The sequence below is a fragment of the Serpentinimonas raichei genome (genome assembly GCF_000828895.1).
Lineage (GTDB): Bacteria > Pseudomonadota > Gammaproteobacteria > Burkholderiales > Burkholderiaceae_C > Serpentinimonas > Serpentinimonas raichei.
The window spans coordinates 224,504-336,030 of the sequence record NZ_AP014568.1; the positions used below are offsets into that span (position 1 = coordinate 224,504).

A 111,527-nucleotide genomic window follows, 5' to 3' on the forward strand; every position below is an offset into this window, starting at 1 on the left:
CCCAAGGGGGGCTCTTCATGCGCCTGATCAACCGCCTTCCCAGCTCCGGTCTTAGGATCGGACTGATGTGGCTGCCGTTCCTGCTCGCGTTGATCGTCTATGTGATTGCGTCAGACGCCAGATTAGCGGACAACCCGGACGACAAGCTGCTGCCCAGCCTTGCCCAGATGGCCGATGCCATGCAGCGCTACGCGCTACAGGAAGATGCACGGACTGGAAACTGGCTGTTCTGGACCGATACCTTGGCCAGCCTTCAGCGATTGATCTTGGGCATGTTGATCGCTACCGTGGTAGCGCTCGTGATGGGCATATGCCTAGGTGCCATTCCGCTGGTTAGCGCAACGTTTTCGCCTGCAGTGGCGGTGATTTCGATGATTCCGCCCCTAGCCATTCTGCCTGTGCTGTTCATCGTATTTGGTCTAGGGGAGCTGTCCAAGGTGATGTTGATCGTGATCGGCATCGCCCCGGTGATGACGCGAGACTTGGAGCAAAGGGCGAGGGAGATTCCTCTAGAGTGGTTGATCAAGGCGCAGACCCTAGGGGCCAACACCTGGACCTTGATCTTGCGCGTCATTCTGCCGCACTTGATGCCCCGTTTGTTGATTGCACTGAGGCTGGCATTGGGATCGGCGTGGTTGTTTCTGATCGCTGCCGAGTCCATCGCCTCCACCGAAGGGCTGGGTTTCCGCATCTTTCTGGTCCGGCGTTTCTTGGCCATGGATGTGATCCTCCCCTACGTGGCTTGGATCACGCTACTGGCTTGGCTCATGGATCAGTCACTCAAGAAACTCACCAGTGCCCTGTTCCCCTGGCACGAAGGGCGCTAATCATGGCCTTTATCAACGTCAACAACCTTTGGATGAGCTACGGTGAGCAAGTGGTGCTTGAACGCATTAACCTAAAGATCCAAGAGGGCGAGTTCTGCACCATGGTAGGTGCCTCCGGTTGCGGTAAGTCGACCTTTCTGCGACTGCTGCTGGGCCAAGAAAAACCGACCAAAGGCAGCATCACTTTGGGTGGACAGCCCTTGGCTGCCGAGCCCAACGCCAGCCGCGGTATCGTGTTCCAGAAATACTCGGTGCTACCCCATTTGACGGTGCTCGACAACGTGGCGCTGGCCCTAGAACTGCCCAAGAGTCGGTGGTTCGGCCGCCTGTTCGGACAAGCCAAGACCACCGCGCGCGAAGAGGCCCGCGTGATGCTTGACAAAGTCGGACTAGGTCCCGCTTTAGCAAAATACCCCAATCAGCTATCGGGCGGGATGCAGCAACGTCTGGCGATTGCCCAGGCCCTGATGGGAAAGCCCCGGATCCTGCTTCTCGATGAACCTTTTGGCGCACTGGATCCGGGTATCCGCAAAGACATGCACCAACTGCTGCAAGAGCTGTGGGCACAGACCCGTCTCACGGTGTTCATGGTCACGCACGACCTGTCCGAAGGTTTTCTATTAGGCACTCGCTTGCTGGTTTTCGACAAGGTGCGCATCGATCCCCATGCTCCCCAAGCCTACGGCGCTGCCATCACCTACGACATCCCACTAAACCAGGGTCGCAGCGCCGTGCTGGGCGCACTGAATGTGGTTCGCAACCGACAAGAAACGGCGACCACGCCACAAGGAACACCTGCATGAACACCTCGATGGACGTCCCCGCACCGGCCACCGACATCCCCAACCCCCCCGCCGACAACCCGGTGGACAACCTAAGCTGGTGGACCAGCTTTCCCGTTGACAGTACCGCCGACCTCAAGGCCGAAGAGGTGCTGTGGTCTGAAATGCTGCCAGGCGGCCACCATTGGTCTTGGCGCCTGCAGCGTGGTCGAGCCCTGCGCTTCGTGGCCCTAGAGCCCAACGTGAACCTCAGCATGGTTCTCTATGCTGCGCACGACAAGCTCGAGCGCTACAACATGCCCGACTCGCTCAAGGCCCAGCACACAGCCCACTACTCGCAAGGGCACGTGCTCATGACCGACATGGGTCGGGCGCTTGCCAGCGTTACCCACGACAGCTTGGGCTGGCACGACCCACTTGGCCTGCTGCTTGACAACACTAGGCTGGAAATGCGATATGGCGAGTGCCGGTACCAAACGCACCGCAACGCCATGTTTCGAAGTGCCAAGGACGGCCTGCTTACGGAAATCGGCAAATATGGCCTCTCTGCTAGGGACCTAACCATCTGCGTGAACTGGTTCTCCAAGGTGAGCGTGGATGCGCAAGGCGGCTTTGTCTACCACCCAGAGCACTGTCAGACCGGCCATTGGTTCGAACTGCGCTGCGACATGGATACCTTGATCGCGGTCTCCTCCGCTCCGCACCCGCTGGACTCACGCCCCACCTATAGCCCAGGCTGCATCGGCGTTGTGGCGCGGCAGGTTGGTGCAGCACCTGCCGATGACGTATGCCGCCGCCTTCGCCCGGAAAACGCCCGGGCAATGCACAACACCGACATGTTTCACGCCTGAACGGGGAGCCAGCCATGAACACTACCGCCGCACCGACTAGGGTTGCCGCCATGCGCCTGACCGAAAGCCAGCTCGACCCCGAACAGGCCATCTGGCGCAAAACCCACCCCGCGGGTGAGCCCATTCTGTTCAAGGTCAAACAAGGGCAGACCTTGCGCATTATCGACTTGATGGGCAACCAAGCTGTCGACGTGATCTTCTATGCCGCAGACGATCTTGCCGAGCACTACAGCGCGACCGACACCATGCTGGCCCAGGGTGGCCTCTACCTGACCACCGGCTCAAGCCTGGTGAGCAACGCGGGACGCTCGTTGCTCACCATCGTGGCCGACACCTGCGGTCGCCACGACACCCTAGGCGGCGCCTGTGCCGCCGAGAGCAACACCGTGCGCTACGCCCTGCAAAAGAAGTTCATGCACAACTGTCGCGACAACTACCTCATCGCCATGCAGCGTGCCGACATGGGGCTGACCAAACGCGACCTAGTGCCCAACATAAATTTCTTCATGAACGTGCCGGTCACGCAGTCCGGTGAACTCAAGTTCGACGACGGGGTGTCCGGGGCAGGTAAATACGTGGAAATGCTAGCAGACACGGACGTGTGGGTGCTGATTTCCAACTGCCCCCAGCTGAACAACCCCTGCAACGCCTACAACCCAACCCCCATCGAACTTCTGGTCTGGGACCCGGCGTGACAGGTCTTGGCGCCACTTATCGGCGGCAATGAAGGCATCATTCACCTGACGACGGGACGACCCGTCTGATCGCCTCACATGGGCAGGACGACCTGCCGCGGAGACTTCATGTTCAGCAAGATCTTGATTGCCAACCGCGGAGCCATTGCCTGCCGCATCATCCGCACCCTCAAACGCATGGGAGTGTGTAGCGTGGCCGTGTATTCGGAGGCAGACGCGCAGTCGCGCCATGTGCGCGAGGCCGACGAGGCCTATCTCCTCGGACCTGCGCCCGCAGCCAAGAGCTACCTCAGGGCTGATCGCATCCTGCAGATCGCCATAGACTGCGGCGCCGAAGCCATCCACCCCGGCTACGGCTTCCTGTCCGAGAACCCGGGCTTTGCCCAAGCCTGCGAAGACGCGGGAATCGCCTTCATCGGCCCCACGCCGGAGCAGATGTGCACCTTCGGTCTCAAGCACACGGCGCGGAACATCGCCGAGCAGCGTGGCGTGCTGCTGCTGCCTGGCACGGGCCTGCTGAGCGACTCCGCGCAAGCCCGCACTGAGGCCCTGCGCATCGGCTACCCGGTCATGCTCAAGAGCACGGCCGGCGGAGGCGGCATCGGCATGCGTCTGGTGTGGAGCGAAGACGAGCTCAGCGACGCCTTCGCCTCGGTGCAGCGCCTAGCCAGCGCCAACTTCAAGGACGCTGGGCTGTTCCTCGAAAAGTACGTCGAGCTGGCCCGCCACATCGAAGTGCAGGTGTTCGGCGACGGCACGGGCACGGTGCTCGCACTGGGCGAGCGCGACTGTTCGGTGCAACGCCGCAACCAGAAGGTGATCGAAGAGACGCCCGCGCCCGGCCTGACGGACGCGCAGCGCCGCGAGTTGCACGCCACCGCGGTGCGGCTGGCGCAGGCGGTGAACTACCGCTCGGCCGGCACGGTGGAATTCGTCTACGACGCCGCCACCGGCCAGTTCTACTTCCTCGAAGTCAACACGCGCCTGCAGGTAGAACACGGCGTGACCGAGCAGGTCACGGGCGTCGATCTGGTGGCGTGGATGGTACGGCTCGCCGCGGGTGATCTGCCTCCGCTGACCACACTCACCCCAGTTCCACGGGGTGCGTCCATCCAGGTGCGGCTGTACGCCGAAGACCCTGCCAAGAACTTCCAGCCCAGCGCCGGCCTGCTGACCGAGGTGGTGTTCCCGCAAGACGCCCGCGTGGACGGCTGGGTCGAGCGCGGCACCGAGGTGTCCGCTTGGTACGACCCCATGCTGGCCAAGCTCATCGTCACCGCGCCCGACCGTGAACAGGCGCTGACCAAGCTCGACGCCGCGCTGGCCGCCACGCGCCTGGCCGGCATCGAGACCAACCTAGGCTACCTGCGCCAAGTCGTGCGCGACCCGGTGTTCCGCGAAGGCCGGCAGGTCACGCGCTTCTTGAACAGCTTCCACTTCCGCCCCGCCACGGTGGAGGTGGTCGAGCCCGGCGTACAGACCAGCGTGCAGGACTGGCCGGGCCGCCTCGGCCACTGGGATGTGGGCGTGCCGCCCAGCGGCCCTATGGATGCCTACGCCCACCGCATGGCCAACCGCCTCGTGGGCAATCATGCCGACGCGGCCGCGCTGGAGATCACGCTCTCCGGTCCCACGCTGCGCTTCAGCGCCGACGCGGTCATCGCCGTCACCGGCGCGCCCGTCAAGGTCATGCTCGACGGCGCGCCGCTGTCCATGTGGCAGAGCCACCGCGTGGCTGCCGGCAGCGTGCTCGCCATAGGCCGGGCCGAGGCTGGCGCGCGCCTGTGCCTGGCCGTGGGCGGCGGCTTCGACGTGCCGCTCTACCTGGGCAGCCGCAGCACCTTCACGCTAGGCCAGTTCGGCGGCCACGCGGGCCGCCACCTGCGCACCGGCGATGTGCTGCACCTGACCGCGCCCGGTGCCGGCACGGCGGGTGTGAGCGTTACGAGTGACACGGTGCCGAGCTTCGGACACCACTGGGACGTGGGCGTGCTCTACGGACCACACGGTGCGCCCGACTTCTTAACGCCCGACGACGTGGCCACCTTCTTCGCCACCGACTGGGAGGTGCACTACAACTCCAGCCGCACCGGCGTGCGCCTGATCGGCCCCAAGCCGCAGTGGGCGCGGCCCGACGGCGGCGAGGCGGGCCTGCATCCTTCGAACATCCATGACAACGCCTACGCCATCGGCGCCATCGACTTCACCGGCGACATGCCGGTCATCCTCGGCCCCGACGGCCCCAGCCTAGGCGGCTTCGTCTGCCCGGCCGTGGTGGTGGACGCCGAACTCTGGAAGCTCGGCCAGCTTCGTCCCGGCGACACGGTGCGATTCCACCGCCTCTCGCTGGACCAGGCGCTGGACCGCAGCGCCAGCGTCGAGGCCGCGCTGACCTCGCTCACGCAAGCCCTGCCCGCCACGCCGACCGATGACGCCAGTGCCCACCCCACGCCCGTCGTCCTAGCCGACCCGGCGCGCGAAGACGATGCCGTGCCCGCCATGGTGGTGCGCCAAGCTGGCGACCGCTACCTACTGGTCGAGTTCGGCCCGCTGGTACTGGACATCGAGCTGCGCCTGCGCGTGCATGTGCTGATGCAGGCACTGCAAGCGCGCATCGCCGCCGGCAGCCTGCCCGGCATCATCGACATGACGCCCGGCATCCGCTCTCTGCAGCTGCACTTCGATCCGTCCCAGGTCTCGCGCACGGCGTTGCTGAAGGTGCTGGTCGAGGCCGAGTCCGCGCTGCCTTCGGTCGATGACATGAGCGTGCCCAGCCGCATCGTGCACCTGCCGCTATCGTGGGACGACCCGCAGACCAAACTGGCGATCGAGAAGTACATGCAGTCGGTGCGGCCCGACGCGCCTTGGTGCCCGAGCAACATCGAGTTCATCCGCCGCATCAACGGGCTGGACAGCATCGACGACGTGTTCAAGGTCGTCTTTGACGCCAGCTACCTAGTGCTCGGCCTAGGCGACGTGTACCTGGGCGCGCCGGTGGCCACGCCTATGGACCCGCGCCACCGCCTAGTGACCACCAAGTACAACCCCGCGCGCACCTGGACGCCCGAGAACGCCGTCGGCATTGGCGGCGCCTACCTTTGCGTGTATGGCATGGAAGGTCCCGGTGGCTACCAGTTCGTGGGCCGAACGCTGCAGATGTGGAACCGCTGGCGGCATGGCGAGGCGAGCTCGGTGTTCGAGCAGCCCTGGCTGCTGCGCTTCTTCGACCAGATCCGCTTCGTGCCGGTGGAGCAGGACGAGCTGCTGCGCATCCGCGCCGCCTTCCCGCACGGCGGGTATGCGCTGCAGATCGAAGAGACGACCTTCAGCCTGCGCGACTACCGCCGCTTCCTAGCCGACAACGCCCAGAGCATCGGTGCCTTCAAGGCGCAGCAGCAGGCCGCCTTCGACGCCGAGCGCGAGCGCTGGGCCGCCAGCGGCCAGCTGAGCTACGCGGGCGACGCCGACGTGGCCGCGGCCGACGCCAGCGTCGAGCTGGACCTGCCGCCCGGGGGCCGCCCGCTGGCCAGCACCGTACCCGGCAGTGTGTGGAAGGTGCTGGTCAGCGAAGGCCAGCGCGTGGTCGCCGGCGACGTGCTGCTAGTCGTCGAGTCCATGAAGATGGAATTCAGCGTGCTTGCCCCGCAAGACGCCACCGTGCACCGCCTCATGTGCCGCGAAGGCGCGTCCGTGGCCGCCGGCCAAGACGTGCTGGTGCTGGTCACCGAAGACTGAACACGCCCCGAACAGAACCCACGGAGCACCCCATGTCCCTGAACCTCCAAGACCTGTCTTTCGACTTCGCCAGCCTGCGCGCCGCCTACGCCGCCGGAACCCCGGTGCGCACCGTTATCGCCGAGGCCATGCGCCGCTGCGCCAGCGACGCACACCACGCCTTCATCCACCGCCTGACGGACGCACAGATCGAGCCCTATTTGGCCCTTCTCGACGGTGTGGACCCGGCCAGCCTGCCGCTGTACGGCGTGCCCTTCGCCATCAAGGACAACATCGATCTCGCGCACATCCCCACCACCGCGGGCTGCCCCGAATACGCCTACACGCCGGGCGAGAGCGCCTTTCTCGTGCAGCAGCTCATCGCGGCCGGAGCCGTGCCGCTGGGCAAGGCCAACCTCGACCAGTTCGCCACCGGCCTCAACGGCACCCGCTCGCCCTATGGCGCATGTCGCAACGCCTTCAACCCCGACTTCGTATCGGGCGGCTCCAGCTCCGGCTCGGCCGTGAGTGTGGCCAAGGGCTGGGTGAGTTTTTCATTGGGTACCGACACGGCTGGCTCGGGCCGCGTGCCCGCCAGCTTCAACAACCTGATCGGCCTCAAGCCCAGCCTCGGTCTGCTCTCGGCTACCGGCGTGGTGCCGGCCTGCCGGTCGGTGGACACGGTGTCCATCTTCGCCCTCACCGCCGCCGACGCACAGGCCGTGCTGGCCGTGTCCGCCGTGCCCGACGAGGCCGACGTCTTCAGCCGCGCGGCGAAACCCTTCGGCGTGGACTTCTCGTCCGGCCCCTTCCGCTTCGGCGTGCCGCGCGCGCAGGACCTCGCCTTCTTCGGCAACGCCGCGGCCGCCGCGCTGTTTAGCGAGTCGGTGGAGCGGATGAAGGCCCTGGGCGGCACCGCAGTTGAGGTGAACCTCTCCCCATTCCTCGAAGCCGCGCGCCTGCTCTACGAAGGCCCCTGGGTGGCCGAGCGCTACGTCGCGATCAAGAACTTCATTGAAACCCAGCCCGATGCCGTGTTCCCTCCGGTGCGAACCATCGTCCAGGGTGGAAAGGCTTGGACCGCTGCCGACGCCTTTGCGGCCAGCTACCGTCTCAAGGCCCTCAAGCGCGTGTGCGACGCCGTGTGGAATGAGATTGACTGCATGCTCACGCCCACCGCCGGCACGATCTACCGCATCGCCGACATGCAGGCCGACCCGATCCGCCTCAATTCGAATCTGGGCTACTACACCAACTTCATGAACCTGCTGGACTACGCCGCCGTCGCGGCACCAGCGGGCTTCCAGGCCGAGGGCGACGCCAAAGGCCTGCCTTGGGGCGTGACCCTGGCCGCGCCAGCGTTCAAGGACCTGCCCCTGCTGCGCCTAGCGGACCACTTCCATCGCGCGCAGGTCTTGTCATTGGGTGCCACAGCCACGAAGCTGGCGGACATCCCTTCCATAGCCGCCGACCTGCCCAATCGCTCCAACATCGCCGGCACCATCAAGGTCGCGGTGTGTGGCGCTCACCTCTCCGGCCTGCCGCTCAACTGGCAGCTCACGCAACGCGGTGCGCGCCTGCTCGGCATGCACAAGTCCGCGCCGGAGTACAAGTTCTACGCACTGGCCGGTGGCACTGTGCAGCGACCCGGCATGGTACGGGCCGCGGAAGGCGGTGCCGCGATTCACATGGAAGTGTGGGAACTGCCTGCCGAACATTTCGGCAGCTTCGTCGACGGCATCCCCGCCCCACTGGGCATCGGCAAAGTTAGGCTCGCTGACGGCTCATGGGTTAGTGGCTTCGTCTGCGAGGCTATCGGGGTCGAGGGTGGGACAGACATAACGCAGCTAGGTAGTTGGCGGGAATGGCTGGCGCAGCAGGCCTGAACGTCAGTGTGAACGAACACCCCATGTGGTGGCCAGCTCTGTAGGGTGTGCCATGGCGGCTTGTGGCCCAGTGAAGCAGAGGCCATTCGATCCAAGAACTCGAATGTGATCTTCCGTGCCATGCACAGGCGTTGGCATTGACGCTGCGGGCTTTCGGTTACCTATACCGTACTATCGAATCTTCCAAGAAAGGGCAATGAGACTTCACAAAGTCCCCACCCACCCTTGAAGCAGCGCTCGCAGGTTGCAACCTGTTCGAGGTTTCTGCGCAAGATCAAACGATGGTTTCAGGTCGCTGCACCCGACGCCGACTCGGAGCCTGAGAATTATTTCAATGAGCCAAAAGCCCCACGCTGGTAGGCACTGCTGGCACGGTTGATGATGCGCATCAGATTGTGCGTAAATACGCAGAGCAGGGCCCGCGCTTTGACTTTGGCTAGGTGTCGCGCACCGGCTGACGAATCAGGCCCCCGGTTGCGCGCTTGGGCATTGACATATTCGGCCGTGGCCGCCCGATCCTTGTACCGTTGCTTGGCTTCATTTCAGCGTCATACCTTAATTGGAAGAGACTGCCCGCTGCACTCAAAGCTGCGCCTATTGCGCCCTTCTAGCCAGCAACGCCCGCGCCACCCGCGAGCCGCTGGTGCGGCCCAACGCGGCGCTGATGTAGGCACCGGCGTCGATCAGCGCCTCCAGATCGACCCCGGTGTCTATCCCCATTCCGTGCAGCAGATAGACCAGGTCTTCGGTGGCCACGTTGCCGCTGGCCCCGCGCGCGTAGGGGCAGCCGCCGAGTCCGGCGACAGAGGCGTCGAACTGCGCCACCCCCAACTGCAGCGCCGCCAGCGTGTTGGCCAGCGCCTGGCCGTAGGTGTCGTGGAAGTGGCCGCTCACCTGGTGCAGTTCGTAATGCTGCAAGGCGGCCTCGAAGGCGCGCTGCACCTTGAGCGGCGTGCCCACGCCGAGGGTGTCGGCCACGCCCACGTGCTGCACCCCGATGCCCTTCATCAAGGCCGCCAGCCGGCCCACCTGCTGCGCTGCCACCTCGCCCTCGTAGGGGCAGCCCACGGTGCAGCTCATGGCCCCGCGCACGAAAATGCCCGCCGCACGCGCCGCTGCCACCACCGGCGCAAAGCGCTCGATGCTCTCGGCCACGCTGCAATTGATGTTCTTCTGGCTGAAGGCCTCGCTGGCCGAGCCGAACACCACGATCTCGTCGGGCCGGTCCGCCAGCGCGGCCTCGAAGCCCTTGAGGTTGGGGGTCAGCACGGCGTAGCACACCCCGGGCTGGCGCTGGATGCCGCGCATCACCTCGTGCTTGTCGGCCATCTGCGGCACCCACTTGGGGCTCACATAGCTGGTGACTTCGATGTGGCGCAAGCCGGCCGCCTGCAAGCGCTGCACCAGCTCGATCTTGACCGCAGCGGGCAGCGGCTGCGCCTCGTTTTGCAGCCCGTCGCGCGGCCCGACTTCGACCAGGTGCACGTGGGAGGGGTAGGAGTGGGTGTTCATGGGGAAAGAGCGATCAAATGCGGGAACTCGGTTTGCAAAAAACCCCGGGTGCGAGCCAACAGGTCCTGCGCCTGCACCCTGCATTCGGCCACCGCCGCCGGGCTCACTGGCTCGCCCTCGTAATCGTTCTGGTTGCGCCGTTTGCGCAACGCATCCAAAACGATGAGCACCTCGGCGGGTACGCCCAGGGTGTGGATCAGGCATTGCAGCGTGGTCTGATGGTGCCCAGTCTGGCTGGTGGGGGTTCGGTAGCCGTGCGCCCACAGGCCGATCGTCGCGCATTGCATGATGCATTTGTAAGCTGCGTCGAACCGGTTCTCGGGGCTCAAAGCAGGCAAGCCGGCATCGGCCAAGTTGCGCTCGGCTGCGGCCAGCAAGCGCTGCACCCCTTGAGGGCTGGCCTCAAAGCGCTGCAGGCGCTGGATGGCCAATAAGTTGCTCAAGCTCATCGCTGCCTCCGATCAGGAACAGGTGCGGTCCAGCCAACAGATTGAGCACGAACGGCTCGCGTTCATGCGCTTTCTGGCGCAGCTCTGCAGGACTATAGAGCACTGGGTTGATTTCACGCCCCAACTCGATTTGGGCCGGGTGCAGGGCGCGCACCACGTCGCCAAAGCTGCACGCGCTGACGACCAGCACATCGACATCGCTGGCGCTGGTTTCGCTGCCACGCGCCACCGAGCCAAAAACCAAGGCCAGCTCAGGCTGCAAAGGGCGCAGCGCCTGCGCCAACAAATCGGCACAGCCAGCGGTTTTGCGCAACACCGCAGCCAGCTCGGCGTAGATTGGGCATTGCCGGTTGGCCTGGTAGCGCACCTGATTGCCTTGGTGTTGGCGCGTCAGCAGCCCGGCCGCTGCCAGACGGGCCAGCTCTTTGTGCAGGGTGCCCGCTGCGGTGCCGGTCAGGCGAGCCAATTCGCGCACATGAAAGCTGGCATCGGGCTGCAACAGCAGCACCCCGAGCACTTTTTTGCGGTAACTGCCAAACAACAGATCGGCCAACATGGGTAAAAATGAAGTCTTATCGGCTTCGATTGTAGCTAAAAACGCTTCGTTATGCCGGAGTGAAACGCAGCAGCTCCGCCCCTTCGGCCACCTGGTCGCCCGGGGCGTAGAGCAGTTCGGCCACGGTGCCGTCGCTGGGGGCAGCGATGGTGTGCTCCATTTTCATGGCTTCCATCAGCGCCAGCGGCTGGCCTTTTTTCACCACCTCGCCCGCGCTGACGCAAAACGACAGCACCTTGCCGGGCATGGGGGCGCTCAGGCGGCCGCCCTCGGGGGCGCTGTCGCCGGCGTGGGCCAGGCGGTCGATCTCGACGATCTGCGCCGCGCCGCGCGGGCTAAACACGTGCATCTGCTCGCCTTGCACATAGACGCTGGCACGGCTGCTCAGCCCGGCAAAGCCCAGCTCCAGCGCCCAGGCGCTGCCAGCGGGCAGGGCATGAAAACGCAAAGGGCCAGCATAGGCACCCGGCTCCACGCTCAGGTGCAAGCCGCCGTCGCGCTGGTAGGTGAGGCTGGCCGTCACCGGCTGGCCTTGGTATTCGAAGGCGATGTGGCGCACCGTTTCTGAACTGGGGTGGCTGCGCCAGCCGTCGCGGCGGCTGAAGGGGTCGGCACCCTCTTGCGCGCGCTCGTCGAGCAGGGTTTGCACGGTCGCGGCCGCCACCGCCAGCGGCAGGCCGAGCGGGTCGAGGCCGAACAAAAGCGCCGCCTCGCGTGGAATGAGTGCCGTGTCGAGCCTAGCCTGCTCGAAGGAGGGGCTGCGCAGCACCTGGCGCAGGAACTGCACGTTGGTCGTCAGCCCGACGATGTGGGTCTGGGCCAGCGCCGCATCCAGCCGCGCCAGCGCCTGCTCGCGGGTGTCGGCGTGCACGATCAGCTTGGCGACCATCGAGTCGTAAAAAGGGCTGATGGCGTCGCCCTCGCGCACGCCGTCGTCAAAGCGCAGCGGGCCGCGCTCGAAGGCGCAGTGGGGCGGCTTGCGGTAGCGCAGCAACGTGCCGGTGGCGGGCAGGAACTGCTGCTCGGGGTTTTCGGCGCAGATGCGCGCTTCGATGGCGTGACCCTGGAGGCGCAGTTCGTGCTGTTGCAGCGGCAGCGCCTCGCCCGCCGCCACGCGCAACTGCCACTCCACCAGATCGACCCCGGTGATGGCTTCGGTCACCGGGTGCTCGACTTGCAAGCGGGTGTTCATCTCCATGAAAAAGTAGATCATCGCTTCGGGCTGGTCGTAAGCGACCTGCTCCACAATGAACTCCACCGTCCCCGCGCCCACATAGCCCACCGCCTGCGCTGCCGCCACCGCCGCCTGGCCCATTTGCTGGCGCAAGGCGGGGGTGAGGCCCGGGGCCGGGGCTTCTTCTAGCACTTTTTGGTGTCGGCGCTGCACCGAGCAGTCGCGCTCGTGCAAATAAACGCAGTGGCCGTGGCGGTCGGCAAACACCTGGATTTCGATGTGGCGCGGGCGCTGCACGTATTTTTCGATCAGCACCGCGTCTTCGCCAAAGCTGTTGCTGGCCTCGCGCTGGCAACTGGCGAGCGCGGCGGCAAAGTCGGCGCTGCGCTCGACCACGCGCATGCCCTTGCCGCCGCCGCCCGCGCTGGCCTTGATCAGCACCGGGTATCCGATGCGGTCGGCCTCGCGTTGCAGCAGCGCCGGGTCTTGATCGGCCCCGTGGTAGCCCGGCACCAGCGGCACGCCGGCTTGCTCCATCAGGCGCTTGGACTCGGCTTTGAGCCCCATGGCCTCGATCGCTGCCGCGGGCGGCCCGATGAAGACCAGCCCGGCGGCGGCGCAGGCGCGGGCGAACTCGGCGTTTTCGCTCAGGAAGCCGTAGCCGGGGTGGATGGCTTGCGCGCCCGTGGCCCGGGCCGCTTCGATGATGCGCGCCCATTGCAAATAGCTGTCTTTGGGTGCCGGGCCGCCGATGTGGATCGCTTCGTCGCAGGCGGCCACGTGTTTGGCCTGCGCGTCGGCGTCGGAATACACGGCCACGGTCTGCACCCCGAGGCGGCGCGCGGTGGCGGCCACGCGGCAGGCGATTTCTCCGCGGTTGGCAATGAGGATTTTCTTAAACATGCTGCTCTCCCGCGGAGAAACCGCCTGCGCACGCTGCGCGTGCCATGCAATTTGGCTGCGCCGCTGCGCCGCTGCGCGGCTGGTCGCCTCTATTCGCAATCAGAATTTTCTTAAACATTTCAATCCAGCCAGTTGGGCTTGCGTTTTTGTAAAAAGGACTGCACGCCTTCGCGCCCTTCGGCGCTGGCGCGGATGTCGGCGATGGCCTCGACCGTGCGCGCCACCAGCGCATCGTCCAGCGGGGCTTGGGCGATGTCGTGCAGCAGCCGCTTGCAGGAGCCCACGGCGGCGGGGCCGTTGGCGCATAGGGCCTGCACGATCTCGTCGAGGCGCGCATCCAGCGCCTCGGGGGCCACCACGGCGTGTACGAAGCCGATGCGCAGCGCCTCGGCGGCATCGAAGCGCTCGGCGCTCAAAAAGTAGCGCTGCGCCGCCCGCGCACCCATGGCGCGCAGCACGTAGGGGCCGATGGTGGCCGGAATCAGGCCCAGCTTGACTTCGCTCAGGCAAAAGTGGGCGCTGTCTGCCGCGACCGCGATGTCGCAGGCCGCCACCAGCCCCATGCCGCCGGCCACCACATCGCCCTGCACCCGCGCCAGCGTGGGCTTGGGGCATTCGTAAATGCTGCGCAGCATCGCCGCCAGCCGCGCGGCGTCGGCGAGGTTTTCGGCGCGGGAGTAGTCGGCCATGCGGCGCATCCAGTGCAGATCGGCCCCGGCGCAAAAGGCCGGCCCCTCGGCCGCCAGCACGATGGCGCGCACGGCGGGGCGGGCGCCCAACTCTTGGAAGGCGGCGCTGAGCTCGGCGATCAGCTCCTCGTTGAAGGCGTTGCGCAGCGCCGGCCGTGTCAGCGTGACGGTGGCACGCGCCCCGTGCAGCGAGATATTCAGGTTCGCCATGCTGCGCCCCTCACATGCGAAACACGCCAAAGCGCGTGTCTTCAATCGGCGCATTGAGCGCCGCCGACAAGCCCAGCGCGAGCACCCGGCGCGTGTCGGCCGGGTCGATCACGCCGTCGTCCCACAGGCGGGCACTGGCGTAGTAGGGGTGGCCTTGGGTTTCGTACTGCTGGCGCAGTGGGGCTTTGAAGGCCTCTTCGTCCTCGAGCGCCCATTGGCCGCCCTTGGCCTCGATGGCGTCGCGCTTGAGCGTGGCCAGCACGCTGGCGGCCTGCTCGCCGCCCATGACGCTGATGCGCGCATTGGGCCACATCCACAAAAAGCGCGGGCCAAAGGCGCGCCCGCACATGCCGTAGTTGCCGGCGCCAAAGCTGCCGCCGATGATCACCGTGAACTTGGGCACCGCCGCCGTGGCCACCGCCGTCACCATCTTGGCGCCGTGGCGCGCGATGCCTTCGTTCTCGACCTTGCGCCCGACCATGAAGCCGGTGATGTTTTGCAAAAACACCAGCGGTACCTTGCGCTGGCAGCACAGCTCAATGAAGTGCGCGCCCTTTTGCGCCGATTCGCTGAACAAAATGCCGTTGTTGGCCACGATGCCCACCGGCATGCCTTCGAGGTGCGCAAATCCGCACACCAGGGTGCTACCAAAGCGCGGCTTGAACTCGTGCAGCGCACTGTCATCGACCAAGCGGGCGATGATCTCGCGCACGTCGAAGGGTTTGCGGCTGTCGGCCGGCACCACGCCGTGCAGCTCCTCGGCCGGGTAGCGCGGCGGCAGCGGCGCGCGCAAGGCCATGTCGGGCTGCTTGCGCCGCCCCAAGTGCGCCACCGCCTGCCGCGCCAGCGCCAGCGCGTGCAGATCGTTTTGCGCCAGGTGGTCGGCCACGCCCGACAAGCGCGTGTGCACGTCGCCACCGCCCAGGTCTTCGGCGCTCACCACCTCGCCGGTGGCGGCCTTCACCAGCGGCGGGCCGCCCAAAAAGATGGTGCCCTGGTTTTGCACGATGATGGCCTCGTCGCTCATGGCGGGCACGTAGGCCCCGCCCGCCGTGCACGAACCCATCACCACCGCGATCTGCGCGATGCCCTGCGCGCTCATCTGCGCCTGGTTGTAGAAGATGCGGCCAAAGTGGTCCCGATCCGGGAACACCTCGTCTTGATTCGGCAGGTTGGCCCCGCCCGAATCCACCAGATAGATGCAGGGCAGGCGGTTTTGCTGCGCCACCTCTTGCGCGCGCAGGTGTTTTTTGACCGTCAACGGGTAGTAGGTGCCGCCTTTGACGGTGGCGTCGTTGCACACCACCATGCACTCGATGCCGGCCACGCGGCCGATGCCGGTGATCAGGCCGGCGCAGGGGGCTTCGTTGTCATAGACATCGAGCGCGGCCAGCGGCGCCAGTTCTAGGAACGGGGTGCCGGGGTCGAGCAGCGCCTGCACGCGCTCGCGTGGCAGCAGCTTGCCGCGTGCGGTGTGCTTGGCGCGCGCGGCGGCACCGCCACCGACGGCGATTTGCTCCAGGCGCTGGCGCAGATCGGCCACCAAGGCGCGCATGGCCTGCTGATTGGCCAAAAATTCGGCGCTGCGGGGCTTGAGCCGGGACTCGATTGCGGTCATGGGGGCGTCTCCTCTTTGAATCCCCCCTATTGTGCAGCCAGCGCGCTCTGCCCTCCCTTGGGATTGGCGCTTACTGGTCTAAAAAGCGCTGCGCATCCAGCGCCGCCATGCAGCCGGTGCCAGCGCTGGTGATGGCCTGGCGGTAGATGTGGTCTTGCACGTCGCCAGCGGCGAACACGCCGGGCACGCTGGTCTGGGTGGCAAAGCCGTTTTGCCCGCCCTGGGTGACGAGGTAGCCGTCTTTGAGTTCGAGCTGGCCCTTGAAAAGCTCGGTGTTGGGGCTGTGGCCGATGGCGATGAAGCAGCCTTGCAGCGCGATGTCTTCGGTCTGCCCGGTCTGCACCTGCTTGAGGCGCACGCCGGTGACGCCGCGCTCGTCGCCCAGCACCTCGTCGAGCACGTAAAAGAGCTTGAGTTCGATGCGGCCCTCGGCCACCTTGCTCATCAGCTTGTCGATCAAAATGGGTTCGGCACGAAAGCCGTCGCGCCGGTGCACCAGCGTGACCTTGCTGGCGATGTTGGACAGGTACAGCGCTTCTTCCACCGCCGCGCTGCCGCCGCCGATCACGCACACCTCTTGGCCGCGGTAGAAAAAGCCGTCGCAGGTGGCGCAGCCGCTCACGCCACGGCCCATGAAGGCTTGCTCCGAGGGCAGGCCGAGGTATTTGGCCGAAGCGCCGGTGGCGATGATCAGGCTGTCGCAACTGTACTGGCCGCTGTCGCCAGTCAAGCGAAACGGGCGCTGGCTCAGGTCCACGCTCTGGATGTGGTCGAACACGATTTCGGTCTGGAAGCGCTCGGCGTGGGCCTGGAAGCGCTGCATCAGCTCCGGGCCCTGCACCCCGTGCACGTCGGCGGGCCAGTTGTCCACGTCGGTGGTGGTCATGAGCTGGCCGCCTTGGGCCATGCCGGTGATGAGCATGGGTTTGAGGTTGGCGCGCGCGGCATAGACGGCGGCGGTGTAGCCGGCTGGGCCGGAGCCGAGGATGAGGACTTGGGCGTGGCGGGTGTTCATGTTGGGGCTTTCCGTGCGCAAAGAATAACGCGGTAAGTGTATCGTAGCAGGATTTTAAAATGCAGGTGGGGGTATATGGATGGAGCCGGTCCGCGCGCTCGGTTAAGCTAGCGCCTGCTTATGAGTTCTTCTGTCAATACCCTCAACAAAGACGCGGCGCGCGCTGCGGCCAGCGGCATCGGGCGCTTCACGCAGGAGTTTGCCCTGCTGCTGGGAGCGGCCGCGCTGCTGTTTGGCTGGATCGCGCTGCTGAGCTACAGCCCCGGCGACGCCGCCTGGTCCACCTCGGGCAGCGGGGCCGTGACGGCCAACTGGGGCGGGCGCGCCGGGGCCTGGCTGGCCGATCTGGGTTATTTTTTGCTGGGCGCATCGGTCTGGTGGCTGTTGCTGGCGGCATCGCACACGTGGTTGGCGGGGCTGGCGCGCTGGTTGCGCGTGCCCGCAGCCGCCGCAGCCGCCAACACCTTGCTGCGGCCAGAGACGCCACTTGCCGCCCTGCGGGCCCGCTGGCAGCAGCCGCCTTGGTCCAGGGTGGCGTTTGGGGTGGGGCTGCTGCTGTTGTTGGCCGCCAGCACGGTGTTGGAATGGACTCGGCTGCACCGCTGGGACGCGTGGTTGCCGGGCGACTCGGGCGGCCTGCTGGGCAGTCTGCTGGGGCCGCCGGCGCAGCTTTGGCTGGGGCAGACTGGCTCGGCCCTGCTGGCCATCAGCTTGCTGGGGGTGGCCTTGGCTTGGGTGTTTCGCTTCTCCTGGGCCGCCACCGCCGAGGGCTTGGGGCGTTGGATCGACGAGGCGCTGCAACACTGGCGCCAGCGCCGCGAGGCCGACGAAGACCAGCGCATCGGCCGCCAGGCCTTGCGCCAGCGCACCGCAGAGGAAGCCGAATACGAGCGGGCGCACCCGGCGCACGCCTTGAACCTGCAAGGTGCTGGCCCTGCCGATCCGGATACCGCCGCCGGCTTGCAGGGCGAGGTGCAGGCAGACCCGGTGCACGCCGCACCACGCAAGCCGGCAGCCAGTGCGGGCGCCAAATCCCAATCCAAAACGCTGCAAATCGAACCCGTGCTCGCCGAAGTGCCGCCCAGCAGCCGCGTGATCAAGGAGCGCCAGCAGCCGCTGTTCCACGATTTGAGCGACACCAAGCTGCCGCAGATCGACCTGCTCGACGCCGCCACGCGCCAGTCTGCCAGCGTGGCCCCCGAAACGCTGGAGATGACCAGCCGCCTGATCGAGAAAAAGCTGGGCGACTTTGGCGTGCAGGTCACGGTGGTGGCGGCGCTGCCGGGGCCGGTGATCACGCGCTACGAGATCGAGCCCGCCACCGGCGTCAAAGGGGCGCAGGTGGTGAACTTGGCGCGCGATCTGGCGCGCTCGCTCTCGCTGGTGAGCATCCGCGTGATCGAAACCATCCCCGGCAAGAACCTGATGGCGCTGGAGCTGCCCAACGCCCGGCGCCAGACCATCCGCCTGAGCGAAATACTCGGCTCGCAGGTCTATCACGACGCCAAAAGCCTGCTCACCATGGGGCTGGGCAAAGACATCGGCGGGCACCCGGTGGTGGTCGATCTGGCCAAAATGCCGCACTGCCTGGTGGCGGGCACCACGGGGTCGGGCAAGTCGGTGGGCATCAACGCCATGATCCTGTCGCTGCTCTACAAGGCCGACCCGCGCGACGTGCGGCTGCTGCTGATCGACCCCAAGATGCTGGAACTCAGCGTCTATGAGGGCATCGCGCACCTGCTGGCCCCGGTGGTGACCGATATGAAACAGGCCGCCAACGCGCTCAACTGGTGCGTGGCCGAAATGGACAAGCGCTACCGCCTGCTGAGCAAGCTCGGGGTGCGCAACTTGGCGGGCTACAACGCCAAGATCGCCGAGGCGGCGGCGCGCGGCGAGCCCATCGGCAACCCCTTTAGCCTCACGCCCGAGCAGCCCGAGCCCTTGCAGCGGCTGCCGCACATCGTGGTGGTGATCGACGAGTTGGCCGACCTGATGATGGTGGTGGGCAAAAAGATCGAGGAGCTGATCGCCCGGCTGGCGCAAAAGGCGCGCGCCGCCGGGGTGCACCTGATTTTGGCCACCCAGCGCCCGAGTGTGGATGTGATCACCGGCCTGATCAAGGCCAACATCCCGACCCGCATCAGCTTCCAGGTCAGCAGCAAGATCGACAGCCGCACCATTTTGGACCAGATGGGGGCCGAGGCGCTGCTGGGCATGGGCGACATGCTCTACATGCCCAGCGGCAGCGGCTACCCGAGCCGCATCCACGGCGCTTTCGTGAGCGACGACGAGGTGCACCGCGTGGTGGCCTGGCTCAAAGCCCAGTGCGGCGAGCCCGACTACATCGCGGGCGTGCTCGAAGGCCCGGCCGATGCCGAAGAGGGCGGCGAGGCCGACGCCCATGCGGGCGGCGGCGAAAAAGACCCGCTCTACGACCAAGCGGTGGCGATCGTGCTGCAAGACCGCAAGGCCAGCATCAGCTACGTGCAGCGCAAGCTCAAGATCGGCTACAACCGCGCCGCGCGCCTGCTCGAAGACATGGAGCGCGCCGGGCTGGTGAGCGCCCTCACCAGCAGCGGCCAGCGCGACATTCTGGTGGGTGGGCGCAGCGCCGAGTGAGGGGGGCTGCGACCATCAATCCTTTCCCCTGAGCTGGAAGGGCATGGGGTCTTAGCCTGTTTTCCCCTTCTCAGGCTGGGTTTGACAAATGCGTTTAGTGTAGCTACATTAAAGGCATGGTAATCGAGTTCGATCCAGCCAAGGATGTGGCAAACCAAACCAAGCCAAGCATGGCGTGTCGCTGTCCATGGCCGGCGACCTCGACTGGGAAGCCGCGTTGGTGTGGGTTGATGGACGGTTCGAGTACGGTGAGTCGGGAATGATTGCGCTCGCGCCACAAACCGAAATTCTGTACTGCGTGGCCTTTGTTGATCGAGGCCAAGTGCGAAGGGTCATCAGCCTGCGCCGCGCCAATCGCCGTGAGGTGAAGCACTATGTCGAAAATCTCTAAGCGTCCAACGATCCTGATGCCTACTGTGGCAGAGGACAAGGCCATTACTGCGGCTGCCAGAAGCGACCCTGACGCGCAACCCCTCACGCCTAAGCAATTGGAGGCCATGGTGCCACTTCGTGCCCTACGCGGTCGGCCAAAGTCTGAAAATAAAAAACTGCTGGTATCGGTGCGTTACAGCCCCGAGGTGGTTGCCTACTTTAAGTCAACCGGGAAAGGCTGGCAGTCGCGCATGGATGGTGTGCTGCGTAAGTACGTATCGCGTCACCTCCGTGGCGCGGGGTGATACGCATGGGGAGTCGGGTCAGGCCACGGTTTTACCCCGGTTTGGTGAGCGCCCACACCCACGGCGGCCACAACTCCTTACACTTGCGCCGCCAGCGCCTGCAACTGGCGCACCGGCTTTGATTCACAATGGGCATGATGCACCGACCCACCTTTATGCGATCCGCCTTGGCCAGCGCCTGGGCCCTCACCTTGGCCGCGCTGGCGGCTGTGGCAACCCTGCCTGCTGCGGCGGCCACGGCCACGGCCACGGCAACCACAGCCCCTGCCGCCCCGGCTGCCATCGCGCCCGCTGCCACGCCCGGCAACGCGCCTGCCCCCGCCCCCGGCACCGCCCTGGGCGACCTGCAAGCCTTTTTGCAGCAAACCCAGCACGGCCGCGCCGCCTTCACCCAGACTGTGACCGGCCCGCGCCCGGCCGCCGCCCCCGACGCCGCAGCGGCATCGGCTGCCGGCGCGCCCGCGGCACGGGTGCAAACCAGCCACGGGGTGTTCGAGTTCCAGCGCCCGAACCGCTTTCGCTTTCACTACCAGCGCCCCTTCGAGCAGCTCATCGTTGCCGACGGCCAGACCCTGTGGCTGTACGACCCCGATCTGGCGCAGGTCACGGCGCGGGCGCAGCGCGAGGTGCTGGGCCAGACCCCGGCGGCGCTGCTGGCGTCCGGGGCCGATCTGCGCACCCTGCAACAGGCCTTCACCTTGAGCAACGCCCCCGACGCCGACGGACTGCGCTGGGTGCAGGCGGTCCCGAAGGGCGAGGACGCGCCCTTGCAAGCGGTGCGCATCGGCTTTCGCAACGGCCAACTGGCGGTGCTCGAAATTTTGGACCGCTTTGGCCAGCGCTCACACATCGCCTTTGAGCGGCTCGACACCCAGAGCGCCTTTAGGCCCGGCCATTTCGGCTTCAGCGTGCCAACCGGGGCCGCCCTGATCCGGCCCGAATGAGCCCCGAATGAGCCCACAAGTCCACCACTGAGCCCCATGCAGGCCGACACCCGCCCCCTGGCCGAACGGCTGCGCCCGCAAACGCTGGCCGAGGTGATCGGGCAGGCGCACCTGCTCGGGCCGGGCAAGCCGCTGCGCGTGGCCTTCGAGACCGGGCAGCCGCACAGTTGCATCCTGTGGGGGCCGCCAGGCGTCGGCAAAACCACGCTGGCGCGTCTCATGGCGCACGCCTTCGAGGCCGATTTCATCGCCATCAGCGCCGTGCTCGGCGGTGTGCGCGACATCCGCGAAGCGGTCGAGCGCGCCCAGCAGGCGCGGGCCGGCTTGCCGCCGCGGGCCACGCTGGTGTTCGTCGATGAGGTGCACCGCTTCAACAAAAGCCAGCAAGACGCCTTCTTGCCGCACGTGGAAAGCGGGCTCTTTACCTTCATCGGGGCCAGCACCGAAAACCCGAGCTTCGAAGTCAATTCGGCGCTGCTCTCGCGCGCCACGGTGTATGTGTTGCAGCCCCTGAGTGAGGCCGAGCTGGAGCAGTTGCTGGAGCGCGCCCAGGCGCAGGCGGGGCTGCCCGCCATCGAGCCCGCGGCGCGCCAGCTCCTCGTCGGCCACGCCGACGGCGACGCCCGGCGCCTGCTCAACAGCCTCGAAACCCTGGCCGTGGCGGCCCGGGCGCAAAACCTAGCGGCCATCGGCGCCGACTGGCTGCTGCACCTGCTGGGCCAGCAACTGCGCCGCTACGACAAGGGCGGCGACGCCTTCTACGACAGCATCAGCGCCTTGCACAAAAGCGTGCGCGGTTCCGACCCCGACGCTGCCCTGTATTGGTTTGCGCGCATGCTCGACGGCGGGGCGGATCCGCGCTACCTCGCCCGGCGCATGATCCGCATGGCCAGCGAAGACATCGGGCTGGCCGACCCGCGCGCGCTGCGGCTGGCGCTGGACGCCGCCGAAGTCTATGAGCGCCTGGGCAGCCCGGAGGGCGAGCTGGCCTTGGCCGAGGCGCTGGTCTATCTGGCCGTGGCACCCAAGAGCAACGCCCTCTACACCGCCTACAAAAGCGTGCGCGCCCTAGTGCAGCGCGATCAGAGCCGGCCGGTGCCGCTGCACCTGCGCAACGCCCCCACGGCGCTCATGCGCACGCTCGAACACGGCAAAGGCTACCGCTACGCCCACGACGAACCCGAGGCCTTCGCCGCAGGCGTGAGCTACTTCCCCGACGGCCTGCGCCCACCGACCTTTTACGAGCCGGTGCCGCGTGGGCTGGAGATCCGCATCGGCGACAAACTGCGCGAGCTGCGCCAGCGCAATGCGGCGGCTGGGCCAACGCAAACCACCCCGCCCGAGCCGCCAAGCCCCTAGGCGTTTCCAGTCCCCGGCCCTTTGGAAGCCGGCATCCGCTGCGGCCTACAGCAGCAGCCGCATGCTGCGCGCCGTTTCCTGCAACACCGGCAGCACGCGCTTGACGGCCGTGTCCGGGCTTTCGTTGTTGATCGGCATGGTCACGCTCAAGGCGCCCAGCAGTTGGTCTTTGTGGTCGTACAAGGCCACCGAGACGCCCCGGAAGTTCAACTCGAGCTGCTGGTCCGAAATGAACCAGCCCTGCAGGCGCGCCTGCTCGAAGCAGGCGCGCAGCCGCTCCTTGTCGGTCAGGGTGTGCACGGTGTAGGGGCGCAAGGTCTGCCGCTCCAGCCACGGATTCCAGTGCGCGGGCCCAAGCATGCCCAAGATCACGATCCCGGCCGCCGTCACGTGTGCCTGCACCCGCGAGCCCAAGGTGTAGCCTGAGTGGGTGTGGCGCAGGGTCCCGCTGCGCGCCAGATAGACCACGTCGTTCTCATCCAGCACCGCCACGTAGGACGATTCCCCGGTGCCCGCCATGACGCGCTGCAAATAGGGCTGCACCGCGCGCGGCAGCCGGGCCGAATCGAGGTAGGCGTGCGACAGGCGCAGCACGCGTGGCGTGAGCCAAAACAGCTTGCCGTCGCTGGCCACATAGCCCAGATGCGCCAGCGTGAGCAGGTGGCGGCGGGCGGCGGTGCGCGTCAGGCCGCAGCGCTGGCCCGCCTGGCTGGCCGTCAGGCGCGGGTGGTCGGAGTCGAACACCTGCATGATCGACAGGCCTTTTTCCAGTCCGGCGATCCAGTCCCGGCGCTCGAGCGCCGCCGCTTGGGGCGTGGTTTGCATGGCAGGCTAGGCGTGGGTATGCCTAGAATTGATCGATGATCGCTCGATTATGAGCGATAGCCGCGAATCGCGTGCGCCCCATTTTGTCACCATGCCCACAAACTCGCGTACAGTGCCAAAAACCCAGAGGAGCACTGCCCATGAATCAAATCAGTAGCTTGGCCACTGCAATGCGCGAACCCTTGCTGGCCTCTTGCAGCGACGAAGCCAACCCGATCGGGCTCGATGGGGTCGAGTTCATCGAATACACCACCAGCAAACCCCAGGCCTTGGGGCAGGTGCTGGAGATGATGGGCTTCAAGCCCGTGGCACGCCACCGCTCGCGCGAGGTGTTGCTGTACCGCCAAGGCGGACTCAATGTGGTGGTCAACGCGCACATGGCGCAGGGCCGAGACGGCCGCTTGCCCGACCCCTCGGGTGCCGCCAGCCTGTCGGCCATTGCCCTGCGGGTGCGCGATGCGCGCGCCGCCTACCGCTACGTGCAAGACAAGGGCGCCTGGCCGGTGCCCACGCACGCCGAGGTGATGGAGCTCAACATCCCGGCCATCCACGGCGTGGGCGGCAGCCGCATTTACTTCGTCGATCGGTATCGGGAATTTTCTATCTACGACGTCGATTTCATCCCCATTCCCGGCGTCGAGCAGCACCCGCCAGCGACGGCCGGGATTCATTTCTTTGGCATCGTCCAGTACATCGGGCCCGAGCGCAGCAACGACTGGATCGAGTTTTACTCGGTGCTGCTCGGGGCCAGCCTGATTCCCGACGAGCAGCGCTTTGGCATTTTGCCCAAAGGCAAGCTGATGCGTCTGCCCGCCATCCACGCCGGGGCCGAATTTTTGTTGCAACTGATCGAGCCCGAGCCCAATGTGATCGACACCGACGAGCGCCTGCAACGCGTCGGCTTGGGCGTTCCCGATGTGCTGCAGGCGGTGCAGCAGCTGCGCCGCAATGGGGTCGAGTTCGTGGAAACCGAGGCCGCGCACAGCGAAGCGCGTGGGGCTATCAGCAAAACCTACTTGGGCGCGGTGGTGTTTGAGCTCGTCAAGAGCACGCCGGGAGCGCAGCCATGAGCGCGGCCCTTGCGGCGCGGCAGGTGCCGGCCGCCTTTGGCATGGACACCATCACCCTGCCGGGCACGCTGGAGGCCAAGCTCGAAGCCATGCAGCGCGCCGGTTTTGGCCAGGTGATGCTCAAGGCCAACGACTTGGTGGGGCATCCGGGTGGGGTCGAGGCGGCGGTGCAGGCCGTCAAGGCCAGCGGCCTGCGCGTGACCGGGTTTCAGGTGCTGCGCGACTTCGAGGGCTTGTCGGGCCATTTGCACGATTACAAGGTCGAGGTGGCCAAAAGCATGCTCGAACTGTGCGCCACCCTCGAGAGCGGCTTGCTGCTGGTGTGCTCCTCCACCTCGGTGCACGCCAGCAGCGACCTCGACCATTTGGCGGCCGATCTGCGCAAGCTCGCGATGCTGGCGCTGCCCTTGGGCATCAAGATTGCCTACGAGGCGCTGTCTTGGGGGCGGGTGGTGAACCAGTTCACCACCGCCTGGGACGTGGTGTGCCGCGCCGATGCGCCCAATCTGGGGCTGGGCATCGACTCCTTCCACATCTTTGCCGCCGGCACGCCGATCGAGGAAATCGATTACATCGACCCGGAAAAAATCCTGCTGGTGCAGTTGTCCGATTTCATGTGGCAAGAGACCAAAACCTTTGCCGAGCGCATAGCCACCGCGCGCACCTTCAGGGTGTTTCCGGGCGAGGGGGTGCACAGCCAGCAGCTGGTCGATCTGGCGCTGCGCCTGCATGCCTTGCGCTACTCGGGCGATTACAGCTTCGAGGTTTTTAACGAAGACTATCTGCAAATGCCCTTGCCCCATGTGGTGCAGCAGGCCAAGCGCTCGGCGCTCTGGCTGGCCGACGATGTGTTGCGCAGCTCGGTGCCGTTTCCCAACAGCCTGCGCCTGCGCGCTTGAGCGCGGCCCGGGCTGCGCCTGTGCATGCCTTTCAGCCCTCAAGTTGCGCCAGTTGGCGAAGGGTTTGCGCGTCGGTGGTGGGATAGCCAAAATACTCCAGATAGACCGGAATTTGTTCAAACAGCATGTCGGTGCCGATCTGGATCGGGCAGCCCCGTTGCTGGGCGGCCGCCAGCAGCGGCGTCAGGGTTTGCGCCATCACCACGTCGCCCACCAGCGTCTGCGGCGCCAGGCGCTGCACGTCGAGCGGCAGCGGGTCGTTTGGGTTCATGCCCAGCGGGCTGGCGTTGATGACGGTGTGCATCCCGCTCGGGTCGTTGTCGCTGATTTCAACCCGCGTGGCCGGGAAGTAGGTTTGCAGGCGCTGCGCCAGCGCCTGTGCGCTCGCCCTCTGGCGGTCGTGCAGGCGCAGCAGGGCGGGCCGGTGCGCCGCCAGCGCCGCTGCAATGGCGCTGCCCACGCCGCCACAGCCCACGATCAGCACCTTGCTGCCCTGTATCGGGTGGCCTTTGCGCAACAGGGCGCGGCTAAAGCCTTCGCCGTCGAACATATCGCCCAGCAGGCGCCCATCGGCCCCTTTTTTGACCGCGTTGCAGGCCCCCGCCACCATGGCGGCCGGGCTGGCCACATCGACCAGATTGAGCGTCGTCATTTTGTGCGGCATCGTCACCAAGGCGCCGCGGATGTTGCGCAAGGCAAAAATGGCACGCAGAAACTGTGGGTAGTCCTGCGCTTCGCAGGCCAAGGGCACCACCACCGAGTTCTCGCCGATCGAGCGGAAATAGGGGTTGTAGATCTGCGGCGACTTGAAGCTGTGCGTCGGGTAGCCGATGTGGGCGATGATTTCTGTGTGGCCGTTGATCATGACAGGGGTTCTCCTCGGGTTTTTCATTCTATGCAAGCCTTGGCCGCGCTGGGGCGGGGGCGGATGGAAGCCGAATGATTGCCATCTGCACAAGATCGATGATCGAACAAAACCAGTGTTTACCCTGATTTTTGGGCTTTGAGGCACCCTAAAAGACTTGGAGTGCGCTCAAAATCCTAGGGTATTCCATTATTTTGATCGATGATCGTTCGCAGATGTTTGCTCGTCGAACGGATGGAGGAGGGCGCATCTTCCCGAGCCATTCGGCATCGCATAGAGTACCCTTCAGGACTTGGGGCAGGCCATCGCATGGGTGCCGGCAGGTCTCGCAAGCCGTGTCCAATCTAAGCTTTTCGTTGCAACCTCTCAGGAGACATTCATCATGACCCTAGACAAACGCCAATTCATGGGCGCTTCGCTCGTCGCGCTGGCCAGCGCCTCGATGAGCAAGCTGGCGCTGGCCCAAGCGCCGTTCCCGACCCGCGACCTCAACGGCATCATCCAGTTTGGTGCCGGCGGTGGCACCGACATCAGCATGCGCGGTTATGCGCCGCACGCCGAGCGCGTGCTCGGGCGCAACATCGTGCTCTCGAACCGCCCGGGCGCGGCCGGCGCGATCGCCGCCAACTTCGTGCGCCAGCAACCGGCCGATGGCTACACCCTGCTCATGGGGGCCGAGCCGCAAGCGCTGTTTCGCGTCATGGGGGTGGCCGACTTCGATTACAACGAGTTTTTCCCGGTCAACATTGCCGCCATGGCCAACACCATTTTGTTGGTCACGCGCCCCGATGCGCCGTGGAACACCATGCAGGATATTTTGAGCTTCGTGCAGGCCAACCCACGCCGGGTGCGCCAATACCGGTCCGGCATCGGCACGGTGCCCTTTACCGTCAACCTGATGATCTCCAGACTGACGCGCTTCGAAACCCTAATGGTGCCCTTCGACGGCGACGGGCCAGCCATCGCTGCCCTGCAAGGCGGCCACCTAGATATCGGTTTCCTCACCTCGGCGGCCGCGATTGAGCACGTGCGCGCTGGTCGCCTCAAAGCCTTGGGGGTGTTGAGCGACCAGCCGTTCCAAGGGATCGCTCCCATGACCAACGCGCCATCGCTGGCTGGTTTGCCGCGCTTCTTGCCTTGGGGTGCTTGGTTTGGCGTGTTCGTGCGGCGCGAGGTGCCCGATGCCGCCAAGGCGCGGCTGGTGGCGGCTTTCCGCGAAGCGGGCAACAACCCCGACTACCGGCGCATGATGGAGGGGCGCGGCAACACCATGCTCAACCTCGGCGGCGACGAGGCGCAGCGCTTCATCAACCGCTGGACCTCGACCACCGCCTGGCTCTACCAAGACGCCGGCCAAGCCCGCGTAAACCCGGAAACGCTGGGCATTCCGCGGCCTCGCTGAGCCGTTCTTTGAGTCGGGCGCGCAGCGCGGTGCGCGCCCATTTTTATTTTCGTAGCAGGTGGTGCGATGTCGGAACCCAGACCCAAGCTCGTAGGCGAAGTCTTTTTTGTGCTGCTGCTGCTGGCGGTGAGCCTGTTTTTATTGGGATCGGCCTACACGATCTCGGGCTTCGAGTCCTTTGCCTCGGCGGGGGCAGTGCCCATGGCCGCTGCGGGCCTGATGGCGGTTTGTGCCTTGGTCATTCTGGTGCAGACGCTGCGCCGCCCGCCCGACACGACCGAAGCCAGCACGCTGCGCCGGCTGATGGTGCAAGTCACCCCGCCGGCCTTGCTGGCGATGCTGGTGCTGATCGTGCTGTACGTGGTGCTGCTGGAGCAGATCGGGTTTTTGCTGGTCTCTTTTTTGTTTTTGCTGGCTTCGATGTTCGTGCTAGGCAGTTACCGCTGGGTTATGAACCTGGTGGTGAGTGTGGGCGTGCTCGGGGTGATCTACATCGTGTTTGAAGAGCTGTTTTCGGTTGTGCTGCCGGCCGGCTACCTGTGGCAAGGGGTGTTTCAATAATGGAACTGGTACACGCCTTCTTTGCTTCTTGGATCGACCCGTGGCTGCTGCTGCTGGCCGCCATCGGCACCTTTGCCGGGATTTATATCGGCGCCATTCCGGGCCTGTCCGTCACCATGGCGGTCTCGATCCTGGTCTCCTTTACCTTCAAGTGGCCCGTTCAGGATGCCTTGGTGCTGATTTCTGGCATCTTTTTGGGCGGCGTCTATGGCGGCTCGCGCAGCGCCATTTTGCTCAACATACCCGGCGCACCGGCGGCGGTGGCCACCACGCTCGACGGCTACCCACTGGCCAAATTGGGTCTGGCTGGGCAGGCAATCGGCCTGTCCACCGTGATGTCGGTGATCGGCGGCTTTGTCGGCATTGCGGTGTTGGCCATCGCGGCGCCGATGGTTTCCGAGCTGGCCCTGATGTTCAGCCCGCGCGACTACCTGCTGCTGGCGGTGATGGGCCTGCTGCTGGTGGGCGGGCTCACGGGCGACTCGATGGCCAAGGGGGTTTTTGCCGCTGCCTTGGGGGTCTTGATTTCGACCGTGGGGCTGGACCCGCTCACGGGCGAGGCGCGCCTGACCTTCGATTCGCTGCAACTGTCGGCGGGCATCAACTTCATCGCCGCCATGATCGGGCTCTTTGGCGTGGCCGAGGTGTTGGCGCAGATGCACTATCTGCACGTCAAGGCGGTCAAGCAAAACGTGAGCAAAATCATTCCCTCGTGGGCGCTGGTCAAGCAGCACCTGCCGCTTTCCATGCGTTCCTCCGCCATTGGAGTGGGCATCGGGGCGCTGCCGGGTGCCGGTGGCGACATTGCGTCCTTGATGGCTTACGACCACGCACGGCGCTCGACCAAAAACCCCTCGCGCCCCTTTGGTCAGGGCGCCTACGAAGGGGTGGTGGCACCCGAGAGCGCCAACAACGCCTCGGTCGGCGGGGCCTACATTCCCATGATGACGCTGGGCATTCCGGGCGATGCCGTGACGGCGGTGATCATCGGCGCCATGTTCATCCACGGCCTGCGCCCCGGCCCGCTGCTGATGACCGAAACCCCGGACCTGTTTTGGTTCATCGTCGGCTCGCTGGTGCTGGCCAACATCTTCCTGCTCATCTTTGGCATGACCGGCATCCGCATTTTTGCCAAGGTGGTTGAGACCCCCAAAGCCTTTTTGCTGCCGGTGATCCTGATCCTGTCGTCCGTCGGGGCCTACGCCATCAACAACAACCCGGTCGATGTGTATTGGATGCTGGGCTTTGGCGTGCTGGGCTACCTGATGAAGATTTACGGCTTCCCGGTGGCGCCGGTGATTTTGGGGATCGTGCTCGGGCCCTTGCTCGAGCGCAGTTACCGCCAGTCGATCCTGATGACGGGCGAAGACCCGGTGCTGTTCTTCACCGAATTCTTCACCTCGCCGATTTCCGTTATTTTGCTGCTGGCCTTGGGCTTTAGCCTGCTGGTGAGCACGCCGTGGTGGAAGCGCTGGCGCAGCCGGGGCAAGTAGGTGGTCCACCCCGTAGGCGGTGCGGGTGGCTAGGGGCGGCTAGGTGTGCGCAACGCGGCATGGCCAAGGGTAAAATGAAAAGTTTTACGCCCCCACCCCATTGCTCACCATGGCCGACCACACGCCCCTGCCCGCCGACGACAACCACCTGATCGCCGAGCGGCGCGCCAAGCTGCAGCAACTGCGCCAAGCGCAGGCGGCGGGTGGGCCGGTGGCCTTCCCCAACGACATCAAGCCGCAGCAGCGCGCCGAGGGTTTGCACGCCGAGTACGGCGGCCTGAGCAAAGAGATGCTGGAGCCGCTGCAAGTGCGCGCCAGCGTGGCCGGGCGCATGATGCTCAAGCGCGTCATGGGCAAGGCCAGCTTCGCCACGCTGCAAGACGCCTCCTTGGGCCCCTCCGAGGGCCGCATCCAGATCTACCTCAACGACGCCAGCGTCGGGGCCGAGCTGCACGCCGCCTTCAAACACTGGGACTTGGGCGACATCGTGGCCGCCGAGGGCGTGCTGTTCAAGACCAAAACCGGCGAGCTCACGCTGCTGGTCGATCGGCTGCGGCTGGTCACCAAAAGCCTGCGCCCGCTGCCCGACAAGTTTCACGGCGTACACGACCAAGAGCTCAAATACCGCCAGCGCTACGTCGATCTGATGACCGACGCCCAGGCGCGGCGCCGCTTTCTGGCGCGCAGCCTAGCCGTGACCAGCCTGCGCGAGTTCATGGTGGCGCACGAATTTTTGGAAGTCGAAACCCCGATGCTGCACCCGATACCGGGCGGGGCCAATGCGCGGCCCTTCGTGACGCACCACAACGCGCTGGAGCAGCAGATGTACCTGCGCATCGCGCCCGAGCTCTACCTCAAGCGGCTGCTGGTGGGCGGTTTCGAGCGCGTGTTCGAGATCAACCGCAACTTCCGCAACGAAGGCATCAGCGTGCGCCACAACCCCGAGTTCACCATGATGGAGTTCTACGCGGGCTACTGGAACCACCTCGACCTGATGGTGTTTACCGAGCAGATGATCCGCCACGTGGCGCAGCGCGTCTGCGGCGGCACCCGGCTCAGCTACCAGGGCCGCGATGTGGACTTGCAAGCCCCATTCGAGCGCCTCACCATCCGCGAAGCCATCCTCAAGCACACCGAAGCCGGCCCGCGCGTGGATGAGCGCGAGTGGCTGATCGCGCAACTACAAAAACTCGGGCTCGATGCGGTGAAAGAGCGGCTGGCGGTGCGCAGCCTGGCCGCGCTGCAGGTGCTGTACTTCGAAGAAACGGTGGAACACCGGCTCTGGAACCCTACCTTCATCTGCAACCACCCGACCGAGATCTCGCCGCTGGCGCGCGCCTCCGACGCCGACCCTGCCATCAGCGAGCGCTTCGAGCTCTACATCAGCGGGCGCGAAGTGGCCAACGGCTTTAGCGAGCTCAACGACGCCGAAGACCAAGCCGCGCGCTTTGCCGCCCAGGTGGGCCACAAAGACAGCGGCGACGACGAAGCCATGTACTTTGATGCCGACTTCGTGCGCGCACTCGAATACGGCATGCCGCCCGCAGGCGGCTGCGGCATCGGCATCGACCGGCTGCTGATGCTGCTCACCGACAGCCCCAGCATCCGCGACGTGATCCTGTTCCCGGCGCTGCGCCGCGAGGGCTGATCAGGACCAGCGCACCGGGCCGGCTGAATCCGGCTCCGTGCCTCAGGCCGCTTGAAGCGCCAGCCGCATTTTCTTCAGCGCCGCGCTTTCGATCTGCCGAATGCGCTCCGCGCTGACACCGTATTCGGCCGCGAGCTGGTGCAGCGTCATGCCGCCGCTGCCGTCGTCGTTCACCGCCAGCCAGCGCTCGCTCACGATGCGGCGCGCGCGCTCGTCGAGCTGCTCCAGCGCCTGTTGCACGCCCACGCTGGCCATGTGCTCGCGCTGGCGCGCCTGCAGCAGCGCGGTGGGCTCTTGGCTGCTGTCGGCCAGGTAGGCGATCGGGCCGTAGGCTTCCTCGCCGTCGTCGCCCGGGCTCGGGTCCAGCACCACGTCGCCACCGGCGAGCCGGGTCTGCATCTCCCGCACATCCTCGGGCCGCACGTCGAGCTTGCGTGCCATGCGCTCCACCTCGAGCTCGCTCAACTGCTCGCGGTGCGTCTCAGAGTCGGGCGCATCGGCCTTGAAGGCCTGCTTCATGCTGCGCAGGTTGAAAAACAGCTTGCGCTGCGCCTTGGTGGTGGCCACGCGCACCATGCGCCAGTTTTTCAGGATGTAGTCGTGGATTTCGGCCTTGATCCAGTGCAGCGCGTAGCTCACCAGCCGCACCCCTTGCTGCGGGTCGAAGCGCTTGACGGCTTTCATCAGCCCGATATTGCCTTCTTGGATCAAGTCGGCGTGCGGCAGGCCGTAGCCCAAGTATTGGCGCGAGACCGAGACCACCAGCCGCAGGTGCGACATCACCAGCCGGCCGGCGGCTTCGAGGTCGTTGTGCTGTTGCAGGCGCTCGGCGTAGTCGCGCTCCTCTTCTGGGGTGAGCAGCGGCAGGCGGTTGACGGCGCTGATGTAGGCGTCCAAGTTGCCCAGTGGCGGCAACACCACGGCGTTCGAGCCGCCCCAGCCCACCGGGGCCGAGGGGGCAAGCTTAAAAGATGGCAAAGGGACAAGGGCGGTGGTGCTCATGGGTAGCTCCTCACAAAGCATGACTCTCTGCCCTTATGTTAGCACTCTATGGGCTTGAGTGCCAAGACCTGCGCCAGCGCGCGCCGTTTTTCAAGCCGACGCGGCGGCGGGGCGCGCCGAGCGGCGCTGTGCCATTTCCCGGCCCATGCCGGCCCGGTCGTAGGCTTGCAGGCGCTTATGGGCTTCCGGGTAAGCCAGCGATTCTTCGAGCAGCAGGTGATCGAGGTAGAGCGCCTCGAACACCTCCAGCGCGTGCAGCAACTCGGCGCTGTCGAACCACTGGTTGCCTGCGCTGATGGCGGCGACGGCGGGCTCGATGTGCAGCCAGTTTTCTTCCAGCCAGCCGTGGTCTTGGCGCAGGCGGCGTGCGGCAGCCACCAGCGCTTCGTCGCTGCTGGCGGCCAGCACCGGGAAGATGTGGTTTTCTTCGTCGAGGTGGTGCTGGCGCGCTTCGCCATTAAAAAAGTGGAGCACCTGACGCGCTCGCAGGCGCTCAGCCGCATCAAGGTGGCCGACTTGGCAAGCCTCCACCACCGAGCGCAGCAGCACCAAGTGGCGCTGCAACTGGCGGTGCGTCTCGTCCAGAAAATCAAACAGATCGATTTGGGTGCGAGGGGAAATCATGGCGCGCGTCCTCCGTTGGTCTGGCTTTGGATTATTCTACGCAAAGCGTTGGGCCATTTGATGTAACGCAACGAAGCCCGGTTTAGGCCGCAGCGTCCTCGGGCCGTCGAAATTTGAAACCGCAGGAGTGATGCACATGTTTGAGCTTGGCCTTCCCTTGGCGACTATGCGCGCAGCCCCGACACCCAAGGTGGCTGCGACAGGGGGCATGGCGCTGCGCGGGCTGACCCGGTTGCGGCGCTGGCTGTGGCTGCACCGGACGGCGGGGCTTTGCTTGGGTGTGTGGGCCTTGCTGCTAGGCAGCGCCACCGCCCACGCCAACCCGGTGCGCACCGAGGTGCTGGCGCAGGGGCTGGAGCACCCGTGGGCGCTGGCCTTCATCGACGGCGGCCAGATGCTGGTGACCGAGCGCGCTGGGCGCTTGCGCGTGGTGCAGGCCGATGGCCGCGTGAGCGCACCGCTGCCAGGCCTGCCCGAGATCGACGAAGGCGGGCAGGGCGGTTTGCTGGATCTCATCACCGACAGCGCCTTTGCCAGCAACCGCACCCTCTATTTTTGTTTTTCTGAACCGGCACCCGCGGGCGGTGGCAACTCCACCGCGCTGGCCAGCGCGCGCCTGGCGGCCGATGCGCGCCGCATCGAGCAGGTGCGCGTGATTTTTCGCCAAAGCCCCAAGGTGGGCAGCCGGCACCACTTTGGCTGCCGCATCGTCGAGGCGCCCGACGGCCACCTGTTCCTGACGCTGGGCGACCGCTTCAGCCGCATGGACGATGCGCAAACGCTGGACAACCACCATGGCAAGGTGGTGCGCGTGGCCAAAGACGGCTCGGTGCCGCGCGACAACCCGCTGGTCGGCCGCGCCGGGGCCTTGCCCGAGATCTGGAGTTGGGGCCACCGCAACCCCCAGGGCGCGGCCTGGGGCCCGGATGGCCAGCTTTGGATCCACGACCACGGCCCGCGTGGCGGCGACGAGCTCAACCGCGTGCTGCCTGGGCGCAACTACGGCTGGCCGGTGATCACGCACGGGGTCAACTACATCGGCACCCGCATCGGCGAGGGCATCACCGAGCGCGCTGGCATGGAGCAGCCGCTGCTGCACTGGACGCCCTCCATCGCCCCGTCAGGCATGGCGTTTTTGCGCAGCCAGCGCTACGGGCCGCAGTGGCAGGGCAACCTGTTCGTGGGTGCGCTGCGCGGCCAGCACCTGCTGCGCTTGCAGCTCGAAGGCACGCGCGTGGTAGGCCAGCAGCGCCTGCTCGAAGGCTTGCAGCAGCGCATCCGCGACGTGCGCGAAGGCCCCGACGGCTTGCTCTACGTGCTCACCGACGAACGCAACGGCCAGTTGCTGCGCCTGCTGCCGCCTTGACGAGCGCAGCGCGCCGCGCCTTTGCTGGGACAATCGGGCCTCTGAACCCACCCAGTCCTGCCCCCCCCATGAACCCCGATTCGTCCCCTGTCGAACCCCTGCAGGCCCTGTTTGCCCTGCAGCGCGCCGCCTTTGAGCGCGCTCCCATGCCCAGCTTGCAGCAGCGCCTGGCGGGCCTGCACGCGCTGCGCAGCGCCTTGGTGCGCCACCAAGAGGCGCTGATCGCGGCCGTGAACGCCGATTTTTCGGCCCGTTCGCGCCACGAAACCCTGCTGGCCGAAATCCTCACCACCTTGCAGGGCATCGCGCACACGGCGCGCCACTTGCGCGGCTGGATGAAGCCGCAGCGGCGTGGCGTGAGCGTGCTGTTTGCGCCAGCCAGCAACCGGGTCTATTTTCAGCCACTGGGGGTGGTGGGCGTGATGGTGCCGTGGAACTACCCGATCCAGCTCGCCTTGCTGCCGCTGGTGGGGGCGCTGGCGGCGGGCAATCGGGTCGTGCTCAAGCTGTCCGAGTTCACCCCGGCCACCAACCAGGCCCTGCGCACCCTGCTGGCCGAGGCCTTTGAGGACGACACGGTGGCGGTGGTGGAGGGCGCGCTGGAAGTTTCGAGCGCCTTTGCGCAGCTTCCTTGGGACCACCTGCTGTTCACCGGCTCCACCGCCGTGGGCAAGATCGTGATGGCGGCGGCGGCGCGCAACCTGACTCCGGTCACGCTGGAGCTGGGCGGCAAGTCGCCCGTGATCGTGGCCCCCGATGCCGATCTGGCCGTGGCTGCGCGCCGCATCGCTTTTGGCAAGCTGCTCAACGCCGGCCAAACCTGCATCGCGCCCGACTACGTGCTGCTGCCCGCCGGGCAGGAGCGGGCGTTTGCGCTGGCCATGCAAGCCGCGGTGGCGCAGCTCTACCCCACTTTGCGCGACAACCCCGATTACAGCGCCATCGTCAACGCGCGCCAGCACCAGCGCCTGCAAGCCTGGCTGGAGCAGGCGCGCGCCGGCGGGGCCGAGGTGATAGCCTGCAACCCGGCCGGTGAGTCGTTCGAGGGCACGCGAAAAATGCCGCTGCACCTGCTGCTCGGGGTGCCCGAGGGCGCCACCGTGCTGGAGGAAGAAATCTTTGGCCCACTGCTGCCGGTGCGGGGCTACACCAGCTTGGATGAGGCGCTGGCGCAGATCCGGCGCGGCCCGCGCCCGCTGGCGTTGTATCTGTTCAGCCATGACCGCCAGCTGCAGCAGCAGGTGCTCGAGCGCACCCACAGCGGCGGCGTGACCATCAACGACACCCTCATGCACGTGGCGCAAGACGAGCTGCCCTTTGGCGGCGTGGGCGCCTCCGGCATGGGGCAGTACCACGGCCACGAGGGCTTTCTCACCTTCTCCAAGGCCAAGGGCGTGCACGCCAAGGGGCGCTTCAACAGCGGGGAGCTGGTCTATCCGCCTTATGCGCCCGCGGGCGGCGGCTGGCTGCTGCGCCAGTTGCTGCGCGGATTCATTCGCTGACGGCGTGGTTGGCGGCGCGGGCGGTGGTGCTGCCGCGCGCCATTTGTTCCGCAGTGCTCATGTTTTTGTGCCCGCTGGGCCAGTGTACGATCTCCAGCCGCCCATCGTGGTGCTCGACCAGCGCCGTCAGGCTCTCGACCCAGTCGCCGTCGTTGCAATACAGAATGCCGTCGATGTCGCGCATTTCGGCGTGGTGGATGTGGCCGCAGATCACGCCATCGAAGCCGCGTTTGCGCGCCTCGTGGGCCACGGCGCGCTCAAACTGCTGGATGTACTTGACCGCACCCTTGACGCCGTACTTCAAATACTGCGACAACGACCAGTACGGCAGTCCCAGCCGCGCGCGCAGCGAGTTGAAGCGCGTGTTCAGGCGCAGCGCCAGCTCGTACAGGTTGTCGGCCAGGTAGGCCAGCCACTTGGCGTACTGAATCACGCCGTCGAAGTGGTCGCCGTGGATGACCCATAGCTTTTTGCCGTCGGCCGTCAGGTGCAGGGCGTCTTCCACCACCTCGACGCCGCCGAATTGGTGACCGATGAAGTGGCGCGCAAACTCGTCGTGGTTGCCCGGCACGTAGATGACCTTGCAGCCTTTGCGGGCGCGGCGCAGGATTTTTTGCACCACGTCGTTGTGGCTTTGGGGCCAGAACCACTTGCGGCGCAACTGCCAGCCGTCGATGATGTCGCCCACCAGATACAGCTTCTCGCTCGGGTGCGCTTTCAAAAAAGCCAGCAAGGCCTTGGCTTGGCAGCCTGCCGTGCCTAGGTGGATGTCGGAAATGAACACGGTGCGCAAGCGCCGCCCTGAGGCATGCAGCGCGTCGTCGCCATCGCCGTCGTCGTCGGTGGAACGCGGATCGTCCGGCGCAGCCGCAGCCGCAGCCGTGGCCACTCCGGCCGCCCACAGCCCCTGCAGGTGGGTGTCGGGGGCAAAACCGCTGCGCATCAGGCCCCCAGCCAGTGTTTGCGGTAGCGCGGCGGCAGGTCGGCCAAGCGCATCATCATGGGCAGGTCGGCGGAATTGAAGTCTGGGTCCCAAGCGGGCGGGCCCAGCACCTTGGTGCCCAGGCGCAGGTAGCCTTTGATGAGCGCGGGCGGCTCGACGGGCAGCGAAGAATCGAGCCGCTCGATCGGCAGCGGCAGGCGCGGGCGCACGTGAAATTCGACCGAAGCCATGTGTTTGGCGCTCAACTGGCGCCAGATGCTGGCCGCGGCGTGCCCGCCGCCGGCCTCGGGGTTCATGGGGATGCTGGCGCAGCCGATCATGGTGTGCAGCCGGTTGCGCGTCATGAACTCGGCCAACGCGCCCCAGAGCGCCAAAATCACGCCGCCGTGGCGGTGCTGCGGGTGCACACAACTGCGTCCCAGCTCCACCATCTGCTCGCGCAGCAGGCGCAACCGCGTCAGGTCGAATTCGGTCTCGCTGTAAAAGCCGCCCACGCGCTTGGCCTGGGTGGGGGTGAGCACGCGGTAGGTGCCGATCACCTGCTCGCTGGCGGCGTCGCGCACCAGCAAATGCTCGCAGAAATCGTCGAACAAATCGATGTCGTGGCCGGGCAGGGTCTGCGGCAGGCGGGCGCCCATTTCTTGGGCAAACACCAGGTAGCGCAAGCGCTGCGCGGCACGCACCTCGTCGGTGTGGCGGGCCCAGCCGACGCTGATGGGGGCAGGCAGGCAAGCCGCTGAACGGGGTGCCACCGGCTCTATGCCGAGCCCCTGGGGCTGACGCAGTTTTTCCAGCACAGACAAATCGGTCATGGATATCGCTCCTTTGTGGTTCGATTTTTTGCCCGCTGTGTGTCCCCCGAATGGCAGTCGCATGAATTAATCGTGACAAGCGCGCAAAATCAAAATTCATCAATTTTTCATTGGCTTGCAGTAACACCGGTGCGCTGCGCAGCGCACTCAGGCGCTGCCCGGGCCCGTGCTGACCATGCGCAGCCACAAGGATTCGAATTGCTGCGCGATCTGGCCCCAGTCGAGGGCCTGGGCTCGCTCGCGGGCCGCCCGCCGCAGCGCCTCTGCGCGCACCGGCTGCGCCGCCAGTTGCCGCGCTTGCTCGATGAAGGCCGCCGCGTCGCCGAAGGGGGCCAGCAGGCCGTGGTGGCCCGAATCGATCAGCTCGGCTGCGGCGGCGTAGTCGTAGGCCAGCACCGCCAAGCCGCTGGCCATGGCCTCGGGGATGACGTTGCCGTAGGTTTCGGTCTGACTCGGAAACAGGAACACGTCGGCGCTGGCATAGTGGGTGGCCAGTTCGTCGCCGGTTTGCATGCCGCACAGCAGCGCGGCGGGTGCCAGCGCCTGCAACTGGCCGCGCGCCGGCCCGTCGCCCACCACCACCAGTTTGCAACCAGGCTGCACCTGCTGCATGGCCGCATGGGCCTGCGCCAGCAAGACCAAGTTTTTTTCGGGGGCCAAACGACTCACGAACAGGGCCACGCAGTCGCGCTCGCCCACGCCCCACTGGGCACGCAAGGCCGCGCTGCGTTTGGCCGGATGAAAGCGCTGTGTGTCCACTCCGCGCCCGATCACCAGCAGGCGCTCGAAACCCAGCGCCTGCAGTTGCGCTTGCAATTCCACGGTGGGCACCAGGGTGCAGTCGGCGGTGTTGTGGAATTTGCGCAAATAGGCCGCGATCGGCTTTTGCAGCCACCCCACCCCATAGTGGTGGCTGTAGGCGTGAAAATTGGTGTGGAAGTCGGTGCTCACCGGCAGCTTGAGCTTGCGCGCCGCTTGCAGCGCCGACCAGCCCAGCGGCCCCTCGGTGGCGATGTGCACCAGGTCGGGCCGACGCAGCGACCACAGCCGCAGCAAGGCGCTCTTGGCCGGCAGCCCGAAGCGGATCTGGGGGTAATTGGGGATCGGCAGGCTGCGCATCAGCACCTGCTCCAAGCCCGTTTGCGCAGCAGGTTGTTCGGAGCGGGCTTGGCGTGGGCGCACCACTTGCAGGTCGTGCTGGCGCGCCTGCAAGCCCAGCACCAGCCGCTCCATGGTCAGCGCCACGCCGTTGATTTCCGGCGGGTAGGTTTCGCTCACCAGCGCTACCCGCAACGAGCGCGGCGTGCGCGGAAAGTCGTCGATCAGCAGCGGGAAGGGGTCCGGGGCGTTCATGTCCCCATGATCGATTGCCGCCATAACATCGGTGTGACAAATCCATGAAGAAGCCATGACGGGTTGGCTACGGGTTTGCGACAGGTGCGGAAAAGGAGGCGTCATGCTAGAGTCATCAGATTGCCATATTGGGCAGGCAGAATTCGATGAATAAGCTGGTCGTTGGGATCGGCTGCGTTCATACCGTCCTTGTTACAGGAGCACTTTCGCATGGCCTTCAAAAAAACCCTGCTGGCGCTGACGCTGGCCCTAGGCGCAGTCGCCGCATCGGGCGTGGCGCAAGCGCGCACCGAAATCCAGATGTGGATGGGCCTGACCGGCCCCAACGGCGAGCTGCTGAGCCGCTTTGGTGAAGACTTCAACCGCAGCCAGACCGAGTACCGCGTGGTGGTCTCGTTCCGCGGTCAGTACCCCGAGCAGCGCGCCGCTGCCATGGCCGCTTTCCGCGCCGGCAACCCGCCGCACATCATGCAGATGTTCGACGCCGGTTCGGGCGACATGGTCCAGTCGCGCGGCGCCATCATCCCGGTGTCCGAGGTGTTCCAGCGCGCCGGCATCCCGTTCAACCCGGCCGACTTCATCGCCCCGGCGCGTGGTTACTACGGTCTGCCCAATGGCGATCTGCTCTCGATGCCCTTCAACGTCTCGACCGCGGTGCTGTTCTACAACCAAGACGCCTTCCGCCGCGCCGGGCTGGACCCGAACCGGCCGCCGCGCACTTGGCCCGAAATGATCGCCGCCGCCAACCAGATCCGCAGCACCGGCGCCGCCGAATGCGGCTTCACCACCACCTGGCTGGCCTGGATCATGCTCGAGCAGTTCAACGCCCGCCACAACCAACAGATCGGCACCCTCAACAACGGCCGTGGCGGCGCGGGCACCGTCCTGACGGTCAACAACCCGCTCAACCAGCGCATGATCCAAACGCTGGTGGACTTGCAAGCCACGCGCGCCTTCTCCTACGGCGGGCGCTCGAACGACGCCGCCGCCAAGTTCATCAGCGGCCAGTGCGCCATGCTGCTGCAATCTTCTGGCGGTTTGGCCGCGATCCAGCGCGACGGCCGCTTCCAGCTCGCGACCGCGCAGTTGCCGCACTGGCCCGATGTGCAGGGTGCGCCCTTTGCCACCACCATCGGTGGCGCCTCGATGTGGGTGTTCAACGCCCCCAACCGCAGCGCCAACGAGCTGCGCGGCGTGGCCATGTTCCTCGACTTCCTGCGCTCCGACCGCGTGATGACCGAATGGGCCCGCACCACCGGCTTCCTGCCCGCCACCAACAGCTCCTTCCGCGCCATGCAGCAGGCCGGTTTCTTCACCCAGAACCCGGGCCGCGACGTGCCCATCCTGTCGCTCATCGAAGCGCGCCAAGGCGAGCACACCCAAGGCTATCGCTTTGGCCGCTGGACCGAAATCCGCGACATCTACCACGAAGAAGTCGAGCGCGCCCTGCAAGGCCGTCAGACCGCCGCCCAGGCGCTGATGAACTTCGAGCGCCGTGGCAACGCCCAACTGCGCGCCTTTGAGCGCTCGGTCAACTAAAGCCAGCCCATTTCAGGCTGCATACCGTACCACCCGCCCCCTTGGGGCCCTTTGGGTGCCTTGGGGGCGGTTTAGCTTATGCAAAGAAAAGTCATATTCCCCAACCGCTGGTTGCCCTACGCCTTGCTGGCCCCGCAACTGGTCGTTACGCTGATCTTCTTTATCTGGCCCAGCCTGCAAGCGCTGCTGATGGCCTTTCAGGAGCAGGACCCGTTCGGCCTGTCGGTGCGCTTCGTCGGCTTCGATAACTTTCGCACCGTGCTCACCGACCCGGCCTACTACGAGTCGCTCTGGCGCACCCTGCTCTTTGCCAGCGCCGTGACGCTGCTGGCCATGGTGCCCGCGCTGCTGCTGGCCTTGGCCGCCGACGCCCTGCTGCGTGCGCGCTCCGCCTACACCACCGCGCTCATGATTCCCTACGCCATTGCGCCGGCCATAGCCGGGGTGCTGTGGCTGTTCATGTTCAACCCGGCCATCGGCGTGGTGGCCTACTGGGTGCAGGCGCTCGGGGTGGACTGGAACCCCACGCTTGACGGCAGCGACGCCATGCTGCTGGTCATCCTGGCCTCGGCTTGGAAGCAGGTGGCCTACAACTTCTTGTTCTTTTTGGCCGGCTTGCAGTCCATCCCTAAGTCGCTGCTGGAGGCGGCGGCCATCGACGGCGCCGGACCGTGGCGGCGCTTTCGCACCATCGTCTTTCCGCTGCTCTCGCCCACCACCTTCTTCTTGCTCGTGGTCGGCCTCGTCTATGCCTTTTTCGACACCTTTGGCGTGATCCACGCCGTCACGCAGGGCGGCCCGGCGGCGGCCACCGAAACGCTGGTCTACAAGGTCTATACCGACGGCATGATCGCGCTCGACCTCGGCGGTTCGGCGGCGCAGTCGGTGCTGCTGATGCTGATGGTCATCGGCCTGACGCTGCTGCAGTTTCGCTTCCTCGAGCGCCGGGTGCATTACTCTTAAAAACCGCGCATGAACCACAGCCCCTCGCACACCCTGCCGGGCCAGTTTCTGGCCCACGCCGTGATCTGGATCGGCCTCGCCATCACGGCCTTGCCGCTCTACATCGCTTTCGTTGCTTCCACCCTCAGCAACCCCGAAATCGCCCAAGCCCCCATGCCCATGTTGCCCGGCGACCAGGCCTGGGAGAACTACAGCCGCGTGCTGATCGAGGGCATGCAAGGCAACTTCCTCTCGCCGCCGGTGTGGGTGATGCTGCTCAACAGCCTGATCATGGCGCTGGTGATCGCGGTCGGCAAAATCTCGGTCTCGCTGATCTCGGCTTACGCCGTGGTGTTTTTCCGCTTCCCCGGGCGCATGTTCTGCTTTTGGCTGATCTTCATCACGCTCATGCTGCCAGTCGAGGTGCGCATTTTGCCCACCTTCGAAGTCGTCACCCAGTTGGGCCTGCTCAACACCTACGCCGGCCTGACGCTGCCGCTTATCGCATCGGCTACCGCCACCTTGCTGCTGCGCCAGTTCTTCCTCACCCTGCCCGACGAGCTGGTGGAGGCCGCCAAGATGGACGGCGCCGGGCCGCTGCGCTTCTTCTGGGACGTGGTGCTGCCGCTCACGCGCACCCAGCTCGCGGCCCTGTTCGTGATCATGTTCGTCTATGGCTGGAACCAGTACCTGTGGCCGCTGCTGATCGTCACCGACCAAAACCTCGACACCATCGTGGTCGGCATCGCCAAGCAGATCGGCACCGGGGATGCCGCCACCGACTGGAACGTGGTCATGGCCACCACCCTGCTGGCGCTGCTGCCGCCCGCGCTGGTGGTGCTGCTGATGCAGAAGTGGTTCGTCAAAGGGCTGGTGGACAGCGAAAAATAAGCTCGAAAATGGAATTGATATGGCTGCGCTGACCCTCAAACAAGTCAAAAAAACCTACGGCATCGGCCCCACGGCGGTGCCTGTCATTCATGGTGTCGATGCCCAGATCGCCGATGGCGAGTTCGTCGTCATCGTCGGCCCCTCGGGCTGTGGCAAGAGCACCCTCCTGCGCATGGTAGCCGGCCTGGAGTCGATCACCGCAGGCGAGATCGCCATCGGCCCGCGCGTGGTCAACCAGGTCGAACCGGCCCAGCGCGACATCGCCATGGTGTTCCAGAACTACGCCCTCTATCCGCACATGAGCGTGTTCGACAACATGTCGTATGGCTTGCGCATCCGCGGCCTGCCCGCAGCCGAGATCCGCCAGCGTGTGGACCAGGCGGCGCGCATTCTGGAGCTCTCGCACCTGCTGGAGCGCAAACCCGGCCACCTCTCGGGCGGGCAGCGCCAGCGCGTGGCCATGGGCCGCGCCATCGTGCGCCAGCCGCAGGTGTTTTTGTTCGACGAGCCGCTCTCCAACCTCGATGCCAAGCTGCGCGCCCAAACCCGGCTCGAAATCCAGAAGCTGCACCGCGAGCTCGGCATTACGTCGCTGTTCGTCACGCACGACCAGGTCGAGGCCATGACGCTGGCGCAGCGCATGATGGTGATGAACGCCGGCCGCGTGGAGCAGATGGGCACGCCGACCGAGGTCTATGAAAACCCGGCCAGCCTGTTCGTGGCCGGTTTCATGGGCGCGCCACCCATGAACCTGCTGCGCCACGCCAGCGGGGTGCGCCCCGGCACGGTGCTGGGCATACGGCCCGAGCATTTGCAGATCGGCGAGCAGGGCTGGGACACGGTGGTCGATTCGGTCGAGCTGCTCGGGGCCGAGCGCCTGATCCACGCCCGCTTGGGCGAAGAATTGCTCACCATCCGCGTCTCGGCGCAGCGCGCCATCCCCGACCTCGGCCAGGCGCTGCGGGTGCAGCCGCAGTCCGAGTTCATCATGACTTTCGACGCTGCCAGCGGGTTGCGCCGTACTTGAAGCAGTCCATGCAGCCCGATATGCAAGCCCAAGCCGCCTGGCCCTACCCGTTCTGGATCGCGCACCGTGGCGCGGGCAAGGAGCGGCCCGAAAACACGCTGATCGCGTTCGAGCACGGCAGCGCCTGCGGCTATGCCATGTTTGAGTGCGACGTCAAGCTCAGCGCCGACGGCGTGCCCTTTTTGCTGCACGACGACACGCTGGACCGCACCACCAGAGGCCGCGGCCAGGCCGATGCGCTGCCTTGGGCCGAACTGGCGCAGCTCGACGCCGGCGGCTGGCACTCCGACGACTGTGCGGGTGAGCCCTTGCCTACGCTGGCCGATATCGCCGCTTATTGCCAGCAACAGGGCGCGGCGCTGAACATCGAAATCAAGCCCATGCCGGGGCAGGAGGCCGCCACCGGGCACGCGGTGGCGCTGGCGGCGCGCCAGCTCTGGCAGGGCCAGACAGTGCCGCCGCTGCTCAGCTCGTTCCAGCCCGCTGCCTTGCAAGCGGCGCAGCAGGCCGCGCCCGAGTTGCCGCGTGCGCTGCTGCTCGAAACGCCTTGGTCAGGCTGGGCCGCCGTGGCGGCCGAGTTGCAGTGCGTGGCCATCGTGTTTCAGCAACGGCGCCTCGACGCGAGTCTGATGCAACAGGCGCGCGCCCAAGGCTGGCGCGTGCTGTGCTACACCGCCAACAGCGCCGCCGACGTGCAGCGCTTGCGTGCGCTGGGGGTCGATGGCATCATCACCGACGCCATGGGTTGGGCCCGCAGCCCTGCGCAGGCATAGCCGTTGGCAAGTGCGGCGGCACAGCCATTGGCGTATCATCGGCGCGCATGAGCTTGCTGGCACTCGATGTAGGAAACACCCGTCTGAAGTGGGCGCTCTACGAACGTCCCGCCATGGGTGCGCGCATGATCGCGCACGGGGTGCAGTTTCTGGAAAACATCGACAAACTCACCGAAGGCGACTGGATCAACCTGCGCCCGCCGCGCATGGTGCTGGGCAGTGTGGTGGCCTCCGACGCCATCAAGCGCCGGGTCGAGGCGCAGCTCGAGATCTGGGACGCTGCCCCCGAGTGGGTGGTGCCCAGCGCCACCGAAGCCGGCCTGGTCAACGGCTACGACCACCCGGCGCGCCTTGGGGCCGACCGCTGGGTGGCCATGATCGGGGCCCGTCAGCGCCTGCTGGCGCGCCAGCAACTGCGGCCCTGCGTGGTGGTGATGGTCGGCACCGCGGTCACGGTGGAGGCGATCGACACCGAGGGGCGCTTTCTGGGCGGCTGCATCCTGCCCGGGCACGGCATCATGCTGCGCGCGCTCGAATCCGGCACGGCCGGCTTGCATGTGCCCACTGGCGTGGTCAAGCCCTTCCCCACCAACACCAGCGACGCCCTCACCAGCGGCGGCACCTTTGCCATCGCCGGGGCGGTGCAGCGCATGGTCGATCAGCTGCGCCAGCACAGCGGCCTAGAGCCGGTTTGCCTCATGACCGGCGGCGCGGCCTGGAAAATGGCCCCCAGCATGACGGTGCCCTTCGAGCTGGTGGATACGCTCATTTTTGATGGCCTATTGGCCATCGCGCATCATCGGCTGGCCGAGCGCGCCAGCCAGCGTTTGGCCAACTCCACCCAGTAGCTGCCACCGAGCGGAATCAGCGCGTCGTTGAAGTCGTAGCGTGGGTTGTGCAGGGTGCAGGGTCCCACGTCGTGGCTGCCAGCAAGGCTGCCGGCGGCGTCGTGTTGGCCCCGGTGCGCGCCGTCGCCGTTACCGATGAAGGCATAGGCGCCGGGTTTGGCTTGCAGCATGTAGGCAAAATCTTCGGCGCCCATAGTGGGCTCTTGGTCCAGCACCTGCTCGGCGCCCACCAAGTCTTGCATCACGCTGCGGGCAAAAGCCACCTCGTCGGGGCTGTTGACGGTGGGCGGGTAGTTGCGGTGAAATTCGAAATCGGTGCGCGCGCCAAAGGCCGCTGCGGTGTGGCTGCAGAGCTCGCGCATGCGGCGCTCGATCAGGTCCAGCACCTCGAGGCTGAAGGTGCGCACCGTGCCCTGCAGCACGCAGTGGTCCGGGATCACGTTGGTGGCCTCACCGGCATGAATCATGGTCACACTGATGACGCCCGCCTGCACTGGCTTGAGGTTGCGCGCCACGATGCTCTGAAAACCCTGCACCAACTGGCACGCCAGCAGCACCGGGTCGGTGCCTAGGTGCGGCATGGCGGCGTGGCAACCCTTGCCGTGCACGGTAATCTTGAATTCGTTGGAGGAGGCCATCACCGGCCCCGGGCTCAGCGCCAGCGTGCCCACCGGCAAGCCGGGCCAGTTGTGCAGCCCAAACACCGCCTGCACCGGGAAGCGCTCAAACAGTCCGTCGGCGATCATCTCGCGTGCGCCGCCGCCACCTTCTTCGGCCGGCTGAAAGATGAACACCACCGTGCCCTCGAAGTCGGGCTCGGCCGCCAAGCACTGGGCTGCGGCCAGCAACATGGCGGTGTGGCCGTCGTGCCCGCAGGCGTGCATCTTGCCCGGGTACACGCTGGTGTGGGCAAAGGTGTTGAGCTCGGTCATGGGCAGCGCGTCGAGGTCGGCGCGCAGACCCACGGCGCGGCCACAAGCGCCGCCATCGCGCCCGTGCAGCACCCCCACCACACCGGTGCGCCCCAAGCCGCGGTGCACCTCGATGCCCCACTGTTGCAGGCAGTCGGCCACCACGTCGGCACTGCGCCGCTCCTCGAAGCACAGCTCCGGGTGGGCGTGCAGGTCGCGCCGCAAGGTGGCCAGTTGCGCCGCACGGGCAAGAATGTAGGGGTGGAATTTGCTCATGGGCTGCCTTCGGGCTTTACACAATGGGCCTATGGTAGCCAATTGGCTGGGCCCGTGCCAGGCACGGCAGCAACCGCGCGCCCAGTGGGTTTTATTCCAAGCTGCCGATCAGATCGATATAGCGCCGCTTGGCCTCATCGGTGTCGGTGCCCTTGAGCGCCGTCCAAGCGTCCCACTTGGCGCGGCCCACCAGATCGGCAAAGCCGGGCTTGGTGCTGCTGTTGTCGCCCGCGCTGCCCTGCTTGTAGAGCGCGTAGAGTTTGAGCAAAGTGGCGTTGTCGGGCCGTTGCGTCAGCTCTTTGCTGGCGGCTACGGCGGCGTCGAATTCGGATTGCAGGGGGGTGTTCATGCTGACAATAGTACGATCGTTCGTGCTTTTTGTCAACGCGTAAAACTCCAAAAATCGGGCTTCATAGGGCCAGGGTATCGGCCCCGTGGCAGGCAAAATCAGGCCGTCAAATCCGAGCAACGAGCCGGCTGGCGCGGGGCGCTTTGCAGCTATGATTTCGTGATAAATCTTAACTTGCAAATTCATGACAATCCTCGTCACCGGCGGTGCCGGCTTCATCGGCAGCAACTTCGTGCTCGACTGGCTGGCCCAGTCTGACGAGCCGGTCATCAACCTCGACGCGCTCACCTACGCCGGCAACCTAGAAAACCTCGCCAGCCTCGAAGGCGATGCGCGGCACCGCTTCGTGCACGGCAGCATGGGGGATCGGGACTTGGTGCAGCGCCTGCTGGCCGAGCACCGGCCGCGTGCCGTGCTCAACTTCGCCGCCGAAAGCCATGTGGATCGGTCCCTGCACGGCCCTGGCGCCTTCATCCAGACCAATGTGCTGGGCAGCTACGAACTGCTCGAAGCCGTGCGCGGCCACTGGGCGGCGCTGCCCGCTTCCGATCAGGCGGCTTTTCGCTTCCTGCACGTCAGCACCGACGAAGTCTATGGCAGCCTGGAGCCCGGCGCGCCCGCCTTCACCGAGCAGCACCCCTACCAGCCCAACAGCCCCTACAGCGCCAGCAAAGCCGCCAGCGACCACCTGGTGCGCGCCTGGCACCACAGCTACGGCCTGCCGGTGCTCACCACCAACTGCTCCAACAACTACGGCCCCTACCACTTCCCCGAAAAGCTGATTCCGCTGCTGATCGTCAACGCCCTGGCCGGCAAGCCGCTGCCGGTGTATGGCGACGGGCAGCAAATCCGCGATTGGCTCTACGTGCAAGACCATTGCAGCGCCATCCGCCGCGTGTTGGCGGCCGGACAAGTGGGCGAGGTTTACAACGTGGGCGGCGGCAACGAAAAACCCAACCTCGACATCGTGCACACCGTTTGCGCTCTGCTCGACGAACTGCGCCCCAAGGCCGACGGCAGCAGCTACAAGGCGCTAATCACCCACGTGCAAGACCGCCCCGGCCACGACCGGCGCTACGCCATCGACGCGGGCAAAATCGAGCGCGAGCTGGGCTGGCGGCCAACTGAGACCTTCGAGAGCGGCATCCGCAAAACCGTGCAGTGGTATTTGGCGCACCCCGATTGGGTGGCGCACGTGCAAAGCGGCAGCTACCGGGAGTGGGTGAGCCAGCACTACGGGGAGCAAGCCGCATGAGCCACACCCCACCACGCATCCTGCTGCTGGGCAAAAACGGCCAAGTCGGCTGGGAGCTGCAACGCAGTCTGGCCCCGCTGGGCGAGCTGATTGCGCTCGATCGCCACCCCAGCCCCGACCCCTGCAACCCCCAGGCCCCGCCCCTGTGCGGCGATTTGGCCGACCTGGCCGGCCTGGCGCGCACCGTGCAGCAGTTGCGCCCGCAGGTGATCGTCAACGCCGCCGCCTACACCGCGGTTGACAAAGCCGAGAGCGAGCCCGCGCTGGCGCAGCGCATCAACGCCGAAGCCCCGGGTCTGCTGGCGCAACTGGCGCACCAGAGCGGGGCCTGGCTGCTGCACTACAGCACCGATTACGTGTTCAACGGCAGCGGCCACCTGCCGTGGCGCGAGGGCGACCCGGTCGGCCCGCTCAACGTCTATGGCCACAGCAAGCTGGCCGGGGAGGCGGCCATCGTCGCTGCCGGGCGCCAGCATTTGATTTTTCGCACCAGTTGGGTCTATGCCGCGCGCGGCGGCAACTTCGCCAAAACCATGCTGCGGCTGGCGCAGCAGCGCGAGCGCCTGAGCGTGGTCGATGACCAATGCGGCGCCCCCACCGGTGCCGAGCTGATTGCGGATGTGAGCGCGCACGCCCTGGCCCAGGTGCTGCGCGGCAGCGCCGAGCCCGGCACCTACCACCTCGCCGCTGCGGGCGAAACCACCTGGCACGGCTACGCCCGCCACGTGATCGAGCGCGCACGCCAGTTGCAACCAGAGCTAGGCTGGCGCGTGCAAGCCATCGCCGCCGTTCCCAGCAGCGCCTTCCCCACCCCGGCGCAGCGCCCGCACAACTCGCGCCTGGCTTGCAGCCTGCTGCAACGCAGCTTCGGCCTGCGCCTGCCGCCGTGGCAGCACGGGGTAGAGCGCATGCTGGCCGAATTGCCCTCCTAACCAACCCCCATCAGCCCCATGAGCACACGCAAAGGCCTGCTACTCGCCGGCGGTTCCGGCACCCGGCTGCACCCGGCTACCTTGGCCATCAGCAAGCAGTTGCTGCCGGTCTATGACAAACCGATGGTCTATTACCCCTTGAGCACGCTGATGCTGGCGGGTATCCGAGACATACTCGTCATCAGCACCCCGCAAGACACGCCGCGCTTTGCCCAACTGCTGGGCGACGGCGCGCAGTGGGGCATGAGCCTGCACTACGCCGTGCAACCCAGCCCCGACGGGCTGGCGCAAGCCTTCCTCATCGGCGAAGGCTACATAGGCAACGCCTCCAGCGCGCTGGTGCTGGGCGACAACATCTACCACGGGCACGATTTGCAGCCGCTGCTGCGCGCCGCCGATGCGCAGCCGCACGGCGCCACCGTTTTTGCCTACCACGTGCACGACCCGCAACGCTACGGCGTGGTCGAGTTCGACGCGCAAGGCCGCGCCGTCAGCATTGAAGAAAAACCGGCCCAGCCCAAAAGCCGCTTTGCCGTCACCGGCCTGTATTTTTATGATGCACAAGTGGTCGAAATCGCCAAGGCGGTGCGCCCGAGCGCGCGCGGCGAGCTCGAAATCACTGCCGTCAACCAGGCCTACCTTGAGTTGGGCCAGCTCAGCGTGCAGACCATGGGGCGCGGCTACGCCTGGCTCGACACCGGCACCCACGACAGCCTGCTCGAAGCCAGCCACTTCATCGCCACGCTCGAGCGCCGCCAGGGCCTGAAAATCGCCTGCCCCGAAGAAATCGCCTGGCGCAACGGCTGGATCGACTCGGCCCAGCTCCAGCGCCTGGCCGCCCCCTTGCAAAAAAGCGGCTACGGCCAATACCTGCTCGGTCTGCTGGGTTAAAACCGCCCGCCCCCATGCCCTACACCGTCACCCCCACCGCCTTGCCCGGCGTGCTCGTGCTCACCCCCAAGGTCTTTGGCGATGCGCGCGGCTTCTTTTACGAGAGCTTCAACCAGCGCGACTTCGAGGCCGCCACCGGCCTGGCCGGGTTGCAGTTTGTGCAAGACAACCACAGTCGCTCTGCCCAGGGCGTGTTGCGCGGCCTGCACTACCAAATGCCGCCCAAGGCCCAGGGCAAGCTGGTGCGCGTCAGCCACGGCGCCGTGTTCGACGTGGTGGTCGATATCCGCCGCAGCTCGCCCACCTTTGGCCGCTGGGATGGGGTGGAGCTGTCGGCCAGCAACCACCGCCAGCTCTGGGTGCCGCCGGGTTTTGCGCACGGCTTTCTCACCCTCACCGAGTCGGCCGAATTCCTCTACAAAACCACCGACTACTACAGCCCCGCGCACGAGCGCTGCCTAAACTGGAGCGACCCGGCGCTGGGCATAGCCTGGCCGCTGGCCCAAGCCGGTGTGCCACAGCCGCTGCTGGCCGCCAAAGACGCCGCCGCCGCGTTGCTGGCGCAGGCGGAGTGCTTTGCCTGACGGCAGGCGGCAGCGCGCTTACTTCAACCCCGCCAGCTCGCGCAGCACCTGCACCTTGTCGGTGCGCTCCCAGGTGAACTCGGGCTCGTCGCGGCCGAAGTGGCCGTAGGCGGCGGTTTTGGTGTAAATCGGGCGCAGCAAGTCCAGCATTTGGATGATGCCGCGTGGGCGCAGGTCGAACACCTCGTTGATGATGTGGGCCAGCTTGTCGTCTGGCAGCACGCCGGTGCCTTCGGTATAGACGGTCACGTTCATGGGCCGTGCCACCCCGATGGCGTAGGCCACTTGGATTTGGCACTGGCGCGCCAGCCCGGCGGCGACGATGTTTTTGGCCACGTAGCGCGCCGCGTAGGCGGCCGAGCGATCGACCTTGGTCGGGTCCTTGCCGCTGAAGGCACCGCCGCCGTGCGGGCAGGCGCCGCCGTAGGTGTCCACGATGATCTTGCGCCCGGTCAGGCCGCAGTCGCCTTGCGGGCCGCCAATCACGAAGCGCCCGGTCGGGTTGATCAGGTAGCGGGTGTTTTGCAGCCACTCGCGCGGCAGCACCGGTTTGATGATTTCTTCTACGCAGGCTTCGATGAAGGCGGGCAGCATGTGTTTGCCGTCGCTCATCTCGGGCGCATGCTGGCTCGATAGCACGACGGTGTCGATGCTGTGCGGGCGGCCATCGACGTAGCGCATCGTGACCTGGCTCTTGGCGTCGGGGCGCAAGAAGGGCAGGCGGCCGTCTTTGCGCAGCTGCGCCTGGCGCTCCACGATGCGGTGCGCGTAGTAGATCGGCGCGGGCATGAGCACCGGCGTTTCGTCGCAGGCGTAGCCAAACATCAGGCCCTGGTCGCCGGCGCCGGTGTTGAGGTAGTCGTCGCTGGCGTGGTCCACGCCTTGGGCAATGTCGTTGCTCTGCTTGTCGTAGCAGACCATGACGGCGCAGCCCTTGTAGTCGATGCCGTATTCGGTGTTGTCGTAGCCGATGCGCCGGATGGTGTCGCGCGCGGTCTGGATGTAATCGACATGCGCGTTGGTGGTGATCTCGCCGGCCAGCACCACCAGCCCGGTGTTGGTCAGCGTTTCGGCGGCCACGCGCGAGCGCGGGTCTTGCTCAAAGATCGCGTCCAGGATCGCGTCCGAGATCTGATCCGCGACCTTGTCCGGGTGGCCTTCGGAAACCGATTCGGAGGTAAAAAGAAAATCGTTCGACATTTGTTGCCTACACTCCAAGGGTTGCGCTAGGGCGTTTCGCCCGGCGCTTGGAGTGCTGCGGCGAACGCTTTAGCAGGATTTATGAATCGCCCGCAAGTTGTTCAGTAACTCGGCGATGGACCGGCATTGTAATCCGAAGATGTTGACCTTTTTCAAGCTCATGGGGCGGCTGCCGCTGCCGCTGTTGCACGCCTTGGGCTGGGGCCTGGGCTGGCTGATCTGGCTGCTGGGCCCCACCTACCGCCAGCGCTGGCGCGAGCACACGGCGCAGGCGCAGCTCGGGCGGGGGGCGCGCTGGGCCTCGGTGGGCGCGGCCGGGCAGCAGATGGCTGAGCTGCCGCGCATCTGGTTTGGCGCACCGGTGCCGCTGCGCTGGGATGGGGCCGAGCACATCGAGGCGGTGTTGCGCCAGCGCCACGGCTTGCTGCTGCTCACGCCGCACCTGGGCTGCTTCGAGCTCACGGCGCAGGCCTATGCGCAGCGTTTTGGCGCACAAGCCCAGCCCGATGGCACCCCGCCACAACCGATCACCGCCCTGTACCGGCCGCCGCGCATGGCCGCCTTGCACCCGGTGCTGCAAGCGGCGCGGGTGCGCCTCGGCATGTGCACCGCACCCACCGACCTGAGCGGGGTGCGCCAGTTGCTCCGGGCGCTCAAGCAGGGGCAGACGGTGGGTTTGCTGCCCGACCAGGTGCCGCCCGCCGGCATGGGGGTGTGGGCGCCGTTTTTTGGCCGCAGCGCCTACACCATGACGCTGGCGGCGCGGCTGGCGCAGGTGTCGGGCACCCAGGTGCTGCTGATCTGGGGCGAGCGCTTGCCGTGGGGTAGGGGCTATGTGCTGCGCGTGCGCCCGTGGCGGGAGCTGGTGGGGGCGCCGCTGGCACCCGAGCCCCAAGCCGCCGCGGCGCAGATCAACCTGGCCATGCAGGCGGTGATCGGGCATTGCCCGGCGCAGTACCTGTGGGGCTATGCGCGCTACAAGGGGCCGCGCGGTGAGGGTTCGGCGGGCACAGCGGGTTCCGGCACGGCCTCCTCGGGGTAGGCCCAGCGGCGCAAGATGAGGGCCACGTCCTCTATGCCCTGGCGCTTGAGCGCCGAAAACAGCAGCGCCGTGCCACCGGCGCTGTTCAGGCGCGCAATCGACAAGGCCTTGCTGGCCTCTTGGCGGTTGAGCTTGTCGGCCTTGGTCAGCAGCAGCAGGAAGTGCAAGCCCTGCTGCACCCGGGGCCGGATCAGCTCCAGCAGCGCGTCATCGAGCTCGGTCAGCCCCAAGCGCGGGTCGCACAGCAGCACCACGCCGCGCAGGTTGGGGCGGCTCACGAGGTAGTTGGCCATCACTTCCTGCCAGCGCCGCTTGGCTTGCTGCGGCACCGCCGCGTAACCGTAGCCGGGCAGATCGGCCAAGATGGCGTCGGTCTGGTTCTGGCGGCCGAGGGCAAACAGGTTGATGCTCTGCGTGCGCCCCGGGGTTTTGGAGGCATAGGCCAGGCGTTTTTGCTGCGTCAGGGTGTTGATGCAGGTCGATTTGCCGGCGTTGGAGCGGCCCACGAAGGCGATTTCGGGCAGATCGAGGTCGGGCAAGTGCTGCAACTGCGGCGCCTCGGTCAAGAAGCGTGCCGTGTGCAGCCAGGCCATGGCGGCCTGAGCGGGGTCGGTGGAATCGGTCAAAGAGTGGGCCCCGGGGTTATTTGGTCAAGTTTAAGACCGCATTGTAGAATCACCACAGTTTTTCACTGCCCCGCACACGGCGGGTGCGGTTTCGGCCTCGCCTTTGATTCCTCAGTCCTTCGCACTTGACATGAAATCCATCGCCACGCTCATCGGTGCCCTTGCACTGGCCGCCTTCTCGCAGCTTGCACACGCTCAAACCACCCGCACCGACATGGTGCCCAACAAGGCGCGCGGGGAACAGGTTTATATGCAGATGTGCATGGCTTGCCATGGCGCACTGGGCAACTCGACCATGCCCGAGAACCCCTCGCTGGCCGGTCAGTTGCCCGAGTACCTGATCAAGCAGTTGCGCGATTACAAATCGGGCAAGCGCCAAAACGCCATCATGTCCGGTTTTGCGGCGGCCATGACCGACCAAGACAAGATCGACGTTTCGCACTGGCTGGCCGTCCAGACGCCGGCTCCCAACTACGCCCGCGACCCCGAGCTGGTGCGCGCCGGTGAGCGCATTTGGCGCGGTGGCTTGGCCGATCGCAACATCGCTTCCTGCATGGCCTGCCACGGCCCCGGCGGGCGCGGTATGCCGGCCCTGTATCCGCGCTTGGCGGGGCAGCACGCCAAATACACCGCCGAGCAGATGCGCCAGTTCCGCACCGGTGCCCGAGGCAACAGCCCCGAAATGCACCGCATCGCCCGCCACATGACCGACCGCGAGATCGAGGCCGTGGCCGATTTCATCGCCGGCTTGCGTTGAGCCCTGCAGCGGTGCGCCTGAGACCCCTCTAAGTCCAGTGGCTATTGCTAAAAATATTAGCGGCCACTTATAGTCACCAGACAATCTCAGCAAGTTTTGGAACTTGTCGGCGGTCGGGCGCTCCAAAAGCCGATCTTTGTCACATCACACAATTGGCGCACAACAGATGAGTGTTTCTACCGCAGGTATTCAGCTTCAGCGCGGCTCTGAGGCGGTGCGACAGTTGGTTGAGCTGCTGTCTTCGATGCGCTTTGCCATCGCCTTGTTGACCATCATCAGCATCGCCTCGGTGATCGGCACCGTGATTCTTCAAAACGAGGACATCAACAGCTACATCAACCAGTTTGGTCCGTTCTGGTACCGTGTCTTTGAGGTCATGGGCCTGTACACGGTGTTCAGCGCCTGGTGGTTTGCGCTCATGCTGGCTTTTTTGGTGCTCAGCACCACCCTGTGCGTGCTGCGCACCTCGCCCAAGATGCTGGCCGACATCCGCCAGTTCAAAGAAAACATCCGCGAACAAAGCCTAAAGGCCTTCCCGTTGCGGGCGCAGGCTGTGCTCGCCGAAGGGTCTGAGGCGGCGGCGCAGCGCATCGGTCAGACGCTGCTGGCATCGGGCTGGAAGGTGCGCCTGCAGAGCCGCGAAACCCCCACTGGTAAAGGTTGGATGGTGGCGGCCAAGGCCGGCGCTTGGAACAAGCTTGGCTACATCCTCACCCACTCGGCCATCGTCGTGATCTGCGCCGGTGCGCTGCTCGACGGGCGCCTGATGGTGCAGATGCAGACCCTGTTTCTGGGCAAGACCGTATTCGAAGGCGGCGGCCTGATTTCCGAGGTGCCCGATGAGCACCGCCTGAGCGACTGGAATCCGAGCTTTCGTGGCAGCATCTTGGTCACCGAAGGGGCCGTCACCGGCACCGCCATCCTGCCGCAGCCGGGTGGGGTGCTGTTGCAAGAATTGCCGTTTCGCATCGAGCTGCTCGACTTCATCGTCGAATACCATGCAAACGGTCAGCCCAAGCTGTTCGCCAGCGAAATCCTGATCCACGACCTCTACACCGGCGAGGTCATCCCCAAGCGGGTGATGGTCAATCACCCGGCTTATCACCGGGGCGTCACCATCTTCCAGGCCAGTTACGACGACGGCGGCTCGTTGGTGCGCCTGCGTGGCTTGGCGATGGGCGATGGCGCGGCGCCGTTTGATATTTCGGGGCGCATCGGTCAGTCCACCACCTTGACCCGTGGCGGCGAGACCTTCACCCTCGAGTTCACCGACTTCAACCTCTACAACGTCGAGAATTTTACCAACACCCCCGGTGCGATGGCAGCGCAAGCGGGTGGCGGCGGTTTCAACTTGGGCAACGAAATCCAGCGTCGCCTCGGTTCGGCGCACCGCACCGTGGGCGAGTTCGACTTGCGCAACGTTGGCCCCAGCGTCACCTACAAGCTGCGCGACGCGGCCGGGCAGGCGCGCGAGTTCCACAATTTCATGCTCCCGGTCGAGCTCGATGGCCAGCGCGTGTTCGTGCTCGGGGTGCGCGAAACCCAAGCCGAAGATTTCCGCTACCTGCGCATTCCGGTCGATGACCAAGACCAGGTGGATGGCTTCCTGCGCCTGCGCGCCGCGCTGGCCGACCCCGCCATGCGCAGCGAAGCGGTGCGCCGTTATGTGGCCGAGGCCGCTGCCGGCCAGCGCCCCGAGTTGCAGCAGGCGCTGACCATGTCGGCGCAACGCGCGCTCGACCTGTTCGCCGGCCAAGACCCTGAAATCGCCAACCTGCCGCAGCGCGACATGCCGGTGCTGGCGGGCTTGCAGGCGGTGTCGGCCTTCATGGAAGTCAATGTGCCCGAGGCCGAGCGCGAGCGCGCCGGTGATGTGCTGCTGCGCATCCTCAACGGCGGCCTGTTCGAACTCTACCAGCTCAGCCGCGAACAGGCGGGCTTGGCACCGGCCCCGCGCAACGAGCGCACGGCGGCCTTCATGACGCAGTCGGTGCTCAGCCTGAGCGACTCCTTCTTTTACCCGGCCCCCTTGACCTTCATGATGAGCGACTTTGAGCAGGTCGAGGCCAGCGTGTTCCAAGTGGCGCGCGCACCGGGGCGCAACATCGTCTATTTTGGCTGCCTGCTGCTGACCTTGGGCATGATCGCCATGCTCTATGTGCGCGAGCGCCGGGTCTGGGTCTGGCTGGCCCCCAAGCCCGATGGCGATGGTGTGGATGCCACGATGGCAATGTCGTCCAACCGCAAAATTTCCGATAACGACCGCGACTTCGTGTTGCTGCGGCAACACCTGCTCCTCCAACCCCCAAAGGCGAACGCATGAACGCTACCACGCACACCATCGACCTTAAAAAGTCCGATTCCTCGATGCGCATGAAGCCCAGTTTCTGGGCGGCACGCAGCGCGTGGGACTGGGTCTTTGCCGCCATGGTGTTGGTGGGCATGACCTACAACTATTTCCTGTTTCAAGAGCATTTGGATCAATACGAGATCTTTGTGCTGCTCATCACAACCCCGACTTGGATCGCCTTGGCCTGGTTCTGGCGCCCGATCAGCTACCTGAGTGTGGTGGTGGCTATCCTTTCGCTCACCGGCGTCTGGTTGTACCAAGTCGATGGGGTGGGCAACTACATGCGGGCCGAGGAGGTGTTCCTGCTCAAGTACCTGCTGGCCAGCCAGACCGCGGTGCTGCACATGTCGCTGCTGATCCTGCTGAGCACCTTTTTTTACTGGGTCGGCATGCTGACGCGCAGCAAGTCGGGGCCCGGTTTCGAGACCGTGGGGGCCAAACTGGCTTGGGCCGCTGTGACCATGGGGCTGGTGGCTTTCTTTGTGCGCTGGTACGAAACCTATCTGCACAACTCCGGCCTAGGCTACATCCCGTTCAGCAACCTGTATGAAGTGTTCATCATGTTCGGCTGGATGACCACGCTCTACATCCTCTACTACGAAGACCGCTACAACACGCGGCGCATCGGCGCTTTCTCGATGCTGGTGGTGAGCGCCTCGGTGGTGTTTCTGCTCTGGTACATGGTCACGCGCGAAGCGCACGAAATCCAGCCCCTGATCCCGGCGCTGCAAAGCTGGTGGATGAAGCTGCACGTGCCGACCAACTTTGTGAGTTACGGCACCTGGACCATCGCCGCCATGCTGGCTTTTGCCTACCTGCTCAAGCAAAGCACCTTCACCCTGCGCTGGTACACGCTGACCCCGGTCTGGCTGCTGGCCCTGCTGTTTTTTCTTGAGCCCTTCCTGTTTGGCGTCTATACGGTGGCACCTGGCGAGGTCAACTACGCCGCCGCTGCGGGCATGAGCGACTTTTGGGCGGTGTACGTGGGGGTGGCGATCCTGATCGTGGGTGCCATCATCTCTTTGCGCGACCGCATCGTCGACAAAATGCCCTCGCTCGAAGTGCTAGACGACATCATGTACAAGAACATCGCCATCGGGCTGGTGTTCTTTACCATCGCCACCATCCTGGGTGCGCTGTGGGCAGCCGAAGCCTGGGGTGCCTACTGGAGCTGGGACCCCAAAGAAACCTGGTCGCTGATTTCGTGGCTCACCTACGCCGCTTGGCTGCACATGCGGCTGGTCAACGGCCTGCGCGGCACCGTGGCGGCTTGGTGGGCGATTGGTGGCTTGGCGGTGACAACCTTCACCTTCCTCGGGGTCAACATCTTCTTGAGCGGCCTGCACAGCTACGGAGCGCTGTAAGCGCCGGCCTTCAAAACCCCAGCGGCGGCTCCAAGCCTAGGGAGTCGTCGGGGTTTTCGCGCTGGCGTATGAGTTGGGCGCTTTGGCCCGCCACCAGCACCTCGGCGGCGCGGCCGCGGCTGTTGTAGTTGCTGGCCATGCTCATGCAATAGGCACCGGCCGAGCACACCGCCAGCCAGTCGCCTGTGCGCACCGCCAGCGTGCGCTCGCGCCCGATCCAGTCGCCGCTCTCGCACACCGGGCCCACCACCTCGTATTGCACGGGTGTGGCGTCGGTGTCCAGTTGCAGCGGCACGATGGCGTGGTAGGCTTGGTACAGGGCCGGGCGCGGCAGGTCGTTCATGGCCGCATCGATGATCAAAAAGTTCTTCTCGGCCCCCGGCTTTTGGTACAGCACCTCGGTCAGGCAGACCCCGGCGTTGCCCACCAGCGAGCGCCCGGGTTCGAGCAGCAGCCGGTGCCGGCAGCCACGCGCATCGAGGCGTTGCAGCACCTGGGCCAGCAGACGGTCGGCGGCCGGCGGGGTTTCGTCTAGGTAGGTGATCCCTAAGCCACCGCCCAAGTCGATGTGCTCCAGCGCAATGCCTTCTTGCTCCAGCGCCTGCACCAGGTCGAGCACCCGCTCCAGCGCGTCGAGGTAGGGCGCGCTGTCGGTGATCTGGGAGCCGATGTGGCAGTCTATCCCCAGCACACGCAGCCCCGGCAACGCGGCGGCGCGGCGGTAGGCGGCCAGCGCCTGCTCGTGCGCGATGCCAAATTTATTGGCCTTGAGGCCAGTAGAAATGTAGGGGTGGGTGCGCGCATCCACATCCGGGTTCACGCGCAGGCTGACCGGGGCCTGCCGCCCCAGCGCCAGCGCTTCGTGGTTCAAGACCTCGAGCTCGGCCAGGCTCTCCACGTTGAAGCAGCCGATGCCCGCTTGCAGCGCCTGGCGCATCTCAAGCCGGCTTTTGCCTACGCCAGAAAAAACGATATGGCCAGGGTCCACACCGCTGCGCAGCGCGCGCACCAGTTCGCCACCCGAAACGATATCCAAGCCGCAACCGGCTTGGACCAAGGTTTGCAGCAAGCCCAAGGTGGAATTGGCCTTCATGGCATAGCAGATCAGCGTATCGCGCCCGGCCAAGCCGCGCTGGTAGGCCGCCAGCGCATCGAGCAGGGCGGCTTGGGAGTAGACGAACAGCGGGGTGCCGTGCTGCCTCGCCAAATCGGCAAGCGCAAGGCCTTCGGCCATCAGATGGCCGTCGGCATAGTGAAAAAAAGGAGATCCCGGCACCAAGGGTGCCGCAGGGCAGGAAGCGGGCATGAGGGGTTTCGAGTATGAAAGTGGGTGCGCTTTGGCTGCAGCGCTTAGGAGCTGGTGGCCGCAACGCTTGCACTGGGCAGGAAAAGCGGGCCTTTTTGTCCGCATCCCGCCAGGCTCAGCGAGACCATCAACAGGCAAACCGCCAGACCCAGCAGACGCACGCCAGCTTTTTCGGCCCCACGTGAAACCCGTGCGGCAGGTGGTGTCACCCCTGCGCGGGAAAGTGGCTTCAAGCCTACAATGCCGACTGAATTATGCATGGCTCAATTGTAATGAACGATACCGAGTATTTGAATCGCGCCGAGGCGCTGCTGCAAGCGGTCGAGCGCTGCTGCGACCGCATCAACGACGAATCCGAGGTGGACATCGACAACCAGCGCGTCGGCTCGATGGTGACGCTGGTGTTTCGTGACGGCAGCCAGATCGTCATCAACCTGCAAAAACCGCTGCACGAGGTTTGGATGGCGGCGCGCAGCGGCGGCACCCACTACCGCTTCGACGGCCAACACTGGCTCGACACCAAGGGGGCGGGCGAATTTTTTGAGCGCCTTTCGCAAGAGGCCAGCGCGCAAGCACGGGCCGGGCTGCGCTTTAGTTCGGGCGCGTAAACAGGTCTAGGATGTTGCGTCGGTCCTCGGCAGCCATGGGCGGGGCCACTTCAATGGATCCGTCTGTGGTGACTTCTTCGGTGGCCATGCCCAGCGTGGCCACGCCTTGCCCCGGGGCAAATTCCTCGTAGTACCACTCCCCCCCAGCCACCATCAACCCAGCAGGAGCGCTGGGCTGTTGCACCGGTACGCCGGCCAGTGCCTCACGCATGAAGTCGATCCAAATCGGCAGCGCCAGCGATCCGCCGGTGGCGTTGCGGCCCAGGTTGCGCGGGTTGTCGTGCCCCATCCAAGCCACCGCCGACAAGGTGGGGTGAAAGCCAGCAAACCAAACGTCAACCGCGTCGTTGGTGGTGCCGGTTTTGCCGTAGAGGTCGGGGCGGCGCAGGGTGGATTGCACCCGTGCCGCCGTGCCGCTGCGGGTGATTTCGCCCATCAGTTGGGTCATGACAAAGGCATTGCGCTCAGGGATCACACGCTGCGCGGTGGCCAGCGACTGCGGAGTCGCTTGCATCAGCACCCGGCCTTGGTGGTCGGTGATGCGCGTGATGAGTTGCGGCGGGGTGTAAAAGCCACCGTTGGCAAACACGCCGTAGGCGCTGGCCAATTGCAGCGGTGTGACGCTGCCGGCGCCCAGCGCCATGGCCAGAAAAGGCGGATGCTTTTCGGCCTCAAAGCCAAAGCGGGTCAGCCACTGCTGGGCGTTGCTGGGGCCAACCGCCTTGAGCACGCTGATGGAGGGTATGTTGCGCGAGCGTGCCAAGGCGGTGCGCACGGTCATGGGGCCTTCGAACTGGCCGTCGTAGTTGCGCGGCTCCCAAGCCCGGCCCCCGGTGATGGCTGCGCCAAAAAACAAGGGCGCGTCGTTGACCAAGGTCGAGGCCATGACGCCGTGCTCCAGCGCCGCCGAGTAAATAAAGGGCTTGATGCTGGAGCCGGCCTGGCGCTGTGCCTGGACGACGCGGTTGAACTGGTTGCGCTCAAAATCAAAGCCGCCAACCAAGGCCCGGATTTCCCCGTTGCGCGGGTCCATGGCCACAAAAGCGGCTTCGACCACGGGTTTTTGGGTGATGGCCCAGCGCTGCTGGGCGTCGCGCACCAGCCGCACCACGGCACCCGGGCGCAAGGCCAGGTGGGGCGGTGCATTCGCAGCCAGCCCCGAGCGCACCGAGTCCAGGCCTGTGCCGGTGATCTCGATCGGTTCTGCCTCGCCGCGGCTGAGCAGCACGCGGCGTGCGCTGGCTTCGAGCACCACAGCGGTAAAAAAACCGTTGTCGTCGGGGATGGCGGTGAGCGCAGCGTCGATGGCGCCTTCGCGGGCAGCGGCATCGGCAGGGAGTTCGATGAAGCGCTCGGGGCCGCGGTAGTGCTGGCGCCGCTCAAAATTGATCACGCCTTGGCGCACGGCGCGCACCGCTGCGCGTTGCTGATCGGCGTCGATGGTGGTGTGAACGCGCAGGCCGCGTTCGTAGGCCGCCTGCCCGTATTGGGCAAAAACCTGCTGGCGCACCATTTCGGCCACGTGGGTGGCGTTGATGAACTGCTCTGGGTCGATGCGGCGCAGTTGCAGCGGCTCCACGCGCGCCGCTTGCGCCTGTTCGGCGTTGATAAAGCCGTTGGCCAACATCTGATCGATGATGTGCAGCTGACGAATGCGGGCACGGCGCGGGTTGCTGATCGGGTTGAAGGCCGAAGGCGCCTTGGGCAGGCCCGCCAGCATGGCGGCTTCGGCCACCGTGAGCTGGTCGAGGGACTTGCCGAAGTAGGTTTGCGCGGCCGCCGCAAAGCCAAAGGAGCGGTGCCCAAGGAAAATCTGGTTCATGTAGATTTCCAAGATCTCTTCCTTGCTCAGCAGGCGCTCGAGCTTAAAGGTCAGCAGCACCTCGTAGAACTTGCGCAAAAAGGTGCGGTCCTTGGTCAGGAACATGTTGCGCGCCACCTGCATGGTGATGGTCGAGGCGCCTTGGCTGAGTGGGTCGAACACGTTGGCCAGCGCGGCGCGCGCCACCCCACGAAAATCCACCCCACCGTGCTCAAAGAAGCGCTCGTCTTCGATCGCCAGCACGGCGTGGATCATCAGCGGCGGGATATCGGCGTAGGGTATGAGGTTGCGCCGCTCCTCGCCAAACTCCCCGATCAGTTCCCCCCCCCTGGCATAGACGCGCAAGGGCAGGTTGGGGCGGTAGTCGCTCAGGCTGGTGACATCGGGCAGCTTGGGGTAGGCCAAGGCAATGGCAACGCCCAGCACCAAAACGCCCGACAGCGCGGCCACCGCCGCAGCGATGAAGGCGGTGGTGGCGATCGACTGGAGGCGGCGCGCCAAGTTGCGTGGCTTGGAGCCGGCAGAAGCGGCCCGACTGGTGTCGGTCGCAGGGTCGCGAGGCGAAGAGGCGGGCATGAATTCCTTTGCAGCAGCGCAACGATTATAAAAAAATAGCGCCGGTCGTGTGGCTGACCGCGCAGGAGTCTGTGAAAGTTTGTAAACTTGCCAACCTTGGGGGATGAAATCACACCATATTTTTTCATCGGCCGCCCCCTGCGGGCCGCCTAACGCGGCGTCTTGCTGATAGGATTGATACGTGCAAGTTTCTTGCATCCAACTTCAACTGCACGTGGGGGTAATTTGGTCTCTCTAGCAACGCTACTTCGTCGGGAACCGGCGCCTATGCTGGGCATCGACGTCAGCACGACTTCACTCAAGCTGGTCGAGTTGCAACGCGACCACTCGGGTCAGTGGGAGCTGCTGCACTGCGCCATGGAGCCGTTGGAGCCGGGTTGGATCAAGGACGGCAACATCGAGCAGTTCGATGAGCTGTCCGGTGCCCTCAAGCGCTTGGTCAAAAAAACAGGCAGCAAAACCCGCAACGTCGCCTTGGCCTTGCCCAGTTCGGCGGTGATCACCAAGAAAATCAACTTGCCTGCGGGCTTGAGTGAGGCCGAGCTCGAACTGCAAGTCGAGTCCGAGGCGGCGCAGTACATCCCATTTCCGTTGGCCGAAGTGAGCCTCGATTTTTGCGTCGTCGGCCCGGCGCCCAATCTGCCCGATTTTGTCGAGGTGTTGCTGGTGGCCTCGCGCAAAGAGAAGGTCTCGGACCGGCAGGGTTTGGCCGAAGCCGCCGGTTTGCAGCCGGTGGTGCTGGATGTGGAGTCCTTCGCCTCTCGGTTGGCGGCGGCACGCGTCATCGAGGCGCTGCCCAACCGTGGCCGCAACATGCTCATTGCCTTGTTCGAGCTGGGCTCCAAAAACTCGGCCTTGCAGGTGATCCGCAACGAGGAAATGATCTATGAGCGCGACCAAAATTTTGGTGGCAGCCAGTTGACGGCCTTGGTGGCGCGCCATTATTCGCTTTCACTCGAAGAGGCTGAAAACAAGAAAAGATCCGGCACACTGGGGCCTGACTACCGCGAGGCCGTTCTTGCGCCCTACTTGAGCCATCTGGGGCAAGACATCGGTCGCGCCTTGCAGTTCTTTTTTACCAGCACCCCGCACAACAAGGTCGATCATGTGTTGCTCTCGGGTGGGGCGGCTGCTCTGCCGGGCTTGGAGGTGGCGGTGATGAATCAGACCTCCTTCCCGTGCAAGGTCGTCAACCCCTTTGAGGGCATGGTCATGTCGGCCTCGGTGGCGTCGATCAAGGGGCTCGACAGCGGCACCTCGTTCTTGGTTGCGACCGGCTTGGCCATGCGCAGGTACTCCCTATGATTGCCATCAATTTATTGCCACACCGCGAACTCGCTCGCAAGCAAAAGCGCGAGCGGTTTTTCCTCAACCTCGGGCTCGCAGTGGGGGTGGGGCTGGTGGCGGCGGCGCTGGTCTATGGTTTTTACCAGGTGCAGATCGAGGCCCAGCAGGGGCGCAACCAGTTCCTTCAAGCCGAGATTCAAAAGCTCGACCTGCAGATCCGCGATGTCGCCACCTTGCAGCAAGAACTCGACGCCCTCAAGTCGCGTCAGGCGGCGGTCGAGAGTTTGCAAGCCGGGCGCAACCTGCCGGTGCATTTGCTCGACGAAATGGTGCGTCAATTGCCCGAGGGGGTGCACCTGACGGCGCTGCGCCAAGAAGACAAGGCCATCACGCTCACCGGCGTGGCGCAGTCGCAAGAGCGGGTGTCGGAGCTGCTGCGCAACCTTGGCCATCGCAGCCCGTGGCTGACGCAGCCGCATCTGGTCGAGATCACCGCCGCGACGTTGACGCTGGGGCCGCGCGATCAGCGCCGCGTATTCAACTTTTCCATGCGCGTGACCCTTGCGCCCAACCCGCAACCCAACCCGCAAGGCCCGGCGCCAGCCCAGCCCGCAGCGCAGCCGGCGGCGCCCGCAGCGGGTGGTCGGGTTTGAGTGCCAGTACATTCGGGGCTTGAGTCGATCATGTCTAAAAAAACCAAATCCGCCGCATCGTTTGACTTTGCCCGTTGGCAGCAAGATGCGCGGGCCCAGTTCAGTGGGCTCGACCCCAACGACCCCTCGCGCTGGCCCGCTTTGCCGCGCCAACTGCTGTTGCTGGTGGTGGCGCTGGCGGTGCTGGTGGGCCTGTGGTATGCGGTGCTCAGTGGCATGCGCACCCAATTAGAGACCGAGCGCCAGCGCGAGTCGCAGTTGCGCACCGAGTTTACGAGCAAGGTGGCGCAGGCGGTCAATCTGGACGCACTGCGGGCGCAACTCGAACAGGTGCGCCAGTACGTCACTCAACTCGAGCGTCAGTTGCCCAGCCGGGCCGAGATGGACGCCTTGTTGTCTGACATCAACCAGGCCGGCATCGGGCGCGGCTTGCAGTTTGAGCTGTTTCGGCCCGGCCAGGTCGAGCTGCGCGACCACTACGCCGAGCTGCCAATCGCGGTGCGCGTGAGCGGCAGCTACCACGACATCGGCATGTTTGTCTCCGACGTGGCGCATTTGTCGCGCATCGTGACGCTCAATAACCTGTCCCTCGCACCGGCCGCCAACCGGCCCGACATGCTGACCTTGGACACCACCGCCAAAACCTTTCGCTACCTCGATCCCGAGGAGGTGTTGCAGCGTCAGCGCGAGCAGCAACAACAGCAGCAGGCAGCCCGGGGGCAGCGATGAACCGATCCGCAATTCCTACATGGGGCCTGCTGCTGGCAGCGGCCTTGGCGCTGACGGCCTGCGCCGATGGTGGCGACGATCTGTCGGGCTGGATGGAGCAGCAGCGGGCGGCCGCGCAACCCCGCGTGCCGCCGGTGCAAGCGCCGCAGCCCCATGTTCCGCAAGCCTACCAAGGCCTAGGTGCGGTCTCGCCCTTCAGCGCCGACAAGCTCACGGTGCTGCTGCGCGCCGAGGCCGCTTCGCCCATGGTTTCAGGTTTGCTGGCGGCCGAATTGCGCCGTCGCAAAGAGCCGCTGGAGGCGGTGCCGCTCGACACCATCACCATGGTGGGCTTGTTGCGGCGCGGCAACGAGACGGTGGCGCTGGTCCGATCCGAGGGCCTGATCCACCAGGTGCGGCGCGGCAACCACTTGGGGCAAAACTATGGCCGCATCACCGCCATCAGCGAAACCCAGATCACCCTGCGCGAAATCGCGCAAGACCCGATCGGTGAATGGGTCGAGCGCACCACCACATTGCAGTTGCAGGAAGGCACCGGCCAATGAATCCGACCCCACATACCACCCCAACCCTACGCACCTTGTCGCGCTTGGCCCGTTGCGCCTTGCTTGCCAGCACCTTTGTGCTGGCGGGTTGGGCGCAGGCGCAATTGGCCATCCAATCGTTGACGGTGGCGCCACAAGGAGGCGCCGAGCTCATACGCATCCAGACCAGCGAACCGCTGCGCCAGCTGCCGGCCGGCTTTAGCATGCAGGCACCGGCGCGCATCGCGCTCGACATTGCGGGAGCGAGCAACGCCACCGGCCAGAATCTGTTTGCGGTCAATCAGGGCAATGTGCGCTCCGCCAACGTGGTGCAGGCGGGGGACCGCACCCGCATCGTGCTCAATCTCAACCAAGCCGTTGGGTACGAGATGCGCATCGAAGGCAACACCTTGCTGGTGCAGTTGCAGCCGGGCGTGCAGGCGGCGCCGGTTGCCGGAGGTGCGCTGGGGGCGGCCTTTGCACAGGCAGCCCCTGCGCGCGCGCAGCCGCTGACCGACATCGATTTTCGCCGTGGCGAGCAAAACAGCGGCCGCGTGCTGGTGGAATTGCCCAGCAGCCAGACCGGGGTCGATATCCGCCAGCAGGGGCGCAACTTGGTGGTGGAGTTTCAGCAAAGCTCGCTGCCCGAAGGCCTGCGCCGCCGCCTCGACGTGAGCGACTTTGGCACGCCGGTGCAAACCGTCACCGCCACCCAAGTGGGCGACCGCGTGCGCTTGCTGGTCGAACCCACTGGCAACTGGGAGCACAGCGCATTTCAGACCGATAACCAGTTTGTGCTCGAAGTGCGCGAAGTGCGCCAAGCTGCCGACCCGGCTGCGCGTGATCGCACTTTCACGGGCGATAAAATTTCGCTCAACTTCCAGAACATTGAAGTGCGTGCGCTGCTGCAAGTGATTGCAGATTTCAGCAACTTCAACATCATCACCTCCGATACCGTGACGGGCAGCCTCACCATGCGCTTGCGCGATGTGCCGTGGGATCAGGCCCTTGACATCGTGTTGCAGGCCAAGAATCTGGGCATGCGAAGCACCGGCAACGTGATCTGGATTGCGCCCCGAACCGAAATCTTGGCCAAAGAGCGCGAAGTGCTCGAAGCCGCGCAGGCCATCCGTGGCTTGGAGCCGGTGCGCACCCAGAGTTTCAGGCTCAACTTTGCCCGTGCCCAAGAGGTGGCCGAGCACCTGACGACTGCGGTGGGCTCGGGCGAGAACGAGGTGCGCATTCTGAGCAGCCAGGGTTCGGTGTTTGCCGAGCCGCGCACGAACCAGTTGTTTGTCACCGACATTGCATCCAAGCTCGAAGAAATTCAGACCCTGATCCAGACCTTGGATGTGCCGATGCGCCAGGTGCTGATCGAGGCGCGCATCGTGGAGGCCGAAGACAGCTTTGGCCGCAACCTTGGGGTGCGCTTTGGCGGGCGCATCGCCGACCCGGTGATGTTGGCGCGTCACCGCGGCAACGAGTTGCAGACCACGCTTGGTTTTGGCTCGCTCGGCGCTACAGGGGCTGGCAACTCCAACGTGACCAACATCCCCACACCCACCATCGGTTCTGGCACGTTTGCCTTCTCGCTCTTCAATCCCAGCGTGACGCGGCTGTTGAACCTAGAAATCGAGGCCAGCGAATCCGACCGGCGCCTCAAGACCATCGCCAGCCCACGCGTGGTCACGGCCGACCAGCGCGAGGCCACCATTGAAGACGGGCGCAAAATCCCCTTCCTGCGCCGCGACGCCGATGGCAACACCACGATCGAGTTCATCGACGCCTCGCTCAAGCTGGTCGTCACGCCGCAAATTACCCCCGACGGCGACGTGATCATGCAGCTGCGCGTCAACAACGACACCCCGATCGTTTTCAACGGCCAAACGGCGGTGCAGACCAAGAGCGTGCAAACCCAGGTGCTGGTGGAAAACGGCGGCACGGTGGTGATCGGTGGCATCTACACCCAAGAGGAAACCAACAACCAGGCCAGGGTGCCGGTCTTGGGTGAGCTGCCGGTATTGGGTCACTTGTTTCGCAACAACCAAACCACAACCCGGCGCACCGAGTTGCTGGTGTTCATCACGCCTCGCGTGCTGACCGATATTGCTGCCCTGGGGCCCAGAAGGTAGGGCCTTTGATCATCCTCATCGGCCTGCCCGGATCGGGCAAATCCACGGTTGGGCGCTTGCTGGCGCGGCGGCTGCAACTGCCTTTTGTGGATTCCGACAGCGCCATCGAGCAGCGCTTGGGTTGCAGCATCCGCGAGTTTTTCGAGCGCGAGGGCGAGGCCCGCTTTAGGGACGAGGAGCAGGCGCTGATCGATGAGCTGACGCAGGCCGCCCCTTGCGTGCTGTCCACCGGTGGGGGTGCGGTGCTGCGGCCGGCCAACCGGCAGTGCCTGCGCGAGCGCGGCCGCGTCTTTTATTTGCGCTCCAGCCCCGAAGAGGTGTTTCGCCGGGTGCAGCACGACCGCAGCCGGCCGCTGCTGCAAGTGGCCGACCCACTGCAAAAATTGCGCGAGTTGTACGCCCAACGCGACCCGCTCTACCGCGAGACCGCGCACCATGTGGTCGAGACCGGCCGGCCCTCGGTGGCGTCGCTGGTCAACTGGATTGCCGCCCAACTGGAGCTGCAACGCGCCGCCCCCAAGCCCATACACACATCCGAGGCTTCGCTGTGACCATCTCCCTACAAATTGAGCTCGGTGCGCGCAGCTACCCAATTCTGATCGGCGCCGGCTTGCTCGACCACAGCGCCACTTGGGACGGCCTGCCGGCCGCCACGCAGGCGCTGATCGTGACCAACACCACGGTCGGTCCGCTGTATGCCGCTCGGCTGCAACAAGCCTTGGCCGGGCGTTTTGGCCAAGTCCACGTGCTGCAACTGCCCGACGGCGAGGGCTATAAAAGCTGGGATTCGCTGAATCAGGTCTTTGATGCCTTGCTCAGCCACGCCTGCGACCGCAAAACCATGCTGTTCGCTTTGGGTGGCGGCGTGGTGGGTGACCTGACGGGTTTTGCCGCCGCTTGCTACATGCGCGGCGTGCCCTTCGTGCAAGTGCCCACCACCTTGTTGGCGCAGGTGGATTCGTCGGTGGGCGGTAAAACCGCCATCAACCACCCGCTGGGCAAAAACATGATCGGGGCTTTTTACCAGCCCCTGCGCGTGGTCTGCGACCTCGACACCTTGCGCACCCTGCCGGCGCGCGAAATCAGCGCCGGGCTGGCCGAAGTCATCAAATACGGCCCGATCTGCGACCTGGCTTTCCTCGATTGGATCGACAGCAACCTGGAGGCGCTGCGCCGCCTCGACCCCGCCGCCCTGGCCTATGCGGTGCGGCGCAGTTGCGAAATCAAGGCCGCCGTGGTGGGGCAAGACGAGCGCGAAACGGGGCTGCGCGCCATCCTCAATTTTGGCCACACCTTTGGCCACGCCATCGAGGCCGGACTGGGCTACGGCCAGTGGCTGCACGGCGAGGCGGTGGGTTGCGGCATGGTGCTGGCGGCGCGGCTGTCGCAGCGGCTGGGCCTGTTGTCGGCGCAGCGGGTGCAGCACTTGAGCGACCTCATTGGCCGTGCCGGGCTCCCCGTGCGGGCCCCGAGGCTGGAGCCAGACCCAGTGGCCAACGCCAGCCGGTACTTGGATTTGATGCGCATCGACAAAAAATCCGAGGCTGGCCAGCTTCGTTTCGTGCTGGTCGATGATGCCGGAGCGCCACACCTGCAGCCGGTGCCCGATGCCCTGGTGCGCGAAGTGATCGAGGCTGGCTGTGCCTGATACCGATCCAAGCCGCCCCTTGGCCGTCCCCGGTTTGCCACCCCAAGTGGCCTTGCAGCCCTATGCCTGCTGGCCCGAGCGCAGCCGTGGCCGCCGCTACCCACAGCCCGTGGCCCCGACGCGCAACGAATTCCAGCGCGACCGCGACCGCGTCATCCACAGCAGCGCTTTTAGGCGCCTGGTCTATAAAACCCAGGTGTTCCTCAACCACGAGGGCGACTTGTTTCGCACCCGCCTGACGCACTCGCTCGAAGTGGCGCAGCTGGGGCGCAGCATCGCGCGCAGCCTGGGGCTGCACGAGGATTTGGTGGAAGCGATCGCGCTCGCGCACGACCTGGGCCACACCCCGTTCGGTCACGCGGGGCAAGACGCGCTCAACGCCTGTTTGCACCAACTGCCGCCCGACCCCGAGCAGCCGCACGATGCGCCCACCTCCCATGAACCCGATGGGGGCTTTGAGCACAACCTGCAAAGCCTGCGCGTGGTCGATGAGTTGGAGCAGCGCTACCCCGAGCACGACGGCATCAACCTGTGCTTCGAGACCCGCGAGGGCATACTCAAACACTGCTCGCGCGCCAATGCGCTCTGGCTCGAAGCGCGCGAACCGGGCGGGGTAGGGCAGCGCTTCCTGAGCGGCCAGTCGCCCTCGCTGGAGGCGCAACTGGCCAACCTAGCCGACGAGATCGCCTACAACGCGCACGACATCGACGACGGCGTGCGCTCTGGCCTGTTGCGTCTGGAGCAGCTCGAAGCGCTGGAGCTGTTTGAGCGCCAGCGCCGCGCCGTGTTGCAGGCCTACCCCGCGTTGGCGGGCAAGCGCTTGCTCTACGAGTCGATCCGGCGCATGCTCACCGAGCAGGTCTACGATGTGATCGAGGCCAGCGGCAGCGCCATCCTGCAGGCTGGTGTGCAGTCGGTCGACGAGGTTCGGCGCAGCCCGGTGCTGTTGGGTTTTTCGGCCCCGATGCGCGAGCAAGCCAGCGCCCTAAAGCGCTTTTTGATGCTCAACCTGTACCGCCACCCGCAGGTGATGGAGCAAACCGGGCGCGCGCGCCAGGTGGTGACCGAGTTGTACCTGATCTACCACGAGGCGCCCGAAGAACTGCCCGCGCTCGCCGACGGTGCCGCACCCCTGAGCCTGCGCCGCCGCGTGGCCGATCACATTGCCGGCATGACCGACCGCTACGCCCTGCGCGAACACCAGCGGCTGACCGGCCAGAGCCTGTTCGAAGCCTGAGCCGCTGACCGATGGCGCGCCAACCCCGACTCAGCGTACCGGGCTTGCCGCATCTGCTGATCTGGCGCGGCCATCAGGGCGTTGATCTGTTCCCGCAAGCTGCTGATCGACTGGATTTTTTGCAACTGCTGGCGGATGGTGTGCGTGCGCAGCCGCTGCACTGGCACGGCTACGTGCTGCTGGCGCAGCAGGTGCGGCTGCTGCTGACGCCGCTGGCCGAGGGGGCTGTGTCGCGTGCCATGCAAGCGCTCGGGCGCAGTTATGTGCGCCGCTACAACCTGCGCCACGGGCATGTGGGCACGCTGTGGGAGGGGCGTTTTCGGGGCACGGTGTTGCAGCCCGAAACCGAGCTGCTGCCGGCGCTGTTGAGCCTGGACACGCAGCCGGTGCGGCTGGGCTTGGCGCGCACGGCAGCCGAGTACGCCTGGAGCAGCCACGGCCATTACGCAGGCCTGCGCCACGAGCCCGCTCTGAGCGTTCCGGCGGCCTATTGGCAATTGGGCAACACCCCGTTTGAGCGCGAGGCCGCCTACGCGGCGCTGGCGGCGCGGGGCCTGAGCGAGGCAGCGCAGCAGCGGCTGGAGCAGGCCGCGCTCAAGGGCTGGGCGCTCGGCAGCCCGGATTTTGTGGCGCAGTTGCAACAGCTTACCGAGCGGCGGCTGCAGCCCGTGCGGCGCGGGCGGCCGCGGCTGGGTTGAGCGCTGGCTCGACTCGTTTAATCTGACCCTATTTGTTGCATGGATGCATTTTTGGTTTGATAAATGGGTTCTGACCCCATTTATTGGCCTAGGCAAGCGCGGCCACTTCGGCTAAGCTAGCACTCCTTTTCCACCGCATCAGGAGCCGGCCGTGACGCCATCCCTAGAAATCGATCAGTTGCGCCAACATGGCTTGTACGACCCGGCGCACGAGCACGACGCCTGCGGCGTGGGCTTTGTGGCCCACATCAAAGGCCACAAGAGCCATGCCGTGGTGCAGCAGGGCCTGCAGATTCTGGCCAACCTCGACCACCGCGGCGCCGTGGGGGCCGACGAACTGATGGGCGACGGCGCCGGCATTTTGCTGCAACTGCCCGATGCGCTGTACCGCGCCGAGATGGCGCGCCTGGGCTGCACCCTGCCGCCGCCGGGCGAGTATGGCGTGGGCCTGATCTTTTTGCCCAAGGAGCACGCCAGCCGCCTGGCCTGTGAGCAAGAGCTCGAGCGCGCCATCAAGGCCGAAGGCCAGGTGCTGCTGGGCTGGCGCGATGTGCCGGTCAACCGCACCATGCCGATGTCGCCCACGGTGCGCCAGACCGAGCCGGTGATCCGCCAGGTCTTTATCGGGCGCGGCGCCGACGTGATCGTGCAAGACGCGCTCGAGCGCAAGCTCTACGTGATCCGCAAGACCGCCAGCGCCCACGTCCAGGCGCTCGGGCTCAAGCACGGCAAGGAATACTACGTGCCCAGCATGAGCAGCCGCACCGTGGTCTACAAGGGCCTGCTGCTGGCCAACCAGGTGGGCGACTACTACCTCGACCTGCAAGACCCGCGCTGCGTCTCGGCGCTGGCCTTGGTGCACCAGCGCTTTTCCACCAACACCTTCCCCGAGTGGCCGCTGGCGCACCCCTACCGCTACGTGGCGCACAACGGCGAGATCAACACCGTCAAGGGCAACTACAACTGGATGCGCGCGCGCGAGGGCGTGATGAGCTCGCCGGTGCTGGGCGCCGACCTCAAAAAGCTGTACCCGATCAGCTTTGCCGGCCAGTCCGACACCGCCACCTTCGACAACTGCCTCGAACTGCTGAGCATGGCCGGCTACCCGCTGGCGCAGGCGGTGATGATGATGATCCCCGAGCCGTGGGAGCAGCACACGCTGATGGACGCGCGCCGGCGTGCCTTCTACGAGTACCACGCCGCCATGCTGGAGCCGTGGGACGGCCCGGCCTCGATCGTCTTTACCGACGGGCGCCAGATCGGGGCCACGCTGGACCGCAATGGCCTGCGCCCCTCGCGCTACTGCGTCACCGACGACGATTTCGTGGTCATGGGCTCCGAGTCCGGCGTGCTGCCCATCCCCGAGAGCAAGATCGTGCGCAAATGGCGCTTGCAGCCGGGCAAGATGTTCCTGATCGACTTGGAGCAAGGCCGCCTGATCGACGACGAGGAAATCAAGGCCAGCCTGGCCTACAGCAAGCCCTACCAGCAGTGGATCGAGAACCTGCGCATCCGCCTCGACGACGTGACGCACCCGGAAGCGGGCAGCGCCGAGGGCCGCCAGGTGCTGAGCGAGGAGTCGGCCCGCGCCGCGCTCGACAGCCCGGACGCCGCGCTGCTCGACCAGCAGCAGGCCTTTGGCATGACGCAAGAGGACATCAAGTTCCTCATGGCCCCGATGGCGCTCAACGCCGAAGAGGGCATAGGCTCGATGGGCAACGACAGCCCGCTGGCGGTGCTCTCAAACAAAAACAAGCCGCTCTACAACTACTTCAAGCAGTTGTTCGCGCAAGTCACGAACCCGCCGATCGACCCGATCCGCGAGGCGATCGTGATGTCGCTGGTGAGCTTCATCGGCCCCAAACCCAATCTGCTCGACATCAACCAGGTCAATCCGCCGCTGCGCCTCGAAGTCGGGCAGCCAATCCTGAACCCGGCCGACATGGCCAAGCTGCGCGAGATCGCCACCCGCACCGGCGGCAAGTTCAAGAGCAGCACCATCGACATCTGCTACCCCGTGGCCTGGGGCAAAGAGGGGGTGGAGGCCAAGCTGGCTTCGCTGTGCGCCGAAGCGGTGGATGCGATCAAGGGCGGCAGCAACATCCTGATTTTGAGCGACCGCGGCGTGAGCGCGCAGCAAGTGCCCATTCCGGCCTTGCTGGCGCTCTCGGCGGTGCACCAGCACCTGGTGCGCACGGGGCTGCGCACCAGCACCGGTCTGGTGGTGGAAACCGGCTCGGCGCGCGAGGTGCACCACTTTGCGCTGCTGGCGGGCTACGGTGCCGAAGCGGTGCACCCGTGGCTGGCGATGCAGACGCTGGCGGCCATCCACCAAGACCTCAGCGGCGATTTGTCGGCTGACAAAGCCATTTACAACTACGTCAAGGCGGTCGGCAAGGGCTTGTCGAAGATCATGTCCAAAATGGGCGTGAGCACCTACATGAGCTACTGCGGGGCGCAGTTGTTCGAGGCCATCGGGCTCAACAGCGCCACGGTGGACCAGTACTTTGCCGGCACCCCGACCCGGGTTGAGGGCATCGGGGTGTTCGAGATCGCCGAAGAGGCTATACGCACCCACCGCGCCGCCTTTGGCAGCGACCCGTTGCTGGCGCAGATGCTCGACGCGGGCGGCGAATACGCCTGGCGCGCGCGCGGCGAAGAGCATATGTGGACGCCCGATGCCATTGCCAAGCTGCAGCACGCCACCCGCAGCAACCACTTTGGCACCTACAAAGAGTACGCGCAGCTCATCAACGACCAGACCCGGCGCCACCTGACGCTGCGCGGCCTGTTCGAGTTCAAGGTCGATCCGGCGCGCGCCATCGCGCTCGACGAGGTGGAGCCGGCCAGCGCGATCGTCAAGCGCTTTGCCAGCGGGGCCATGTCGCTGGGTTCAATCAGCACCGAGGCCCACGCCACGCTGGCGGTGGCCATGAACCGCTTGGGCGGCAAGAGCAACACCGGCGAGGGCGGTGAAGACCCGGCGCGCTACCGCAACGAGCTCAAAGGCATCCCGATCCAGGCCGGGCAGACGCTGGCCTCGGTGATCGGTGCCGACAAGGTGCAAGCCGACGTCCCGCTGCAAGCGGGCGATAGCCTGCGCTCCAAAATCAAGCAGGTGGCCTCGGGGCGCTTTGGCGTTACGGCCGAGTACCTGGTGAGCGCCGACCAGATCCAGATCAAGATGGCGCAGGGGGCCAAGCCGGGCGAGGGCGGGCAGTTGCCGGGCGGCAAGGTGTCGGAGTACATCGGCTTTTTGCGCCACTCGGTGCCCGGCGTGGGGCTCATCAGCCCGCCGCCGCACCACGACATCTACTCGATCGAAGACCTGGCGCAGCTCATCCACGACCTGAAAAACGTGAATCCGCGCGCCGACATCTCGGTCAAGCTGGTGTCTGAAGTGGGGGTGGGAACCATCGCCGCCGGGGTCGCCAAAGCCAAGGCCGACCACCTGGTGATCGCTGGCCACGACGGCGGCACCGGAGCCTCGCCTTGGTCCTCCATCAAGCACGCCGGTTCGCCATGGGAGATCGGGCTGGCCGAAACCCAGCAGACGCTGGTGCTGAACCGCTTGCGCGGGCGCATCCGGGTGCAGGTCGATGGGCAGATCAAGACCGGCCGCGACGTGGTGGTGGGGGCGCTGCTGGGGGCGGACGAGTTCGGCTTTGCCACCGCGCCGCTGGTGGTGGAGGGCTGCATCATGATGCGCAAATGCCACCTCAACACCTGCCCGGTGGGCGTGGCGACGCAAGACCCGCTGCTGCGCGCCAAGTTTGCCGGCCAGCCCGAGCACGTGGTGAATTACTTTTTCTTCGTGGCCGAAGAGGTGCGCCAGATCATGGCGCAGCTCGGGGTGCGCCGCTTCGATGAGCTGGTGGGCCGCGCCGACTTGCTCGACACCCGGCGCGGGCTGGAGCACTGGAAGGTGCAGGGGCTGGACTTTTCGCGCCTCTTTTACCAGCCAGCGCTGCCGGCCACGGTGGCGCGCCGGCACGAGGGCACGCAAGACCACGGTTTGGGGGCGGCGCTGGATGTGCGGCTGATCGAAAAATCGCGCCCGGCCATCGAGCGTGGCGAAAAAGTGCACTTCATTGAGAGCGCGCGCAATGTCAACCGCACCGTGGGGGCGATGCTCTCGGGGGCCGTGACGCGCCAGCACCCGCAAGGGCTGCCCGATGACACCATCCGCATCCAGTTTGAGGGCACCGGCGGCCAGTCGTTCGGGGCCTTTGCCTGCCGCGGCATGACGCTCTACCTAATCGGCGACGCCAACGACTACACCGGCAAGGGCCTCTCGGGCGGGCGCATCGTGGTGCGCCCGAGCATCGAGTTTCGTGGCGACGCGGCGCACAACACCATCGTGGGCAACACCGTGCTGTACGGGGCCACCAGCGGCGAGGCCTTTTTGCGCGGCGTGGCGGGCGAGCGCTTTGCGGTGCGCCTGTCGGGGGCCACGGCGGTGGTGGAGGGCACCGGCGACCACGGCTGCGAATACATGACCGGCGGCACCGTGGTGGTGCTGGGCCAGACCGGGCGCAACTTTGCCGCTGGCATGAGCGGCGGCGTGGCCTATGTGCTCGATGAAGACGGGCTGTTTGCCCAGCGCTGCAACAGCGCCATGGTGCGGCTCGAGCGCGTGCTCAGCACCGCCGAACAAACGGCGGCCAGCGCACCGGGCACCTGGCACCGAGGCCAGAGCGACGAGGCGCAGTTGCGCAGCCTGATCGAGGCGCACCTGCGCTGGACCGGTTCGGCCAAGGCGCGCCAGGTGCTGGACCACTGGGCCGAGAGCCGTGCCAAGTTCGTCAAGGTCATGCCCACCGAGTACCAGCGCGCCCTGGGCGAGCTGCATGCCCGCAGCGTGGCCGCCAGCGCCCCCGTGGCCGTAGGCGTTTGAGCCACAACCCGCATTCAAGGAACTGCCATCATGGGAAAAATCACCGGCTTCATGGAGTTTGAGCGCCTCGAAGAGGGCTACAAACCGGTGCCAGAGCGCCTGACGCACTACAAGGAATTTGTCATCGGCCTAGACGCTGCGCAGGCGCGCCAGCAAGGGGCGCGTTGCATGGACTGCGGCACCCCCTTTTGCAACAACGGTTGCCCGGTCAACAACGTGATTCCGGATTTCAACGATCTGGTCTATCGCAACGACTGGAAGAACGCCAGCCTGGTGTTGCACAGCACCAACAACTTCCCCGAGTTCACCGGCCGCATCTGCCCAGCCCCGTGCGAAAGCGCCTGCACCCTGTACGTCAACGGCGACGCGGTGGGAATCAAGGCCATCGAGCACGCCATCATCGACCGCGCCTGGGAGCAGGGCTGGGTGCAGCCACAACCGGCGGCGCGCTCCAGCGGCAAGTCGGTGGCCATCGTCGGCTCCGGCCCGGCCGGTCTGGCGGCGGCGCAGCAGCTTGCGCGCGCGGGCCACGCCGTCACGGTGTTCGAGAAAAACGAGCGCGTCGGCGGCCTGCTGCGCTACGGCATCCCCGATTTCAAACTGGAAAAGTCGCACATCGAGCGCCGCGTGGCGCAACTGCAGGCGGAAGGGGTGCGCTTCGAGACCGGGGTGCTGGTCGGCGCCCTGCCCACTGAAGGGCCGGGGGCCAAGGTGCAAAACGAGGCCAAGCGCAACATCGCCGCCGCGCAGTTGCAAGCCGAGTTCGACGCCGTGCTGCTGTGCGGCGGCAGCGAGCAGAGCCGCGACCTGCCGGTGCCGGGGCGCGAGCTCGACGGCGTGCATTTTGCGATGGAGTTTTTGCCGCAGCAAAACAAGGTCAACGCCGGCGACAAGCTGAAAAAGCAAATCCGCGCCGAGGGCAAGCACGTGATCGTCATAGGCGGGGGCGACACCGGGAGCGACTGCGTGGGCACCAGCCGCCGCCACGGTGCCGCCAGCGTGACCCAGTTTGAGGTGCTGCCCATGCCGCCCGAGCAGGAAGACCGCAGCCTCAGCTGGCCCTATTGGCCGATCAAGCTGCGCACCAGTTCCAGCCACCAGGAGGGCTGCGAGCGCGCCTTCGCCATTTCGACCAAGGCCTTTACCGGCAGCAAGGGCAAGCTCACGGGCCTGACCACGGTGCAAGTCGAGCTGCAGGGCGGCAAGCTGGTGGAGATCCCCGGCACCGAGCAGCAGCACCAGGCCGACTTGGTGCTGCTGGCCATGGGCTTTACGCACCCGCTGGCCACGGTGCTGCAGGCCTTTGGGGTCGAGCAGGACGCGCGCGGCAACGCCCGCGCCCACACCGAGGCCAACGGCGGCTACGCCACCAACGTGGCCAAGGTGTTTGCCGCGGGTGACATGCGGCGCGGCCAGTCGCTGGTGGTGTGGGCCATCCGCGAAGGGCGGCAGGCGGCGCGGGCAGTGGATGAATACCTGATGGGGCATTCGGAGTTACCGCGCTGAAAACCGCCCGATGCGCTTTGGAATGCCCTGTGGGCGGCGGGTTGGGCTGGGGCTTTCCCTTATGATGGCGGCTCTGGTGCCACACGGCCCACCCCTTGCATGAACCCCACCGCACAACCCCCCTTGGTGCAATTCAACGCGGTGCGCTTCGGCTACGCCGAGCGCCCCATCCTTGACGGCCTGACGCTGGCGCTGCCGCGTGGCCGCGTCACGGCGGTGCTGGGCGCATCGGGTGGCGGCAAAACCACGCTGCTGCGCCTGATCGGCGGCCAGCAGCGGGCGCAGTCGGGCCAGGTGCTGTTCGACGGCCAAGAGGTGGGCGCGCTGGGCAACGAGGCCCTGTACGCGGTGCGCCGGCGCATGGGCATGTTGTTCCAGTTCGGGGCCTTGTTCACCGACCTGAACGTGTTCGACAACGTGGCTTTTCCGCTGCGCGAGCAAACCCGCCTGTCTGAGGCGCTGATCCGCGACATCGTGCTCATGAAGCTCGACGCGGTGGGCTTGCGCGGCGCGCGCGCGCTCATGCCCGCCGAAATTTCGGGCGGCATGGCGCGCCGGGTGGCGCTGGCGCGCGCGATTGCGCTCGACCCCGAGCTGGTGCTCTACGACGAGCCCTTTGCCGGGTTGGACCCGATCTCGCTCGGCACCATTGCGCGCCTGGTGCGCCAGCTCAACGACGCCATGGGCCTGACCAGTGTGTTGGTTTCGCACGACGTGCACGAAACGCTGGCCATTGCCGACCACGTGGTGGTGCTGGCCAACGGCCGGGTGGCGGCGCAGGGCAGCCCGCAGCAGGTGCGCCAGAGCAGCGACCCGCTGGTGCACCAGTTCATCCACGCCGAGCCCGAGGGGCCGGTGCATTTTCACTATCCGGCGGCCTCGGTGGCCGAGGATTTCGGCCTAGGGGCACGGCCATGACGCACAAAGCGCTGTCGCAAATCGGCTTGTCGGTGCGCCTGTGGCTGGCTAGCCTAGGCTTTGGCGCGCGCTTGTTGTTGCGCCTGTTTACCCTGCTGCCCACGGTGCTGCGCCGCTACACGCTGCTGCGCGACCAAATCCATTTTCTGGGCAACTACTCGCTGGCCATCATCGGCGTCTCGGGGCTGTTCGTGGGCTTTGTGCTGGCGCTGCAGGGCTACTACATTTTGAACCAGTTCGGCTCCACTGAGGTGCTGGGGCTGCTGGTGGCGCTGAGCCTGATCCGCGAGCTCGGGCCGGTGATCGGGGCGCTGCTGTTTGCCGGCCGCGCCGGCACCTCGCTCACGGCCGAAATCGGCCTCATGAAGGCGGGCGAGCAGTTGAGCGCCATGGAGATGATGGCGGTCGATCCAATTGCGCGCATTTTGGCGCCGCGCTTTTGGGCCGGGGTGATCGTGCTGCCGGTGCTGGTGATGGTTTTTAGCGCGGTCGGCATTTTGGGCGGCTGGCTGGTGGGCGTGCCGCTGCTGGGCGTAGATGGCTCGGCCTACTGGGGCCAGATGCAGGCCGGGGTCGATGTCTGGGCCGATGTGGGCAACAGCCTGGTCAAAGGGCTGGTGTTTGGTGTGGCGGTGACGTTCATCGCGCTGCTGCAGGGCTATTTGGCCACGCCCACGCCCGAAGGGGTGGCGCGCGCCACCACGCGCACCGTGGTAATGGCTTCGTTGGCGGTGCTGGGGCTGGACTTCGTCCTGACGGCGCTGATGTTTGGCGTGTGAGGGATAAGCAAATGCAAAGCTCGGTCAAGGATGTGTGGGTGGGTTTGTTCGTGCTGCTGGGGGCGCTGGCGCTGCTGTTTTTGTCGCTGCAAGCGGCCAATTTGTTGCAGATCAGTTGGCAGCCCACCTACCAGGTGACGGCGCGCTTTGACAACATCGGCGGCCTGCGCGCCGGGGCCACGGTGCGCAGCGCCGGGGTGCCGGTGGGGCGGGTGCAAGCCATCACCTTCAACGACCAGACTTTTCAGGCCGACGTGACCTTGGTGCTGGAAAAACGCTATGCTTTTCCGCGCGACAGCTCGTTCCAGATCCTCACCAGCGGCCTGCTGGGTGAGCAGTACGTGGGCATCGTGCCCGGCGGGGCCGACGAAAACCTGGCCGACGGGGCCACCATCACGCTGACGCAGTCGGCCATCGTGCTGGAAAACCTGATCGGACAGTTTTTGTTCAACCGCGCCGCCGAGCCGGACGCCGCTGCGGGTGGTGGAGAAGCCGGTGCGGGCGCGCAATAGCCGGCACTGCATTTGAAGCAAGCCAAAAGGGATAAACAATGACATCTGTGACACACCCAACCGGGGCGGCTGCGCCCCACATGACTGGCCACGGTTCAGCCCGCTTGGCTTCCATCCGCCTAGGTGCCCCAGCCGCCGTGCTGGCGCTGCTGTTGCTCAGTGGCTGCGCCACCGGGCCCGATGCCAACCCCCAAGACCCGCTGGAGCCGCTGAACCGCAAGGTGCAGCGCTTCAACGACGGCGTGGACCGCACCATCGCGCGCCCGCTGGCGGTGGCCTACCGCGACACCGTGCCCGCGCCGCTGCGCACCGGGGTCAACAATTTTTTCAACAACCTGAGCGATTTCTGGTCCTTCGTCAACGCCAGCTTGCAGGCGCGCCCGCAAGAGGCGGTGGAAAACTTCACCCGCTTCAAGGTCAACACCTACTTCGGTTTTGGCGGCGTGCTCGACGTGGCCACCGAAATGGGCATCGAGCGCACCCCGCTCGACTTTGGCCACACCCTGGGCCGCTGGGGCGCGCCGCCCGGGCCTTATCTGGTGCTGCCGCTGCTGGGCCCCTCCACCGTGCGCGACACCGTGGGGCGGGTGGTCGATCAAAACGCCGACCCGATCGGCAGCGTAGAGCCCAGCGCCGACCGCGCCGCGCTCACGGTGTTGCAAATCACCGACAACCGCGCCGATCTGCTGCCCGCCACCGACATGGTGGACCGCATCGCGCTGGACCGCTACAGCTTCATCCGCGATGCCTTTTTGCAACGCCGTGCGGCGCAAATCCACACCGAGGAGTTCCCAGACGAGGAGGCGGCGCAGGCCGCACCCGCTCCATCGGTTCCATCGGCTCCGGCACCGGGTGCTGCGCCGTAACAGATGCAAGCGAATGCAAAGGCTGCGCCCGCAACCCGTTTGGTGCGGCCTAGGCACTGCACAATACCAGCTATGAAACACGCCAATTTTTTGATCGCCCAGCCCTCCGCTTCGCGCCGCGTCGCCTTGCTCAGCTTGGGCGCGCTCGCAACCCTCGGAATTGCGGGCACGGCCCTGCTGACACCCACCCGGGTGGCGGCGCAAACCCTAGAAGCCCCCGATGCGCTGATCATGCGCGTGGGTTCCGAGGTGATCCGCCAGATCCAGGCCGACCCGGTGTTGCGCGGCGGTGACATCGACCGCATCATGGTGTTGATCGATGGCCTGCTGATGCCGCACGTCAACTTCGGCCGCATGACCGCCTCGGCGGTGGGGCGTTTCTGGCGCCAGGCCACGCCCGAGCAACGCACCCGGCTGCAAGACGAGTTCAAGCTGCTGTTGGTGCGCACCTACTCGGGCGCTCTGAGCCACTTGACCGACCAGGTGCTGGTGCTGCGCCCGAGCCGCTTCACGGCGCAAGACACCGAGGTGGTGGTGCGCACCGAACTGCGTGGGCGCAGCGAACCGATCCAGATCGACTACCGGCTCGAACGCACCCCGCAAGGCTGGAAGGTGTTCGACTTCAATGTCATGGGCATCTGGCTGGTGGACACCTATCGCAACCAGTTCACGACCGAGATCAACGCGCGCGGCATCAACGGCCTGATCGCTTCGTTGGCCGAACGCAACCGCGCCGGTGCGGCGGCGGCGCGCTCTTGAGCCAGCGCCCCATGAGCGCTGCCTCGACGACCTCCCTGGCACTGGCCGCCGCCTTGCCCGCCCTGCCCGAGCGCCTCACGCACGAGCAGGCCGACGCCTACGTTCAGCGCTGCCAAGCGGCCATCGAGGGCGGCCGCGCGACCGATCCCGGTGCAGCGTGGCCGCTCGATGCCAGCGCCTTGCAGCACTTCGATTCCTCGGCGCTGGCCGCGCTGCTGGCGGTGTCGCGCCTGCTGCAAGCGCGCGGCGGCCGCTTGCAGGTGCAGCACATGCCGCTGCGCTTGCGCGAGCTGGCGGCCCTGTACGGGGTGAGCGAATTGCTGGCGGCGTAAAATCGCCGGTTTAGCCGCGACGCCCTATGCCCTCAACCCCCGTCGCCCCTGCCGCCGTTTCGTTTCAGCAGGTCTCCAAGGTCTATCGCAGCGCCGGCGCTGAGCTGCGGGCGCTCGACCGGGTGACTTTCGACATCGCGCCGGGCGAGTTTTTTGGCCTGCTCGGCCCCAACGGCGCCGGCAAAACCACCCTGATCAGCATTTTGGCCGGCCTCGCGCAAGCCAGCAGCGGGCGCGTGAGCGTGCTGGGTTCCGACGTGGTCACCGACTACGCGCAGGCGCGGCGCAAACTCGGCGTGGTGCCGCAGGAGCTGGTGTTCGACCCTTTCTTCACCGTGCGCGAGGCGCTGCGCTTTCAGTCGGGCTACTTTGGCATCCGCGGCAACGACGGCTGGATCGACGAGCTGCTAGCCGGCCTTGGGCTGTCCGACAAGGCCGGCGCCAATATGCGCCAGCTCTCCGGCGGCATGAAGCGGCGCATGCTGGTGGCACAGGCGCTGGTGCACCGCCCGCCGGTGATCGTGCTCGACGAGCCCACCGCGGGGGTCGATGTGGAGCTGCGCCAAACACTGTGGCAGTTCATCGCCGGGCTCAATCGCCAAGGCAGCACGGTGCTGCTCACCACCCACTACCTCGAAGAAGCCGAGGCGCTGTGCGGGCGCATCGCCATGCTCAAGCAGGGGCGGGTGATTGCATTGGAGCGCACCTCGACCTTGCTCAAACGCGCCAGCGCCAAGGTGTTGCGCTTCAAGACCGACCAAGCCCTGCCCGCGGCGCTGGCGGCGCAGGCGCGCGTGACTGGGCGCATCGTGCAGTTGCCGCTGCCCGATGTGGCGGCGCTGGAGCGCACCCTGGCCGATTTGCGCGCGGCCGGCTTGCAGCCCGAAGACATAGAAATCAGCCAGGCCGATTTGGAAGACGTGTTCCTCGACCTGATGCGCGACGCACCCGACCCGAACACCGCCCGGCCCGCACCGGCTCAGCCGCTGGAGGAGCTGGCATGAGCGGCTGGCAAACCCTGTTCTACAAAGAGGTGCTGCGCTTTTGGAAGGTGGGCTTCCAGACCGTGGCGGCGCCGGTGGTCACGGCCTTGCTGTATCTGCTGATCTTTGGCCACGTGCTGCAAGACCGCGTGCAGGTGTTTGATGGCGTGGCCTACACCAGCTTTTTGCTGCCCGGCCTGATCATGATGAGCGTGTTGCAAAACGCCTTTGCCAACAGCTCGTCGAGCCTGATCCAGAGCAAGGTGATGGGCAACCTGGTGTTCGTGCTGCTCACGCCGCTGTCGCACTGGGCCTGGTTCGTGGCCTACGTGGGCTCATCGATCGTGCGCGGGCTGGCGGTGGGCTTGTGCGTCTGGCTGGTGACGGTCTGGTTCGTTGGCTTTTACATGGTCTATCCGCTTTGGATTTTGGTGTTTGCCGTGCTCGGGGCTGGTCTGCTGGGGGCGCTGGGCGTGATCGCCGGGCTGTGGGCCGACAAATTTGACCAGATGGCCGCGTTTCAAAACTTCCTCATCCTGCCCGCCACCTTTTTGAGCGGCGTGTTCTACTCCATCCACTCGCTGCCGCCGTTTTGGCAGTTCGTCAGCCACCTGAACCCGTTTTTCTACATGATCGACGGCTTTCGCTACGGCTTTATCGGCCAAGGCGATGTGTCGCCGTGGCTTTCGCTGGCGGTGCTCGGGGCCGCTTGGGTAGTCGTGGGTGGGCTGGCCCTGCACCTGCTCAAAAGCGGCTACAAACTCAGGCATTGAATCGCTGCCTCCCTGCGCTGGCACCGACCTTTAGGCACAAGCACTTTGATCACACCATGACCGCGCAAGAACTGCAAACCCTCATCGCCGCCCACCTCGACTGCCTGCACCTCGAGGTGAACGGCGACGGCCGCCACTGGTACGCCGTGGTGGTTTCGCCCGCCTTTGAGGGCAAGCGCCTGATCGCGCGCCACCAGATGGTCTATGCCGCGATGGGCGAGCGCATCCGGCGCGACGAGGTGCACGCGCTCTCGATGCAAACGCACACCCCGGCCGAATGGTCGGCGCGCCAAGCCAACCCGGCTTAATCGACTGCGCGCGGCCAGCCCCACCCAGGCGCTCCCCCAACCCTCCACCGCCCACCCCCACCCATGGACAAACTGCGCATTCAAGGCGGCCAGCGCCTGCACGGCGAGGTGCCGATCTCGGGCGCCAAAAACGCCGCCCTGCCCGAGCTCTGCGCCACCTTGCTCACCGACGAGCCGGTGACGCTGCGCAACGTGCCGCGCCTGCGCGACGTGGCCACCATGCGCCGCCTGCTGGAACACATGGGCGTGCAGGTGCAGACCCACGGCGAGCGCGGCGGCCTGACGCTGCACGCCGGCGCGGCGCTCGAGCCGCTGGCCCCCTACGAGCTGGTCAAGACCATGCGCGCCTCGGTGCTGGTGCTCGGGCCGCTGTTGGCGCGGCTGGGGCGGGCGCGGGTGTCGCTGCCGGGCGGTTGCGCCATCGGCTCGCGCCCGGTCGATCAGCACATCAAGGGCTTGCAGGCCATGGGGGCGCAGATCGCCATCGAGCACGGCTACATGGTGGCGCAGCTGGCACCGGGCCAGAGCCGGCTGCGCGGCGCGCGCATCGCCACCGACATGATCACCGTCACCGGCACCGAAAACTTCCTCATGGCTGCCACCTTGGCCGAGGGCGAAACCGTGCTCGAAAACGCCGCCCAAGAGCCCGAAGTCACCGATCTGGCCGAGCTGCTGATCGCCATGGGGGCGCAGATCGAGGGCCACGGCAGCAGCCGCATCCGCATCCAGGGCGTGGAGCGCCTGCACGGGGCCGAGCACGCGGTGGTGGCCGACCGCATCGAGGCCGGTACCTTTTTGTGCGCCGTGGCCGCTTGCGGCGGTGCCGTGCACCTGCGCCACGCCCGCGGCGAGCACCTCGAGGCGCTGATCGAAAAGCTGCGCGAGGCCGGGGTGTCGGTGCAAGCCAGCGTCGACGGCTTGCAGGTGCAGTCGCCCGGCGCGGCGCTGCTGCGCGCTCAGAGCTTTCGCACCACCGAATACCCGGGCTTCCCGACCGACATGCAGGCCCAGTTCATGGCCCTCAACGCCGTGGCGCAGGGCAGCAGCAGCGTCACCGAAACCATTTTCGAGAACCGCTTCATGCATGTGCACGAGTTGCAGCGGCTCGGGGCCAAAATCCGCATCGACGGCCGGCTGGCGCTGATCGAAGGGCTGGGCGGCAGCGGCGCGCACCTGTCGGGCGCCACCGTCATGGCCACCGACTTGCGAGCCTCCGCCAGCTTGGTCATCGCCGGGCTGGTGGCCGAGGGCGAAACCGTGGTCGATCGCATCTACCACCTAGACCGCGGCTACGATCAGATGGAGCTCAAACTGCGCGCCCTGGGCGCCCAAATCGAGAGGATCGCATGAGTGCCGACCGCATCACGCTGGCCCTGTCCAAAGGCCGCATCTACGACGAAACCCTGCCGCTGCTGCAAGCCGCCGGCATCGAGGTACTGGAGCACCCCGAGCGCTCGCGCAAGCTGATCCTGCCAACCAACCACCCGGCGCTGAATGTGGTGCTGGTGCGCGCCTCCGACGTGCCCACCTACGTGCAGTACGGCGGCGCCGACTTGGGCGTGTGCGGCAAAGACACGCTGCTCGAACACGAGGCCGAGTGGGGCGGGGCGGCCAACGTCGGGCTGTATCAGCCGCTCGATCTGCAGATCGCGCGCTGCCGCATGAGCGTGGCGGTGCGCGCCGATTTCGACTACGTGCGCGCCGTGCGCCAAGGCGCGCGCATCCGCGTGGCCACCAAATACGTGGCGATCGCGCGCGAGTTTTTTGCCAGCAAAGGCGTGCACGTCGATCTGATCAAGCTCTACGGCAGCATGGAACTGGCGCCCCTGACCGGGCTCGCCGACGCCATCGTCGATCTGGTCTCGACCGGCAACACGCTCAAGGCCAACCAGCTGGTGGAGGTCGAGCGCATCATGGACATTTCCTCGCGCCTGGTGGTCAACCAGGGAGCGATCAAGGTCAAGCGCGCGCTGCTGCGGCCGCTGCTCGATGCCTTTGCGAAGGCGACAGCCCAAGACACCGCGCACGCCACCGCGCAAAGCTCCGCGACGGGGGTGCTTGCATGATGACCACGCCCGCCGCACCTGCTGCAAACACCACGCCTTTGCAAGCGCGCCCGCTGCGCCTAAGCACGCAGCAGCCCGACTTCGAGGCCCAGTTCGCCCAGCGCCAGCACTGGTCGGCCGAGGCCGACGCCGCCATCGAGCAGCGCGTGCAGGGTATCGTGGCCGACGTGCGCGCCCGCGGCGACGCCGCCGTGCTCGACTGCACGCGCCGCTTCGACCGCCTGCACGCCCCGAGCATGGCGGCGCTGGAGCTGCAGCCGTCGGAACTGCAAGCCGCCTTTGAGCAACTCCCCGCCGCCCAGCGCGAGGCGCTGCTGCAAGCGGCCGCGCGCGTGCGCCGCTACCACGAGGCCCAGTTGCAGGCCTGCGGCCAGAGCTGGAGCTACCGCGACGCCGACGGCAGCCTGCTGGGGCAAAAGGTCACGCCGCTGGAGCGCGTGGGCATCTACGTGCCCGGCGGCCGCGCCGCGTACCCGTCCTCGGTGCTGATGAACGCCATCCCGGCCCAAGTGGCCGGGGTGGCCGAAATCGTGATGGTGGTGCCCACGCCCGACGGCACCAAAAACCCGCTGGTGCTGGCCGCCGCCCACGTGGCCGGGGTCACGCGCGCCTTCACCATCGGCGGCGCGCAGGCGGTGGCGGCGCTGGCCTACGGCACCCAGAGCATCCCTAGGGTGGACAAGATCACCGGCCCCGGCAACGCCTACGTGGCCAGCGCCAAAAAGCACGTGTTCGGCCAGGTCGGCATCGACATGATCGCCGGCCCGAGCGAGATTCTGGTGCTGGCCGACGGCAGCACACCGCCCGACTGGGTGGCCATGGACTTGTTCAGCCAGGCCGAGCACGACGAGCTGGCGCAGTCGATCCTGCTCTGCCCCGACGCGGCTTATCTGGACGCGGTGCAGGCGGCGATCGATCGTCTGTTGCCCGAGATGCCGCGCGCCGCCATCATCGCTGCCAGCCTCAACGGCCGCGGCGCCCTGATCCAGACCCGCAGCCTCGAAGAAGCCTGCGCCATCAGCAACCGCATCGCGCCCGAGCACCTCGAGCTGGCCTGCCGCGAGCCGCAGCGCTGGGAGCCGCTGCTGCTGCACGCCGGTGCCATTTTCATGGGCGCCTACACCAGCGAAAGTCTGGGCGACTACTGCGCCGGCCCCAACCACGTGCTGCCCACGGCCGGCACGGCGCGCTTTTCCAGCCCGCTCGGGGTCTATGATTTTCAAAAACGCAGCAGCCTGATCGAGGTCAGCGCCGCCGGCGCGCAGACGCTGGGCCGCATCGCCAGCGTGCTGGCGCATGGCGAAGGCCTGCAGGCGCACGCGCTTGCAGCCGAGATGCGGATGCATCCGTCCACCAGTGGCTAAGGCGCCCAAGGGGCACCAGTCAAGCCGGCCAGCGCTGGTCGGCCCGGGTGCTTTGGGCCTCAAATGGCGCTGTGCTCGGCGCGCCACTGCGCCACCACCGCCTCGAGCTCGCAGGCGCGGCGCAAGGCGGTCACGCCCGCTGGCAAACGTGACGAGCGCAGCACCGGGGCGTTGCCGCCCACCCACAACGCCACCGTGCTGGGCAACTGCGCGCGCAACTGGCGCAAGGCGGGCAGCACCTCATTGGGCGGATGGTGCGAGCTAAAGCTCAAGGCCACGGCGTCGATCTGCAGCTGCTGTGCCGCCGCCAGCACCTCGAGCACCGGGGTATTGGGGCCCAGCGGTAAGCGCTGGCAGTGTTGCAGCGCCAGGAAACACTCGGCCATCAGCAACCCCAAGGCGTGGTGCTCGTTGGGCAAGGTGGTGAGCAACACCCGGGGCGGGGTGCCGCTGTGGCCTTGCTGATCGAGCTGCACCAGCGCCTGGCGCAGCACCGATTGCACGATCTCGCTGTGCAGGTGCTCTTGAAACACCGAAATGCGTTCGTCCAGCCACGCCTGCCCCACGGCCACGCTCAAGGGCACGATGAAATCTTCGATCGTCGACCCCAGCCCGTGGCGCAGCAGCTGCTCGTGCAGCCGCAGGCGCAGGGTCTCGGTTTGGTTGGCTTGCAGCGCGCTGAGCCACTGCTGGCACAGCACGGGCTCCAGCGCAGGGTGGGGTGAAGGGGGCTGGCCGGCGTGCTGCGCCTGCAACCGCTCCTGCAGGCGGGCTTGCAGCTCGGGCTCGGGCAGGGGCACCACCTGGTGCGGTCGCTGCCCGGCATCCAGCAGGCGCTTGATCAGGCGCAGGCGCTGCAGCTGGGCTTCGTCGTAGCGGCGTACGCCATTGGCGTCGCGGCTGGGGGTGGGAAAGCCGTAGCGGCGCTCCCAAACGCGCAGCGTGTCTTTGCCCAAGCCAGTCTCGCGCTCCATGTCTGCAATAGACAAAACGACCGAGGCAGGGGAGGGAGCAAGGCGTTTGAGCATCGATTGCGATCATGCCACAAAAGCCCGATGGATTGTGTTTCGTGGGCCAATCTATGCCAACTTTCTCTTTATTGTGTGCAGGTTATGTTTGTGCGCGGTGCTCGATCGAGGCTGCATCGGGGGTGTGACGCGGGCTTTGTCGGGCATTTTGTGGCCCTCGGTTGCAGACCAATCTTTTTTCGCGCATACTACGTTTGTCTAAGACAAAACAGAACCTGCTATGCCCTCTACCGACCAAACCAGCCATCAGCCCGCGCCTGCTGCCACTGCCTTGCGCGTGGCCGTGGTGGGTTCGGGCATCGCCGGGCTGGCGGCTGCCTATGCGCTGCGCACGCACGCCCACGTGACCCTGTTCGAGGCCGGGCCCTATTTTGGCGGCCACACCCACACCGTGGACGTGACCCTGCCCGGCCCCGATGGCGCCGCCTGCACGCATGGCGTCGATACCGGTTTTCTGGTCTACAACGAGCGCACCTACCCGCGCCTGATTGCCCTGCTGGCCGAGCTCGGGGTGCCGTCGGCGGCTTCGGATATGTCGTTTTCGGTGCAGGTGCCGCAGGGCGCGCGCTGGCTGGAGTGGAGCGGCACCGATTTGGGCACCGTGTTTGCGCAGCGGCGCAACCTGCTCGACCTTAGCTTTTGGGGCATGTTGCGCGACCTGCTGCGCTTCAACGCCCTGTGCACGCGGTTGGCGCAAAGCGGCGACCAAGCCGAGGCCATGCAGCAGTCCTTGCAGGATTTTTTGCAGCAGCACCGCTTTGGCGCCGCCTTTCGCGACTGGTACCTGCTGCCCATGCTGGGCTGTATCTGGAGCTGCCCCACCGACCAGATGCTGCAATTTCCCGTGGCCACCATGGTGCGCTTTTGCCACAACCACGGGCTGATTCAAATCCGCAACCGGCCGCAGTGGTTTACCGTGCGCGGCGGCGCGCGCCAGTATGTGCAAAAAATCGTCGCCAGCCTGCCCGATGCGCGCCTCAACGCCCCCGTGAAGCGCATCGAGCGCGACGAGCACGGCGCCTGGCTGCACAGCCCGGCCGGGGTCGAGCGCTTTGACCGCGTGGTGGTGGCCACCCACACCGACCAAGCGCTGGCGCTGCTCGATCAGCCCAGCGCCGCCGAACAAGCCGTGCTGGGCGCCATCCGCTACCAGCACAACCGCGCCGTGCTGCACACCGACACGGCGGTGCTGCCGCAGCAGCGCAGCGCCTGGGCAGCGTGGAACTACGAGCGCGCCGCCGACGCTGGCAGTGAAGCGGCCCGTGTTTGCTTGCACTACCTCATCAACCGCTTGCAGCCGCTGCCCTTTGCGCAGCCGGTGCTGGTGTCGCTCAACCCGGTGCGCGCCATCGATCCGGCCAAAGTCATCCGGCAGATCGACTACGCGCACCCGGTGTTTGACCAAGCCGCCATCGCCGCCCAGCGCCGCTTGGCCGACCTGCAGGGGCAGCAGCACACCTGGTTTTGTGGCGCTTGGGCCGGATACGGTTTTCACGAAGACGGGCTCAAATCCGGCCAAGCGGCGGCCCAAGCCCTGCTGCGCGCCGCCGCTTTTGTGCAAGGCGTGCCGCGGTCGGCGCAGCCGCGTGCTCCGGCGCAACCCAGCCCCGTGCTGCACGAGGTGCCGGCGTGAGCGCGGCGCCACAAGCCTACGTCGGCTTTGGCCAGGTGCGCCACACGCGCCTGCGCCCGCGGCGCAACGCCTTTGTCTATCCCACCTGCTTTTTGCTGCTGCCCATGCGCGACTTGGCGCTAGCCGCGCCGGCCTTGGCGCGCAACCGCTGGGCCCCGATCAGCTTTTACGACTGCGACCACGGCGACGGCCGCACCCCACAGCAGGGCGGGGCGCTGGCGTGGGTGGATGAGCTGCTGCGCGCACACGGCATCGACGACGCCGACGGCCAAATCTGGCTGCACTGCTACCCCAGGGTGTGGGGCCACACCTTCAAGCCGGTGAGCTTTTGGTACTGCGAGCGCGCCGACGGCAGCCTGCGCGCCGTGCTGGCCGAGGTCAACAACACCTTTGGCGAGCGCCACTGCTATTTGCTCGACCAGCCGCGCGAGGGGCAGGAATGCAGCGCGCGCAAGGTGTTTCATGTGTCGCCCTTTTGCCAGGTGCAGGGCCAGTACCGTTTTCGCTTCCTGCGCCGCCTGCACGGCGGGCAACCGCGCACGGTGGTGCGCATCGACCACGACGACGCCGCCGGCCCCTTGTTGCAGACCAGCGTCAGCGGCACCCTGCAAGCGCTCAACGCCGCCAGCCTGAACAAGGCGTTGTGGGCGCACCCGGCGCTGACGCTGCTGCTGCTGCTGCGCATCCATTGGCAGGCGCTCAAGCTCTGGCTCAAGCGCACCGGTTTCCAGCGCAAGCCCAAGCCGCCCAAAGCCTTTGTCAGCCAATGAAGCCTTGTCATCCTCATTTGCACCCTTTCTTGCACCCCTAGCCCCAGGAGCGTCTGCCATGAACACCCAATCGACCCCCTTTCAAGACCCGTCTGCCAGCACTTTGTCGGCGGCGTGGAGTGCTTGTGCAAGCAACACCGGTTGGCCCGGCGCGGCGAGTTCGGCTCCGGCGGCGAGCCAATCCCCAGCCAAGCGCCCGCCTTGGGCGGCACGCACCTTGCAGCGGCTGTTGCAGCAACTGGAGCACGGCCGGCTGGTGGTGCATTGGCCCAACGGGCAGTGCGCACACTACGGCCCGGGCTCGGAGCGCGAACCCACCGTGGAAGTTCGGTTACACGACTGGGGGGTGTGCGCCGCTGTGCTCAAGTCGGGCGACATCGGTTTTGGCGAGGCCTACTTGGCGGGCCAGTGGGACACGCCCGATTTGGCCGCCTTGCTGCGCCTGCTGCTGCGCAACCGCGCCGTGATCGAACGCCTAATCCACGGCCACTGGGCCGGGCGGCTGCTGCACCGGGTGCGGCACTGGTTCAACCGCAACACGCGCGCCAACAGCCGCAAAAACATCCAGGCCCATTACGACTTGGGCAACGATTTTTACCGCCTCTGGCTCGACGCCGGCATGAACTACTCCAGCGCCTGGTTCGAGGGCCAGCCCAGCGGCAACCTCGAGGCCGCCCAGCGCGCCAAGCTGCGCCGCGCCCTGCACATGGCCGGCTTGCAGCCGGATCGGCCGGGCCAGCGCGTGCTCGAAATCGGTTGCGGCTGGGGCGCGTTGGCCGAGCAGGCGGCGCACGAGTTTGGCGCCCACGTCACCGGCATCACCTTGTCGGACCAGCAACTGGCCTACGCGCAACAGCGCTTGCAGGCCCAAGGGCTGGCGCAGCAGGCCGATCTGCGGCTGCAAGACTACCGCGACCTGCGCCTAGGGGCCGACGCGGCGCCGTTCGATGCCATCTGCTCGATCGAAATGGTTGAAGCCGTGGGGCGCGCATACTGGCCCACCTACTTTGACGCCGTGGCGCGGTTGCTCAAGCGCGGCGGGCGCGCCTGCATTCAAAGCATCGTCATCCGCGACGAGCTCTACGGCGCCTACGTGTCCTCGACCGATTTCATTCAGCAGCACGTGTTCCCCGGTGGCTGCTTGCCCAGCGCCGCGGAGTTCAGGCGCCAAGCGGCGGCGGCGGGGCTGCGCGTGGTCGATGAGCTGGCTTTTGGCCCCGACTACGCCGAGACCTGCCGCCGCTGGCACCGCGCTTACTTGGCGCAGCGCGATACCGTGCGCGCGCAAGGCTTCGATGCCCGGTTCGAGCGCCTGTGGACCTTTTACCTCGCCTACTGCGAAGCCGGCTTCGATCAGGGCGATATCGACGTGATCCAGTTCACGCTGGAGCACACCCCATGAGCGCGCACTCTTCAAACCGCCTGCTGGCCCAGCCCCAACCGCTGGTGCCCGAGCAAAACCAGCGGCGCGCGCTCTTGCGCCAGCTGCTGCTGCCGGCTGCGGCGGCTGTGTGTGCCGGCAGCTGGAGCCGCGCGGCCTTGGCCCAAACCCAAGCCCCCCTGTCCAACGAACCACCAGCCGGCGAGCCCTCGCCCGTGCCGGGCTTGCGCTGGTCCGGGCAGGGCCTGTTGCGGGTCTGGGGCTTTGAGGTTTACCGGGCCCGGCTGTGGGTGGGGCCGCGCTTCAACCCCGCCGACCATGCCTCCGACGCGCTGGCGCTCGAGCTGGAGTATCTGCGCGCCTTCAGCGCCGCCTCGATCGCCAGCCGTTCGATCGAGGAGATGCGGCGCCAGCAGCCCATCGCCCCCGACCAAGGCGAGCGCTGGCAGCGCGCCTTGCAAGCCGTGCTGCCCGATGTGCGCGCCGGCGACCGCCTGCTGGGCCTGTACCGGCCGGGGCAAGCGGCCCAGTTTCGCCAGCCCAACCGGGCGCTGGGCGAAGTGCCCGACCCGCTGTTTGCACGGCTGTTTTTTGGCATCTGGCTGGCCCCGACCACATCCGAGCCCGGTTTGCGCGCCGCCTTGCTCGGCTTGCCGGCGCGCGGCTAAACACAGGCCACCGCCGTGCCACCTGCCGCCACGCCCGCGCTCAGCCAAGCCCCCCTTGCGGCCGACGCGCAGGCGGACGCCACGCCCGCAGCCCCCGCACCCCCCGATTTGCGCTGGCCGGGCACGCTGGCCTACGGCGCGCTGGGCTTTCCGCTGGCTTTTGTGGCGTTGCCGCTGTACGTGCTGTTGCCGCACCACTACGCCACCGAGTTTGGGGTGGCGCTGGCTACGCTGGGGGCGCTGCTGCTGGGTGCGCGCCTGTTCGACGCCTTGGTAGACCCGTGGCTGGGCCGCGCCAGCGACCGCCTCTACGCCCGCTCCCCCAAGGCGGTGCTGGGCACCGGGCTGGCGGCGGCGCTGCTGCTGGCGCTGGGCTTGACGGCGCTGTTTTTCCCGCCGGTGCGCGAACTGCAAGCCCTGCTGCTGTGGGCAGGGGGGGCGCTGGTGCTGTCGTACCTGGCGTTTAGCTGGCTGGGCATCTGCCACCAAGCCTGGGGGGCGCGGCTCGGGGGCGACGCCGCCACGCGCTCGCGCATCGTCGCCTGGCGCGAAGGGGCCGGGCTGTGCGGCGTGGTGACCGCATCGCTGCTGCCCACGCTGCTGGGCCTGCCGGTGATGGTGGCGGTGTTTGCCGTCGCGCTGGCCTTGGCCTGGTGCGCCTGGGCGCTGGCACCGCGGCCGCCGCTGGGCTGGCTGCGCCACAGCCCGGGTGCCGCCGAGCTTTGGCAGCCGTGGCGTCAGCCGGGCTTTAGGCGCCTGATGACGGTGTTCATCTTCAACGGCATTGCCAGCGCCATACCGGCCACGCTGCTGCTGTTTTTCATTCAAGACCGCTTGCAGCTCAGCGACGCCATGCAGCCGCTGTTTTTGGGCAGTTATTTTTTGGCGGCGGCGCTCGGCTTGCCGCTGTGGGTGCGGCTGGTGCGGCGCTGGGGCCTGGTGCGCACCTGGCTGGGCGCGATGGTCATGTCGGTGGCCGTGTTTGGCTGGGCGGCCACCCTAGGCGCGGGCGATTGGCAGGCGTTCTTGCTCATTTGCATCTTGTCTGGGGTGGCGCTGGGGGCCGACCTCACGCTGCCGCACGCCCTGCTGGCTGGCTTGATCCAGCGCCAAGGCGACCACGGCGCCCGCGAAGGGGCCTACTTTGGCTGGTGGAGCTTTGCCGCCAAACTCAATCTGGCGCTGGCCGCTGGCCTGGCGCTGCCGCTGCTGGGCTGGTGGGGCTACGCGCCGGGTGACAGCAGCGCCCAGGGTTTGCAAGCCCTCTCGTGGGCCTACGCGCTGCTGCCGTGCGCCCTCAAACTGGTGGCGGCTGCCTTGCTGTGGTTTTTTTGGCGCCGCGACCCCATGTTGCAACAAGCCTAAACGCATATGAATCCACCCATCAAAGATTGGCAAGGCCGCACCGTGTGGCTGGTTGGCGCTTCCAGCGGCATCGGGCGCGCACTGGCCAGTGCCTTGCATGCGCGCGGGGCGCGTGTGGTGCTGTCGGCGCGCCAGGCGCAGGCGCTGCAAGATTTCGTGGCCCAGCACCCCGGCAGCCTGGCTTTGCCGCTGGACGCCAGCGACCCGGACCAGGTGCGGCACGCGGCCCAAACGCTGCTGCAAGCCGGGCCGATCGACTTGGTGTGCTACCTCGCGGGCTACTATCAGCCCATGCGCGCCAGCGACTTTGATCTGGCGCAGGCGCTGCGCCACCAAGAGGTGAACCTGAGCGGGGCCTGGTATGTGCTCGATGCCCTGTTGCCGGCCCTGCTGGCGCGCCGCGCCGGGCACATCAGCTTGGTCAGCAGCGTGGCGGGTTTTCGTGGGCTGCCCAAGAGCCTGGCCTACGGCCCGACCAAGGCGGCGCTGATCAACCTGGCCGAAACCCTCTACCTCGACCTGCACCCCCAAGGGCTGGGCGTGAGCCTGATCAATCCCGGCTTCGTGGCCACCCCCATGACGGCGCAAAACGATTTCACCATGCCCGCGCTCATCACGCCCGAGCAGGCCGCAGCGGCCATATTGCAAGGCTGGGCCGCGGGCGACTTTCACATCCACTTCCCCAAGCGCTTCACGCGCCTGATGCAACTGCTGCGCCTGCTGCCCTACCGCTGGTATTTTGCGCTGGTGCGCCGCGGCACCGGCCTTTGACGCAAACCCAATCTATAGCCCGTCCCATCATGAACCCACACCAAAGCGCGGTGGCCGAACTGGTGCAGTTCTACCAGCAGCTCAGCCCCGCCAGCCTGGCCCAACTGGGCCGCCACTACGCGCCCGATGCGCGCTTCAAAGACCCCTTCCACGAGGTGCAGGGCGTGCCCGCCATCGAGGCCATTTTCCGGCACATGTTTGCGCGCTTGCAGCAGCCGCGCTTCGTCGTTACCGAATGCGTGGTGCAGGGTGACCAGGCTTTTTTGCTGTGGGATTTCGAGTTTCGCTTTGCCAGCCGGGGCCGCTCGGCCAGCGCGCCTGCCGTGCAAACCATACGCGGCTGCAGCCACTTGCGGCTCGATTCTGCGGGCCGCGTGCTGCTGCACCGCGACTACTGGGATGCCGCCGAAGAGCTCTATGCCAAGCTGCCTGTGCTGGGCGGCTTCATGCGCTGGCTGCAGCGCCGGTCGGCGGCCTAAGCCGCGCGCTTTGCAGCCCAAGCGGTGCGCGCATGGCCTACCACGTGCTCTGGTTCAAGCGCGATTTGCGCCTGCACGACCACGAAGCCCTGGTCCATGCGGCGCAATGTGCGGCTGCCGATGGCCAATCGGTGCTGTGCCTGTACGCGCTCGAACCCAGCCTGTGGGCGCAACCCGATGCCGCCGCCTTGCACTACACCTTTTTGCGCGAGTGCTTGCAAGACCTGCAAACCGATCTGCAAGCGCAAGGAGCGGCTTTGCTGTTGTGGGTGGGTGAGGTGTTGCCCGCGCTGGATTGGCTGCAGCAGCACGCGGGCGTAGCGGCCCTGCATTCGCACCAAGAAACCGGCAACGCGCACACCTACGCGCGCGATCGCGCCGTGGCGCGTTGGTGCCGCGCCCACCAGGTGCCGTGGCACGAGCAGGTGCAGTTTGGCGTGCTGCGCCCCCTGCGCCTGCGCAGCCAGTGGTTGCCGCACTGGCAAGCCCAGATGGCGCGACCCACCTTTGCGCAGCCCGCCCAGGTGCGCTGGGCCAGCGCCGGTGACCTCGCTCGTGGTGGCGTGGCGGCGGCACTAGCCGATCCCAGCAGCTTGGGGCCCGGCGCGCCCTGCGCCGTGTGGCAGGTGGCCGACTTGCCCCCCGCCAGTGCTCTGGGGCTGGACCCTTGGGTGGCACCGCTGCGCCAGCGCGGCGGACGCCAGCAGGCATTGCAAGACTGGGAGCGCTTTGCCCACAGCGGCTGTGCTGCCTACCGGGGCGGCATTTCCTCGCCCTTGAGCGCGCCCACGGCCTGTTCGCGCTTGTCGGCGCATTTGGCCTTGGGCGGCTTGAGCCTGCGCGAGGTGGTGCAAGCCACCCGCTCGCACATGGCCGACCCCGGCACTTCGGCGCGCCAGCGCCAGGGTTTGGCGGCTTTTTTGAGCCGGCTGCATTGGCACTGCCACTTCATACAAAAGCTCGAGAGCGAGCCCGCGCTGGAGCAAGCCAACCTGCACCGTGGCTACGACGGTTTGCGCGAGCCCGACTGGAACCCCGCGCATTTCGAGGCGCTGATGCAGGGCCGCACCGGTTGGCCGATGGTCGATGCCTGCGTGGCCATGCTGCGCCAGACCGGTTGGCTCAATTTTCGGATGCGCGCCATGCTGGTGTCGGTGGCGGCTTACCCCCTGTGGCTGCACTGGCGCGAAGTGGGGCTGTGGCTGGCGCGGCAGTTTTTGGATTACGAGCCCGGCATCCACTGGAGCCAAATGCAGATGCAAGCCGGCACCACCGGCATCAACACCACCCGCGTCTACAACCCGATCAAGCAGGCGCAAGACCACGATCCGCAAGGCCATTTTGTGCGGCACTGGTTGCCCGTCATGCGCCGTGTGCCCGATGCGTGGTTGTTCGAGCCCTGGCGCATGCCCGCCAGCGTGCAGGCGCACTGCGGGGTGCAAGTGGGCGTGGATCTGGCGCTGCCGCTGGTGGATTTGCAGGCGGCCACGCGCAGCGCCAAAGCGCGCCTGCACGCACGCCGCGCACAACCTGAGGTGCGCGCCGCCAAAGCCGCGATCGTGGAGCGACACGGCTCACGCAAAGCGCCGTTCGCGCGCAAGGGCAGCAGCCGCCCGGCCGATGCAGCAGCACCCAGCCGCGCTCCAGCTCCTCCAGCTAGCGGGCCGCAGCAGATGGCGCTGGATTTTTGAGGCTTGATCCATCCATGAAAATGCGCAAAAAATCCCAACTGCCGCAAAAAATCTGCGCCTGCTGCGGCCTGCCTTTTGTGTGGCGCAAAAAATGGGAGCGCGACTGGGAACAGGTGCGCTACTGCTCCGAGCGCTGCCGCCGCAGCCAGCCTGGTGCCCCTGCACGCCCTACAAGTGGCTAGACCCTCCAGCCACATGGCTCACCCATTGGCATAACCTGCCTGTTCCAATTCGACCCTGCATGCCACCGCACCCACTGTCCACCCCCAGCCCCACTTGCGCAAGGGCACCCGATGCCGCAACCCCGCTGCCCGCCGATGCGGCCCCAGCGCACACCCTGCGCCTGCTGCTGGGCGATCAACTCAACCCAGACCACGCTTGGTTTGGCCGCGTCGATGCGGGCGTGGTCTATGTGCTGCTCGAACTGCGCCAAGAAACCGACTACGTGCGGCACCACGCGCAAAAAATTCTGGCGATCTTTGCTGCCATGCGCCGCTTGGCGCAACACCTGGCCGCGCAAGGGCACCGGGTGCGCTATGTGGGCATCGACGCGCCCCTAGGCACGGGCAGCGCGGCCGGCCCTGCGGCCCAGCCCCAGCCCCAGCCCGGCAGCGGCACCGGGGTCCAGGCTTGGTGCCTGAGCGACTGCCTAACCTGGCTCTGCCAGCAGCACCAGGCCCGGGCCTTCGAGTACCAAGAGCCCGACGAGTGGCGCCTCGACCAGCAGTTGGCCACCTGGTGCGCGGGCTCTGGGCTGGCCACGCGCCGGGTTGGCAGTGGGCATTTTTATACCCCGCGCCATGCGGCGGCGCAGTTTTTTGGGGCGCGCAAGCAATGGCGGCAAGAACACTTTTACCGCCGCCTGCGGCAAGAGCACGGGGTGTTGCTCGATGCGCTGGGCCAGCCCGAAGGCGGGCAATGGAATTTTGACGCCGACAACCGCCAGCCTTGGCGCGGTCAGCCCCCGGTGCCGCCCGATGCGCGCCCGGTGCACGACCACAGCGCGCTCTGGCACCTCATCAGCGCCAGCGGGGTGCAGAGCATGGGCGAGCCGTCCGCCGCCGCCCTGCGCTGGCCGATCGACCGCGCCGAGGCGCTGCAGCAGCTCGACCACTTCATCGAGCACCGGCTGGCCCACTTCGGGGCTTTTCAAGATGCGCTCTCGAGCCAGCATGGCACGCTGTTTCACTCCCTGCTCTCGTTTGCGCTCAACGTCAAAATGCTGCGTCCGCACGAAGTGGTGCAGCGCGCCGAGCAAGCCTGGCGCGCCGGGCAGGTGCCGCTGGCCGCCGCCGAGGGCTTCATCCGCCAGATACTGGGCTGGCGCGAATACGTGCGCGGAGTCTATTGGGCGCAGATGCCGGGCTACACCAACTGCAACGCGCTCGCGCACCAGCGCCCCTTGCCGCACTGGTTCTGGAACGGCCAGACGCGCATGGCCTGCATGGCGGCGGCGCTGCAAAACTCATTGCGCAACGCCTACGCGCACCACATCCAGCGCCTGATGGTGATTGGCAACTTTGCCCTGCTGGCTGGGCTCGACCCGCAGGCGCTGCACCGCTGGTATTTGGGCATCTACATCGACGCCTTCGAGTGGGTCGAGGCCCCCAACACACTGGGCATGAGCCAGTTTGCCGACGGCGGCCTGCTGGCCAGCAAGCCCTACGTGAGCAGCGCCGCCTACCTGCAGCGCATGGGCGACCACTGCCGCACCTGCCCCTACGATCCGGCCCTCAAAACTGGGGCCCGCGCCTGCCCCTACAACGCTCTGTATTGGGATTTTTTCGAGCGCCACGCGCAGCGGCTGGGGCAAAATGCCCGCATCAGTCTGGTCTATCGCAACCTGCAGCGCATGGCACCCGAGGCGCGCGCGGCGTTGCGCGAGCAGGCGGCGCACACGCTGGAGCGCATCGAGGCGCTATGAAGGCGCTGTAAAGGCGCTACCAAGCAATCGGCGCGCCTTGGTGGTCGATGAACTGGGCCCGGCTCAAAGCCGGCAGCGCATCGAGTGCGCGCAGCAGGCGCGTGGCCGCTTCGGCGGGTTCGATGCAGTGCTCGGGTGCGGCAAAGGCGGCCGACAGCGGTGAGCGCACCGTGCCCGGCTGCAGCGCCGCAAACACCGCTTGCGGGCGCAGCCGCGTGGCTTCGATGGCGCTGGTTTGCAGCAACTGGTTGAGCGCCGCCTTGGAGGCGCGGTAGCTCCACCAGCCGCCCTTGTGGTTGTCCTCGATGCTGCCCACACGCGCCGACAGCACCGCCACGATGGCGCGCTGGTCTTTGGCCAGCAGCGGCAGCAAGTGCTTGAGCAGCAGCGCCGGCCCAATGGCATTGACCTCAAAGGCGCGCCGCAAACCCTCGGGGCTCAGGGCCGCCAGGCGCTTTTCCGGGCCGCGGCCGTCGATGCTCAAGGCGCCGGTAGCGATCAGCAGCAGGTGCAGGGGGCCCGCTTGGGCCACGTGCGCCGCGCAGCGCTCGATGCTGGATTCGTCTTCGAGCACCAGCGCCGGCTGGCTTTGGCGCGACAGCCCGATCACCTGCGCGCAGCGCGCATCGCGCTGCAAAGCGGCCACAAAAGCCTGCCCGATGGCACCGCTGGCACCGCACACCACGGCGCGGTAAGGCTGGGGCAGGGAGTGCATCGAGGGCGGGTGGTTCATGGGGGTGCAGGGATCAAGCTGGGGGAGGCTGCGCGGCCGGATTCGGCCATTGCCGCGCCGTGTGCTGCACCCGCAGCACACGCACCCAGTCGCCTTCCAGGTCATAGACCAAGAGGTAGTGGCGGTGCGCCACCAGTTCGCGCGTACCGGCCACACGCCCGGCGCGGCCCAGCTTGGGGTGATCGAGCAGATGGCGGGCTTTTTCGGAAAACTGCTCGTCGAGGGACACGGCGGCCGCGGGGTTGTCGCGCGCAATGTATTCGCGGATGGCTTTGCGGTCGGCGCTGGCTATTCTGGTCCAGACCAGCTTCATGCAGTCAAGCCCGCGAGTCCGCGCCGCGTTTGTTCGCGCCAAGCAGCGGCTTCGGCCTCCACCTCCTCGGCCGAAACCAAATGGCCGGCATTGGCCGAATCCAGCCCGATCTGCACCTGCTGCCTAAACCAAGCGTCGCGCGCCGCCGCCTCTTGTTGCTGCTGCACGAATTCGCGCATGAAGTCGCGCAGCAACTGCGCACCGCTGCGGTCACGCGCTTTGGCGGCGCTGCTGAACTCGGTTTTCAGGGCCTCATCGACACGGAAAGTAAACGTGGCTTCGCTCATGCGCTGCTCCTTGTGTTACAAAGCCAGTGCATGGTAGCACGGGAGCCTAAGGGCATCAAGCGCTACCGCCTAAGCGCGCTACAGGCCAGCAGCCAAGCCCGCGCTTTAATCCAGCCCGGGCGGCGCCGGGAACTCGCGCCGCGCATGCACCACGTTCACCACCTCGATGCGCGTGGCGGCCACCCGGTACAGCACGAGGTAATTGGGGTGGGCTACGAGTTCGCGCAGCCCCGGCACGCGCTCGCTGCTGCGGTACAGGTAGGGGTGCTGCGAGAGGGGTAGCACAGATTCTTCCAGCAGGTGCCTCATGCGCCGCGCCGCCTGCGGGTTGGCTTGGGCGATGTAGCGCAGAATGTGCGCCAGATCGTCGCGGGCCGAAGTCCGCCAGATGATAGGCAGCAACTCAGGTGCTCCGCAGGGCTTCGCTTTGGATCGCGTCGATGAGGGCATCCATTTCGGCCATCACCTCATCATGCGGAATCGGCGGGCGCGGATCGGCCAAGCTGGCCGCCACTTTGGCTTGCAGCCAGGCGGTGTAGCTGGCTTCTTGTTCGGCGGTTTCGAACTCCGACACCAAGGGGGACAAGGCAACACTCATGATCGGCTCCTAGACTGTAAATTGATTATGGCGCAAAGGCGACTTAGGCGCAAAGATCAAGCGCACCCCAAGCGCTCCAGCCCCAGCGCCCTACACCAGCTCCCGCAGCGCCTGCAGCAGCGCCGCGCATTGTTCCGGGCTGCCCACCGTGATGCGCAAAAACTGCTCGATGCGTGGAGCGCGAAAGTGGCGCACCAGCACCGCGCGTGCGCGCAGGTCGGCGGCCAGTTGCGCCGCGTCGTGCTGCGGATGGCGCGCAAACACGAAGTTGGCGGCCGAAGGCAGCACCGCAAAGCCCAGCGCTTCCAGTTCGGCCACCAGCGCGGCGCGCGTATCCATCACCTGCTGGCAACTGCGCTGAAAGTGCGCTTCGTCTTGCACCGAGGCCAGCGCCCCGGCCAGCGCCAGCCGGCCCAGCGGGTAGGAGTTGAAGCTGTTTTTCACCCGCTCCAGCCCCTCGATCAGCTCCGCCGAACCCAGCGCAAAGCCCACCCGCAGCCCAGCCAGCGAGCGGCTTTTGGAAAAGGTCTGCACCACCAGCAGGTTCGGGTAGCGCCCCAGCAGCGCCGCTGCGCTGGTGCCGCCAAAGTCGATGTAGGCCTCATCGACCAGCACCACCGCCTGCGGGTTGCCAGCCACGATGCGCTCCACCTCATCTAAGCCCAGCAGGCGGCCGGTGGGGGCGTTGGGGTTGGCAAAGACGATCGCCCCGGCTTGCTGCCCGCCCTGCGGCAGGTAGTCGGCGGGGCGGATCGAGAAATCGTCGGCCAGCGCAATGGCGCGCTGCTGCAAGCCGTACAGGCCGCAGTAGACCGGGTAAAAGCTGTAGCCCACGTCTGGGCGCCAGAGCGGCTGCTCGTGCCGCAGCAGCGCCATGAAGGCGTGCGCCAGCACCTCGTCGGAGCCGTTGCCCACAAACACCTGCTGCGGCGCCAGCCCAAAGCGCTGCCCCAGCGCGGCCTTGAGCGCGTCGGCGTTGGGGTCGGGGTACAGGCGCAGGCCGTCGTCGGCAGCGGCCTGGATGGCGGCCAGCGCCAGCGGCGAGGGGCCGTAGGGGTGCTCGTTGGTGTTGAGCTTGACCAGGTTGGCGATTTTGGGCTGCTCGCCCGGCACGTAGGGTGTCAGGCCGTGGACGACGGCGCTCCAGTAGCGGCTCATGGGTGGGGCATAGGGTGGGGTGGTTAAAAGGGCGAGAGCAGGCGGGGCAGGGCAGGGCACCAAGAGCAGATTGCGGATGCGCTCTAGGCAGGGGCAAGCCCCTACTCGGTGCTTCAAATGGTATCATGAGGCGCTGCAAATCCCCCCGCCCAAACGGCCTTCATTCTTCCCCAATCCAAGCCCCATGCGGCAAGCCGAAGTCACCCGCCAGACCCTTGAGACGCACATCCGCGTCGCCCTCAACCTCGACGGCAGCGGCCGCGCCAGCCTGCGCAGCGGCATCGGCTTTCTGGACCACATGCTGGAGCAGATCGCCCGCCACGGCCTGATCGACCTCGAAATCGAATGCAGCGGCGACCTGCACATCGACGGCCACCACACCGTGGAAGACATCGGCATCACGCTCGGGCAGGCGCTGGCGCGCGCCGTGGGCGACAAACGCGGCATCCGCCGCTACGGCCACGCCTACGTGCCGCTGGATGAAGCCCTGAGCCGTGTGGTGGTCGATTTTTCCGGCCGCCCGGGCCTGCACATGGATGTCAAGTTCAGCGCCGCCGCCATCGGCCAGCTCGACACCCAACTGGTGTTCGAGTTCTTCCAGGGGCTGGTCAACCACGCCGGCATCACGCTGCACATTGACAACCTCAAGGGCATCAACGCGCACCACCAGTGCGAGACCATTTTCAAGGCCTTTGCGCGTGCCCTGCGCGCCGCCCTCGAGCCCGATCCGCGCTTGGGCGACGCCGTGCCCTCCACCAAGGGCTCGCTCTAAATTTCCCGCGTCCGTACCTAAAATGAACCGCCAGACCGTCGCCGTGCTCGACTACGGCATGGGCAATTTGCGCTCGGTGGCCCAAGCGCTGCGCAAGGCCGCGCTCGGGCTCGATGCCGCCTGCGAGGTGATCGTCACCGGCAGCGCGCAAGCCCTGCGCGAGGCCGACCGCGTGGTGCTGCCCGGCCAAGGCGCCATGCCCGATTGCATGGCCGAGCTCGAACGCAGCGGCCTGCTGCCCGCGCTGCGCCACGCCGCCGCCCACAAGCCGCTGTTTGGCGTCTGCGTCGGCATGCAGATGCTGCTCGACCACTCCGAAGAGGGCGATACCCCCGGCCTTGGGCTCATCCCTGGCCAGGTGCGGCGCTTTGAACTCGAAGGCCAGCACCAGCCCGACGGCAGCCGCTACAAAGTGCCGCAAATGGGCTGGAACCAGGTCTGGCAAGGCCCGGCCCCTTCCGCCTCTGCCCCTTCCGCCCCCGCCGCGCACCCGCACCCACTCTGGCACGGCATCCCCGACGGCAGCCACTACTACTTCGTGCACAGCTACTACGCCCAGCCCGCCGACCCAGCCCACTGCGCTGGCCACACCCACTATGGCCAGCCCTTTGCCAGCGCGCTGGCGCACGGCAACCTGTTTGGCACCCAGTTCCACCCCGAAAAAAGCGCCGACCAAGGGCTGGCGCTGTACCGCAACTTTTTGCGCTGGCAGCCCTGAAAAGCGCGCCCCATCCCCCACCCTCCAGCCACCAAGCCCTTAGCCACCGCCATGCTGCTCATTCCTGCCATCGACCTCAAAGACGGCCAATGCGTGCGCCTCCAACAAGGCGACATGGACCTCTCCACCGTATTCGGCGACGACCCCGCCGCCATGGCGCGGCGCTGGGTGGACCAGGGCGCGCGCCGCCTGCACCTGGTGGACCTCAATGGCGCCTTTGCCGGGCGGCCCAAAAACGAGGCCGCCATCCGCGCCATCATGAAAGAAGTGGGCGAGGAAATCGACGTCCAGCTCGGCGGCGGCATCCGCGACCTCGACACCATCGAGCGCTACCTCGACGCCGGCTTGCGCTACGTCATCATCGGCACGGCAGCCGTGAAAAACCCCGGTTTTCTGCAAGACGCCTGCAGCGCCTTTGGCGGCCACATCATCGTCGGGCTCGATGCGCGCGACGGCAAAGTCGCCACCGACGGCTGGAGCAAGCTCAGCGGCCACGAAGTGCTCGATCTGGCGCGCAAATTCCAGGATTACGGCGTCGAATCCATCATCTACACCGACATCGGGCGCGACGGCATGGGCTGCGGCATCAACACCGAAGCCACGCTGCGGCTGGCGCAGGCGCTCAGCATCCCGGTCATCGCCTCCGGCGGCTTGGCCGGGATCGACGACATCCGCCGCCTGTGCGCGCTCGAACCCGAAGGCGTGGCCGGGGTGATTTGCGGGCGCTCGATCTACAACGGCGTGCTCGACTTCGCCGCCGCCCAGCGCCTGGCCGACGAGCTCAACGGCTGACCCCCCAATCCAAAGCCCCCATGCTCGCCAAGCGCATCATCCCCTGCCTCGACGTCACCGGCGGCCGCGTCGTCAAGGGCGTCAACTTCCTCGAGCTGCGCGACGCCGGCGACCCGGTCGAAATCGCCGCCCGCTACAACCAGCAGGGCGCCGACGAGCTCACCTTCCTCGACATCACCGCCACCAGCGACGGCCGCGGCCTCATCCTGCCCATCATCGAAGCCGTGGCGGCGCAAGTCTTTATTCCGCTCACCGTGGGCGGCGGCGTGCGCAGCGTGGCCGATGTGCGGCGCCTGCTCAACGCCGGGGCCGACAAGGTCGGCTTCAACTCTGCGGCAATAGCCGACCCCGAGCTCATCCGCGCCGCCTCGGCCAAATACGGCGCGCAGTGCATCGTGGTCGCCATCGACGCCAAACGCCGCAGCGCCGCCGAAGCACTGCGGCCCCGGCCCGGCCCCGACGGCGCCCCCCTGGGCCCGGGCTGGGACGTGTATAGCCACGGCGGGCGCCGCCACACCGGGCTCGACGCCGTGGCCTGGGCGCGCCAGATGGCCGCCTGCGGCGCCGGCGAAATCCTGCTCACCAGCATGGACCGCGACGGCACCCAGAGCGGCTTCGACCTGGCACTCACCCGCGCCGTGAGCGATGCCATCGCTATTCCCGTGATCGCCTCGGGCGGCGTGGGCAGCCTGGAGCACCTGGCCGACGGCATCCAGCTCGGCGGGGCCGACGCCGTGCTCGCCGCCAGCATCTTCCACTACGGCCAGCACACCGTGGCGCAAGCCAAACAGTGCCTGGCCGCGCGCGGCATACCGGTGCGGCTTTGAGGCCCGAGTGGCCCCATACCTCAGAATAGCCGTCGCCTCGGCAGATCAAACCGCGGGCAACTGGGGGAGCCGTGGTCTGAACCCGATTTCCTCTTCGATGCTAAGATCTGGTCTGTATAGTCAGAACCAAGAGTGAAGCGATGCACACATGGCAAATGCAAGAGGCAAAGGCGCGAATGTCGGAAGTGGTCAAGCGCGCCCAGACGCAGCCCCAGGACATCACCTTGCACGGCAAGTCGGTGGCCGTGGTGATTTCGCGCGAGACCTTTAATCGCCTGTCACAGGCGCAGGATTCGCTGGTGGATTTCATGCGCCGCTCGCCGCTCTACGGTGCCGACGACATCGTCTTCGAGCGCGACCCGAGCTTGACGCGCGAGGTGGCCTTTTGAGCTACCTGATCGACACCCATGTGCTGTCTGAGTTGCGGCGCAAGTTGCCCAACCCCGGCGTGGTGGCATGGTTCTTGCGCCGACCGCCGCCCACCTTGCATCTATCCGTACTGACCCTTGGGGAAATCCGCAAGGGCATCGAGGGAGTTGATGACGCGACACGCCGGCAGTCGTTGCTCGATTGGCTGGAAACCGATCTGCCCCCCTTCTTTACCGGGCGCATCCTGAGCATAGACGCAGCGGTTGCCGACCGCTGGGGGCGTTTGGTCGCTGCTGCCGGGCGACCACTGCCCGCCATCGACAGCCTGCTCGCAGCCACTGCGCTGGAGCACGACTTGGTGCTGGTGACTCGCAACACCAAAGATTTCTTTGGCCTACCCGTAGAGATCTTCAACCCCTGGTCGAACTGATCACAGAGCAATCGGGGCCCCATACCTTTAACCACTCCCTACACGAAGGCAGGGACTGGGCTTAGGGGAAAAACGTGGTCTGACCCCGATTTCCCTGTGAGCAGCTGCAACTGCGCTTTGAAGAGCTGCGCGGAAATGACGCCTTGAGCCCTCAGTGCAAATCGCCCTGACCCGATTCACCAAACAACTCAGACAAGGAGGCCGCCGTCAGGATGCGGGTCATCCAGTCCATGAGTTCGGCTTCGCTGGCCTCTGATAGGCGCGCATCCACCCACTGCGGCACGGAACCAAAACGCAGGCGCAGCTGCAAGGCCAGCGCTTTGGCGTAACCTTGGTGCATACCCTGCTGCATACCCTGCTGCACACCCTGTTGCAATCCTTGCTGCATACCCTGCTGCAACCCTTGCTGCATACCCTGCTGCAACCCTTGCTGCATACCTTGCTGCAACCCTTGTTGCAACCCCTGCTGCAAGCCCTGGTTCACCCCCTTCATGGTGGCTTCGTCGAACCAGCGTTCAATGGTTTGTTCCAACATGGCACTGCCTTCCAGTAGGTCGTTGATGGTGTCGATTTCGTCTATGTTAGCGCGTGGTGCCTTGCGGCGCAAGAGCATGCGCACCCACACACTGATCGTGCGCCTCAAGGGCTGCATGGCCTCGCCTTGCAGAAACTGGCCCAATGCGCCCAGCACCTGCGCTATGTCGGCCGGTGTGCGGCTGCGTTCGAGCCGAAACAGCGCCTCGGCCAGGTTGCGCATTTCCGGCAAGGGGTGGAGCTTGAGCCGCGCTTCGTCTATCAAGTGGTAGAGCAGCCGTGGCCGGTAGGGTTCCAGACCGGGCAGACTGGGGCCGTAGCAGTCGGCCACGTCGGTGGCGGATTTCCAGGCTGCTGCACCGTTGTACAGCACCATGGGCACCACCGTGGGCAAGTGCCGGTCTTGGAGCTCGCCTTCATTGACCAGGTGTTGCGACAGCAGCCCCACATAGACCATCATGCGCAAGGCCATCCAGGGGTCGGGCTCGCTTTGGAACTCCAGCAGCAAATACACCCACACCCACTGCTGGCCCACCCGCAGCCGCCAGACCATGTCGTCGTGGCGCTGGCGTTCGGTGTCGCTCACGTAGCTGGCGTTGACGCGCTCCAAGGTGTTGAAGTCGGCCTGCTCCAACCAAGCGCCGCCCAGGTAGCCGGTTAGCAGGTCGCGCACCATCTCCGGGTGGGAGAACAGCAGTTTGTAGCCGGTGTCGTGGGCGTTGTTGGGGGTGGCCATGGTGCTGTTGATGATACTGGCGATTCTGAACCGGATCTGAGGAAACCCGTGGCCTGCCCCCGATTTCCCACCCCGCATCCCTCTAGGCGGCCAGCCGCGAGCAGCGCGGAATGCGGGCCAGTTCTTCTTGCATGGCCTCGCGCGCCAACGCCGTGTCGTAGCTGGCCTGACCGCGCAGCCACCAACCGTCGCTGAGGCCAAAGTAGCGGCAAAGCCGAAGGTCGGTATCGGCCGTAACGGCGCGCTTGCCGGCAACGATGTCCCCGATGCGCTGCGGCGGGACGCCGATGTCTTTGGCAAGGCGGTACTTCGTGAGGCCAAGAGGCTTGAGGAATTCTTCTTCAAGCATCTCGCCGGGCGAGACGGGGGCGACGGTGCGCATGGCAGACTTCCTTTTAGTGATAGTCAACGATCTCGACGCCAGTGGCACCGTCGTTGCTCCAGACAAAGCACAGACGCCACTGGGCGTAGATGCGGATGCTGTGCTGGCCCTTGCGGTCATCTTTCAGGGCTTCGAGGCCGTTGCCGGGCGGAACCTTCAGGTCATCAAGCGCCGCAGACCAGTCGAGTTGCGCCAGTTTGCGCAGGGCGGGGCGCTCGATGTTTACCCAGCGCCGGATCCGCTGGCCTTCGAACAGGGCTTGGGTATCCTTGCACTTGAAACTTTTGATCGCCACGGCCAGATATTAACGTGATGCGTTCATACTGTCAACTCTCTATCTTCTGTCCTGACCATGCCCCCCTCCACCCCCACTGTGGCGCTGGCGCAACAGGTGCAGCGATAAATCCGGCCCAAACCGCGACGCCGGCCCCGCTTTCTGGTTCAATACGCCCTAGCTTCAGCAAACACAGAAGCTTCGGCACGGCGGCCCAAAGCCCCGGCCATTCATCAACCTTGGAGAACTTTTCAATGAAAAAGACCCTGATTGCTCTGGCCGCACTCGCCGCCACCGGTGCTACTCTTGCTCAATCCAGCGTGACCATTTATGGCCGTATGGATCTGGGCACTTCCTCGACTGACACCACCCAAGTGGGTTCCACGCCTGCTGGTGTCGCTGCTGCCACCGTCGGCGAATCCTTCTCTCTTGCTGGTGCCGAAGGTCAGCGCACCGGCAGCCGCTTGGGCTTCCGTGGCACCGAAGACCTCGGCGGTGGCCTGCGCGCAAACTTCGTGTACGAAATCGGCATCAACGCCGATCGTCTGACCCCCGTTGGCACATCCCCTGCCAACAACGCCCAAACTCGCCTCGCCAACCTGAGCCTCTCCGGCGGCTTTGGTACCGTGGTTGTCGGCACCTTCATGAACGCCTTTGACGCAGTCCGTGCCTTCAGCCCGGCCACAGCCAATGCCCCAGGTGGTGACTTCACTTTGGGTCACGGCGCTGCCACCACAGAGCGCTTCGACAGCCGCACACAGAACGCCATCGCCTACGTGTCGCCCGCATTCAGCGGCTTCACCTTCCAAGTTGGTACTGTGAACGAAGAGCACGCCGACCGCAAATACGACGGCATGATCCTCGGCTTGCGTTACTCGCAAGGCCCGTTGGCCGCACAGTTCGCTTTCGGTCAATTGGATGTTGCCTACCATGCGCCATTGCTCGGCGCTGGCTCGACCTCTGCAACACCGTCGAACGCAGAAATCACCAACTGGGCCTTGGGTGTGAGTTACACATTGGCACCTGTGGTTCTCTCGTTCATCTACGAAGATGCAGAGCAATCCTTTGGCCCAACCACCACGCGCGAACACAACGCTTGGGAAATCGGAGCCCGCTTCCCGATGGGTGCTTTTGCTCCCTACATCACGGTTGGTCAGGGTGAAATCACTGCTGGTACCATTTCCACCGACACCAGCGCTTGGCAAATTGGCACCACCTATAACCTGAGCACTCGCACGTTTGTCTACGCTGCATTCGGTGAACTGGAGCTGGACCGCCCTGGTTTCGCTCGCCAGACCGACGGTTATCGTATCGGCCTCGTCCACAACTTCTGATCCCTCTAGCCGGGCTCAACCCTTGCTCTGCAAGGGCCAAGCCTAGGCCAGCCGACCCGCCGCCCTGCCTAGCAGGGCAGCCGAACAGGCTCAAGACAGAAGCCTTAAAACCCCCAGTGCCTCACGGCCTTGGGGGTTTTTTCTTGGATTGCCTGAAGTGGATCGCTGTGGTCACTGCACTGGAATGTTGCATTTTTGCCGCTTGGATCGAACGGCCTTTCATGCGCTGTCACAAAAGTTACAAACTAGGCGGTGGCTGCGGGTATCCCACCTTGTCCAGCATGGGCGCACGTGTTGCAATAGCAGCGGCTGTGCTGCTCTGGTCATCGCGCAGCCGACCGTTTGCACACCGTTGCTTGCGTTCCCAAACCCTAAGGAGACAATGCCTGTGAAAAAAACCCTCATCGCCTTGGCGGCCCTCGCCGCCTCCGGGGCCGCTTTGGCCCAAGCCAGTGTCACCGTCTATGGTCGCATGGACCTTGGCATGTCGTCGGTGGACACCACACTCGGCACCGCCCCAGCCACCGACGCCTTTTCCCTCGCCGGTGAGCAAGACCGGTGGACCGGCAGCCGCCTAGGGTTTCGCGGCACCGAAGACCTTGGTGGCGGACTGCGCGCCAATTTCACTTACGAAATCGGCATCAATGCCGACCGCAGCACGCCGGCTGGCGTTTCTCCAGCGGACAACGCCCGCACACGCTTGGCCAACCTGAGCCTTGCTGGTGGCTTTGGCACCTTTGTTGTGGGCACCTTCATGAATGCCTTCGACACCGCGCGCGCCTTGAGCCCGGCCAACAACACCATTCCCGGTGGGCAATTCACCCAGTGGCAAGCCACCGCTGGCAGCGAGCGCTTCGACGGCCGCAGCCAAAACTCTTTCGCCTACGTGGCCCCGGCCATCAACGGCTTTACCTTCTCCATGGGCGGAGGCAGCGAAGAAGCTGGCGCTGCCCTCAAATTCACCGGCTATACGCTCAACCTCAATTTCAACCGTGGCCCCTTGGTGGCGCAGTTTGCCTTTGGCGACCTCGACATGGATCTGCCCGTGGTGGCCGATATGCAAAACTGGGCCTTGGGTGTGCGCTACAACTTTGGCCCGGTGGTGGCTTCCTTCATCTACGAAGACAGCCAGCGCGATGTGGCCGGCGTGCGCACCTTCAGCGCCAACAGTTGGGAAATCGGGGCCCGCTTTCCCATGGGAGCCTTGGCCCCCTACATCACCTTTGGCCAAGGCGAGCGCAATACCGATGACATCGACGGCTGGCAGATCGGCACCACCTACAACCTGAGCCCGCGCACTTGGGTCTATGCCGCCATCGGCGAGGCGCAGCGCGAAACCGCCGCAGGCATCAACGTGCGCAAGGAAAGCGGCTACGCCATTGGCTTGGTCCACACCTTCTGATCCCACTAGCCGGGCCCAACCCCTGCACCGCAGGGGCCAAGCCTAGCAAAACCTCCCGGCCTCCCTGTTCATCAGGGCAGCCGGGCAGGCCTAAGACAGAAGCTTAAAACCCCCAGCGCCTCACGGCCTTGGGGGTTTTTTCTTGGGCGGGAAACCTGCATGGCCGCTACCATTGCCTAGACTCGTTGGAAGTGCCGCAGCTGCGAAATAAGCGCGATCAGACCCTCGCCCAGCGTGGCTTGGATTTTGCCCTAGCCCTTGAGGTGTTCGACGGGGTGCATACGTGAAACCGCAAGATTCACCCCAGCCTTGGGTTGACCCGGATGACGCACCGGAGCTGACGGATGATTTTTTCGAGCAAGGCGAGTGGAAAATTGGTACACGGCCGGTTGCACCTGAAGCGGGCGCGGCTGCTCTGCGTGAGGCGCTGTCCCGTGGCGGCCCCAAGGCGCAAAGCACCAAGCTGGCGCTGACGGTGCGCTACGACGCAGAAGTCATCGAGGCCTTCAAGGGCACCGGCCAGGGTTGGCAGACTCGGATGAATGACGCCTTGAAAGATTGGCTGAAAACACATTCGCCTGCATAGGGAAAACGGTTGCTAGGCCACAGTTTTCCCGTCCTTCAACAAGCTCAGGATGATCGGGGGCTTGCCGAGTCCGCCGTTCGCCCTGAGCCTGTCGAAGGGCTTGCCGTGGCTTCGACAAGCTCAGCCCGAACGGTACAAAGAAGGGTGCGTGAGCCGGACTTGGCCTTCCCCTGTTTTTTGCTCACGCCAGTTCGATGCGCAGATTCTTGCCCAGCGCTTTGGCGGCACTGGTGAGGGTGGTCAGCGTCAGGCTGGTGTCGGTTTCGTCTAGAAGTCGGTTCAGCGCCGCACGGCTGGTGTGCATTTTCGCGGCCAGCGCGGTTTTGCTCAAGTGCTGTGCTTTCATTTCATGGGCAATCTGCCAAGCAACGACGCGCTTGATCGCCACGGCGGTGGTTTCATCGAGCACCGCTTCGTCGGCTAGGAAGTCATCAAAATTGCTGCCGATGTGTGGGTTCATGAGGCTAACCTGAGTTGTTGCAGACGACGCTTGGCAAGGTCGAGTTCTTCGACAGGCGTGTCTTGTGACTTCTTGATGAAGCCGTGCAGCAAGACCATCGTGTGAGCGACGAGGGTAAATAAAATCCGAGCAATCCGATCCTTGAGGTGAACACGAATCTCCCAGAGGTCTTTGGCTAATTTGCGGACCAAGGGCATCCCCAGCGGCCAGCCGAGCTGCACCGTCTTGATGTCTTCCCCAATGGCGCGGCGCTCGCTGGCAGGCAAGGACTTGAGCCATTCGCGCACAGGTTCGCTGCCACTGTTGGAGGCGTAGAAGCGAACATCCAAGATGGGTGTACTCATGCCCGCAAGTGTACCAACTTTGGTACCAAGGAAATTGGGGGCAGACCACATTTTTCCCCCGTTGCCCAGCCTAGTCCCCCCGC

At 65.9% G+C, this 111,527-nt stretch carries 109 protein-coding genes and 1 pseudogene; 76 read left to right on the forward strand and 34 right to left on the reverse strand.

From position 1 onward, the window contains the following. The first annotated feature begins 17 nt into the window (after nt 1-17). The 6 genes from SRAA_RS01035 to atzF all read left to right on the forward strand — a co-directional run bounded on the left by SRAA_RS01035 (nt 18) and on the right by atzF (nt 8,755). On the forward strand, nt 18-827 hold the full coding sequence (locus SRAA_RS01035; RefSeq protein WP_045530447.1) for an ABC transporter permease: 810 nt from the start codon (nt 18-20) through the stop codon (nt 825-827). Between the two features lie 2 nt (nt 828-829). Then, complete coding sequence (locus tag SRAA_RS01040) at nt 830-1,630, forward strand: ABC transporter ATP-binding protein (RefSeq protein WP_045530450.1); 801 nt, start codon at nt 830-832, stop codon at nt 1,628-1,630. Next, nucleotides 1,627-2,460 (forward strand): urea amidolyase associated protein UAAP1, encoded by an 834-nt coding sequence (locus tag SRAA_RS01045; protein WP_052467433.1) that lies wholly within the window; start codon nt 1,627-1,629, stop codon nt 2,458-2,460. The genes SRAA_RS01040 and SRAA_RS01045 overlap by 4 nt, the downstream gene beginning before the upstream one ends. A 50-nt stretch (nt 2,461-2,510) precedes the next feature. Then, complete coding sequence (locus tag SRAA_RS01050; RefSeq protein ID WP_045530451.1) at nt 2,511-3,155, forward strand: urea amidolyase associated protein UAAP2; 645 nt, start codon at nt 2,511-2,513, stop codon at nt 3,153-3,155. A 108-nt stretch (nt 3,156-3,263) separates the two neighbouring features. Beyond that, the gene (uca, locus tag SRAA_RS01055; protein ID WP_045530453.1) at nt 3,264-6,890 is read left to right on the forward strand and encodes an urea carboxylase; all 3,627 of its coding nucleotides are present in this window, start codon (nt 3,264-3,266) and stop codon (nt 6,888-6,890) included. A 32-nt stretch (nt 6,891-6,922) separates the two neighbouring features. Next, a complete protein-coding gene (gene atzF, locus SRAA_RS01060; RefSeq protein WP_045530455.1) occupies nt 6,923-8,755 on the forward strand; it encodes an allophanate hydrolase in 1,833 nt (610 codons plus the stop codon). 383 nt (nt 8,756-9,138) lie between these two features. Here atzF and SRAA_RS12830 read toward each other — a convergent pair. From SRAA_RS12830 to trxB, 8 genes and pseudogenes are all read right to left on the reverse strand, one after another. Beyond that, a pseudogene (locus SRAA_RS12830) lies at nt 9,139-9,297 on the reverse strand (IS5/IS1182 family transposase); the annotation flags it as partial. Nucleotides 9,298-9,349: 52 nt separating this feature from the next. After that, nucleotides 9,350-10,267 carry a hydroxymethylglutaryl-CoA lyase gene (locus tag SRAA_RS01065; protein WP_045530457.1) on the reverse strand — a complete coding sequence of 306 codons (918 nt, stop codon included), beginning with the start codon at nt 10,265-10,267 and terminating at the stop codon, nt 9,350-9,352. Next, the gene (locus SRAA_RS01070; protein WP_045530459.1) at nt 10,264-10,716 is read right to left on the reverse strand and encodes a hypothetical protein; all 453 of its coding nucleotides are present in this window, start codon (nt 10,714-10,716) and stop codon (nt 10,264-10,266) included. The genes SRAA_RS01065 and SRAA_RS01070 overlap by 4 nt, the downstream gene beginning before the upstream one ends. Further along, nucleotides 10,670-11,272, reverse strand: a complete 603-nt coding sequence (locus tag SRAA_RS01075) for a nucleotidyltransferase domain-containing protein (RefSeq protein WP_045530461.1) — start codon at nt 11,270-11,272, stop codon at nt 10,670-10,672. The genes SRAA_RS01070 and SRAA_RS01075 overlap by 47 nt, the downstream gene beginning before the upstream one ends. A 49-nt stretch (nt 11,273-11,321) precedes the next feature. Beyond that, nucleotides 11,322-13,349, reverse strand: a complete 2,028-nt coding sequence (locus tag SRAA_RS01080) for an acetyl/propionyl/methylcrotonyl-CoA carboxylase subunit alpha (RefSeq protein WP_045530463.1) — start codon at nt 13,347-13,349, stop codon at nt 11,322-11,324. A 119-nt stretch (nt 13,350-13,468) separates the two neighbouring features. After that, nucleotides 13,469-14,248, reverse strand: a complete 780-nt coding sequence (locus SRAA_RS01085) for an enoyl-CoA hydratase/isomerase family protein (protein WP_045530465.1) — start codon at nt 14,246-14,248, stop codon at nt 13,469-13,471. Nucleotides 14,249-14,258: 10 nt separating this feature from the next. Further along, nucleotides 14,259-15,866: a carboxyl transferase domain-containing protein gene (locus tag SRAA_RS01090; RefSeq protein WP_045530467.1), complete on the reverse strand. Its 1,608-nt coding sequence runs from the start codon at nt 15,864-15,866 to the stop codon at nt 14,259-14,261. 70 nt (nt 15,867-15,936) lie between these two features. Beyond that, nucleotides 15,937-16,881 carry a thioredoxin-disulfide reductase gene (gene trxB, locus SRAA_RS01095; protein WP_045533016.1) on the reverse strand — a complete coding sequence of 315 codons (945 nt, stop codon included), beginning with the start codon at nt 16,879-16,881 and terminating at the stop codon, nt 15,937-15,939. Between the two features lie 120 nt (nt 16,882-17,001). Between trxB and SRAA_RS12805 the strand changes: the two genes are divergently transcribed. The 5 genes from SRAA_RS12805 to SRAA_RS01115 all read left to right on the forward strand — a co-directional run bounded on the left by SRAA_RS12805 (nt 17,002) and on the right by SRAA_RS01115 (nt 22,480). Continuing rightward, nucleotides 17,002-19,500: a DNA translocase FtsK gene (locus SRAA_RS12805; protein WP_045530469.1), complete on the forward strand. Its 2,499-nt coding sequence runs from the start codon at nt 17,002-17,004 to the stop codon at nt 19,498-19,500. Nucleotides 19,501-19,687: 187 nt separating this feature from the next. After that, on the forward strand, nt 19,688-19,891 hold the full coding sequence (locus SRAA_RS01105) for a BrnT family toxin (protein ID WP_231849299.1): 204 nt from the start codon (nt 19,688-19,690) through the stop codon (nt 19,889-19,891). Between the two features lie 16 nt (nt 19,892-19,907). Further along, nucleotides 19,908-20,177 carry a BrnA antitoxin family protein gene (locus SRAA_RS12660; RefSeq protein ID WP_268747390.1) on the forward strand — a complete coding sequence of 90 codons (270 nt, stop codon included), beginning with the start codon at nt 19,908-19,910 and terminating at the stop codon, nt 20,175-20,177. Between the two features lie 155 nt (nt 20,178-20,332). Next, complete coding sequence (gene lolA, locus SRAA_RS01110; protein ID WP_082040064.1) at nt 20,333-21,121, forward strand: outer membrane lipoprotein periplasmic chaperone LolA; 789 nt, start codon at nt 20,333-20,335, stop codon at nt 21,119-21,121. Nucleotides 21,122-21,157: 36 nt separating this feature from the next. After that, nucleotides 21,158-22,480, forward strand: a complete 1,323-nt coding sequence (locus tag SRAA_RS01115; RefSeq protein ID WP_045530471.1) for a replication-associated recombination protein A — start codon at nt 21,158-21,160, stop codon at nt 22,478-22,480. A 45-nt stretch (nt 22,481-22,525) separates the two neighbouring features. Here SRAA_RS01115 and SRAA_RS01120 read toward each other — a convergent pair whose 3' ends face one another. Then, a complete protein-coding gene (locus tag SRAA_RS01120; protein WP_045530473.1) occupies nt 22,526-23,305 on the reverse strand; it encodes an IclR family transcriptional regulator domain-containing protein in 780 nt (259 codons plus the stop codon). 140 nt (nt 23,306-23,445) lie between these two features. Here SRAA_RS01120 and SRAA_RS01125 point away from each other — a divergent pair, with 140 nt between their 5' ends. After that, the gene (locus SRAA_RS01125; protein WP_420834921.1) at nt 23,446-24,375 is read left to right on the forward strand and encodes a VOC family protein; all 930 of its coding nucleotides are present in this window, start codon (nt 23,446-23,448) and stop codon (nt 24,373-24,375) included. Next, on the forward strand, nt 24,372-25,274 hold the full coding sequence (locus SRAA_RS01130) for a sugar phosphate isomerase/epimerase family protein (RefSeq protein ID WP_045530475.1): 903 nt from the start codon (nt 24,372-24,374) through the stop codon (nt 25,272-25,274). Before SRAA_RS01125 ends, SRAA_RS01130 begins: the two co-directional genes overlap by 4 nt. A gap of 31 nt (nt 25,275-25,305) precedes the next feature. Here SRAA_RS01130 and SRAA_RS01135 read toward each other — a convergent pair whose 3' ends face one another. Continuing rightward, nucleotides 25,306-26,139 (reverse strand): shikimate dehydrogenase family protein, encoded by an 834-nt coding sequence (locus SRAA_RS01135; RefSeq protein ID WP_045530477.1) that lies wholly within the window; start codon nt 26,137-26,139, stop codon nt 25,306-25,308. A gap of 382 nt (nt 26,140-26,521) precedes the next feature. Between SRAA_RS01135 and SRAA_RS01140 the strand changes: the two genes are divergently transcribed. From SRAA_RS01140 to lysS, 4 genes are all read left to right on the forward strand, one after another. Continuing rightward, the gene (locus SRAA_RS01140; protein ID WP_052467434.1) at nt 26,522-27,541 is read left to right on the forward strand and encodes a Bug family tripartite tricarboxylate transporter substrate binding protein; all 1,020 of its coding nucleotides are present in this window, start codon (nt 26,522-26,524) and stop codon (nt 27,539-27,541) included. Nucleotides 27,542-27,607: 66 nt separating this feature from the next. Beyond that, entirely contained in the window at nt 27,608-28,102 is a 495-nt protein-coding gene (locus SRAA_RS01145) for a tripartite tricarboxylate transporter TctB family protein (protein ID WP_045530479.1), read from the forward strand. Then, nucleotides 28,102-29,595, forward strand: a complete 1,494-nt coding sequence (locus tag SRAA_RS01150) for a tripartite tricarboxylate transporter permease (RefSeq protein ID WP_045530481.1) — start codon at nt 28,102-28,104, stop codon at nt 29,593-29,595. Before SRAA_RS01145 ends, SRAA_RS01150 begins: the two co-directional genes overlap by 1 nt. A gap of 109 nt (nt 29,596-29,704) precedes the next feature. Then, nucleotides 29,705-31,243: a lysine--tRNA ligase gene (gene lysS, locus SRAA_RS01155; protein ID WP_045533023.1), complete on the forward strand. Its 1,539-nt coding sequence runs from the start codon at nt 29,705-29,707 to the stop codon at nt 31,241-31,243. Between the two features lie 42 nt (nt 31,244-31,285). Here lysS and rpoH read toward each other — a convergent pair whose 3' ends face one another. Both rpoH and SRAA_RS01165 read right to left on the reverse strand, forming a co-directional pair. Then, on the reverse strand, nt 31,286-32,245 hold the full coding sequence (rpoH, locus tag SRAA_RS01160; RefSeq protein WP_045530483.1) for an RNA polymerase sigma factor RpoH: 960 nt from the start codon (nt 32,243-32,245) through the stop codon (nt 31,286-31,288). Between the two features lie 90 nt (nt 32,246-32,335). After that, nucleotides 32,336-32,869 (reverse strand): hemerythrin domain-containing protein, encoded by a 534-nt coding sequence (locus SRAA_RS01165; RefSeq protein ID WP_052467435.1) that lies wholly within the window; start codon nt 32,867-32,869, stop codon nt 32,336-32,338. A 292-nt stretch (nt 32,870-33,161) separates the two neighbouring features. Between SRAA_RS01165 and SRAA_RS01170 the strand changes: the two genes are divergently transcribed. Together SRAA_RS01170 and SRAA_RS01175 are read left to right on the forward strand one after the other, a co-directional pair. Next, nucleotides 33,162-34,235 carry a PQQ-dependent sugar dehydrogenase gene (locus SRAA_RS01170; protein WP_420834927.1) on the forward strand — a complete coding sequence of 358 codons (1,074 nt, stop codon included), beginning with the start codon at nt 33,162-33,164 and terminating at the stop codon, nt 34,233-34,235. Between the two features lie 68 nt (nt 34,236-34,303). Beyond that, complete coding sequence (locus tag SRAA_RS01175; protein ID WP_045530487.1) at nt 34,304-35,737, forward strand: coniferyl aldehyde dehydrogenase; 1,434 nt, start codon at nt 34,304-34,306, stop codon at nt 35,735-35,737. Here the strand turns inward: SRAA_RS01175 and SRAA_RS01180 are convergent. The 3 genes from SRAA_RS01180 to SRAA_RS01190 all read right to left on the reverse strand — a co-directional run bounded on the left by SRAA_RS01180 (nt 35,727) and on the right by SRAA_RS01190 (nt 38,845). Beyond that, on the reverse strand, nt 35,727-36,680 hold the full coding sequence (locus SRAA_RS01180; RefSeq protein WP_082039833.1) for a UDP-2,3-diacylglucosamine diphosphatase: 954 nt from the start codon (nt 36,678-36,680) through the stop codon (nt 35,727-35,729). The two genes, SRAA_RS01175 and SRAA_RS01180, sit on opposite strands and share 11 nt — an antisense overlap. Beyond that, nucleotides 36,680-37,492 (reverse strand): GNAT family N-acyltransferase, encoded by an 813-nt coding sequence (locus SRAA_RS01185; protein WP_045530489.1) that lies wholly within the window; start codon nt 37,490-37,492, stop codon nt 36,680-36,682. The genes SRAA_RS01180 and SRAA_RS01185 overlap by 1 nt, the downstream gene beginning before the upstream one ends. A 147-nt stretch (nt 37,493-37,639) precedes the next feature. Next, a complete protein-coding gene (locus tag SRAA_RS01190; RefSeq protein WP_045530496.1) occupies nt 37,640-38,845 on the reverse strand; it encodes a glycosyltransferase family 4 protein in 1,206 nt (401 codons plus the stop codon). A 210-nt stretch (nt 38,846-39,055) separates the two neighbouring features. Here SRAA_RS01190 and SRAA_RS01195 point away from each other — a divergent pair, with 210 nt between their 5' ends. From SRAA_RS01195 to SRAA_RS01220, 6 genes are all read left to right on the forward strand, one after another. Further along, nucleotides 39,056-40,384: an extracellular solute-binding protein gene (locus SRAA_RS01195; protein WP_045530498.1), complete on the forward strand. Its 1,329-nt coding sequence runs from the start codon at nt 39,056-39,058 to the stop codon at nt 40,382-40,384. 78 nt (nt 40,385-40,462) lie between these two features. After that, nucleotides 40,463-41,347, forward strand: coding sequence for a sn-glycerol-3-phosphate ABC transporter permease UgpA (ugpA, locus tag SRAA_RS01200; protein ID WP_045530500.1), 885 nt, complete (start codon nt 40,463-40,465; stop codon nt 41,345-41,347). A 9-nt stretch (nt 41,348-41,356) separates the two neighbouring features. Then, entirely contained in the window at nt 41,357-42,217 is an 861-nt protein-coding gene (gene ugpE / locus SRAA_RS01205) for a sn-glycerol-3-phosphate ABC transporter permease UgpE (RefSeq protein ID WP_045530502.1), read from the forward strand. Between the two features lie 19 nt (nt 42,218-42,236). Further along, nucleotides 42,237-43,244 (forward strand): sn-glycerol-3-phosphate ABC transporter ATP-binding protein UgpC, encoded by a 1,008-nt coding sequence (ugpC, locus tag SRAA_RS01210; protein WP_045530504.1) that lies wholly within the window; start codon nt 42,237-42,239, stop codon nt 43,242-43,244. 8 nt (nt 43,245-43,252) lie between these two features. After that, on the forward strand, nt 43,253-44,017 hold the full coding sequence (gene ugpQ / locus SRAA_RS01215; RefSeq protein ID WP_045533027.1) for a glycerophosphodiester phosphodiesterase: 765 nt from the start codon (nt 43,253-43,255) through the stop codon (nt 44,015-44,017). A 47-nt stretch (nt 44,018-44,064) separates the two neighbouring features. Continuing rightward, entirely contained in the window at nt 44,065-44,865 is an 801-nt protein-coding gene (locus tag SRAA_RS01220; protein ID WP_045530506.1) for a type III pantothenate kinase, read from the forward strand. Here SRAA_RS01220 and SRAA_RS01225 read toward each other — a convergent pair. Both SRAA_RS01225 and SRAA_RS01230 read right to left on the reverse strand, forming a co-directional pair. Next, nucleotides 44,814-46,052, reverse strand: a complete 1,239-nt coding sequence (locus SRAA_RS01225; protein WP_045530508.1) for a M20 aminoacylase family protein — start codon at nt 46,050-46,052, stop codon at nt 44,814-44,816. The genes SRAA_RS01220 and SRAA_RS01225 overlap by 52 nt on opposite strands. A gap of 91 nt (nt 46,053-46,143) precedes the next feature. Further along, entirely contained in the window at nt 46,144-46,401 is a 258-nt protein-coding gene (locus SRAA_RS01230; protein WP_045533029.1) for an acyl-CoA-binding protein, read from the reverse strand. 184 nt (nt 46,402-46,585) lie between these two features. Between SRAA_RS01230 and rfbB the strand changes: the two genes are divergently transcribed. From rfbB to rfbC, 4 genes are read left to right on the forward strand one after another with little or no spacing between them, the layout of a single operon-like run. Next, nucleotides 46,586-47,656, forward strand: coding sequence for a dTDP-glucose 4,6-dehydratase (gene rfbB, locus SRAA_RS01235; protein WP_045530510.1), 1,071 nt, complete (start codon nt 46,586-46,588; stop codon nt 47,654-47,656). Further along, nucleotides 47,653-48,588 carry a dTDP-4-dehydrorhamnose reductase gene (gene rfbD / locus SRAA_RS01240; RefSeq protein WP_045530512.1) on the forward strand — a complete coding sequence of 312 codons (936 nt, stop codon included), beginning with the start codon at nt 47,653-47,655 and terminating at the stop codon, nt 48,586-48,588. The genes rfbB and rfbD overlap by 4 nt, the downstream gene beginning before the upstream one ends. An 18-nt stretch (nt 48,589-48,606) precedes the next feature. Continuing rightward, nucleotides 48,607-49,479, forward strand: coding sequence for a glucose-1-phosphate thymidylyltransferase RfbA (gene rfbA, locus SRAA_RS01245; RefSeq protein WP_045530514.1), 873 nt, complete (start codon nt 48,607-48,609; stop codon nt 49,477-49,479). A gap of 14 nt (nt 49,480-49,493) precedes the next feature. After that, nucleotides 49,494-50,063, forward strand: coding sequence for a dTDP-4-dehydrorhamnose 3,5-epimerase (gene rfbC / locus SRAA_RS01250; RefSeq protein WP_045530516.1), 570 nt, complete (start codon nt 49,494-49,496; stop codon nt 50,061-50,063). 18 nt (nt 50,064-50,081) lie between these two features. Here rfbC and metK read toward each other — a convergent pair whose 3' ends face one another. After that, nucleotides 50,082-51,263, reverse strand: a complete 1,182-nt coding sequence (gene metK, locus SRAA_RS01255) for a methionine adenosyltransferase (RefSeq protein WP_045530518.1) — start codon at nt 51,261-51,263, stop codon at nt 50,082-50,084. Nucleotides 51,264-51,402: 139 nt separating this feature from the next. Between metK and SRAA_RS01260 the strand changes: the two genes are divergently transcribed. Next, nucleotides 51,403-52,305, forward strand: a complete 903-nt coding sequence (locus SRAA_RS01260) for a lysophospholipid acyltransferase family protein (protein ID WP_045530520.1) — start codon at nt 51,403-51,405, stop codon at nt 52,303-52,305. Here the strand turns inward: SRAA_RS01260 and yihA are convergent. Then, nucleotides 52,239-52,898 (reverse strand): ribosome biogenesis GTP-binding protein YihA/YsxC, encoded by a 660-nt coding sequence (gene yihA, locus SRAA_RS01265; protein WP_082040066.1) that lies wholly within the window; start codon nt 52,896-52,898, stop codon nt 52,239-52,241. The genes SRAA_RS01260 and yihA overlap by 67 nt on opposite strands. A 163-nt stretch (nt 52,899-53,061) precedes the next feature. On the opposite strand from yihA, the gene SRAA_RS01270 reads away from it, so the two are divergent. From SRAA_RS01270 to ccsB, 3 genes are all read left to right on the forward strand, one after another. After that, nucleotides 53,062-53,688 carry a c-type cytochrome gene (locus tag SRAA_RS01270; protein WP_045530524.1) on the forward strand — a complete coding sequence of 209 codons (627 nt, stop codon included), beginning with the start codon at nt 53,062-53,064 and terminating at the stop codon, nt 53,686-53,688. 166 nt (nt 53,689-53,854) lie between these two features. After that, nucleotides 53,855-56,011 (forward strand): cytochrome c biogenesis protein ResB, encoded by a 2,157-nt coding sequence (locus tag SRAA_RS01275; protein ID WP_045530526.1) that lies wholly within the window; start codon nt 53,855-53,857, stop codon nt 56,009-56,011. Next, nucleotides 56,008-57,402 (forward strand): c-type cytochrome biogenesis protein CcsB, encoded by a 1,395-nt coding sequence (ccsB, locus tag SRAA_RS01280; RefSeq protein ID WP_045530527.1) that lies wholly within the window; start codon nt 56,008-56,010, stop codon nt 57,400-57,402. Before SRAA_RS01275 ends, ccsB begins: the two co-directional genes overlap by 4 nt. 10 nt (nt 57,403-57,412) lie before the next feature. Here the strand turns inward: ccsB and lysA are convergent, their stop codons facing one another. Then, entirely contained in the window at nt 57,413-58,708 is a 1,296-nt protein-coding gene (lysA, locus tag SRAA_RS01285; RefSeq protein WP_082039834.1) for a diaminopimelate decarboxylase, read from the reverse strand. A 44-nt stretch (nt 58,709-58,752) separates the two neighbouring features. Then, nucleotides 58,753-58,968 (reverse strand): LPS translocon maturation chaperone LptM, encoded by a 216-nt coding sequence (gene lptM / locus SRAA_RS12835; RefSeq protein WP_144318677.1) that lies wholly within the window; start codon nt 58,966-58,968, stop codon nt 58,753-58,755. Nucleotides 58,969-58,980: 12 nt separating this feature from the next. Between lptM and cyaY the strand changes: the two genes are divergently transcribed. Beyond that, nucleotides 58,981-59,316 (forward strand): iron donor protein CyaY, encoded by a 336-nt coding sequence (gene cyaY / locus SRAA_RS01290; RefSeq protein ID WP_045530529.1) that lies wholly within the window; start codon nt 58,981-58,983, stop codon nt 59,314-59,316. Here the strand turns inward: cyaY and SRAA_RS01295 are convergent. Beyond that, complete coding sequence (locus SRAA_RS01295) at nt 59,300-61,714, reverse strand: penicillin-binding protein 1A (protein WP_082039835.1); 2,415 nt, start codon at nt 61,712-61,714, stop codon at nt 59,300-59,302. The two genes, cyaY and SRAA_RS01295, sit on opposite strands and share 17 nt — an antisense overlap. Before the next feature lie 225 nt (nt 61,715-61,939). Between SRAA_RS01295 and SRAA_RS01300 the strand changes: the two genes are divergently transcribed. From SRAA_RS01300 to hisD, 23 genes are all read left to right on the forward strand, one after another. Continuing rightward, nucleotides 61,940-63,019 (forward strand): pilus assembly protein PilM, encoded by a 1,080-nt coding sequence (locus SRAA_RS01300; protein WP_045530533.1) that lies wholly within the window; start codon nt 61,940-61,942, stop codon nt 63,017-63,019. Beyond that, nucleotides 63,016-63,654: a PilN domain-containing protein gene (locus tag SRAA_RS01305; RefSeq protein ID WP_045530535.1), complete on the forward strand. Its 639-nt coding sequence runs from the start codon at nt 63,016-63,018 to the stop codon at nt 63,652-63,654. Before SRAA_RS01300 ends, SRAA_RS01305 begins: the two co-directional genes overlap by 4 nt. A 30-nt stretch (nt 63,655-63,684) precedes the next feature. Next, complete coding sequence (locus SRAA_RS01310; RefSeq protein WP_045530536.1) at nt 63,685-64,383, forward strand: type IV pilus inner membrane component PilO; 699 nt, start codon at nt 63,685-63,687, stop codon at nt 64,381-64,383. Further along, nucleotides 64,380-64,928 carry a pilus assembly protein PilP gene (locus SRAA_RS01315; RefSeq protein WP_045530538.1) on the forward strand — a complete coding sequence of 183 codons (549 nt, stop codon included), beginning with the start codon at nt 64,380-64,382 and terminating at the stop codon, nt 64,926-64,928. The genes SRAA_RS01310 and SRAA_RS01315 overlap by 4 nt, the downstream gene beginning before the upstream one ends. Next, nucleotides 64,925-67,039, forward strand: coding sequence for a type IV pilus secretin PilQ (locus tag SRAA_RS01320; RefSeq protein WP_045530540.1), 2,115 nt, complete (start codon nt 64,925-64,927; stop codon nt 67,037-67,039). Before SRAA_RS01315 ends, SRAA_RS01320 begins: the two co-directional genes overlap by 4 nt. A 5-nt stretch (nt 67,040-67,044) precedes the next feature. Then, entirely contained in the window at nt 67,045-67,590 is a 546-nt protein-coding gene (locus SRAA_RS01325) for a shikimate kinase (RefSeq protein ID WP_045530542.1), read from the forward strand. Then, a complete protein-coding gene (gene aroB / locus SRAA_RS01330) occupies nt 67,587-68,687 on the forward strand; it encodes a 3-dehydroquinate synthase (RefSeq protein ID WP_231849302.1) in 1,101 nt (366 codons plus the stop codon). The genes SRAA_RS01325 and aroB overlap by 4 nt, the downstream gene beginning before the upstream one ends. Next, on the forward strand, nt 68,680-69,924 hold the full coding sequence (locus tag SRAA_RS01335) for a deoxyguanosinetriphosphate triphosphohydrolase (protein WP_420834922.1): 1,245 nt from the start codon (nt 68,680-68,682) through the stop codon (nt 69,922-69,924). The genes aroB and SRAA_RS01335 overlap by 8 nt, the downstream gene beginning before the upstream one ends. A gap of 11 nt (nt 69,925-69,935) precedes the next feature. After that, a complete protein-coding gene (locus SRAA_RS01340) occupies nt 69,936-70,622 on the forward strand; it encodes a hypothetical protein (protein WP_045530544.1) in 687 nt (228 codons plus the stop codon). A gap of 151 nt (nt 70,623-70,773) precedes the next feature. Then, nucleotides 70,774-75,519, forward strand: coding sequence for a glutamate synthase-related protein (locus tag SRAA_RS01345; protein WP_045530546.1), 4,746 nt, complete (start codon nt 70,774-70,776; stop codon nt 75,517-75,519). Between the two features lie 30 nt (nt 75,520-75,549). Next, nucleotides 75,550-77,025 (forward strand): glutamate synthase subunit beta, encoded by a 1,476-nt coding sequence (locus SRAA_RS01350; RefSeq protein ID WP_045530547.1) that lies wholly within the window; start codon nt 75,550-75,552, stop codon nt 77,023-77,025. Between the two features lie 99 nt (nt 77,026-77,124). Beyond that, complete coding sequence (locus SRAA_RS01355) at nt 77,125-77,943, forward strand: ABC transporter ATP-binding protein (RefSeq protein WP_045530549.1); 819 nt, start codon at nt 77,125-77,127, stop codon at nt 77,941-77,943. Continuing rightward, entirely contained in the window at nt 77,940-78,722 is a 783-nt protein-coding gene (mlaE, locus tag SRAA_RS01360) for a lipid asymmetry maintenance ABC transporter permease subunit MlaE (protein ID WP_045530551.1), read from the forward strand. Before SRAA_RS01355 ends, mlaE begins: the two co-directional genes overlap by 4 nt. An 11-nt stretch (nt 78,723-78,733) precedes the next feature. Next, nucleotides 78,734-79,234 (forward strand): outer membrane lipid asymmetry maintenance protein MlaD, encoded by a 501-nt coding sequence (mlaD, locus tag SRAA_RS01365; protein WP_045530553.1) that lies wholly within the window; start codon nt 78,734-78,736, stop codon nt 79,232-79,234. Between the two features lie 38 nt (nt 79,235-79,272). Further along, on the forward strand, nt 79,273-80,100 hold the full coding sequence (locus SRAA_RS01370) for an MlaA family lipoprotein (RefSeq protein ID WP_231849303.1): 828 nt from the start codon (nt 79,273-79,275) through the stop codon (nt 80,098-80,100). A gap of 72 nt (nt 80,101-80,172) precedes the next feature. Continuing rightward, nucleotides 80,173-80,859 (forward strand): MlaC/ttg2D family ABC transporter substrate-binding protein, encoded by a 687-nt coding sequence (locus SRAA_RS01375; protein WP_052467436.1) that lies wholly within the window; start codon nt 80,173-80,175, stop codon nt 80,857-80,859. 11 nt (nt 80,860-80,870) lie between these two features. After that, complete coding sequence (locus tag SRAA_RS01380; RefSeq protein WP_045530558.1) at nt 80,871-81,191, forward strand: STAS domain-containing protein; 321 nt, start codon at nt 80,871-80,873, stop codon at nt 81,189-81,191. A 26-nt stretch (nt 81,192-81,217) separates the two neighbouring features. Then, nucleotides 81,218-82,195 (forward strand): ABC transporter ATP-binding protein, encoded by a 978-nt coding sequence (locus tag SRAA_RS01385; protein ID WP_045530560.1) that lies wholly within the window; start codon nt 81,218-81,220, stop codon nt 82,193-82,195. Continuing rightward, a complete protein-coding gene (locus SRAA_RS01390; RefSeq protein WP_045530562.1) occupies nt 82,192-82,947 on the forward strand; it encodes an ABC transporter permease in 756 nt (251 codons plus the stop codon). The genes SRAA_RS01385 and SRAA_RS01390 overlap by 4 nt, the downstream gene beginning before the upstream one ends. Before the next feature lie 56 nt (nt 82,948-83,003). Then, nucleotides 83,004-83,255: a BolA family protein gene (locus tag SRAA_RS01395; protein WP_045530565.1), complete on the forward strand. Its 252-nt coding sequence runs from the start codon at nt 83,004-83,006 to the stop codon at nt 83,253-83,255. A gap of 63 nt (nt 83,256-83,318) precedes the next feature. After that, nucleotides 83,319-84,605, forward strand: coding sequence for a UDP-N-acetylglucosamine 1-carboxyvinyltransferase (murA, locus tag SRAA_RS01400; protein WP_045530566.1), 1,287 nt, complete (start codon nt 83,319-83,321; stop codon nt 84,603-84,605). After that, complete coding sequence (gene hisG / locus SRAA_RS01405; RefSeq protein ID WP_045530568.1) at nt 84,602-85,321, forward strand: ATP phosphoribosyltransferase; 720 nt, start codon at nt 84,602-84,604, stop codon at nt 85,319-85,321. The genes murA and hisG overlap by 4 nt, the downstream gene beginning before the upstream one ends. Continuing rightward, nucleotides 85,318-86,685, forward strand: a complete 1,368-nt coding sequence (gene hisD / locus SRAA_RS01410) for a histidinol dehydrogenase (RefSeq protein ID WP_231849304.1) — start codon at nt 85,318-85,320, stop codon at nt 86,683-86,685. The genes hisG and hisD overlap by 4 nt, the downstream gene beginning before the upstream one ends. Nucleotides 86,686-86,744: 59 nt before the next feature. Here the strand turns inward: hisD and SRAA_RS01415 are convergent, their stop codons facing one another. Beyond that, complete coding sequence (locus SRAA_RS01415) at nt 86,745-87,713, reverse strand: MerR family transcriptional regulator (protein ID WP_045530572.1); 969 nt, start codon at nt 87,711-87,713, stop codon at nt 86,745-86,747. 271 nt (nt 87,714-87,984) lie between these two features. On the opposite strand from SRAA_RS01415, the gene SRAA_RS01420 reads away from it, so the two are divergent. The 10 genes from SRAA_RS01420 to SRAA_RS01460 all read left to right on the forward strand — a co-directional run bounded on the left by SRAA_RS01420 (nt 87,985) and on the right by SRAA_RS01460 (nt 98,395). Continuing rightward, nucleotides 87,985-89,346 (forward strand): NAD(P)/FAD-dependent oxidoreductase, encoded by a 1,362-nt coding sequence (locus SRAA_RS01420; protein ID WP_045533039.1) that lies wholly within the window; start codon nt 87,985-87,987, stop codon nt 89,344-89,346. Further along, the gene (locus tag SRAA_RS01425; protein WP_045530574.1) at nt 89,343-90,116 is read left to right on the forward strand and encodes a DUF1365 domain-containing protein; all 774 of its coding nucleotides are present in this window, start codon (nt 89,343-89,345) and stop codon (nt 90,114-90,116) included. The genes SRAA_RS01420 and SRAA_RS01425 overlap by 4 nt, the downstream gene beginning before the upstream one ends. Nucleotides 90,117-90,174: 58 nt before the next feature. Continuing rightward, complete coding sequence (locus SRAA_RS01430) at nt 90,175-91,518, forward strand: SAM-dependent methyltransferase (RefSeq protein ID WP_082039836.1); 1,344 nt, start codon at nt 90,175-90,177, stop codon at nt 91,516-91,518. Then, the gene (locus SRAA_RS01435) at nt 91,515-92,165 is read left to right on the forward strand and encodes a chalcone isomerase family protein (RefSeq protein WP_082039837.1); all 651 of its coding nucleotides are present in this window, start codon (nt 91,515-91,517) and stop codon (nt 92,163-92,165) included. The genes SRAA_RS01430 and SRAA_RS01435 overlap by 4 nt, the downstream gene beginning before the upstream one ends. 108 nt (nt 92,166-92,273) lie before the next feature. After that, nucleotides 92,274-93,530, forward strand: coding sequence for an MFS transporter (locus SRAA_RS01440; RefSeq protein WP_045533050.1), 1,257 nt, complete (start codon nt 92,274-92,276; stop codon nt 93,528-93,530). 6 nt (nt 93,531-93,536) lie between these two features. Further along, a complete protein-coding gene (locus tag SRAA_RS01445; RefSeq protein WP_045530575.1) occupies nt 93,537-94,301 on the forward strand; it encodes an SDR family NAD(P)-dependent oxidoreductase in 765 nt (254 codons plus the stop codon). Nucleotides 94,302-94,330: 29 nt separating this feature from the next. After that, nucleotides 94,331-94,780, forward strand: coding sequence for a nuclear transport factor 2 family protein (locus tag SRAA_RS01450; RefSeq protein ID WP_029462158.1), 450 nt, complete (start codon nt 94,331-94,333; stop codon nt 94,778-94,780). Between the two features lie 32 nt (nt 94,781-94,812). Beyond that, entirely contained in the window at nt 94,813-96,471 is a 1,659-nt protein-coding gene (locus SRAA_RS01455; protein ID WP_045530576.1) for a cryptochrome/deoxyribodipyrimidine photo-lyase family protein, read from the forward strand. Between the two features lie 20 nt (nt 96,472-96,491). Further along, nucleotides 96,492-96,653 (forward strand): DUF2256 domain-containing protein, encoded by a 162-nt coding sequence (locus SRAA_RS12155; protein ID WP_076606984.1) that lies wholly within the window; start codon nt 96,492-96,494, stop codon nt 96,651-96,653. Nucleotides 96,654-96,712: 59 nt separating this feature from the next. After that, nucleotides 96,713-98,395 carry a cryptochrome/photolyase family protein gene (locus tag SRAA_RS01460; RefSeq protein ID WP_082039839.1) on the forward strand — a complete coding sequence of 561 codons (1,683 nt, stop codon included), beginning with the start codon at nt 96,713-96,715 and terminating at the stop codon, nt 98,393-98,395. Between the two features lie 16 nt (nt 98,396-98,411). Here SRAA_RS01460 and SRAA_RS01465 read toward each other — a convergent pair whose 3' ends face one another. The 6 genes from SRAA_RS01465 to hisC all read right to left on the reverse strand — a co-directional run bounded on the left by SRAA_RS01465 (nt 98,412) and on the right by hisC (nt 101,484). Continuing rightward, the gene (locus SRAA_RS01465) at nt 98,412-99,128 is read right to left on the reverse strand and encodes an SDR family NAD(P)-dependent oxidoreductase (RefSeq protein WP_231849305.1); all 717 of its coding nucleotides are present in this window, start codon (nt 99,126-99,128) and stop codon (nt 98,412-98,414) included. A 13-nt stretch (nt 99,129-99,141) separates the two neighbouring features. Further along, nucleotides 99,142-99,441 (reverse strand): type II toxin-antitoxin system RelE/ParE family toxin, encoded by a 300-nt coding sequence (locus SRAA_RS01470; RefSeq protein ID WP_029462154.1) that lies wholly within the window; start codon nt 99,439-99,441, stop codon nt 99,142-99,144. Beyond that, entirely contained in the window at nt 99,438-99,728 is a 291-nt protein-coding gene (locus SRAA_RS01475) for a CopG family ribbon-helix-helix protein (protein WP_029462153.1), read from the reverse strand. Before SRAA_RS01475 ends, SRAA_RS01470 begins: the two co-directional genes overlap by 4 nt. Nucleotides 99,729-99,833: 105 nt before the next feature. Beyond that, nucleotides 99,834-100,130: a type II toxin-antitoxin system RelE/ParE family toxin gene (locus tag SRAA_RS01480; protein WP_029462152.1), complete on the reverse strand. Its 297-nt coding sequence runs from the start codon at nt 100,128-100,130 to the stop codon at nt 99,834-99,836. A gap of 1 nt (nt 100,131) precedes the next feature. Further along, entirely contained in the window at nt 100,132-100,326 is a 195-nt protein-coding gene (relB, locus tag SRAA_RS01485; protein ID WP_029462151.1) for a type II toxin-antitoxin system RelB family antitoxin, read from the reverse strand. 90 nt (nt 100,327-100,416) lie between these two features. Beyond that, nucleotides 100,417-101,484: a histidinol-phosphate transaminase gene (gene hisC, locus SRAA_RS01490; RefSeq protein ID WP_045530579.1), complete on the reverse strand. Its 1,068-nt coding sequence runs from the start codon at nt 101,482-101,484 to the stop codon at nt 100,417-100,419. A gap of 184 nt (nt 101,485-101,668) precedes the next feature. Between hisC and hisB the strand changes: the two genes are divergently transcribed. The 6 genes from hisB (at nt 101,669) to SRAA_RS01520 (ending at nt 105,392) form a co-directional block, all read left to right on the forward strand. Then, nucleotides 101,669-102,256, forward strand: a complete 588-nt coding sequence (gene hisB, locus SRAA_RS01495; protein WP_045530581.1) for an imidazoleglycerol-phosphate dehydratase HisB — start codon at nt 101,669-101,671, stop codon at nt 102,254-102,256. A 22-nt stretch (nt 102,257-102,278) separates the two neighbouring features. Then, on the forward strand, nt 102,279-102,974 hold the full coding sequence (hisH, locus tag SRAA_RS01500; protein WP_045530583.1) for an imidazole glycerol phosphate synthase subunit HisH: 696 nt from the start codon (nt 102,279-102,281) through the stop codon (nt 102,972-102,974). A gap of 51 nt (nt 102,975-103,025) precedes the next feature. Continuing rightward, on the forward strand, nt 103,026-103,766 hold the full coding sequence (hisA, locus tag SRAA_RS01505; protein WP_045530585.1) for a 1-(5-phosphoribosyl)-5-[(5-phosphoribosylamino)methylideneamino]imidazole-4-carboxamide isomerase: 741 nt from the start codon (nt 103,026-103,028) through the stop codon (nt 103,764-103,766). Nucleotides 103,767-103,786: 20 nt separating this feature from the next. Beyond that, nucleotides 103,787-104,593: an imidazole glycerol phosphate synthase subunit HisF gene (gene hisF / locus SRAA_RS01510; RefSeq protein ID WP_045530586.1), complete on the forward strand. Its 807-nt coding sequence runs from the start codon at nt 103,787-103,789 to the stop codon at nt 104,591-104,593. Nucleotides 104,594-104,733: 140 nt separating this feature from the next. After that, nucleotides 104,734-104,982, forward strand: a complete 249-nt coding sequence (locus SRAA_RS01515; protein ID WP_045530588.1) for a type II toxin-antitoxin system Phd/YefM family antitoxin — start codon at nt 104,734-104,736, stop codon at nt 104,980-104,982. Then, nucleotides 104,979-105,392 carry a type II toxin-antitoxin system VapC family toxin gene (locus SRAA_RS01520; RefSeq protein ID WP_045530590.1) on the forward strand — a complete coding sequence of 138 codons (414 nt, stop codon included), beginning with the start codon at nt 104,979-104,981 and terminating at the stop codon, nt 105,390-105,392. Before SRAA_RS01515 ends, SRAA_RS01520 begins: the two co-directional genes overlap by 4 nt. Nucleotides 105,393-105,543: 151 nt before the next feature. Here SRAA_RS01520 and SRAA_RS01525 read toward each other — a convergent pair whose 3' ends face one another. The 3 genes from SRAA_RS01525 to SRAA_RS01535 all read right to left on the reverse strand — a co-directional run bounded on the left by SRAA_RS01525 (nt 105,544) and on the right by SRAA_RS01535 (nt 107,339). Further along, the gene (locus SRAA_RS01525; protein WP_045530592.1) at nt 105,544-106,662 is read right to left on the reverse strand and encodes an Rpn family recombination-promoting nuclease/putative transposase; all 1,119 of its coding nucleotides are present in this window, start codon (nt 106,660-106,662) and stop codon (nt 105,544-105,546) included. A gap of 82 nt (nt 106,663-106,744) precedes the next feature. Next, complete coding sequence (locus tag SRAA_RS01530; RefSeq protein ID WP_045530594.1) at nt 106,745-107,044, reverse strand: HigA family addiction module antitoxin; 300 nt, start codon at nt 107,042-107,044, stop codon at nt 106,745-106,747. A 13-nt stretch (nt 107,045-107,057) separates the two neighbouring features. After that, complete coding sequence (locus SRAA_RS01535) at nt 107,058-107,339, reverse strand: type II toxin-antitoxin system RelE/ParE family toxin (RefSeq protein WP_045530596.1); 282 nt, start codon at nt 107,337-107,339, stop codon at nt 107,058-107,060. A gap of 233 nt (nt 107,340-107,572) precedes the next feature. Here SRAA_RS01535 and SRAA_RS01540 point away from each other — a divergent pair, with 233 nt between their 5' ends. From SRAA_RS01540 to SRAA_RS01550, 3 genes are all read left to right on the forward strand, one after another. Beyond that, a complete protein-coding gene (locus tag SRAA_RS01540) occupies nt 107,573-108,652 on the forward strand; it encodes a porin (protein WP_171820207.1) in 1,080 nt (359 codons plus the stop codon). Between the two features lie 388 nt (nt 108,653-109,040). After that, nucleotides 109,041-110,054 carry a porin gene (locus SRAA_RS11980; RefSeq protein ID WP_171820208.1) on the forward strand — a complete coding sequence of 338 codons (1,014 nt, stop codon included), beginning with the start codon at nt 109,041-109,043 and terminating at the stop codon, nt 110,052-110,054. A 283-nt stretch (nt 110,055-110,337) separates the two neighbouring features. Further along, nucleotides 110,338-110,640, forward strand: a complete 303-nt coding sequence (locus SRAA_RS01550) for a BrnA antitoxin family protein (RefSeq protein ID WP_045530599.1) — start codon at nt 110,338-110,340, stop codon at nt 110,638-110,640. A gap of 181 nt (nt 110,641-110,821) precedes the next feature. Here the strand turns inward: SRAA_RS01550 and SRAA_RS01555 are convergent, their stop codons facing one another. Both SRAA_RS01555 and SRAA_RS01560 read right to left on the reverse strand, forming a co-directional pair. Beyond that, complete coding sequence (locus SRAA_RS01555; protein ID WP_045530601.1) at nt 110,822-111,100, reverse strand: XRE family transcriptional regulator; 279 nt, start codon at nt 111,098-111,100, stop codon at nt 110,822-110,824. Then, nucleotides 111,097-111,444 carry a type II toxin-antitoxin system RelE/ParE family toxin gene (locus tag SRAA_RS01560; RefSeq protein ID WP_045530603.1) on the reverse strand — a complete coding sequence of 116 codons (348 nt, stop codon included), beginning with the start codon at nt 111,442-111,444 and terminating at the stop codon, nt 111,097-111,099. The genes SRAA_RS01555 and SRAA_RS01560 overlap by 4 nt, the downstream gene beginning before the upstream one ends. Between the last annotated feature and the right edge of the window lie 83 nt (nt 111,445-111,527).

Coding starts and splice junctions, on each gene's coding strand:
- SRAA_RS01555 (WP_045530601.1), bottom strand. CDS start 111,100: ATGAACCCACACATCGGCAGCAATTTTGATGACTTCCTAGCCGACGAA.
- hisC (WP_045530579.1), bottom strand. CDS start 101,484: ATGAGCCGCTACTGGAGCGCCGTCGTCCACGGCCTGACACCCTACGTG.
- hisB (WP_045530581.1), top strand. CDS start 101,669: ATGCGGCAAGCCGAAGTCACCCGCCAGACCCTTGAGACGCACATCCGC.
- SRAA_RS01040 (WP_045530450.1), top strand. CDS start 830: ATGGCCTTTATCAACGTCAACAACCTTTGGATGAGCTACGGTGAGCAA.
- SRAA_RS01390 (WP_045530562.1), top strand. CDS start 82,192: ATGAGCGGCTGGCAAACCCTGTTCTACAAAGAGGTGCTGCGCTTTTGG.
- SRAA_RS01195 (WP_045530498.1), top strand. CDS start 39,056: ATGGCCTTCAAAAAAACCCTGCTGGCGCTGACGCTGGCCCTAGGCGCA.
- ugpA (WP_045530500.1), top strand. CDS start 40,463: ATGCAAAGAAAAGTCATATTCCCCAACCGCTGGTTGCCCTACGCCTTG.
- SRAA_RS01470 (WP_029462154.1), bottom strand. CDS start 99,441: ATGAAGCTGGTCTGGACCAGAATAGCCAGCGCCGACCGCAAAGCCATC.
- yihA (WP_082040066.1), bottom strand. CDS start 52,898: ATGGCCTGGCTGCACACGGCACGCTTCTTGACCGAGGCGCCGCAGTTG.
- SRAA_RS01460 (WP_082039839.1), top strand. CDS start 96,713: ATGCCACCGCACCCACTGTCCACCCCCAGCCCCACTTGCGCAAGGGCA.
- cyaY (WP_045530529.1), top strand. CDS start 58,981: ATGAACGATACCGAGTATTTGAATCGCGCCGAGGCGCTGCTGCAAGCG.
- SRAA_RS01045 (WP_052467433.1), top strand. CDS start 1,627: ATGAACACCTCGATGGACGTCCCCGCACCGGCCACCGACATCCCCAAC.
- SRAA_RS01080 (WP_045530463.1), bottom strand. CDS start 13,349: ATGTTTAAGAAAATCCTCATTGCCAACCGCGGAGAAATCGCCTGCCGC.
- rpoH (WP_045530483.1), bottom strand. CDS start 32,245: ATGAGCACCACCGCCCTTGTCCCTTTGCCATCTTTTAAGCTTGCCCCC.
- SRAA_RS01275 (WP_045530526.1), top strand. CDS start 53,855: ATGAGTGTTTCTACCGCAGGTATTCAGCTTCAGCGCGGCTCTGAGGCG.
- SRAA_RS01035 (WP_045530447.1), top strand. CDS start 18: ATGCGCCTGATCAACCGCCTTCCCAGCTCCGGTCTTAGGATCGGACTG.
- lysA (WP_082039834.1), bottom strand. CDS start 58,708: ATGCCCGCTTCCTGCCCTGCGGCACCCTTGGTGCCGGGATCTCCTTTT.
- SRAA_RS01075 (WP_045530461.1), bottom strand. CDS start 11,272: ATGTTGGCCGATCTGTTGTTTGGCAGTTACCGCAAAAAAGTGCTCGGG.
- SRAA_RS01050 (WP_045530451.1), top strand. CDS start 2,511: ATGCGCCTGACCGAAAGCCAGCTCGACCCCGAACAGGCCATCTGGCGC.
- SRAA_RS01175 (WP_045530487.1), top strand. CDS start 34,304: ATGAACCCCGATTCGTCCCCTGTCGAACCCCTGCAGGCCCTGTTTGCC.
- hisG (WP_045530568.1), top strand. CDS start 84,602: ATGAGTGCCGACCGCATCACGCTGGCCCTGTCCAAAGGCCGCATCTAC.
- SRAA_RS01295 (WP_082039835.1), bottom strand. CDS start 61,714: ATGCCCGCCTCTTCGCCTCGCGACCCTGCGACCGACACCAGTCGGGCC.
- hisD (WP_231849304.1), top strand. CDS start 85,318: ATGATGACCACGCCCGCCGCACCTGCTGCAAACACCACGCCTTTGCAA.
- SRAA_RS01530 (WP_045530594.1), bottom strand. CDS start 107,044: ATGCGCACCGTCGCCCCCGTCTCGCCCGGCGAGATGCTTGAAGAAGAA.
- SRAA_RS01515 (WP_045530588.1), top strand. CDS start 104,734: ATGCACACATGGCAAATGCAAGAGGCAAAGGCGCGAATGTCGGAAGTG.
- SRAA_RS01375 (WP_052467436.1), top strand. CDS start 80,173: ATGAAACACGCCAATTTTTTGATCGCCCAGCCCTCCGCTTCGCGCCGC.
- SRAA_RS01350 (WP_045530547.1), top strand. CDS start 75,550: ATGGGAAAAATCACCGGCTTCATGGAGTTTGAGCGCCTCGAAGAGGGC.
- SRAA_RS01165 (WP_052467435.1), bottom strand. CDS start 32,869: ATGATTTCCCCTCGCACCCAAATCGATCTGTTTGATTTTCTGGACGAG.
- SRAA_RS01145 (WP_045530479.1), top strand. CDS start 27,608: ATGTCGGAACCCAGACCCAAGCTCGTAGGCGAAGTCTTTTTTGTGCTG.
- SRAA_RS01185 (WP_045530489.1), bottom strand. CDS start 37,492: ATGACCGATTTGTCTGTGCTGGAAAAACTGCGTCAGCCCCAGGGGCTC.
- SRAA_RS01385 (WP_045530560.1), top strand. CDS start 81,218: ATGCCCTCAACCCCCGTCGCCCCTGCCGCCGTTTCGTTTCAGCAGGTC.
- SRAA_RS12155 (WP_076606984.1), top strand. CDS start 96,492: ATGCGCAAAAAATCCCAACTGCCGCAAAAAATCTGCGCCTGCTGCGGC.
- mlaD (WP_045530553.1), top strand. CDS start 78,734: ATGCAAAGCTCGGTCAAGGATGTGTGGGTGGGTTTGTTCGTGCTGCTG.
- rfbD (WP_045530512.1), top strand. CDS start 47,653: ATGAGCCACACCCCACCACGCATCCTGCTGCTGGGCAAAAACGGCCAA.
- SRAA_RS01105 (WP_231849299.1), top strand. CDS start 19,688: ATGGCCGGCGACCTCGACTGGGAAGCCGCGTTGGTGTGGGTTGATGGA.
- ugpE (WP_045530502.1), top strand. CDS start 41,357: ATGAACCACAGCCCCTCGCACACCCTGCCGGGCCAGTTTCTGGCCCAC.
- SRAA_RS01125 (WP_420834921.1), top strand. CDS start 23,446: ATGAATCAAATCAGTAGCTTGGCCACTGCAATGCGCGAACCCTTGCTG.
- metK (WP_045530518.1), bottom strand. CDS start 51,263: ATGTCGAACGATTTTCTTTTTACCTCCGAATCGGTTTCCGAAGGCCAC.
- SRAA_RS01305 (WP_045530535.1), top strand. CDS start 63,016: ATGATTGCCATCAATTTATTGCCACACCGCGAACTCGCTCGCAAGCAA.
- SRAA_RS01090 (WP_045530467.1), bottom strand. CDS start 15,866: ATGACCGCAATCGAGTCCCGGCTCAAGCCCCGCAGCGCCGAATTTTTG.
- SRAA_RS01260 (WP_045530520.1), top strand. CDS start 51,403: ATGTTGACCTTTTTCAAGCTCATGGGGCGGCTGCCGCTGCCGCTGTTG.
- SRAA_RS01450 (WP_029462158.1), top strand. CDS start 94,331: ATGAACCCACACCAAAGCGCGGTGGCCGAACTGGTGCAGTTCTACCAG.
- SRAA_RS01445 (WP_045530575.1), top strand. CDS start 93,537: ATGAATCCACCCATCAAAGATTGGCAAGGCCGCACCGTGTGGCTGGTT.
- lptM (WP_144318677.1), bottom strand. CDS start 58,968: ATGCATAATTCAGTCGGCATTGTAGGCTTGAAGCCACTTTCCCGCGCA.
- SRAA_RS01065 (WP_045530457.1), bottom strand. CDS start 10,267: ATGAACACCCACTCCTACCCCTCCCACGTGCACCTGGTCGAAGTCGGG.
- rfbA (WP_045530514.1), top strand. CDS start 48,607: ATGAGCACACGCAAAGGCCTGCTACTCGCCGGCGGTTCCGGCACCCGG.
- SRAA_RS01315 (WP_045530538.1), top strand. CDS start 64,380: ATGAACCGATCCGCAATTCCTACATGGGGCCTGCTGCTGGCAGCGGCC.
- SRAA_RS01455 (WP_045530576.1), top strand. CDS start 94,813: ATGGCCTACCACGTGCTCTGGTTCAAGCGCGATTTGCGCCTGCACGAC.
- hisH (WP_045530583.1), top strand. CDS start 102,279: ATGAACCGCCAGACCGTCGCCGTGCTCGACTACGGCATGGGCAATTTG.
- SRAA_RS12660 (WP_268747390.1), top strand. CDS start 19,908: ATGCCTACTGTGGCAGAGGACAAGGCCATTACTGCGGCTGCCAGAAGC.
- SRAA_RS01355 (WP_045530549.1), top strand. CDS start 77,125: ATGAACCCCACCGCACAACCCCCCTTGGTGCAATTCAACGCGGTGCGC.
- hisA (WP_045530585.1), top strand. CDS start 103,026: ATGCTGCTCATTCCTGCCATCGACCTCAAAGACGGCCAATGCGTGCGC.
- SRAA_RS01430 (WP_082039836.1), top strand. CDS start 90,175: ATGAACACCCAATCGACCCCCTTTCAAGACCCGTCTGCCAGCACTTTG.
- SRAA_RS01340 (WP_045530544.1), top strand. CDS start 69,936: ATGGCGCGCCAACCCCGACTCAGCGTACCGGGCTTGCCGCATCTGCTG.
- SRAA_RS01120 (WP_045530473.1), bottom strand. CDS start 23,305: ATGCAAACCACGCCCCAAGCGGCGGCGCTCGAGCGCCGGGACTGGATC.
- rfbC (WP_045530516.1), top strand. CDS start 49,494: ATGCCCTACACCGTCACCCCCACCGCCTTGCCCGGCGTGCTCGTGCTC.
- SRAA_RS01465 (WP_231849305.1), bottom strand. CDS start 99,128: ATGAACCACCCGCCCTCGATGCACTCCCTGCCCCAGCCTTACCGCGCC.
- SRAA_RS01475 (WP_029462153.1), bottom strand. CDS start 99,728: ATGAGCGAAGCCACGTTTACTTTCCGTGTCGATGAGGCCCTGAAAACC.
- SRAA_RS12805 (WP_045530469.1), top strand. CDS start 17,002: ATGAGTTCTTCTGTCAATACCCTCAACAAAGACGCGGCGCGCGCTGCG.
- ccsB (WP_045530527.1), top strand. CDS start 56,008: ATGAACGCTACCACGCACACCATCGACCTTAAAAAGTCCGATTCCTCG.
- trxB (WP_045533016.1), bottom strand. CDS start 16,881: ATGAACACCCGCCACGCCCAAGTCCTCATCCTCGGCTCCGGCCCAGCC.
- SRAA_RS01525 (WP_045530592.1), bottom strand. CDS start 106,662: ATGGCCACCCCCAACAACGCCCACGACACCGGCTACAAACTGCTGTTC.
- SRAA_RS01085 (WP_045530465.1), bottom strand. CDS start 14,248: ATGGCGAACCTGAATATCTCGCTGCACGGGGCGCGTGCCACCGTCACG.
- SRAA_RS01380 (WP_045530558.1), top strand. CDS start 80,871: ATGAGCGCTGCCTCGACGACCTCCCTGGCACTGGCCGCCGCCTTGCCC.
- SRAA_RS01370 (WP_231849303.1), top strand. CDS start 79,273: ATGACATCTGTGACACACCCAACCGGGGCGGCTGCGCCCCACATGACT.
- lolA (WP_082040064.1), top strand. CDS start 20,333: ATGCGATCCGCCTTGGCCAGCGCCTGGGCCCTCACCTTGGCCGCGCTG.
- murA (WP_045530566.1), top strand. CDS start 83,319: ATGGACAAACTGCGCATTCAAGGCGGCCAGCGCCTGCACGGCGAGGTG.
- hisF (WP_045530586.1), top strand. CDS start 103,787: ATGCTCGCCAAGCGCATCATCCCCTGCCTCGACGTCACCGGCGGCCGC.
- SRAA_RS01270 (WP_045530524.1), top strand. CDS start 53,062: ATGAAATCCATCGCCACGCTCATCGGTGCCCTTGCACTGGCCGCCTTC.
- uca (WP_045530453.1), top strand. CDS start 3,264: ATGTTCAGCAAGATCTTGATTGCCAACCGCGGAGCCATTGCCTGCCGC.
- SRAA_RS01140 (WP_052467434.1), top strand. CDS start 26,522: ATGACCCTAGACAAACGCCAATTCATGGGCGCTTCGCTCGTCGCGCTG.
- SRAA_RS01130 (WP_045530475.1), top strand. CDS start 24,372: ATGAGCGCGGCCCTTGCGGCGCGGCAGGTGCCGGCCGCCTTTGGCATG.
- SRAA_RS01310 (WP_045530536.1), top strand. CDS start 63,685: ATGTCTAAAAAAACCAAATCCGCCGCATCGTTTGACTTTGCCCGTTGG.
- ugpQ (WP_045533027.1), top strand. CDS start 43,253: ATGCAGCCCGATATGCAAGCCCAAGCCGCCTGGCCCTACCCGTTCTGG.
- ugpC (WP_045530504.1), top strand. CDS start 42,237: ATGGCTGCGCTGACCCTCAAACAAGTCAAAAAAACCTACGGCATCGGC.
- SRAA_RS01540 (WP_171820207.1), top strand. CDS start 107,573: ATGAAAAAGACCCTGATTGCTCTGGCCGCACTCGCCGCCACCGGTGCT.
- SRAA_RS01320 (WP_045530540.1), top strand. CDS start 64,925: ATGAATCCGACCCCACATACCACCCCAACCCTACGCACCTTGTCGCGC.
- mlaE (WP_045530551.1), top strand. CDS start 77,940: ATGACGCACAAAGCGCTGTCGCAAATCGGCTTGTCGGTGCGCCTGTGG.
- SRAA_RS01190 (WP_045530496.1), bottom strand. CDS start 38,845: ATGAACGCCCCGGACCCCTTCCCGCTGCTGATCGACGACTTTCCGCGC.
- rfbB (WP_045530510.1), top strand. CDS start 46,586: ATGACAATCCTCGTCACCGGCGGTGCCGGCTTCATCGGCAGCAACTTC.
- relB (WP_029462151.1), bottom strand. CDS start 100,326: ATGAGTGTTGCCTTGTCCCCCTTGGTGTCGGAGTTCGAAACCGCCGAA.
- SRAA_RS01220 (WP_045530506.1), top strand. CDS start 44,065: ATGAGCTTGCTGGCACTCGATGTAGGAAACACCCGTCTGAAGTGGGCG.
- atzF (WP_045530455.1), top strand. CDS start 6,923: ATGTCCCTGAACCTCCAAGACCTGTCTTTCGACTTCGCCAGCCTGCGC.
- SRAA_RS01070 (WP_045530459.1), bottom strand. CDS start 10,716: ATGAGCTTGAGCAACTTATTGGCCATCCAGCGCCTGCAGCGCTTTGAG.
- SRAA_RS01135 (WP_045530477.1), bottom strand. CDS start 26,139: ATGATCAACGGCCACACAGAAATCATCGCCCACATCGGCTACCCGACG.
- SRAA_RS01225 (WP_045530508.1), bottom strand. CDS start 46,052: ATGAGCAAATTCCACCCCTACATTCTTGCCCGTGCGGCGCAACTGGCC.
- SRAA_RS01230 (WP_045533029.1), bottom strand. CDS start 46,401: ATGAACACCCCCCTGCAATCCGAATTCGACGCCGCCGTAGCCGCCAGC.
- SRAA_RS01150 (WP_045530481.1), top strand. CDS start 28,102: ATGGAACTGGTACACGCCTTCTTTGCTTCTTGGATCGACCCGTGGCTG.
- SRAA_RS01115 (WP_045530471.1), top strand. CDS start 21,158: ATGCAGGCCGACACCCGCCCCCTGGCCGAACGGCTGCGCCCGCAAACG.
- SRAA_RS01560 (WP_045530603.1), bottom strand. CDS start 111,444: ATGAGTACACCCATCTTGGATGTTCGCTTCTACGCCTCCAACAGTGGC.
- lysS (WP_045533023.1), top strand. CDS start 29,705: ATGGCCGACCACACGCCCCTGCCCGCCGACGACAACCACCTGATCGCC.
- SRAA_RS01435 (WP_082039837.1), top strand. CDS start 91,515: ATGAGCGCGCACTCTTCAAACCGCCTGCTGGCCCAGCCCCAACCGCTG.
- SRAA_RS01180 (WP_082039833.1), bottom strand. CDS start 36,680: ATGCGCAGCGGTTTTGCCCCCGACACCCACCTGCAGGGGCTGTGGGCG.
- SRAA_RS01395 (WP_045530565.1), top strand. CDS start 83,004: ATGACCGCGCAAGAACTGCAAACCCTCATCGCCGCCCACCTCGACTGC.
- SRAA_RS01415 (WP_045530572.1), bottom strand. CDS start 87,713: ATGCTCAAACGCCTTGCTCCCTCCCCTGCCTCGGTCGTTTTGTCTATT.